Raw genomic sequence first — 113,665 nt, 5'->3', positions numbered from 1 at the left:
ATGAACTGACCGACGAACACTTCGAGCCGGACATGCGTCAGACCCAGGTGGACATGAAGATCGGCATCGACATCGCCGCACTGGCCTACAAGAAGCAGGTGGACCAGATCGTGCTGGTGGCGGGCGACGCCGATTTCATCCCGGCGGCCAAGCTGGCCCGCTATGAAGGTATCGATTTCATCCTCGATCCGATGTGGCAGGGCATTGCGCCGGATCTGCATGAGCACATCGATGGCCTGCAGTCGGTGTGTCCGCGGCCTTTCTAGGGCTACTCCAATCCATGACCGGGTACCCGTCAACGCACGGCATGCCCGTGTGGCTGCGCGTAGGCTGGGTTGCTAAACCCAGCATTGCCATGCACGCAAGTCGCGCGATGCGGGGATCGCCATCCCAGTCCACGGACCGTGCGCAATTCGTAAATTAATTGTAAAATGTCGACGCGCGTTGTACGGCGCTTGCGGCAGGCTGTCGCGCACCTTTAAAAGGAGTCGTCATGAAGACCCGCTTCGCCTTCGGATTGTCCGTTGCCCTGTTGCTTGCCGGTGTGGCGCACGCGCAACAGGCGGCGCAGGATCAGCCCGCTGGCGACCTGGTCCCGCCGACCAGTGCCAGCGACTTCACGGCCGGTCAGCTCGACTCGGCCTTGGCCGGTTCCTGGCGCTCCGCTCCCAACAAGGCGCGCGATGTCTACCGCCATCCCAAGGCCACCCTGCAGTTCTTCGGGCTGCAGCCGGACAAGACCGTGATCGAAATCACTCCCGGCGGCGGCTGGTACAGCGAGATCCTGGCGCCCATATTGCGCGATAACGGCCATTACATTGCTGCGGTGCCCGCAGGCAACGGCGCCGAGGAAAGGCAGGATGCCGACGCGTTGCGCGCCAAATTCAAGACCGATCCCGCCCAATACAGCAAGGCCAGCGTCATCACCTTCAATCCCAAAGCGCCCGTGCTCGGGGCGCCTGGCTCGGCGGACATGGTGCTGACCTTCCGTAACGTGCACAACTGGGTGATGGCCGGCAATGCCGAAGCCATGTTCAAGGCGTTCTATGCCGTGCTGAAAACCGGCGGTACGCTGGGCGTGGCGGAGCATCGCGCAGCGACCGGCGCCACTCTGGATGCCGTCAAGGGCAGCGGCTATCTGCCGACCGATTACGTTATCAAGCTGGCTACCGATGCGGGCTTCAAGCTGGACGGGCAGAGCGAGATCAACGCCAATCCCAAGGACACGAAGAACTATCCCAAGGGCGTGTGGACCCTGCCGCCCAGCTTGGCCCTGGGTGATCAGGATCGCGACAAGTATCTTGCCATCGGCGAATCCGATCGCATGACGCTGCGTTTCGTAAAGACCGGCGTCAATAAAGCGCCGGCCGTCCCGGCGGCTGCGACCACCGCCGCCAATCCGGGCGCGCATTGAAAAGGGTAGGCTGGGATGACAATCCCAGCATCCCGCCGTGAAGCTGGGATTGTCATCCCAGCCTACGATCCTTAGAACACCATGCTCATTGCGCTGAACAAGCCGTTCGGTGTGCTATGTCAGTTCACCGCCCATGACGACCGCCCGACGCTGACCGACTATGTGCGGCAGAAGGATGTTTATCCTGCCGGCCGCCTGGATCACGACAGCGAAGGCCTGCTGCTGCTGACGGATGATGGCGTACTCGCGCACCGCCTGACCGACCCGAAACACAAGCAGCCGAAAACCTACCTGGTGCAGGTGGACGGCGCGCTAAGCGACGAAGCGGTACGCGCGCTGAGCCAGGGCGTCGTATTGAACGACGGACCGACCTTGCCGACGCTGGCCGAACACGCGCAAGAGCCCGCTTGGCTGTGGCCGCGCGATCCGCCAGTGCGTTTTCGCAAGAGCATCCCCACCAGCTGGCTGTCGATCACCTTGCGCGAAGGGCGCAATCGCCAGGTGCGCAGGATGACGGCGGCGGTAGGTTTTCCGACCCTGCGGTTGATACGCGTGCGGATCGGAGGTTATGCCCTGGATGGGTTGGTGCCGGGTCAAACGCGCGTGCTTTTGCGCTGATGGCAGGTTGGGTTTTGTACCCCAGCCTACAGGCCGAAGAATGCCCGTGCCGCCGCGGTGCTGTTGGCCGCCGTCGCTTCCACCGGTTCACCGCGATCGCGCGCAATCTCTTCGCAGATGTGCCTCAGGTACATCGGCTCGTTGCGCCGGTGGCTCGGTTGCGGGCGTACGCTACGAGGGAGCAAATACGGTGCGTCCGTTTCGATCAGCAGACGGTCGGTGGGGATTTCGCGCACGAATTCGCGCAGATGGGTGCCGCGACGCTCGTCGCAGATCCAGCCAGTGATGCCGATGTGGCAGTCCAGCGCGAGGTAGTCACCGAGCGCCTCGTGCGTATCAGTAAAGCAATGCACCACGACTGCCGGGACCTTGTCGCGATAGCGTTTCAGCAGGGCGAAAAAATCGTGATGAGCATCGCGCTGATGCAGGAACAGCGGCTTGCCGACGTCCGCGGCGATCCGTAATTGCCGTTCGAACACTTCGAGCTGCACGTCGCGCGGAGAATAATTGCGGTGATAGTCCAGTCCGGTTTCGCCTACGGCGCGCACTTCCGGCATCCGCGCCAACTCGCGCAGATGAGCGTCGGTCACATCGTTGTAATCGACCGCATGGTGCGGATGCACACCTGCCGTGGCATACAGCATGTCCGGATGGCGGCGGGCGAGTTCCAGTGCATGATCGCTACCGACATGTGACGCGCCGGTGACCACCATTTGAACCACCCCGTGCGCCTGTGCTCGCTGCAGCACAGCATCGAAATCATGCCGGAAGGATTCATGGGTGAGGTTGGCGCCGATATCGACGAGCTGCATGGAGAACCCTTCAAAGCTTCTATTGTCTCATCCGTGAAGGGCCTGATCCATGCCGGCGCCTGCGTCTTCACAGTCTCTTAGCACGTGAACAACGTCTCGAAGTTAGGCTCGCCAGCCCCTTTGGTGATGTGTTACCAATGGGAGTCGCTTTTCGGCGCAGGGCGCGAGACGGCGCGCGGCCATTGTTATTTAAGTGAAACCTAACGGGGTGGAACCATGTCGGCAGCCTTGAAGCCGGCGTCCAGCGGGACGATCCAAGCCATGGAAGACCACGAGGCAGCCGTGTGCGCGCTGCTGGTTACGCGTGGTCGCCTGAAGGACAACGACCTGGCGCGCGCCAAACGGCTGCACGAGGAGGCCCCGGAGGGCACCTTGACGGCCTTGCTGGCCCGGTTGGGGCTGGTGTCCGAGCGCGACCTGGCCGAAGCCTGGGCCGAACTCCTGCATGTGCCGCTGCTGGCGGCGCGCGAGGCGCCCGATATGCCGCCGGCCGATCTCGATGTGTCGGCGCGTTTCCTCAAGCAACAGCATGTGGTGCCGGTGCGCATGGGCGAGGAGGGCCTGGCCCTGGTCGTTGCCGACCCTGCCGATCCTTATCCGCTGCATGCCGTGCAATTGGCCTCGGGCAAACCGGTGTCGCTGTGCGTCGGCCTCCGTTCGGAGATCGATGACCTGATCGAGCGCTACTATGGCCAGGGCCGTTCGGCGATGGGCGCCATCGTGGAAAACCTCGACGGCAGCGGCGCGCAGGAAGAAGACGTGGAGCACCTGCGTGACCTGGCTTCCGAGGCGCCGGTCATCCGCCTGGTGAACCTGATCCTGCAGCGCGCGGTGGAACAACGCGCTTCGGACGTGCACATCGAGCCCTTCGAGAATCGCCTGAAAGTGCGCTACCGCATAGACGGCGTACTGCATGAAGTGGAAGCGCCGCCTTCCAGCTCGACCGCGGCGGTGATCAGTCGCGTGAAGATCATGGCCAAGCTCAACATCGCCGAGCGCCGCCTGCCGCAGGATGGACGCATCCAGTTGCGCGTACAAGGCAAGGAGCTTGACCTGCGCGTATCCACGGTGCCGACCAGTTTCGGCGAATCGGTGGTGATGCGCATTCTCGATCGCGAAACGGTGGTGTTCGATTTCGCCTCACTGGGCTTCACCGATCATTTCCAGAAGCGTTTCATCGACGTGCTTGAGCGCCCGCATGGCATCCTGCTCGTCACCGGCCCCACGGGTTCGGGTAAAACCACCACGCTCTACACGGCGTTGTCGAAGATCAACACGCCGGGCGTGAAGATCATCACCGTGGAAGACCCGGTGGAATACCAGCTCGAAGGCATCAACCAGATCCAGGTGAAGCCGCAGATCGGTCTGGATTTCGCCAACGCGCTGCGTTCGATCATGCGCCAGGATCCGGACGTGATCATGATCGGCGAAATGCGCGACCTGGAAACCTGCCGCATCGCCATCCAGTCCGCGCTGACCGGTCATTTGGTGCTGTCCACGCTGCATACCAACAGCGCCTCCGGCGGCGTGACGCGTCTGCTCGACATGGGGGTGGAAGATTACCTGCTCGGTTCCACCGTCAACGGCATTCTTGCGCAGCGCCTGGTGCGCCGGCTCGATCCGGAAACCGCCATCTCTTACGAAGCGCCGCCGGAAGTGGTCAAGGAATTCGAGCTGGAGAAGTACACCAGCGAGCGGCCGATTCGCTTGTGGAAGCCGGGCAGCAGCGTGACCAATCCCACCGGTTATCGTGGCCGCCGCGCCATCATGGAATTCCTGGTGATGAGCGATGCCCTGCGCCGCCTGGTGATGCAGCGCGCCGATGCCAGCGAAATCGAGCGCCAGGCTCGCGCCGAAGGCATGCGCACCATGTATGAGGATGGTATTGCCAAGGCGGTGGCGGGTATCACCACCATCGAGGAGGTGTTGCGTGTTACGCAGGAGGGTTGACGCCGCTGTTGCGCAAGATTCGCCCCTCACCTCAATCCTCTCCCCGGAGGGGAGAGGGGGCGAATACAAAGAGCTATTGTTCCCATGAGCCAGTTCCGATACCGCGCGGTCAGCGCTTCCGGCGAAATCGTGCAGGGACAGATGGAGGCGTCGAGCCTGGACGAAGTGATCGTGCGCCTGCAGGACCAGGGGCACACGCCGCTGGAAGCCAAGCCCGCCGATGCGCAAGGTGCCAGCAGCGGCTTGGCCGGCCTGCTCAAGCGCGGTCCTTTTACCGGCGATCAGCTGGCGCAGTTCACACATCAACTCGCGACGCTCCTTGGCGCGGGACAACCCTTGGATCGTGCGCTTGGCATCCTGATGGATCTGCCCGAGGGCGAACATGCGAAGAAGCTGATCGAGCGCGTGCGCGATCGCGTGCGCGGCGGTACGCCGCTGTCACAGGCCATGGACGAAGAGCACGGCGTATTTCCCAAGCTGTACATCGCGCTGGTGCGCGCGGGCGAAGTCGGTGGTTCGCTGGAAGACACGCTGCGTCGCCTCGCCGATTACCTCGAACGCACCCAGGAATTGCGCGGCAGCATCATCAATGCGCTGATCTATCCGGCGTTCCTGATGGTGGGGGTGTTCGGCTCGCTGTTGTTGCTGCTTACCTACGTGGTGCCGCAATTCGTGCCGATCTTCCAGGACATGCAGGTACCGATTCCCTTAATTACGCGTGCCGTGCTGGCCCTGGGCACGACGTTGCAGGACTGGTGGTGGCTGATTGCGGTCATCATGGTCGGTGGCGTCATGATATGGCGTGCACGCATGCGCGATCCGGCCCTGCTGCTGGCCTGGCACGAACGGCTGTTGAAGATCCGCATGGTAGGGCCGTTGGTGCTGAAGGTGGAAACCGCGCGCCTTGCGCGCACCCTGGGCACGCTGGTGAAGAATGGCGTGCCGCTGCTTTCCGCATTGGGTATCGCGCGGATGGTCACGTCCAATCGTGCGCTGGATGAAGCCCTGGTGCAGGCCACCGACATGGTCAAAGGCGGCAATGGCCTGAGCCTCGCGCTCGGACAGTCACAGCGCTTTCCGCGCCTGGCGATCCAGATGGTGCAGGTCGGAGAGGAGGCCGGGCAACTCGACACCATGCTGTTGAAGGTGGCCGATACCTTCGAACTGGAAAGCCGGCGCGCCATCGACCGCCTGCTGGCTGCGCTGGTGCCCACCCTTACGATCGTGATGACGGTATTCGTGGCCATCATCATGGCGGCCATCCTGCTGCCGCTGCTCAGTCTTACCAGCAACATCCAGTGATCGGTGTTGTCCCATGTCATGGCATTACATTTCGCTTCGCAACGGAGAAACCAACCTATGCAGTACAGAACCATAAGGATCCGGCAGCTGCGCCCCCCCCGTCGCAGCGCGGGTTTCACGCTGCTGGAAATGCTGGCTGTGATCGTGTTGATCGGCATCGTCGGCGCCATCGTCGTGCGCCAGGTAGGCAGCAGCGTGGACAAGGGCAAGTTCGGCGCCGGCAAGGCCCAGCTCACCACGTTGAGCCAGGCGGTCGACTCCTATGCGCTGGACAACGGTTCGCCGCCGGCGCAACTGACTGACCTGGTCGCCAAGCCTGCCAACGCCACCAACTGGCAAGGCCCCTACGTCAAGCCGACCCAGCTGAAGGATCCCTGGGGCCATGACTTTGGCTACAAATATCCCGGCGAGCACGGCAATTACGACCTGATTTTCTATGGCCGCGATGGCAAGCCCGGTGGCGAGGGCTATGACGCGGATGTGGGGAACTGGCAATGAAGAGCAGGGCACGGGTAACGGGGCAGGGGAAGCGGGAGGGCGCGTCGCGGCGTGCCGTCTCGCGTATTCCCGACCCCGTTTCCGGTGGCCGCTCACCAAGCGCTGGCACCTCCCGTTCTCCTTTCCTCGTCCGCCGCTCCCTGCAAGGTTTTACCTTGCTGGAAATGCTCGCCGTGATCATCCTCATCGGCGTCGCCGCCGCGGCAGTGTCGATTTCGGTGGCGCACGGCCTTGCCAGTGCGCGCATCAACTCGGCGGCAAGCGAACTTGCCGCGTCGCTGCGCGCCACACGTACGCAGGCCATTGTGCTTGGCAAACAGAGCGTGTTCGAAGTGGATACCCGCGGCGAAACCTACCGTGGCGCGGACAGGCGCGACATGCGCCTGCCGAAGGGGCTGGAGCTGTCGGTCACCAGTGCTACCAGCGATCAATCCGGCGGCGAGCTGGCGCGCATCCGATTCTTTCCGGATGGCAGTTCCACCGGCGGGCGGATCACCTTGCGCAGCGGTCAGCGTGAATGGCATGTCAATGTGTCATGGCTGACCGGGGCCATCACCCTGTTCGATACGGCCAAGCACTCGTGATCGCTTCGGCCCGCCAAGCACGTGGCTTCAGCCTGCTGGAAGTGATCGCCGCCATCATGCTGCTGGCTATCGCCTTCGCTGCGCTGATGGAAGTGGCGGGCGGTTCGATCCGGCTTTCACAGAAGGCGTCCGACTATACCCAGGCGGCGTTGTGGGCTCGCTCGGCGCTCGACTCACGCTTCGTGCTTGAGCCCGTGCAGCCCGGCCTGACACAGGGAAGTTTCGACAACCGCTACCGCTGGCGTTTGCAGGTAACGCCGTGGGCAGTGTCGAACGCAACGCCGCCGGGTACGCCGTATGCGTTTCGAATGTACAAGCTCGATCTCGACGTGATGTGGGGTTCGGCGCCGTTCGAACACACGGCGCGTTTCAGCACCTTGCGCATTGGTAGCAACGCGCCATGAAGCGTCTCGCCACTGGTTTCACCCTGCTCGAAGTGCTTGCTGCCATGGCGCTGCTCGCTCTGCTCCTGCTCGGCGTGTACTCCGGCGTGCGCTCGGCCACGCATACCGTGCAAGCCGGCAGCATCAAGATCGAGCAACTGGATGAAGTCCGTTCCGCACAACAGTTCCTCAGCCGTGAACTTGCGCAGGCCATGACCCAGCCCATGGGGCACGACGACAACGGCAACGGCATTTTCTTTGTAGGCGGCGGCGAGACCATGCGGTTCGTTGCGCCCCTTCCTGGTTACCTGGGGCGCATGGGGCCGCAGCTGATCGAACTGAAGCTGGCCAAGGGCGAGCACGGCAAGCAACTCGTGGCGAGCCTGGCCGTGTTGCCCCCGGACGGCAGCGCACCCAAACCCGTGGGCGAACCGCAGGTACTGCTGGATGGCGTAGTCGACGGCAGCTTCAGCTACCGCGGCGTGAATCAGCAAGGTCAGCCGATGGACTGGCAGGACCATTGGAATGCTCCGGCCACCATGCCTAACCTGGTCACGATCAAGCTGGCGCTCGACCAGGGCCGCCCGTGGCCGATGCTCAGCGTGCCGTTGCGCGTGAATGCCGCGGCGATCCAGGGGCCGGGCAATCTGCTGCGCGGCTTGCGCGGGCCGGGAGTCGGGCCATGAAACGTGGCTCGCGTCGAAGCCAACGCGGTGTCGCCTTGCTGCTGGTGATGTGGGCATGCACCCTGCTAGCGATTCTGCTTGGCGGCTACGCAGTGCTGGCTCACACCGAAGGCCTGCAGTCGAACTATCAATTCGAGCAAGCGCGGGCGCATTACGCGGCCGAAGCTGGCGTGATGCGCGCGGTCTATGCATTGCAGGCGCCTAGCGTCAACGACCGTTGGATTGCCGACGGGCGCGTGTATCCGATGTTGTTCGAGCAAGCCAAGGTAGGCGTGTCGATCACGGCGGAAAGCGGCAAGGTGGACATGAACTCCGCTTCGCCCGATGTGCTCACCCATCTGTTTCAGAACGTCGGTATCGATAGCGTGCATGCGGGCCAGATTGCCCAGGCGATGGTGGACTGGCGCAGTTTTCCGATTTCGCCGCAGCAGGTTGCGCAGCGCAATGCTGCCTACGCCGCGGCAGGCCGCGACTACGGTCCGCGCAACGGCCCCTTCGCCAGCGTGGAAGAGTTGCAGATGGTGCTTGGCGTGACTCCCGAGCTGTACGCGAAAATTGCGCCCTACGTCACGATCTGGTCCGGTCGCGCCAGTCCCGATCCGAATACGGCACCGCTGCTGGCACTGGCTTCGAGTCCCGGCATGGATCTGCAACATGCCGCTGCCATCATCGCCGCGCGCCCCAGCTCCGCAGGGGGTAACGCTGCGGGCGGGCTGGTCGCCAATAACGGCATCACGCATAGTATTCGTTCAGAGGCCGTGCTTGCCGATGGCACGCGCGCGATCTTGCGTGCCACGGTACGCTTGCAAGGATATCGGCCCGGTTCGCAGGCTTTTGCGGTGCTGCGCTGGCAAGAGGGAGAAGGGGAGTGAATTCCGCTACGCAGACACTGCGACCACAGCTTGAGCGCGCACGCCGCGCATGGCGCGGCTCGCCTTTGCCGGGTTTCCTCGCCTGGTGGTGGGGAGAGTTGCGTACGCTGCTGCCGGCTCGCTGGCAAATGTTTTTCGGCGGCGGCAACGTATGGTGCCTGCTGCACCACCACGACGGCCAGTGGTCCGTGCGCCGCAGCGGCCGGCCTGCCACTTCCATGCCCTGGAGCGATGCACTGGACGTGCCCGAGCAACAGGCCCTGTTGAGCGCCGCAGTGGCCGACGTGGACCGCCAGGATCTGCGGCTCGCCTTATGCCTGCCGCAGGATGCCGTACTGCGCCGGCGTCTGCTGCTGCCGGAAGCCGCACGCGAAAACCTGCGCCAGATCGGCGCCTTCGAAATGGATCGGCAAACCCCGTTCCGGGTCGACCAGGTTTATTACGACCTGCGCGAGCTGGCCGGCCCGGTGCCGTCCGGGCGCATCGCCGCTGAGCTTGTCGTGGCCCCGCGTGCCGCGGTGGACGCCAAACTCGAACATCTGCGTGATGCCGGCATCGCCATCGATGCAGTGGATTTGTGCGATGGCGACGCGCGGCTCGGCGTTAACCTGCTGCCGCCGGAAATGGCGTCCGCGCATCGTGATCCGCGTCGCCGGCTCAACCTGGTGCTTGCCATTGCCGCTGCGCTGCTGTTGCTGCTGTGCCTGGGCCAATACATGCACAATCGCCAGGAAGCCTTGGCCGCCATGCAGACCCAGGTCGATGATATGCGCGCCGATGCGCAGAAGATCGCCCAGTTGCGCAAGCAGTTGGAGGAAAGTACCGGCGCGGCTGGCTTCCTGGCCAAGCGCAAAACCGACTCCGTGGCAGTGGTGGATGTACTGCAAGATCTCACCGCACGCATCCCGGACGACACCTGGTTGGAACGCTTCACGGTAGACAGTGCAGGACGCGTGGGCATCCAGGGACAAAGCGCGAAAGCCGCATCGCTAATCGACGTCTTGCAGGGCAGCAAGCTGCTCACCGGTGCGAATTTCCAGGGTGTGATCCAGCGCGATCCGGCTACCAACAAGGAACGCTTCTTCATGGACGCGCAGTTGCGCAAGTCCGCTACCGGAAAACCTGCCGCCAACAGCAGCACCGGAGGCGCGCTATGAAGATGAGGCCGATGAAACCGGCCGAAAGCCGCATGGCCGCGATCGGCCTGCTGGTGCTGGTCCTGTTGCTGGCGTATTTCCTGTTGCTGCACTGGTGGTTCGTTGCGCCGCTGCGCGACATCGACAGCCAGATGGATGATTTGCGTGGCACGCAAAGCCGTTATGCGACCGCCATTGCCCAGAAGCCGCAATTGCTCAAGCGCATCGAACAGCTTGGCCAAAATCAGAGCGACAGCAGCACCTTTCTGTCCGAAACCGATCCCAACGCGGCTTCCGCTGCGCTGATGCAGCGCGTGGTGGACGATGCCGCCAAGTTCGCGCAGCAAGGCAGCTGCGAAGTCAGCCAGAAGATGCCGGTGAACAATCTGGGCACGGCGCCCACCGATCCTTATCAGAAGGTGGTGGTCAGCATCAGCCTGCATTGCGATATGCAGCCGCTGGTCGGGTTGCTGTACACACTCGAAAAGGGCAAGCCGTACCTGTTCGTGCAGGACTTCAGCGTATACCGCAATCCGCTGGTGAATACGCAGAAGAACGTCGCTCCGCTGGAAGTGCAATTCACTCTGGCCGGCTATGTGCGCGCATCCGGCGCGCCGGGGGGCTCGCAGGCCAATGCGCAGGCACCGACCGAACAGACCCCGGGAGACGACAACGAATGAACGCCGCCGCCCAGCGCCGCCTTACCCCCGTTGTTGGAGCCACCGTGGCGGTACTCGGTGTCGCCCTGCTTTCATTGCTGTTCGGCGCGGGACGCGGCGTGAACTGGGAAGCGCCACGCCCGGTGCCGTCGCTCCCCGCGGTACGTGCCGTGACCCTGCCGACGCCTGCGCCGCTGCAAAGCTTGGCGCAAACCTGGGACCACCCCTTGTTCAGTGCCGACCGCAAGCCCATCGTCACCCAGGGGGGCGGCAGCGAAGGGGTGAGCCTGGGTGATCTGCAGCTCACCGGCATCATCCTCACGCCCAAGCTGCACATGGCCTTGCTCGGTCCCGTCAACGGCAAGGGCGACGAGGGCAAGCAGGTAAGCGTGCGTGAAGGCGCAAACTTGCCCGATAGCAGCTGGAAGCTGCTCCAGGTGCTGCCTCGCTCGGCGATTTTCGCCTCGCCCAGCGGGCGCACGGAGCTGAAGTTGCCGGCCGGCGCTCCGATCGACCAGCAGGCGTCGCCGAACCCGTCGCAGGGCAACCCGCCGCCCATTCCGATGAATAACCCAGGGCAGCCGCCGGAAGCGCCCCAGCCTGGTAGCGGGCACATGATCGAGCCTTCGCCGCCGCCGCCACCTAACGATGCGCAAGCGGAGCGCTTGCAAAAACTCAGGGCCGCCATTCTCAAGCAGCGTTCCCAGCGACAAATGGGGAATCAGGGAGATCACTGATAAATGTCACACTCGCGTATGCAATCCCATACCCGCCCCAGCCTGCGTATCGGCGCGATCGCGCTGGCGGTCTTCCTGAGCGGCTGCGCGGCCAACAAGCCGCTGGTGCCCGAAAACCATGATCTGGAACGCGAAGCGATCGCGGGAACGGAAAAACCAGCTCCGCAGCCGCAGCCACTGAACAACAACCTCAGCAATACGCCGCCAGCGCCTGCCGTGGCCAGCATAGCGCCGGGTACTGGCCAGTTCGTGCGGCCGACCGGGCCGGCCACGCCACACCGCCCGGCTTCAGGCGCCGGCGCGGTGACCTTCAACTTCGAGAATCAGCCGGTACAGGCGGTGGTGAAGGCGATCCTGGGCGACCTGCTGCACGAGAACTACACCATCGTGCCGGGTGTGCAGGGTAACATCTCTTTCTCCACCTCCGAACCGGTGGACAGCAGCCAGGCGATGCCGATTCTGGAAACGCTGTTGTCGTGGACGCACAACGCACTGGTGAAAACTGACGGCCGCTATGTGGTGATGCCAGAAAAGGATGCAGTCGCCGGTAATGTTGCTCCGAGCCTGGGGGCTGCGGCGCCCGCAGGTGGCATGCAGGCGCGCCTGTTTCCGCTGCATTACATCGCCGCCGACCAGATGCAGAAACTGCTGAAGCCGTTCGCACGCCCGGATTCGATCCTGCTGGTCGACAATGCGCGCAATGTGCTGGTGGTGGCAGGTACGCCCGACGAACTGAGCAATTACAACCATACCATCAGCACCTTCGACGTCGACTGGCTACGCGGCATGTCGGTGGGCGTGTTCAACCTGCAGCACGCCACGGTCGAGGACTTGATGCCGCAGCTGGATGGCATGTTCGGTCCCAAGGGCGATACGCCGCTGGCTGGCATGTTCCGCTTCATCCCGATCAAGCGCACCAACGCGCTGGTGGTGATCAGCACGCAACCCAGTTATCTCAATGAAGTGGGCAACTGGATCGCCAAGATCGACCTGGGCGGCGGCAATGAACCGCAGCTCTATGTGTATGACGTGCGCAACGTCGGCGCAGCGGATCTGGCGCATTATCTGGCGCAGATCTACACCGATGGTGGTGGCGGTGGCGGTTCCGATCGTGGCGGCAGTGTTGCGCCTGGTGCGGGTGGCGCCAGCACGCTGGGCATGGGCAACAACGCCAGCGGCAACGGCAGCGGCATAGGCAGCACAGCAGGCGGCTTCGGCAGCTCCGGCACGGGTACCAGCGGCGGATTGTCGAACGGGCTTTCCAGTGGCTTGGGTGGCACGGGTGGCAATGGCTATCCGAGTGGCGGCATCGGCTCTTCTTCGATTGGTGGCACCGGTGGCGGCACCGGGGTGAGTGGCGTCGGTATGAATGGCGGTCTGGCCAATGCGCAGAGCCAGGACCAGGGCTACAGCTCCAAGGACGGCAGCATCCGGATTGGCTCGGTGAGCGGCAACAACCAGTTGCTGGTGCGCGCGCGTCCTGCGCAATGGCAGGAAATGGTCAGCGTGATCAAGCAGCTCGACGTACCGCCGTTGCAGGTGCAGATCGAGACGCGCGTGTTTGAGGTGGAGTTGACCGGTGACTTCCAGTTTGGCGTGCAGTGGTACCTGGAAGGTTTGGCGAATGCCACCACAGGCAGCAATGGCGGTATTACACCAGGCAATCCGTATGCGCATCGCATGATTGGGTTGGGTGGGGGAGGGAATACCTTCACGGGCCAGCCGTTCTTCTATTCCTTCCTGAATTCGAACCGGACCTTCCAGGTCGCTGTCTCCGCGTTGGAGACCAATGAAAATACCAAGACACTTTCCGCGCCCTCCCTGGTCGTGCTCAACAACCAGGTGGCGCACATCGCGGTGGGTGACCAGATTCCGGTCAACCAAACCTACTACACTGGCCTGGGTACGGGCACAGGCACCACTGTGGGGCAAGTGCAATACATCCCCACCGGCGTCATTCTCGACGTGCAGCCACGCGTGAATCCAGGTGGTCTGATCTATCTCAATATCGATCAGCAGGTCAGTACCACCGGCGCACAGAATGCGCAGGGTAATTTCACGATTTCGCAGCGCCAGATTGCCACACAACTCGGCGTGCAGAATGGTCAGACGGTGCTGCTCGGCGGCCTGATTTCGCAACAGGACACCAGTTCGAATACAGGTATCCCAGGCTTGAATCGCATTCCTTTGCTGGGCAAGTTGTTCGGCACCACGAATCACAAGAAGACGCGCCAGGAGCTCATTGTGCTGATTACGCCGCGCGTCATCACCAACAGCGACGACGCCAAACAGATCACCGACGAGTACCAGGAAAAATTCCAGTCCTTGGCGCCGCTGCACGGCGGATCGGCGCCTGCACTGGAATACCCGCTGCGGAGATAATGCCCGTATATGCTCCTTCCTTGCGTGAAGGATGCCTTGGACGCCGGATACGAGCTACATGCGTCACCCGTTATCATCGTGCGTATGATTGCGCCGATGTTCCCCATTACTCCGCTGTTGCCGGAGCTGCAGACCGTACTGGCCTCAAAATCCAGGCTGGTCCTGGAGGCCCCTCCCGGCGCCGGCAAAACCACGCAGGTGCCCTTGGCTTTGCGTGATGCGCCGTGGCTCGACGGCAAAAAGATCGTGATGCTGGAACCGCGCCGCATAGCCGCACGCGCCGCAGCGCAGTTCATGGCGCAGCAACTGGGTGAGCCGATCGGCCAGACGGTGGGTTACCGCATTCGCTTCGAATCGAAAGTCGGCGCCGCCACGCGTATCGAAGTGGTGACCGAAGGCATCCTCACGCGCCTGATCCAGGCCGATCCCGAGCTTACCGGCATCGGTGCGATCCTGTTCGACGAATTCCACGAACGACATCTGGCCGGCGATCTCGGGGCAGCGCTGGCGCTGGACATCCAGCATACCTTGCGGCCGGACCTGCGTATCGTGGTGATGTCCGCCACGCTAGACGGCGAGCGTATCGCGCAGTGGCTGGACGCGCCGCGCATCAGCAGCCCGGGGCGCAGCTTTCCGGTTCGGATCGAATATCCGCCTGCGCGCACGCAGGAAAGCACGGAACAGCATCTCGTGCGCGTCACGCGGCAGGCGCTGGAGGAAAACGAAGGGGACATCCTGGCGTTCCTGCCAGGCCGTCGTGAGATCGCGCGCGTGCAGGGCATGATGCACGCGCTGCAGCGGGACGACCTGGAAGTGGTGGCGTTGCACGGCGAACTCTCGTTGGCCGAGCAGCAGCTTGCGCTGGCGGCGGCGGAAGGGGGCATGCGGCGCATCGTGCTCGCCACCAACGTGGCGGAATCCAGCGTGACACTGCCGGGTATTCGCGTGGTGATCGATGCCGGTCTTGCACGCGAGCCGCGTTTCGATCCCAACTCGGGCTTCACCCGGCTGGAAACGCTCAGCATTTCGCAGGCTTCGGCCGATCAGCGCGCCGGCCGAGCAGGCCGCGTGGCGGAAGGCGCTGCCTATCGGTTGTGGCCGCAAAGCCGCCGGCTGGATGCTTCGCGTACGGCAGAAATCATGCAGGTGGAATTGTCCGGCCTTGCCTTGGAGCTGGCGGCATGGGGCAGCGCGGAGTTGCCCTGGCTAGATCCGCCGCCAGCGGGGGCACTGGCCCAGGCCCGAGAACTGCTCATCCGGCTGGGCGCACTCGATGCGCAGCAGCGCATCACGGCCTTGGGGCGCCGCATGCTGGAGCTTGGTGCGACGCCGCGCCTTGCGGCGGCCGCACTGCGCGCACCGGAAGCGCTACATGCGCTGGTCGCTGATCTGCTTGCCCTGATGGACGCGCGTTCCCCACTGCGCGGCGAGCAGGCGCGCAGTGATGACTTCCGCACGCGCGTTTCAGCCCTGCACGCATGGCGGGACCGGCGTAGCGCCACTGGCTCCGGCCATGCTGCCGATGCGGGGGCGCTGGCCGCCATCGAGCAAGCCAGCAAAGGCTGGCGGCAACGCCTGAACCTGCGCAGCGCGGCCAGTGGCATGCCGCATAGTCACGCGGTAGGTGACTTGCTGCTGCACGCTTTCCCTGACCGCATCGCGCGCCAAGATGAGGGCAACCCGTTGCGCTACACCTTGGCGAACGGTCGCGGTGCGCGCTTGCATGAACAAACGGCCTTGCTGGGTGAGCCTTGGCTGGTCGTACTGGATTTGCGCCACGAGGCGCGCGACAGCCTGGTTCTCTCCGCCGCGCCGCTTGATCCGCGCGTGCTGGAACAGGACTATCCGGAGCAGTTCCGGCGTGTGCGCAACGTGCGCTGGAGCGAAGGCCGCGCTGCGGTGGAGGCGTTCGAGGAGCATCGCTTCGGCGCCATTGTGCTGGAGCGCCGCAGCGTTCCGGTGCAAGCCGAAGACGCCGTGCCCGCCTTGCTCGCCGCCATTCGCCAACGCGGCCTCGATGGATTGCCATGGAGCGAGGCCGCGCGCCGCCTGCGCCTGCGTATGCAATCGCTCCGCGAATGGATGCCGGAACTGGGTCTGCCGGATGTTTCCGAAGCGCATTTGCTTGCAACGCTGGAGGACTGGCTTGGCCCCTATCTGCAGAACAAGCGCAAGCTGGATGCCTTGTCGGAAGATGAGCTTTCGCAAGCCCTGGCCGCCTTGTTCGACTATGAGCAACGCAAACAGCTCGATGCCCAGGCGCCCGATAGTCTTACGGTGCCCAGCGGCCAGGCGCGCCGGCTTGAGTACAGCCCAGGCGAACCCCCGGTGCTGGCGGTAAAGCTGCAGGAGCTGTTCGGCCTGGCCGACACGCCGCGCGTGGCTGGCGGGCGTGTTCCCGTCACCCTGCATCTGCTCTCCCCTGCGGGACGTCCGATCCAGGTCACGCAGGACCTGCATGGTTTCTGGGAGCGCACTTATCCGGAAGTGAAGAAGGAGCTGAAAGGCCGCTATCCCAAGCATCCCTGGCCGGAAGATCCATGGACGGCGACGCCGACGCATCGGGCCAAACCAAGAGGAACCTGACTCACCCAACTGCGATCACGTAGGCTGGGATGACGATCCCAGCTTTCTCTCGCGGCTCGTGACGCAGCCTACGGTGCGCTCATGCAACCGAGGCCCTTCAACGTTATGAGCAGCGCCTTGTCAATGGGCGTATAGGGCCGCTTGCCAAGAAATGCAATCAGCTTGGCATCATCCAGTTGGATCGTTTCTTTCCATAGATAACGCATCTTGCGTAGCTCGCGCAGGGTTTCCATGAAGGGGGCGAACAGGGCAGTTAGCCACCAGGGGAAGCGCCGAAGCGCGATGTTCGGGCTGTTGGTTACGCGGCGAACCGCATCCGCCATCGTGTAGCCATCCAGCCAATAGCCGCCAAAGTTGTAAGCGGCGAAATCGGCCAGTTCAGGCTCCCGTTCAAGCAGCAGGGTGATCGTTTCCGCCACGTCGGGCAGATAAGCCCAGGCGTGCTGGTGCGTGTAGTCGGCAGGATAGCGAAGCACCTTGACCTGCTTGCCTGCTTGCACCAGTCCCTGCCCAAACCAGTTATTGCCCGCATGCGGCCCGATGAAGTCGCCGCAACGCAGGACCAGGGCGCGCACGCCGATGCGCGATGCTTCGGCCAGGCGCCGCTCCATCTCGGCGCGGATTTCGCCTTTAACCGTGGCTGGATGCTGCGGCGAATCCTCGTGCAGCAGCGGGAATGCGTCGGGGCCGAAGTTATAGATCGTGCCGGGTAGCACGATGCGCGCGCCCACTGCTTTGGCGGCGGCGATCGTGTTGTCGAGCATCGGCAGCACCAGGCCGCCCCAGTTGCGGTAACCGGCCGGATTGACCGCGTGCACGATCACATCGGCGTCCTGTGCAGCGGCGAGCACATCGGCCCGCTGCATGGCGTCACCCTTGATCCATTCAATGCCATCGCGGTCAGCGGGCAGGCTGCGCACCAATGCACGCACCTGCCATCCATGCCGCTTGAACGCCAGGCAGGCTTCGCGGCCGATGCCGCCGTTTGCACCGATCACCAGTACCGTTCGGGATGTACGCATTGCTCTTTCTCCGTTGGGATGGGCAAAGTCTGGCTCCGGTACACATAAAAGAAAATTGCCTAATAATTTAGATCTGCTATACAAATATGCATGGCTGACAAAGACCCCGGTTGGGAACTCTATCGATCCTTCCTTGCCGTCATGCGCGAAGGGAGCCTGTCCGGTGCTGCGCGGTCGCTGGGCATGACCCAGCCCAGCTTGGGCCGCCATATCCGCGAGCTGGAAGAAACACTGGGCGTTTCGCTGTTCGCTCGTTCGCCGCAAGGCCTGTCACCCACCGAGCTGGCGCAGGCCTTGCTGCCGCACGCCCAGGCGATGGCGTCGGCATCAGCCGCCCTGCGTCGCGCCGCGGCCATCCGGGAGGACACGATGTCCGGTGTAGTGCGCATTGCCGCCAGCGAAGTGATCGGCGTGGAGGTGCTGCCGCCCATGCTTGCTGCGTTCCGGCAGCGGCACCCGGGCGTGGTGCTTGAGTTGTCCCTATCCAGTCGAATGGAAAACCTGCTGCGCCGGGACGCCGACATTGCCATCCGCACTGGGCGCCCCACCCAGGATGCACTGGTCGCACGGCGCATGGGCGAGATTACGCTGGGCATGTACGCGCACAAGCGCTACCTGAAATCACATGGCCTTCCGAAAACGCTGGCGGATCTCGCCACGCACGCGCTGATCGGTTTCGATCACGAAACGCCCTATGTCCGCGCGATGCGGCCGGCAGGGCTGCCGTATACGCGTGAGAACTTCGCGTTGCGCACGGATAACGACCTGGCCGCACTGGCTTCCTTGCGTGCAGGCTATGGCATCGGCTTCTGCCAGTGCGGCATCGCACAGCGCGATCCAGCGCTGGTACGCCTGCTGGCCGACAGCATCGAGCTATCCATGGATACATGGCTGGTGATGCATGAAGACCTGCGCCGCAACGCACTGATGCGTGAACTATACGATCACCTCGCCATCGCGTTGGTCGACTATGCTGAAACGGCGTCGCCGTCGGAGGCGCCGCGTGGCCGCACGCGCATGCTTCGAGGGTCAACGAAACGTTGATGGCTACTGGCGATTAGACTGAACTCATGAACGAAGCCAGCCCGCTCAACCGTTACCAACTGGCCGAACTAGGCGCCTTGCTGGCGGAACCGGCGCGCGCGGCGATCCTGCTTGCCTTGATGGATGGCACCATGCGTCCTGCCGGCGAATTGGCGGACGTCGCCGGCGTAAGTGCCGCAACCGCCAGCGCCCATCTCAAGCGACTGCTCGAAGGCGGCCTGCTTGGCCTGCACGAACAGGGGCGCCACCGCTACTACCGCTTGGCCAATGATGATGTGGCAGCATGGCTGGAAGCGATGGCGCTGCCGCATGCGACGCTCACCACCTCCAAAACGGCACCGCGCGATGCCGCGTTGTGCCGGGCACGTACGTGTTATCGCCACCTTGCCGGACAGCTGGGTGTGGCCCTATGCGAAGCATGGCTGCAACGCGGCTGGCTGCACGCGGAAACCGACGGGCTGCAGCTGCTGCCCGTGGCAGCGGACGCGCTGGTGCGCGCGGGGTGCGAACAGGCACCGGCACACCAGATGCTGCATTTGCGTGGACGTGGCTGCCTGGACTGGACCGAGCGCCGCCTGCATCTGGGTGGGCCGCTTGGCGTTGCGATCACCAGCGTCATGCTCGAGTCAGGCTGGCTGCGGCGCGCCCAGCGCAACCGCGCTTTGCTGCCTACACCGGATGGGCTGCGCCGACTCGCTGAACTGGGCATACGCATCGATCCCTGAGCGGACGTCCTTAAAGCGCGCAGGCTGAGATGGCATTCGTAGGCTGGGATGAAAATCCCAGCGTCGCGCGGTTTGCACGCGTGCAATGCTGGGTTTAGCAACCCAGCCTACGAAAATTTACCACTGCGTGCGATGGGGCAGCAGCCCTTTCAATTCCGCGTCAGTGAGATTGCGCCATTGCCCCGGTTTCAGGTGGCCTAGCTTGACGTTGATGATACGTACCCGGCGAAGTTGGGTTACGCGGTAGCCGAACTCGGCAGCCATCAAACGAATCTGCCGGTTCAGGCCTTGGGTGAGTACGATGGCGAAGCCGAACTTGGCAATCCTGCGCGTGCGACAAGGCTTGGTCATCTGGCCGCGAATGCGAACACCTTTGGCCATGCCAGCGAGGAATTCATCGGTAACCGGCTTGTTCACCGCGACGAGATATTCCTTTTCGTGATGGTTTTCCGCCCGCAGGATCTCGTTGACAATGTCGCCATTGCTGGTCAGCAGAATCAGTCCTTCCGAATCCTTGTCCAGTCGCCCAATCGGGAAGATGCGCTCCTGATGGTCGACGAAATCGACGATGTTGCCGCTTACGCTTTGATCGGTGGTGCAGGTGATTCCCACCGGCTTGTTCAACGCGATATAGATCGCACGTTTGGCTGCAGGCGTGCTGGCAAGAATGCGTGCGCGGACGATCTCGCCGTCGACGCGTACCTCGTCGCCTTCCAGCGCCTTGGCACCCGTGGAGACGACCTCACCATTGATGGTGACGCGGCCTGCCAGCAGCAGTTCGTCGGCTTCGCGACGCGAGCAGAGCCCGGCTTCGCTGATGTATTTGTTGACGCGCATGATTCCAATGGTAACGCCGCGTTGCAGGTTGGAGTTCCCTCGAATCAGGTCCGGCGGAACTCCCGTCTATGGTTACGAACGCAGCCCCACGCCGCGCTTGAGTAGATTCAGCGCAACCCAAGACAGCCCAATCACAAACAGCAGCATCACCCCGAACGCCACGCCGATGTGCACATCGCTGATGCCGAGAACCCCGAAGCGGAACGCGTTGACCATGTACAGGATGGGGTTGATGCGCGAGATCGACTGCCATGGCTCGCTCAACATGTTCACCGAATAAAACACGCCGCCGAGATAAGTGAGCGGGGTGAGTACGAAGGTGGGGACCAAGGCGATGTCGTCGAACTTCTTCGCATAGATCGCGTTGACGAAGCCGGCCAGCGAAAAGATCGTGGCGCCGAACAGGACTGAGAGCAGCGTGACCAGGATATGCGCCACCTGAAGATGGGTGAAGAACAGTGCAATCAGCAGCACCAGCAAGCCCACCACCAGGCCGCGCGCCACCGCGCCGGTCACGTAGCCGAGCAGGATCACCCAGTTCGACATCGGCGACACCAGCATCTCTTCCACCGAGCGCTGGAATTTCGCCCCGAAGAACGAGCTGGATATGTTGCCGTAGCTGTTGGTGATGATGCTCATCATCACCAGGCCCGGCACGATGTACTGCATATAACTGAATTCGCCCTGGATGTTGCCGATACGGCTGCCGATCAGCTTGCCGAAGATCACGAAGTACAGCGTCATCGTGATCGCGGGCGGAATCAGGGTCTGCGTCCAGATACGCATGATGCGCACGATCTCGCGCCGCACTATGGTCTTGAGCGCGACGAGGTTGCCGGACAGGTTGCTCATGCTGCCTTCTCCTTGGAATCCTGGCGGCCCGGCTCCTGCCGGCCATTCTCGACGAGGCGTACGAACAGTTCTTCCAGGCGGTTGGTCTTGTTGCGCATCGAAAGCACCGTGATGCCGTGCGAGGTGAGGGCGTCGAACAGGGCATTCATCGCCTGCGTGCGCGGCATTTCGGCTTCCAGCGTGTGCGCGTCGACGCGGCGGAAGGTAATGCCCGGAAGTTTGGGCAACTGGTCCGGCAGGTTGTCCACGTCAAAGACGAAGGTTTCCACGTCGAGCTTCGACAGCAGCAGCTTCATCGAGGTGTTTTCCACGATGGTGCCGTGGTCGATGATCGCGATGTTGCGGCACAGCTGCTCGGCTTCCTCCAGGTAATGCGTGGTGAGGATCACCGTGGTGCCGGCGGCATTGATGCCGCTGATGAATTGCCACATGGAGCGGCGGATTTCGATATCCACACCGGCGGTAGGTTCGTCCAGGATCAGCAGGCGCGGCTCGTTCATCATCGCGCGCGCGATCATCAGGCGGCGCTTCATGCCGCCGGACAGCATGCGTGCCTGGTCCTGTGCCTTGTCCCACAGGCGCAGCTCCTTCAGGTACTTCTCCGCGCGCTCGGCGGCGGTCCTGCGCGGGATGCCGTAGAAGCCGGCTTCGTTCACGCAGATGTCGAACGGTTTTTCAAACTGGTTGAAGTTGATTTCCTGCGGCACCAGGCCGATCAGCTTCATCGCTTCGTTGCGCTGCTTGTTCACCGACATGCCGAAGATGCGCGCGTCGCCCTCGGTGGAATTCACCAGCGAGGAAAGAATGCCGATCAGGGTGGATTTGCCGGCGCCGTTCGGGCCCAGCAAGGCAAAGAAATCGCCCGGCTGGACCGTGAGGTTGATGCCCTTGAGGGCCTGAACGCCGTTGCCGTAGGTCTTGCGCAGGTTTTCGACGACTAGTGCGGGGATAGGGGAAGGCATGGCTGCACCGTAGGGTCTGAGCCCATTATTATAGCGGGCCTTGTCCCGACGACCCGTTCGGCCGGGCGTACTGACTGTTTCTTGCCGGATACCCCATGGCCGAACACTTCACCCTCCGTCTCGTCGACAGCCGCATGCTGGCGCCTGCAGTGCGTCATTTGGGCTTTGAACGCGCCGACGGGCAGCCGCTTGCCTTCATCCCTGGCCAGTTCCTGCAGATCCACTTCCACTACGACGACGGCACTGCCACCAAACGCAGCTACTCCATCGGCACCGTGGGTGACGGCCATTCGCCGGTGCAGCGGATCGAAATCGCGGTGAGCTATGTGGAAGGTGGTGCGGCCACCAAGCTGCTCAGTGGCCTGGAACTTGGCGATACCGTCGAGGCCAGCGGCCCTTACGGGCGCTTCTGCCTGCAGGACAGCGACACGCATCCGCGCTATCTGCTGCTGGCCACGGGCACGGGCGTAACGCCCTATCGCGCCATGCTGCCGGCGTTTGAAAAGTTGCTGGCGAAGGGCGAGCGGGAGGTGGTGCTGCTGTACGGTGCCCGCAATGAAACGGAATTACTGTACGGCGAAGAGTTCGAAGTATTCGCCCAGGCCCACCCGGGCTTTTCGTTCTACGGCTGCCTCAGCCGGCTGCCGCGCGCCGTACCGCGGCCCCATGACCGCCCGGGCCACGTGCAGGGCGTACTGGCCGAGCTGCAGCCTTCCGCGGGTCGGGATATCGCCTATCTGTGCGGCAATCCCAACATGGTCGACGCCGGATTCAATGCCTTGAAGGAATTCGGCCTGCCGATTCCGCAGATCCGTCGCGAGAAGTACATCTCTTCGCGCTGATCGTCTGCAAATAATTTTACGAACGTAGCTAAAGCGCGTCGGATTCTTGCCGATAAAGCTACTGCGAGGATGCAGCGCACTGCGCAGACGTCGGAGTCATGACGTTCCGAGCCTCCTTACGATGACTGCCAGCCGTCCAACTGCCCCCTGGATGGCCGAGCAGCGCGTCGGTAGGCCGGGTTCCTCGCGACGAACCGCCGGCACTCGAAAATGCCGATTCAAGCGCTTGTTTCACATGGAGTTTATGCCACTTGACCAGTTGCCGCCATGAAGCGCCCACGCAGGTTTCTTGACGGTCGTATTGCATGATTTATGTGATGTACTTGGCATTTCCATAACAAGCGCTGGCGAGAGCTCTCAAGTGCCGCTACACCGCAGCCGATGGTGCCTTCAGGTACGCGCGATTTGCGCTGATACCGGTGGAGGGCAGCATCATGCGTGGGATGCGTTTACTCGTTCTAGTGGGTTGTTGCGCCACGATGGCGCTGGTCTCGCTGGCCGCGAAAGCGAGCGGGGGCGGAACCATCGAAGGCGGCACGATCACCTTTGTCGGCGCTGTGGTGGAGCCGACTTGCAGCGTTGCGGCGATGCCCGCTGACGTAAACCAGGTCGTTGGCGCTGCGCAGGCGCATCAGTCAATGCAACGAAGCTGTTCCGACACCTCGGCTGTGGCGGCCATGGCGAGTGCGTCCCGGCCTTACTTGGTGGATGTGGTGAGTCTGTCCGGCTCCCAATCCGATCGAGTGCTCCAGTACTTCGCCAATTATGTTCGTGCCGCCCAGCCCGAATCGGCGAATCCCGTCCTGGTAACGCAAACTTACGAGTGATGCCGGTATTTATCGGTTCGTGGTAGGAATACTTGAGCATTTAAACATGCCCGACGTACGGCATGTGTGGTTTGCTGGTCGGCCGGTCACTGATAGGACATCGTAAAGGTGGCGGTCCCGCAGACGAAGCCCGCGCCTATGGGTGAGCCGGTCGCGTAGTATTGTGCGTAGTAATTGAGCGAAAAGTTGCCGCTGGACGGCGGATTGCCGACCGATTGGGCGGTATTGAACGGCATCGGCTGCAGATTGCCCTGCAGCAATTGAATGCCGACATTCGACGCCGGCGCGCCAGCCGAGCACGAAGCTGATGGCATGATCACGCCAGTGGCCGTACCAGGATTGGCCGTGCTCATGGTCATGTAGAGCGCCCAGTTTTTGTTTGCCGACTGGCAGCTGTATTGGATGCTGAACGCCGTCCTGCCCGCTACGGACCCGCTCGACGGCAATGCGTTGCTGACAATCGTTGGCAAGGTGACGCTGAGATTGCTTGAGCCTGCGGTGACATTGCAGGTGCTCATGTTCAACGTCACGGCATTCAGTGTCAGCGTGCTGAACGAATTGGACGGGCTGGGGTAGGTCTGAGGATCATTCGGATCCGCAGGTACGGAATCCGAATTATAAATTTGCAGCAATTGAATGCTGTTTATCGTGCCGGGAGCAACCGGACCTGTTTTGACCAGTTGCGCGGTAAATTTCACGCTAAGAGGGTCAGGTGTGCAGCTGTAGTTGTTGGTATAGCCCTGGCAGCTGATCTTTCCCATCTGCCAGCCGGATGTGCCATTCGGGCCAGTGCTGGTGCTGCTGGCTTGCGTCTGTTTTGCGGTGAGCAGAACGTCGATGCCTGGCACGTTGGTCTGGAACATGATACCCGCTCCGCCTGGAGGGGCGCTCGTCGAGTCCAGGGCCGCGAGATTGCCCGTCCAGGCGAAAAAGTCATCGTAAAGGTTAGGGGTAATCAAAAAGGCGTTGACGCAGCTGATAGTCACCGTCACGGATCCGGCGCTGCCGATCAGCCCATTCGGGGCACCCGGTGCAATGCTGATGGGGGAGGGTATCGTGATGGTGGCGTTGCTTGTCGATGGCGTGCATTCAGGGGACTGGTTAGCACTTGCGGCGAGGGCCGTCAAACGCATCGGGCTTCCGACTTTTTTTACGGAGGCCCCCTTGGTGGCAACGGCGGCGCAGATGCTGGGAACAATCAGGGCGATGATCAACGACAGCACTGCGACTTGGCTTGCCAGACGCGAGGCAAATGATGCCGATTTCATGTGCCATCCCTCAAGGCGAGTGCGTCAGAGCCGGCTTTTGTGCATATAACATTCATATGATCGTAGCCTACGGCTGTTTGTGCATGCTTGCCCTTGGGCGCGAGCCGGTAATCGAACGAGCAAGACTGCTCCGCGCCGTTGTCATTCTGCCAGCGCGCGGTCAACCGGCCAGCCTGATCGACGCCACGCAGCAGGATCTGCCCCGCCTGGCCGACTACGCCCAGTGAATTGCCCTTTTCGTTGAAGACTTCAGCGCCGAACGGCAAGGCCTGGCCGTCGTTGAGGTGGGCTTGCACGATGAGCGTACGACCGCTTTCGGTCTTGAACTTCAGCATCACCACCGCACCGGCATAGGGTACGACTTGCGCGCTGGTTGTATCGAGTTGCACATCCAGCGGCAAGCCCTTGGGGTCGACCTGGATGGTGTTGAGCTGGTAGGGCGTCAGATAGGGCACGATCGCATAGCCGAAGTGGTCGACTCGGGCACCGGGGGCGTTGGCCAAGCGTGCACCCGCGGCGTTCGGCAAATAGACAATGCCGACCGTATCACCGAGTGGCTGGCCAAAGGTAACGCCGCCCTGATGCGCTATCACTGAACCACTCATGTTCAACGATGCCTGCGAATAGCCGTTGCCGTTGCCGTAGCTGGCATTGAATACCGCATACGGACTGCGATAGCCCACGTTCACCGAGCCGGCATTGCCGCCGCCATTGCCACTGTGCGTTGCCGCGGCACTGTAGTTGAACTGGCTGTCGCTGCCGAGCGTACCGCTGAGCATCGTTTGCGCTTGCGAGCCGCCGGCATGGTCGTGGCTGAGGTTCAGTGCAAGGGTTGGCGAGTGCGTGTTGCGGCCCAGCGGCAAGCTGAGACTCACGAAGTACGCATTGTCGTAGCGGCCCAGTGGGTCCGCCGAACGTGTCGCGGAAACGCTGTAGGCGAGCTGATGGAAATGGTTGTTGTAGCCGATCTGAAACTGCGTTTCGTTGCCGCGCCGGTTCCAGTAGTTGCTGGCGGTGACGTTGGCGTAGATCGAGCCGCCGGTACGTCCCAGCGGCTGGTTGAGCGAGAGCGTGAAATTGCTGCGCTGCCGCTGCACGCCCCGCGCGGACAGAATGGGATTGCTGGTGAACGCGCTACCGGCGAGTGTCGCCTGTTGGGCACTCGTCAATACGCTTTGGACCGGTACGCCATCAATCGTCGGCACGGCCTGCTGGGTGACTACATTGAAGGCATTGATGCCCTGGCGCGCATAATATCGCGCTTGCTCGGCCTGGGTCAGGCTTAGAAAACCGCCAGTGGAATAGCGATAGGTAGCGACCGACAGGACGGTCTGTGTCGAGGGGATGATCTTGCTATAGGTCAAACGCAGGCTTTGTCCCGACTGAGTCGAGTAGCCAGGGATGCGAGCATTGGCGTGGGTGACATCCATCGCAAACGCGCCGTAGTGCGTGTTGATCGCGGCGCCCACCAGCAGCGCGCCGTAGCCTTGCGAGCCTGCGATGCCGGCATAACCTGTCAGCAGATTGTTGAAACCATGCTGGACGGTAGCCTGCATCACGGCCGGCTTGTTCTTGATCGTGGCATCGCGCAGTTGACCGGCGGAGATATCGAAGCGCGTGATGCCGGGACGCAACAGCTGCGCCACTGAGGCATATGGCACGCTGAAAGTACTCACGTGACCGTCGGCTTCCGTTACCGTCACTTGCAGATTGCCGCCATAACCGGTCGGGTAGAGGTCGCTGAGCGAGAACGGACCGGGCGATACGGTGGTTTCGTAGATCACCATGCCGTTCTGCCGTACGGTGATCTTGGCGTTTGTCTGCGCTACACCCCGAACGACGGGAGCGTAGCCTTGCAACGACTGCGGCAGCATGCGGTCGTCAGTACCAAGCTGTACGCCACGAATACCGTAGCTGTCGAAAACGGCGCCATCGGTAAAGCTGTCACCCATTGTCAGGTTGGCGCGCAGCGAAGCCAGATCCCGCTCCACGTAGGTATTAATGTTTTGCCACCTGCGGCGGGCCGGCGCACCTGCGGTCGCCGATTGCCAGTCTACAGTGGCGTCTTCGCGAAAATGCCAGGGACCCAGGTTGAGACCGCTGTTCAGCCCCAGATACGACGTGGTTTGCGTCTGGCCACGGCTGCTGCTGCGGTAGCTGTTGAAGTTGTAGTTCAGCAGTGCGGCGGGCACGCCGGCATCCCAGTATTCCGGATTGACATATCCACGCGCGGTCTGGCCCAGGTAGGCCTGCGGAATGCTGACGTCAATACGCAGCTGCGACATGTCGAATGTGACCGTGGCGCCGGTGATCAGGCTGCCCATGCTTACGCAGGATTTCGGATCGCTCAGACCTGCCAGGGTTTCAACGGACAACTTGGCCGGATGCAGATTCAGCTGGTCGAGCAGTTTGCGGTCGATACACGCTGTGGCGCTGACGTTCGCGGAAGGAGCGGCGAAGCGCACATCGCTGCGGCCAACCCAGACATTGTTGAGGTAAATGTCGGCGTTGTAGCTGCCCGGAAGCACAGGATTGCCGTGTTCGAAACGGGACAGGTCCGTAGTGTTCTGGCCGGCCCCAGCCAGCAGGCTGCGGTCGAAGTCTGCATAACCACTGCTGGCACCGGCATCCGCACCCGTTGCGGCAGCGGATGCTTCAGGTGAAGCGGTGGCGGGAGCGGCCGTCGCGCTCGCCCAACTGCTCAGTGCGGCGGCAATCCCCGCGCACAGCAAAATCTGGCGGCACACACCATGTTTGGCCACATGAAGTGTGTGCCGACGACGCGTCACGGCGAGACGCTGCCCTTGAAGGTTGCCGTCGCGCCGTAGTCGTTGACGATGTCATAGGCGACGGGGGTGCCCGCTACCGGCGCCGCCGTCAACCCTTTCACCTTAAGGCGCAGCGAGCCGAACGGATCGACCATGCCCGCGTCTGCGCTATACGACTTGCCGCTGACGTCCAGTGATGACTTGACGATGGTGACGTGGTACGGCGTGGGATTGCGCACTTCCAGTGCATAGCCCTGGCCATCGGCGACCGCCTGCCAAGTCACTTGTCCAGGTGCCGTCTGTGCATTGCCGGGTAGATGCACGGGACGATAGAAGAGCTTGAGGCGCGAGCGGATCGCGAACTGCAACAGGTTTTTGCCAGCCGCTTCTTCCGTGCTGGGCTTGGGCGGGATTTCCAGTACGTTGAGCCAGAACAACGACTCACGATCGCTGGGCAGCTGTGCCGGCGTGGAAATGATGCGCAGGTTCTGGTCCTTGTACGCCTCCATGCGGAAAAGTGGCGGGGTGATCAGAAACGGTACATTGACCTTGTCCGGCGTCGACTTCGGGTCGCCGCTGTCGATCCACGCTTCGACCAAAGCCGGATGGGAGTTGTCGTTGGTCAGCCGCACCGTGACTTCACCATCCTGGGCGGGGAACACCACGCGCGTCCCGGCGATCAGAACGCTGGCATTCGCGGTACCGGTAAAAAGGCACATGGTCAGCAGTCCCACGCGGACGGCGCGGTTGAAGGCATTCATGGATGGGTTCTCAGGGAGTAACGAATGGCGGGACAAGCGCGAACAACGCTGCGGCTGCCGTGGCGCGCCGCAGCGTGTCCGTTCTGCGACTTATTGATACTGCGTGGTGTACGTAACGGTCGTGCTGACCAGGCCGGCCGTCGCGGCGGCGGTGGCGTAGTACTGTGCCTGGTAGTTCAACGTAACGCCGCCACTGGAGAGAGTTCCCACCGGCGAGTTGGTGTTGGTGTTGAGGTTGATGACCGTACCGGTGCCGCTAAGCAGCTGCACTTCGACATTGCCGGCGACCGTCTGCGGAGCCGAGGCGGTAGCGATATTCTTGAGGTTGCCATCGGTAGCATTGATGTTGCTGCCGCCGAACTGTTCTTGCACGCTGGTGAGGTTCGGATCGCAACCGCTTACCTTGATGTTGAACGGGGTATTGCCGGCGACTGCGCCTGACGATGCCAAGGCAGTGGTGAACACCACGGGCAGTTGGACGGTGTTGCTGGCGCTGCCGCCGTTTACGCTAAACGTGCAGGTGTTGGCGACCACCTTGCCAGTGATCGTGATGGTGCCGTCGGCAGCAGCCACCGAGGTGGAGAACAATGCTGCCGCACCGAATGTGGCGGCGAGGGCAGCGGACAAAGCGATCTTCTTCATGCGGATTCCCTGGTTAACGGGTAGGTGAATTACGGGGCTTTCGGTAAAGCGCTTGCAGTGGGCCGGCGTTTTCCCGCCCCCTCACGGGCAGGCCCACGCCTTGCGAGGCGAGTGAGCAACATTCAGGCCAAAGCGTGACCCCCATCACATTGTCAGGGAAATCTGGCCTATTTCCTATACATGGCTTACACGCCTAGAAAACTTTCCCCTACATATGTCGGGAAAAAGTGTGAACTGTTTCTCCCGACTGGGCGGGGTCCCGTCAAAATGTGACGTGCAACGTCAGTGCATCGCGCGAGTCACATGCTCAAGCCGCCATCTTGTAAAGCATGCTTGACACAAAGCCACGGGCTGCGTAGTCTTTATGTCAAGCACGCTTTACATCACCGGGGAGTAACGATGAGCCAGCGGAGCAAGACCCGTGCCGACCACAAGGCCGTCTTGCACGACCGGCCGTTCTCCTGGGCAGCTTGAGGGTTCAGGCCATGCCGCGCTTTTCAATGAAGCAATACCAGTTGCGGGTAGTGGTCGCGATGGCGATCTATACCGCTTTCATGTTGCTCGTCTGGCCGCTGGTGGCCAAAACAGCCAGCTTGCCGCTCAAGGTTCTGCTGACCATGGCGCCGATTGCGCCGGTGCTCTATGTCATCGCCCAAATGGCGCGGCTCATCCGCAACAGCGATGAGTTCGAACGCCATACCCATTTGGTTGCGCTAAGCACGGCGACAGCGGTGGTGAGCGCGCTGACCTTCGTTGCGGGTTTTCTGGCCACCGCCGGCGTGGTGAAGCTGGATGGATCAAGCCTGCTGCTGGTGTATCCAGCGGTGGTGTTCTGCTACGGCCTGGTCCGCTGGAGGCTGATGCGCAGTTATGGAGGAAGCATGCAGTGCGAAGAAGAACTCAGCATCAAGCCGTTCATGCTGCTCGTATTGTTTGGTGTCGTTCTGATTCTTGCTGCCGCGTTGCTTAAGGGGCATACGGGTGAACGCCAGTTGGGATTCGTGTATGGAACAGGCGGGGGATTCGTCGTCGGAGGCCTCGTGTTCATTGCCATGCATGCGTATAAGCGCAAATACCGTCGTGAATAAGTCGCATGAACAACTCTGTGCGTGACTTGCGCAGCGAGCGCGGCTGGTCGCAAGCCGAACTTGCGCAAAAACTGGATGTGTCGCGGCAAACCGTCAACGCTATCGAGACCGGAAAATACGATCCGAGCCTGCCGTTGGCGTTCAAGATCGCACGCCTGTTCGGCATGCCGATCGAAATGATTTTTGTGCCTGGGGAGGAGTGAAGGAGCCATGGCCTTGAAGGCAAGAACCGTTTTGCGCGTGACCGCTGTGGTGATCGTGTTGGGCGTTCTGGCGTACCAACATTGGCATGGTGCTGAGAAGTCGGGCACCACAAATGCGGATGTGGCACCCGTCCAAGCCAAGCAACCGTCCCAGCCCGTGCGTCCTTGGCGGCGTGGATCACTTACATTTACGCCGTGCGAACTGGCGCGCCCCGGTAGCGGTGCGCGAGCGCAGGCGTGGTGCACCAGGTTTGAAGTGCCGGAAAATCGTGATGATCCGCATGGTCGGCGCATCGGTCTGAAGCTCGCGATCGTGCGCAGCGACGCGCAAGTGCCAGAGCCGGACGTGGTGACGCTGCTCGCAGGCGGTCCCGGCGAAGCGGCAACCGAGGCTTGGGTGCTGGAGGCGCCCGCGTTTGCCGAAGTGCGCAAGCATCACGACTTGCTGTTGCTGGATCAGCGCGGCACCGGTGGCTCTAATCCGTTGAGCTGCAAGACTGCGGAGCAAGCGTCCGACCAGAATGCGCTGACGCTCGACCTCGACAAGATCCGCAAGGACGTCGCCGCGTGCTTGAACGAAGTAAAGCAAAAGGCCGATCCGCGCTACTACACCACCACCATCGCCGTGCAGGATCTGGAAGATGTGCGCAGGGCGCTGGGGTCGCCCCCGTTGGACCTGGTCGGCGTGTCGTACGGCACACGCATGGCGCAGCATTTTCTCAAGCATTATCCCGGTAGCGTGCGCAGTGTCGTGCTCGATTCGGTCGTGCCGAACCAGGCGGTGCTGGGCGAGGACTTCGCCACCGACCTCGACGACGCGCTGAAGAAGAATTTTGCCAGCTGCATGGCAGCGGCCGCCTGCAAGCAGCGTTTCGGCGATTCAATGCAGACGTTGTATCAGCTGCGCGATGCCTTGCGAGCGAATCCGCACAAGGTCAGCTTTCGCGATCCGGAAACCTACCAGACCGTGGAGCGCCCCTTGAGCGAGTTTGCGCTCGCCAGCGTGGTGCGCATGTTCGCGTACGAGCCGGAAACGGCGGCGCTGCTGCCGCTGTCGATCAACGCCGCGGCGCATGGCGACGTTGGCCCCTTGCTGGGGCAGGCCAAGATCCTCAGCGGCGATCTCAGCGGGGACATGAACAACGGCATGTCCATGAGCGTGATCTGTAGCGAGGATGCCGACTTGCTTGCGCCGCGTCCGCAAGACCAGAACACCATCCTGGGCAATCATCTGATCGATGCGATCAAGGCGCAATGCGAGATCTGGCCGCATGGCGCGCGCCCGGACGATTTCCACGCGGCGCTGAAGAGCAACAAGCCGACCCTGATGCTTTCCGGCGAACTGGACCCGGTCACGCCGCCACGCTATGGCAAGCTAATCCTGCCCGGTTTGTCGAATGCGCGGCAACTGGTCTTCATGGGGCAGGGACATTCCCTGCTTGGCCGCGGCTGCATGCCGCAATTGCTCGGCAGGTTCATTGACCAACCCGATCCCAAGGCGCTCGACGCCAGCTGCCTGGACAAGCTGGGGGGGACGCCGGCGTTCATCGATTTCAACGGAGCTTCGCCATGATCGAAGTGAGGGATCTGCACAAGCATTTCGCAGAAGTGAAAGCTGTGGACGGCGTGAGCTTTACGGCCCGCGATGGTGAAATCACCGGGCTTCTGGGTCCCAACGGCGCCGGCAAAACCACCACGTTGCGCATGCTGTACACGCTGATGCAGCCGGACCAAGGACAGGTGCTGGTCGACGGCATCGATGTGGCGAAAGACGCCCTCGCAGTCCGTCGCAAGCTCGGCGTGCTGCCCGATGCTCGTGGTCTGTACAAGCGGCTTACCGCACGCGAGAACATCGACTACTTTGCCAGGCTGCAAGGCATGGATGAATCACTCATCCGGTTGCGCTGCAAGCAGTTGATCACTGCGCTGGACATGGCGGACATCGCGGACCGCCGCACCGAGGGCTATTCGCAAGGGCAGCGGGTCAAGACGGCGATTGCCCGGGCGCTGGTGCACGATCCCAGGAATGTGATCCTGGATGAGCCCACCAACGGCCTCGATGTGATGGCGACGCGCAGCATGCGCCGGTTCATGCGGCAGCTGAAGGAAGAGGGTCGCTGCGTGCTGTTTTCCAGCCACATCATGCAAGAGGTGGCGGCGCTGTGCGATCGCATCGTGGTGATCGCGCATGGCCGCGTAGTGGCCGATGCAACACCCGACGCATTGCGTGCACAGACCGGTGAGACCAATCTGGAGGATGCCTTCGTGAAGATCATCGGCAGCGAAGAGGGGCTGGCGGCATGAAAACCACGCTGACGGTGTTTCTCAAGGAAGTGAAGGAAAACCTGCGTGACCGGCGCACCATGATGAGCGCCTTGATCCTGGGGCCGCTGCTAGGCCCGGTCATTTTCATCATGATCATGAACGTGGTACTCACGCGTGAGTTGAACAAGGCCGATCATCCCGTCAAGGTGCCGGTGATCGGCGCGCAATATGCGCCGAACCTGATGGATGCGCTCAAGCAGCAGGGCTTGCTGCCGCAACCGGCCATCGCCGATCCGGAAAGCGCGGTCCGCAACCGCGACGCCGATGTCGTCGTGCGCATTCCGCAAGGATTTGGCGAGGCCTGGCGCAAGGGCCAGGCCTCGCAGGTGGAGCTGATCTACGATTCCTCGCAGAGCGACACCGCTAGTACGGTTGGGCGCGTGAAGGGCATGCTGGAAAACTACAGCCGGCGCCAGGGCGTAATGCGGCTGGTGGCGCGCGGCCTTGCACCCGCCATGATGGCGCCCGTGGCGGTTGACGAGCGAGACCAGTCCACGCCGCAGTCGCGTGCCGGACTGATGTTCGGGATGCTGCCGTATTTCTTCGTGCTCACGGTATTCATGGGCGGCATGTACCTGGCGATCGATCTCACCGCCGGCGAGCGAGAACGGCAGTCGCTGGAGCCGCTGTTCGCCAATCCGGTGCCGCGCTGGAAGATCTTGCTGGGCAAGCTGGCTGCGACCTGCCTGTTCTCCCTGGTCAGCCTGCTGATTTGCGTCGTCGCATTCGGCTTCTGCGGCAAACTGATTCCCATCGAACGGCTAGGCATGCGCATGGACCTGGGCATTTCGTTCGCCGCGCAGGTGCTGTTGATGATGTTGCCGCTGGTGATGCTGCTGGCGTGCCTGCAGACGCTGGTATCGGCCTTCGCGAAGAGCTATCGGGAGGCGCAGACGTACCAGTCGGTGCTGATGATCGTGCCGATCTTTCCGTCGGTGCTGTTGAGCGTGACGCCGATGAAGATTGCGGATTGGATGTTCTACGTGCCGTTGCTTGGGCAGCAGGTCGGCATCATGCAATTGTTGCGCGGCGAGCAGGTTACGGCTGTGCAACTGTCCAGTTGCGTTGTAACGGGACTGGTGGTGGCGCTGTTGGCGATGGCGCTGACGGCTTGGGTGTATCGGTCTGAGCGGTTGGCGATTTCAGCCTGAGGCTTCGTGGGCAGGGATAATCATCCCTGCCTACAAGGTGCTGAGCAGCCATGCAGCTACCACGTCAGGATGCTCCAGATGCAAATGATGCCCCCCGTCCAGGTGAGTCACGGCGATATTCGGTACCTGCCGGGCACGCGCTTGCATCATTGCGCTGGGCAAATAGGGCGTGACTGGTCTTGAGAGCAGCAATGAGGTAGGTGCCTCGATGCCCGCAAGCAGCGCACGAATCTGCTCTTCGGCGAGCCGCAGCGCGCTGGGGCGCGTAAGACGCGGATCGCTGCGCCAGCGGTAGCCGCCCGCGATCCCGGCAAGTCCACGCTCCACGATCGGCCGAGCAAGGTCCGCGCGCAGGCCGCTGGCCAGCGTGCGTGTGCTGACTGCCTGGTTCACGTTCGCGAACACCCGCAGCGACTTGCCGCTTGACGCAGGTGCGGCATAAGCATCGCGAAAGCGCCGCAAGGTATGCGTGCCGTCATCGCCGAGCGGACCCAGTCCTTCGATCAGGAACAGGTGTTCAAGGCGCTGCGGAACGGCCGCAGCGGCAAGCGAGGCGATGCCTGCGCCTAGCGAATGGCCGAGCAGGGTATAGCGCTCCAGCCCCAGCGCATCCGCGGCGCTGAGCACCGCGCTTACATAGTCGACGAAGTGATAGCTGATGCCGGCGGGAAGATGGCCGGAATGCCCGTGTCCAGGCAGCTCCAGCGCGATGACGCGAAAGCGCCTGGCTAGTTTCGGCGCGAGCAGGGCGAAGCTGCCGGCGTTGTCCAGCCAGCCGTGCAAAGCCAACAGCGGAGGGGCGCCGGCGTCGCCCCAGATCAAGGCCGTAAGCGAAAGATGCTGCGACAAAACGATGCGCTGCTCGACCGGCGCAGCTTCGGCAGTGTGCTCGTTCATGCCGCTGCGCCGGAGGTGAATTCCGGCCATCCGTGGGCATGCCGCTGGATCAGCGCAGCCAGGTTGGCGACCTGCGCATCGCTGTCATTGAGGGCTGGAATGTAGCGTAGTGCTTCGCCTCCAGCGCCGGTGAAGAATTCGGCGTTCTGCATGGCGATTTCTTCCAGCGTTTCCAGGCAGTCCACCGCGAAGCCGGGGCAGGCGATGTCCAGCCGCCGGACGCCTTCAGCGGCGAAGCGACGCACGGTCTCATCCGTATACGGCTGCAGCCATGGCTCACGGCCTACGCGTGACTGGAAGCTCATGCTCAGTTGCGAGGCATCCAGCCCCAATCGCTCGCGCAGCAAACGCCCCGTAGCCTGGCATTGATGCAGATAGGGGTCGCCGGCTGCCACGTAGCGCTGCGGAATGCCATGAAACGACAGCAACAGCCGGTCCCCGCGGCCGTGCTCGGCCCACCAGCGTTCGATCGATTGTGCCAGTGCATCGATATGCCCGGCATCGTCGTAGTAGCCATTGATGATGCGCAGTTCCGGTGGCCAACGCAGTTGCCTGAAGGTATCGGCCACTGCGTCGATCACCGAGCCGGTGGAGGTGCCCGAGTATTGGGGATACAGCGGGAGTACCAGCAATCGGCGCACGCCTGCGCGCTGCATCTGTTGGATCTGTTCGCGTACCGAAGGCTTGCCGTAACGCATGGCCAGGCCAACGCGTACGGGTCCCGGTGCGCTCCGGCTCAGCCTGGCCTGGAGGGCGGCGGCGAGTTTTTCCGAACCCACCCGCAGCGGCGAACCCTCAGGCGTCCAAACCCGCGCATAGGCATGCGCCGAACGGGCCGGCCGGTGGCGCAGGATGACGCCGTGCAGGATCAACCACCACAGCCAGCGCGGATACTCGATGACGCGCGGATCGCCCAGGAATTCGGCCAGGTAGGAGCGTAGCGCCGGCGCCGTAGGTGCGTCCGGTGTGCCCAGGTTCACAAGCAGTACGCCAGCCTGAGCGGGTTGGTCGTAGGATTGGCCGGCAAGGCCGGTATAGTGATGGGCTGGCATGGCGGCGCAGGCGGCAGGTGAGCAAGGCAAGTCTGCCATAAGCGGCCACGAGCTTTTTGCGCAAGACGGCTATGCTTGCCGCCGTTTGCGAACGTGATCGAGTCATCCAAATCGGGAGCCATCCATGATCAAAGCACTGCGTCGCCTTTCGTTCGTCGCCCTTGCACTGCTGCTGCCTGTCGCTGCCGTGCATGCCGAAGACGACACTCCGGAGCAGCGCGCCCAGAGTGCCGTGCGGGTGCTCAACGAGATCGAACAGGCGCCGGACAAGTCCATTCCCACCGATCTGCTGCGCGACGCGCGGGCGATCGCCGTCATTCCCGACGTGCTCAAGGTCGGATTTGTTTTCGGAGGCCGCCGCGGCGAGGGCCTGGTATCGGTCAAGAATCCGGACGGTACCTGGTCCAACCCTAGCTTCATCTCCTTCGGAGGCGGCAGCGTGGGCTTCCAGATCGGCGTGTCCAAGACCGACGTGATCCTGGTGTTCCGCACCCAGCGCGGTGTGGATTCCATCGTCAACGGCAAGTTCACTGTAGGTGCGGATGCTTCGGCCGCGGCCGGCCCGGTTGGGCGCACGGCCTCGGCCGCGACTGACCAGCAGTTGAAGGCGGAGATCTATTCCTATTCCCGCGCCCGTGGCCTGTTCGCCGGGGTGGCGCTGGATGGTTCGGTGATCAAGATCGACTACGATGCCAACCAACAGGCTTACGGCAAGGGAGTTACGCCGCGGCGTATCTTCGAGGGCGGGGTCAGCAATGTCCCGGCGGCGGTCGTGCACTTCCGTGACGCCCTGGAGGAGTACACTGCACGTTGAGGTCGCGCAGGGCGCGCTTTTCACTTGACGGAACGCCGGCGCCTGTACTCCCGCAGGCGCGATGGCAGGCTCCGCAACGAGGTTACTCATGGGTTTGGACAGCATTTGGCACTGGGCGATCCTGCTCGTCATCATCCTGCTGGTGTTCGGGACCGGCAAACTGACGCGGGTCGGCTCCGACCTCGGCAACGCCGTGCGCGGCTTCAAGAAGGCCATGCAAGGCGACGAGGACGAAGAAAAGCGCAAGGCGCAGGAAAAGCTGCAGGCCGATCCGGCGCCCGGCGCCGGCAACACGGCCAGCCAGCAGCAGCGCGATTCCAGCGAATCGAAATAAGCGCATAGGAACGCCATATGATCGAGATCAGCCTCGGCAAGCTGGTGTTGCTGGCGCTGATCGCGCTGATCGTGCTCGGCCCGGAAAAACTCCCCCATGCCGCGCGCACGGCAGGCGCGCTGATGCGCCGCTTGCGCCAGGGCTGGGACAGCGTGCGCGCCGAGGTGGAGCGCGAGCTGGAAATCGAGGAACTCAAGCGCACCGCGCGCGAAGCCGCGGCCCGCGCGGAAAGCCTGCAGGCCGATATGAACAGGGCCGCACGCGAGACACGCGAACAGGTGACAAGCACGGCCACTGAGGTGCGCGACAGCATCACCGACACGGGCAAGGATTTCGCATCCGCTCAAGCGTCGAAGGAAACACCCCATGGCGGCTGAGCCTGAAATGGAATCGCAGGAAGGCTTGTTTTCGCACTTGCTGGAGCTGCGCACCCGGCTGATCAAGGCCATTCTTGCGCTGGCCGTGGTGCTGGCGGCGCTGGTGCCGTTCGCCAACCGCCTGTACGCCTGGCTCGCCGCACCGCTGGTCTCGCGCCTGCCCGAAGGTGCCCACCTGATCGCCACGGAAGTCGCTAGTCCCTTCATCACCCCGCTGAAGCTCACGTTCTACGCGGCGCTGTTCATCAGCATGCCAGTGATCCTGTATCAGCTGTGGGCGTTCGTAAGCCCCGGCCTTTACAAGCATGAGAAGCGCTTGGCGCGGCCATTGCTGGTATCGGCGCTGGTGCTGTTCTACATCGGTTGCGCGTTCGCCTATTTCCTGGTGCTGCCGGCTGCGTTCCGCTTCCTCACGGCGGTCACGCCGCAGGGCGTGGAGATGATGACGGACATCACGCATTACCTCGATTTCGTCATGTTGATGTTCTTCGCCTTCGGCCTGTGTTTCGAAGTGCCGGTGGCGGTAGTGGTGCTGGCGGCGGTGGGTATCGTAGATCTGGACAAGCTGCGCAAGGGACGACGCTACGCTGTCGTCGGCGCCTTCGCCATCGCAGCGGTGGTTACACCGCCGGACATTACTTCGATGATCATGCTGGCCATTCCAATGTGCCTGCTCTACGAAGTCGGTCTGCTCGCCGTGCGCTGGCTGCTGAAGCCCAACGCAGTCGACGCAGCTTCCCATTCATGACGAGGTCATCCCAATCTTCGCGCCTGCCTGAGCCCGCGGCCGAGGAACTTGCGCATTCCGAGCGCCTGCTGCAGCACCTGCGCGAAACCATCGCTGCGCACGGACCGATACCGTTTTCGCAATACATGGAGCGCTGCCTGTATGCGCCGGGTCTGGGCTACTACAGTGCCGGCAAGACCAAGTTCGGCAAGGCCGGTGACTTCGTCACCGCGCCGGAATTGGGTGAGCTGTTTGCGCGCTGCGTAGTCCAAGCTGTGCAGCCGGTACTGGCCATGCTGGGTAGCGAGGCGAATTTCCTCGAACTCGGCGGGGGCAGCGGCTCATTTGCCGAAGCGGCGCTGCTGGCACTGGCCGGGAACGACGTACTGCCGCGCAGTTACCTAATCCTTGAACCCAGCGCCGATTTGCGCGAGCGGCAACGCGAGCGACTCACGGCGGCGTTGCCGGCGGACATCATGGCGCGCGTGGCGTGGATTGACCGTCCGCCCGAGCAAGCTTGGCGTGGCGTCTTGTTCGCCAATGAAGTGATCGACGCCTTGCCGACCACGCGCTTCGTGCTGCGCCATGGCGAGGTTTACGAAGAATACGTCGCGCTCGATGGCGAGGCGCGCCTCATGCGCGTGGATCGCCCCGCCGATGCCCTGGTTGCCGGTGCCGTGCGACACGTCGAACGCGACCTCGGCAGAAGCTTCGAAGACGGCTACCGCTCGGAGATTCTCCCGCAGCTGCCGTACTGGATGCAGGCCATTGCCGGTTCGCTTGAGGCTGGCCTGATGCTGTTCATCGACTACGGCTACGTGCGGCGGGAATATTATTTACCGGAACGGCAAGACGGTACCTTGATGGCGCACTATCGTCACCGTGCGCACAACGATCCGCTTTACCTGCCAGGGCTCAACGACCTTACCGCCTCCGTCGACTTCACCGCCCTGGCCGAAGCGGGCAACAGCGCCGGCTTCGGCGTGGCGGCCTATCTGCCGCAGGCCCACTTCCTGATTGCCGCCGGTTTGCAAGCCGTCTTCGAACATGCCTACGAGCAAGCCGCGGACGAGCTTACGCGCCACCGTCTCGCCCAGCAGGTGAAGAAACTCACCTTGCCCGACCAGATGGGTGAGCGCTTCCAGGCAATGCTGCTGGCGCGTGGACTGCCGGCGTTGCCGCTGCCTGCGGAATTGCTGGCGGCCGATCTAGGTGGGCGTCTTTAAGCGAAAACAAAATGCAGGATGCTGATGAACTCTGTTGACATCGCAATGGCTTCGGCTCAGCGCTCTCCACTCCAGCGCATGGCCGATGCCGTTCCCAAGTGCCTCAAGCGCGCCTTGATGCCGTTTGTGCTGTCCCGGCTGGTCGTGATCCTCATCCTTGCCGTTGCTCCAATGATTGCCCAGGTGCCGGTGGAGCGCTGGGGCAAGGACGACAGCGTCGCGATCAAACTGTCCGGCCAAGCCATCGCCGATGGGCTCCGCCGCGTGGCCATCGGAAACGATAGTGGCTGGTATTACTCTATCGCCCATGACGGGTACGAACGACGCCTGTTCGATACATCCAAGCAGGCGAATTGGGCGTTCTTCCCGTTGCACCCTATTTTGTGGAAAACGGCGGCGGCGCTGACGGGTGAATGGGTATGGTCCGGCATACTGTTGTCCAACCTGCTTTGGCTTGCTGGATTGAGCTTCCTTTGGCTCCTTACGCTTCGTCTCGCGCACTCGCAGAGGCTGGCCGATCAAGCCACGCTATTTGCGGCTTTCTGGCCGACTAGCTATTTCACCATGTTGCCCCACACCGAAGCGCTCTTCTTCGCGCTCGTGACGGCCTCGTTTCTCGCTGCGTTGGCGCAGCGCTGGTGGTTTGCCGGGCTCTTAGGGCTGTGCGCCGGCGCCACCCGTTTGAACGGGTTGTTTCTTGCTCCCGCGCTGTTCATGCGATGGCTCAAGGGGGACCGCCAAGTGGCTGACCTGCTGAAACTGATGCTGGCCGCGGGAGGCCTGGCGGCGTTCGCGGCCTACCTATGGCGGATCACAGGCAATCCGTTGGCGTTCAAGGACATCCAGGTTGCATGGGGGCGCGACTGGCATGCGCCTTGGAGCGCGTTGCTCGACTACATCAACCGCCCTCACAAGATCATTACGCCGTGGAATCCGAGAATGCTCCATTTTGGGATCACGCTGCTGGCCATCTGCAGCTCGGTGACTTGCTGGCGGCACGGCTGGCGCGGGCTGACGGTCTTCACGCTGCTGACGCTCTTGGCGCCGTTGTGTACCGGCACGCTGGTCTCAATGACCCGTTACGCGGGGGTGGCGCCGGGGATCTATCTGGCGCTGGCCCTGTGGAGCGAAAGGTGGCCACGATTCGGCCAGGTTTGGATGGCCATGTCGGCCATGTCCCTAGCGCTCCTGGTGACACTATTCGCGCTCGGCATCAATGTGGGGGGAGCATAGAGGTGACCTTGACTCCCCAATCTGATGGCCCTGATGACGTGAAGGCGTCTTCTGTCATTGCGGTTGGTTCTGCCACAGGGTTTATCTCAATTCGTTGATGGCCTGCACACGCGCCTTTTCCATCGCAGCGCCGATGGCGGGCCCTGTTAACCCTTGCGACACGAATGGCGTAGAGGTGATCGACTCGGCAGCATCGCGTGCAAGGCGTAGCCAGTCCGCCTGCGGGTAATCGTCCTGTTCATGGCCGAGCCTGCCGCGCTTGTCGGCCAGGCAAGCGGTCAGAAAAATTTGCAGGCGTTCGGGGCGGCGCAGGGCATCGAGCGCCGTGAGCAGTTTCAGTACGGTAGCGGCCTTCAATTCGAATGCGCGATGCGCATTGAGGTGCTCACGACAGACCAGTTCGGCGAGTTCCGCGTATTCGGTGGGGACTTTGATGCGCGCGGCGAGCGCGCGCAGGGGTTCTACACCGCGATGCTCGTGGCCGACATGGCGTGGCAGTTCGTCTTGCGGAGTGAGCGCCTTGCCAAGGTCGTGGGTGAGGGCGCAGAAGCCTACCAAGTCGTTGCCGGGGGCGAGCCTGGCGGCGGCATCCAGGACCATTTCCAGGTGGATGCCGGTATCGATCTCGGGATGGAATTCGGCGCGTTGGGGCACGCCGTACAGGGCGTCGATTTCCGGAAACACCACGGCCAGCGCGCCGGATTCGCGCAGCACGCGCAGGAAGGCCGAAGGCTGTGCTTCGCTCAGCGCCTTGCGCGTTTCCGCCCATACGCGTTCGGGCACCAGATGGTCGACTTCGCCATCGCGCACCATCTGTTGCAGCAAGGCCATAGTTTCGTTGGCGACCGTGAAGCCAAGCGGTGCAAAGCGCGCGGCGAAACGGGCTACGCGCAGCAGGCGCACCGGGTCTTCGATGAAGGCCGGCGAGACGTGCCGCAGTAGGCGCTGTTCGATATCGCGTTCACCGCCATAAGGATCGACCAGCCGGCCTTCCTCATCTTGCGCAATGGCGTTGATGGTGAGGTCACGTCGTACGAGATCCTGTTCCAGCGTCACGCTGGGATCGGCGTGAATGGCGAAGCCGTGATAGCCGTGTCCCGTTTTGCGCTCGGTGCGAGCGAGGGCGTATTCCTCGCTCGTTTGCGGATGCAGAAACACCGGAAAATCCTTGCCGACTGGCTTGTAGCCCAGCGCCAGCATGTCTTGCGGACTCGCACCCACCACCACGTGGTCGTGGTCGGTCACGGGGCGTCCTAGCAGTTTGTCGCGGACTGCGCCGCCGACCAGATAAGTTCGCATGCCTTATTGTGCCATGGCCTTCTCTAAGGACCCTCTGATCTATTCCTACGTACCCGTCACCGCCCTGTATGCGCGCCTCGCTTCGCCCCGGCGGCGCACGCGGGGAAGGCACAGGGACGTGCCTGGTTTGAGGAGCGAGGAAGGCAGGGAGTATGTCTAGACGGCGGGGCGAAGCGAGGCGCGCATACAGTGCCGCCCGAAAGCGTGCGGCCCCAACCTTTTTGAATTTTAATGACGGGGTGACGTCCAGAAGGCCCACAGGCCGTGCCCCGCGGCTGCCAGTCTGCCCTGTGCCGCGCGACACGCCCTGCGAGCCTTCTGGACGTCATGCCGGGCAGGTAGGAATAGATCAGAGGGTCCTTAAGCTCTGCGATGTCGGAAGTTCTGGCGCGACAAGTCCAGGCGGTGCTGTCGAGGTGTGCCCAGGATGATGCGCGGGAGCCATGCGGTGAACAGCTGCGGCACGATGCCCAGGGCGGCATAGCCATCCGCGCTGCCGACCGAATCGGTACCCAAAGAGAGGAAGTTGTCGAACGAGAAAGGTTTGCCTGGGAGCATGCCGGCGATCTGCGCCTGCCATCGGCCAAGGCTGTCGGGCAGCGGCAGGATGGAGGTGCGTAAGCCGGCGGCATCGCGAATGGCGCGCACGATCTCGCCCAAGGTGAGCACTTGCGGCCCGTACAATTCAAAGCTGCGGCGCGTGGCGAGGTTGTCATCGGCTACACAGCGTGCGATGGCTTCGACAACATCGCCCACATAGGTGGGAGCCATCCGCGACGTGGCACGCGCCAGCGGCAGCACGGGCATCTTGCGCAGTAGATTGGTGAAGCGTGTAACCAGGCCGTCGCCGGGTCCGAAGATCACGCTGGGTTCGTAGATCGTCCAATTCAGCGACGACACCTTGACCAATGTTTCCGCTTCGCCGCGTGTCTTGAGATATTGCGACTGTCCCGCGCCGGCATTCAGCGAGCTCATCTGATGCAGTCGCTGCACGCCGGCTGCCTTGCAGATCCCGACCAGGCGTCGCGCCATCTCCACATGCGCACGTTGAAAGGTATGGCGGCCGCTGTTGTTGAGGATGCCGATGAGGTTGATCACGCTATCCGCGCCGCCGCAATGGCGACGCAACACGGCATCGTCGTAGACGTCCGCGCTGCGGATGACTATGTCGGGCAGCACGGTCAGCTCACGATGCTGTTCCCGATTGCGGGAGAGCAGGATCAGGCGATGCCCATCGGCGGCAAGACGAGGCGCCAGATAGCTTCCAACGAACCCGGTTCCACCGAGGACGACGATGCGTTGCGGGGTCATGGCAAAGTCCTCCTGCCGCTTGGGAGGGAAGCAACCCTGCGTGAATTTTACTCTTTTCGCATGGTAACCCAGTGAACACGACACGATAGGACGGGATGGAATCCCAGCATCGCCATCGACACGAACGCTGGGATTTCATCCCAGCCTACGCAGGCTCAGCGCAACTTGGCTCTGGCCGGTGCAGCGGTTGGCGTAGCTGCCGTCGCCGGCACCGCCGCTGACGAAGTCGCCGTCGCTACAGTGGGCGCTGGGCAAGTCAACGATTTGTGCTCCTCAGGCGGGTCCAGCCGGCTATACGGCTGCCCGATCGGCAGCATGCGGGTGGAGATGGGTGCGGCCTTGCCGTGCAGGCGCCAGTCGTAGATGACGCTGTAGTACATCACGCGCGCCACGTATTCACGGGTTTCCTTGAAGGGAATGGTAGCCACGAACAGATCGGGCGGCAGCATGCTGCGTGCCGTGACCCACTGGTCCACACGCGCCGCACCGGCGTTGTACGCAGCGCTGGCCAGCCACAGCGAGCCGTTGAAACGTCCAGCCATCTGCGCTAGGTAACGCGTGCCCAGTTCGATGTTGGTGGCAGGGTCATACAGGCTGTCACCGCCGTTCCAGGGCAGGCCGTTGCGGCGCGCTACGGTAGCGGCGGTGCTAGGCAGTAACTGCATCAGGCCGCGCGCGTCGGCGCCGGATTGCGCGTCGCTCATCCATGCGCTTTCCACGCGCAGAATGCCGTAGGCCCAGGACGGGTCGATGCCGGCCTGTTGCGCCTGCGGCACCAGGCCATCCTGGCTGGCGAGCGGAAAACGCAGCGCGTAATAGCCCAGCGCGTCGCCATTGTTGAACGCGAACACCGCGCGGTCGTACCAGCCGCGCTCATTGGCAAGGATGACCGCCTGGCGGACGGTCGGGGCATCGGCATTGGCCAGCGCCAGATTCCACTCGCGACGCGCCTGCTTAGGGTTGCCGATCGCGAACAGTTCGAAGGCGCGGCGGATGCCGGGGATTGCCAGCACGGCCTGTCGAGTTAGCGGATCGGCGGCAGGCTGGGTGTTGCACAGCGCATACGAGGCGCTCTGATGGTCGGCGGCCAGGTAGCCAAAGTAGCTGGATTGTCCGGCAACGCTGGCATACACGCGCTGCGCCTCCTCCGCGCGGCCCAGTTCGCCCAAGGCGCGTGCACGGAAGTACTGCCACTCATCGTCCTGCTGCTGGGTGGGCCCCATGGCGGCAATCCCATCCAGCACGGCCTGCCAGTTCTTTGCCGCCAGCGCCATGCGGACGCGCCATTCGCGGCTGGTCGGCGTTTGCGCGGAGGGCGGCAGCTCGATCAGGCGCGCGAGCGCATTGCTGTCGAAATCGGCGGCGTGGAATACGGCGAGCGCATTCAACACTCGATCGCGCTGCGCGGGAGTGAAATGGAAGCGACCCTGCAGCTGCTGCCAGGCGTCGTCAGCCGTGCCGGATTGGCGCCGCGCCAGGCGCGCCAGTGCCAGGGTGACGGCTTGGCGGGAGCGCGTGTTGTCGGGCCACTGCTTGGCGGCGAGCAGGGCCGCCGCGGGATCGTTGAGCGCCTGCGCCAGGTTCTGCGCCGTGCCGGCCTCTTCAGGCGGCAGCCATTTCGACGAAGCGGAGATCGTGGCGGCCTTGCCGGCCTCTACGGCCATGTCGATGCGCGACCAGACGCGCGCGGGTGTCAGCAGCCCCTGTTCGAAGGCCGCCTGCAGCACCGGATCGCAGGCCGAAGGCAATGCGGGCTCAGCCCATAGCGCAGCCAGGTCGCGATTGAAATCCAGCTTGGCGCCCCCGGCGAGCTGCGCTTGCAAGGCGTTGCAGCTCAGCGCGTCGCCAAGGCCCGGCTGGTACATCGCGACGAAATCGGTCCAGTCCTGGCGACGCGCCAGCTCCTGCAGGAAATCGCGCTTGAGGTCGCTGGCCGGAATCAGGTCGGGAAACTGGCGCAGGTAGGTTTCCACGGTGGGGCGATCCACCTGTTGCAGGTCGTGCTCCAGCGAAGCCGCCTGCAGATAGGGATAGAGCGGATAGTTAGTGAGCCCCCTGGCCTGCTCTCGCCAGCCATCGCCGCCGCGGCTGGCGGCGGCATAAGCCTGCTTGAACGCAGCACGTTGCGCTTCCAATGAAGCGTTTTCCGTTTGTGCGAAGGCAACACCGGCCAGCATCCCACTGGCCAGAACAGTCAACAGATAGTGGCCGATACGCGATACAGCTAGCGGGGCCATGGGCACTCCACTCCTTCGGGTGAACCGGAGAAAGTGTAAAGGGATGAGTTTTTGCGGGTATGAACGGAGCTTCACCTGCGGGAACATGCAGCGTTTTGCATCCAGCGACCCTCGCTTCGAGTCGAGTGCAAAGCAGCCCATCCTGACTCGCGGCCCCGTTCTGTTCTCTGTTCGCCGTTCCCTGTTCCCCTTTATCCTTCGACGTCCTGCCACCTCACGCGCCCAAGGCCCGCATGCCGCCCAAGCCAAAAAATGTCGCCCACTACGGCCTTGCCTGGCTGGCGCTGATCCTGGCCACGCTGGCCGGCCTGGCCTGGTGGTGGCAGATCGGCAGGCTGATCGCCTTGCCGGATGCTCCGTCGGCGCGTATCGCCTGCGTGTCTTATGCGCCATTTCGCAAGCCAGGCGAGACACCTTTCGATACGCAATTCGTGATGACGCCCGAACGTATCGATGAAGACCTGCGCGCCCTGTCGCAACGCTTCGACTGCGTGCGTACTTATTCGCAAGGCAATGGACTGGCCGCGGTGCCGGCGATTGCTGCGCGTTATCACATGCAGGTGCTGATGGGTATCTGGCTGGGCGGGGTGGCGAAGACCAATGAACGGGAGATCGAGCAGGGTATCGCCACAGCCAAGGCGAATCCTGGCGTGATCCGCGGCGTCGTGGTCGGCAACGAAGTGCTGCTGCGCGGCGAACTGTCGCCCAAGCGCCTTACCGAATTCATCCAGCGCGTGCGATCGGCGGTACCTGCGGCGATTCCGGTGACCTATGCCGACGTGTGGGAAAACTGGTTGCGCTATCCGCAAATGGGCAGTGCGGTGGATTTCGTCACCATCCACATCCTGCCGTACTGGGAAGACAATCCGGTGGCTGCCGTCGATGCCGTGCATCACGTCGAAGAAGTGTATCAACGCATGCAGCGCATGTTCCCCGGCAAGCAGGTGATGATCGGCGAAACCGGCTGGCCCAGCGCTGGACGCCTGCGCCGTTCGGCCGAGCCCAGCCTGGTGGATGAGGCGTTCTATCTGCGGTCCTTCCTGCGCTACGCCGCCGAAGTGCGCATGCCCTACAACGTCATTGAGGCCTTCGACCAGCCGTGGAAGCGTGCGCTTGAAGGCACCGTAGGCGGCTACTGGGGCATTTTCGATTCCGACGCAAAGCCGAAATTTCCGATGCTCGGCCCGGTGAGGGAGGAGCCGCACTGGTGGTTGGGCTGGTTGGCGGGCATGTCGGGCAGCATTGCCTTTGCTTGCATAGGTGGACGGCGCCGCAGCTGGCAAGGCTTGCGGGGCTGGATTGCTCTTGCGCTGATGGGCTTTGCTGCAGGGACTGCCGTGGCCTGGCAATTGCGACAAATGCTGTTTGCTTGCGAAGGGTGGTGGGAATGGCTGCTTTCATCCGTGTGTCTGGCCGGTGCTTGGGTGATCGCGGCAGCCCTGGCGCGGCGCATTGCAGCACATTTGGCGGATCGTCATGACCACACCGAACCCTCTCCCTGGTGGCGTTATGCTGCGTTGTTCGCGCTGGTGCTGTACGACATCCTGCTCGCGTTCAACGGCCGCTACATGGATTTTCCGATGGGCTTGTTCGCGCTGCCATGCGTTGCCTATGGCTTGTTCGGCCTGCTGACGCACGAGTTTTCCATGCCGTCGGCCGAACAGCGGTTCATGGCGTGCGTGGCGCCTGTGCTGGCAATCGTTCCGGTGGTGCAGGAGGCTGGCGTGAGCAAGGTCACGTGGCTATGGCTGGGCTTGAACCTGGCGATCTCAGTGCCGGTGTGGGTCGCCTGGCGTTGCCATCGCTTGCAGGCGTACCAGACGCAGGCTGCCGACTAGCAGCGCGATCGCACCGGGGATGTAGCAGTACAGCGTCAGTGCAAAAACACCAAGCGCGGCCGCGAGGCATGCCAGCCATGGCTTGCTCCGGATCAGCGCCAGCGCGGCCGCGATGATCGCGGCGATGCCGTAGCCATAGGTATTGAAGCCGATCACGATCGCCTCGCGTGCGCCGCACCACGCCGGTCCCTTGCCGTCGTCACACAGATGCGCCAATTCGGGCGGCTGGATGAAGCCGTAGCGCAACCATACCGCCGTTAGGCCGGCCGCAACGAGCAGGAACCAGGGGAGGGCGATGGGAAAGAAACGTCGTGCGGTCATTTATGCGCTTTGCGTGGAGCGGAGGGAAGCTGGATTTCAGCGGCCAGCGCCAGATGATCGGAGAACGCTTGCGGCAACGTCCACATCTTGTCGATCCGGATGTGCGACGACACCAGGATGTGATCGAGCGCGCGCCGTGGTTTCCAGCTGGGAAAGGTAGGTACGGCGTGTTCCGGTGCTTGCAGGCTCGAGTGGGCGAACAGATGGCGCATTTCAGGACTGCGCGAATCGGTGTTGAGATCGCCCATCAGCACCGCATGCGGGTGGTCCTGCAACACCTCGGCAATGAAGGCCAGTTGTCTCGCACGCGCCTGCGCACTCAGTGAGAGATGCGCAATCACCACCGCCAACCCATGGGCTTCGTCGCCAAAGCGTGCCAACAAGGCACCTCGCCCGGGAATGCGGCTGGGCAGGGGATAGTCGACCACCACCTCTGGTTCCAGTCTGCAAATCAGGCCATTGGCGGTGTGCGAAAGCTGCGCGACTGGCCGGTTGGGCTGATGGCTCCAGAACGGCATGCGAGAGGTTTCGGCAAGATAGCGGGTCTGGTTGAGGAAGCCGGAGCGCAGGCTACCGGCGTCCGCTTCCTGCAGGCCGATCACGTCGAACTGCGGCAGCAGTTCCGCCAGACGATCGAGGTTGTCCAGCTTGCTGCGCGCAGGCAGTACGGCGTTGATGCCACGAGTGACGTACTGGTGGTAACGCTGCACACTGGCGCCCGCCAGGATATTGCAGCTGAGGAGGCGCAGCCGTTGATGCTTGCCGGGGGCGCGTGTCATGGCACGATGCCGGGATGCTCGGGGAAAGGACCGGGGCATCCTAAAGGTTCCCGATGCGGTTATTGTGAAAACCGCATCGTAGCCTATGGCGGCTTACTGGTGCCCGGCGTTCAGTTCCCGCTGCACCAGCCACTTGGTGAGAGCCGCCAGTTCCTGGAAGCTCTTGACATTGGCGCTGCGGTACTTGCCGTCGACCACGATGGTAGGCGTGCCGTCCACGCCCCAGGTCTGGATCAGCGCGAGATCCCGCTTGATCTGCGCATCTACTTCCGGCGCCTTGGCATCACTCAGGAATTTGTCGCGGTTGGCGCCGTGCCGTGCGTAGAAATCCGCAATCTCGTCCATCGAATTGATCGGATACTGGTCCTTGAATTTCGCCTTGAAAAACTCATCGTGCGTCTGTTCGAGCAGACCCAGCTTCTTCGACGCATAGTAGGCGCGCGCAAACGGCACCCAGCTATCGTTGAACGGTGCCGGCACCAGCTTCAATTCCACGCCCTTGGGCAGCGATTTGCGCAGTTCGTCGACGTAAGGGGAGAACTCGGCGCAGTGGATGCAGCCGTAGGAGAACACTTCCACCACCTCGACCTTTCCGCTGCTGCTGTAGCGCTGATTCGGCGCCGGCAGGGTGACGTACTGGTCGCCGTCGGTATACGGGGCGGCGGCATCGGGAGCCGCCGCGCTGCAGGCCGTGGTCAGCAGCAGGCCGCAGAACAGGGTGGCGAGACGCAATCGGGTGGTCTTGAACATGGTTCTTCCTAATGACGAAACTCGTCGGACATCGGGATCCAACAAAAAGCGCCCGGCGAACCGGGCGCTGCGCATGCTTGGCTTACTTGCCCGCCGCTTCCTTGGCGACGAGCCATTTGGTCAGCTCGATGGACTGGGCGTAGCCACCGGCGTCCCCCGGCGTGAAACGGTATTTGCCATTGACGATGATGGTGGGGGTGCCTTCCACACCATAAGCTTTCACCATGTCATCGGCCCGCTTCATCTGCGTATTGATGCTGAAGGAATTGGCCACCGCTACGAATTGCTTCGGATCGACGCCGTACTTGCCGTAGAACTTCGCCACGTCATCGATGGTCGGCCAGGCGGACTGCGGCTTGGGGCGGCCGGTGGCGAGATCGTCGGAGGCCAGCTCGCCGCTTTTCCACGCAGCGTCGAACATCGCATCGTGCGCCTTTTCGGCCACGCCCAGCGCCTTGGCGGCGTAGTAGGCGCGCTGGAACAGCGGGAAGTTTTCATCCGGGCGGAACGAAACCGGCAGATAGCTCATCACTGCATTCGACGGCAGGCTCTGCTCAAGCTGATCGGCCGAGGTGTGGTAGGCGTTGCAGGCCGGGCAGGCATAGGAGAACGCTTCGGTTACCACGATCTTGTCCGGAATGCCGGTGGGCTGTTGCGGCTCGATCGGGAAGTAGTTCTTGCCTTCCACCCATTTGCCGTTGTCCACGAAGGGTTCGGCCGGCGCAGAGGGTTTGCGCGGTGCGGTTGCCGTGGAAGCTGCGGCGGGCGTGGCTGCGCTGCTGGCAGGTGCGGCCGTGGAGGCGGCAGCCTGCGCCTGTGCGGTGCTGGCAGGGGCAGGCTGCGCGGCCGAGACTGGGGCGGCTGGCGCGGAGGTCTGGGCCGGTGCGGGCTGCGGCGCCGTCGAATCGGAGCCGTTGTGGCTACAGGCGGCAAGCGCGATCAACGCTGCGCAGAGGAAGGGCAAACGCTTCAGCATGGCTGGTCTCAGGACAGGGGAAAACGGGAAAGCTTAGGACAACATGGCCGGCCGGAAGTTACGGCGACTTGGCGGCCGCGACGTGGTCGGTAACGTGCAGGCCTTCGATATAGCTGGCCAATGCGGCGATATCCTGCGGGTCAAGGTTTTTGGCGACGGTCGGCATGATCTGCGCATGCGCCTCCTGGCCCCAGACCGTGCCGTCGTGGAAGTCCTTCAGCTTGGCCTCGACGTACTGGGCATGCTGGCTGGTGAGCTGTGGGTACATCGCGCCCGGATTGCCGCGGCCATCGATGCCGTGGCAAGCCATGCATGCCGGAATGCCGCGTGCGGGATCACCTTCGCGATAAAGCTTCTGGCCGTGCTCGACCAGCGCCTGGTCGGCAACGCCCGGCAGCGGCTGTTTGCTGGCGAAATAGGCGCCGATGTCGCGCATGTCCTGGCCGGAGAGCGCCGTGGACATGCCCAGCATGATCGCGTTCTGGCGCTCGCCGGATTTGAAGCTGTGCAGGGAATGCGCGATGTACATCTCGTGCTGGCCGGCGAGCTTCGGATACTGCGCATCGGAGGAGTTGCCGTCCATGCCGTGGCAGGCGCCACAAGCGGCGGCCTTGGCCTGGCCGGCGGTGGCATCGCCGGGCTTGGTGGTCATCATCCAGTTGTCGTCGTGCGGCGTGGCTGTGGCTGCCGGGGCGGCGCTGGCCACGAGCGCGGGTTTGGCGGTGGAAGCGGCCGGAGCCGGTGCATTCGGTTTGGGCGCGGCTTTGGGGTTCTGCGCAAAGGCGACGCTGGAGGAAAGAGCAAGAACCAGGGCTACTGCATTCACGACAGCGGGCCGGCAACCGGCGAGCCGAAAACTCATACACTTGCCTCCAGAAAATACTGCTGTTGGATGTACGGTACGCACTCTCAGGGTACCGTGACTGGCAGAACTTCGAAATTATCCTTACCCCATCTTAGCCGGTCAAACCCAGGACTATGCCTACCAATCCCCTGCAGGGTGCACAATTCGTGCTTGCCGCCCATCGCGTCCAGCAACTGCCCGCCGACGAGGGCGCCGAAGTGGCATTCGCCGGGCGTTCCAATGCGGGCAAGTCCAGCGCGCTGAACGCACTGACCGGCCAGAAGGGCCTGGCGCGCACCTCGAAAACGCCGGGGCGCACCCAGCAGATGGTTGCTTTTTCGCTACCCACAGTGCTGCGTGGTGAAACGTCGCAGCCGTTGGAGACGCGCCTGATCGACCTGCCCGGCTATGGTTATGCCAAGGTGCCCGATGCCTTGCGCGAACACTGGCGGCATGAGATCGACCGCTACCTGCACGTACGCCGCAGTCTGCGTGGGGTGGTGCTGATCGTGGACATCCGTCATCCGCTCAAGGACTTCGACCGGATGATGCTGGATTTCTGCCTCGGCACCGTCCTGCCATGCCACGTGCTGATGACCAAGGCGGACAAGCTTTCGCGCAATCAGGCGAGCCAGGCGCTGGCCGCCTTGCGCAAGGACATCGGTGCGAATACCCCGGTGACGATGCAGGTGTTCTCGGCACCCGACGGCACGGGGGTGGAAGAGGCGCGTATAGCTGTCATGCGCCTGCTGGAAGGGCAAGAACGCAACACGTAGATTGCGGTTTGCACCCCAGGCTACGCGTTGACGCTTTCCATAAAGGCTGCACACAACGCTTCCATGCCGGCGCGATCCTCCTCGTCGAAACGGCCGATCGACGGGCTGTCGACATCCCATACGCCCAGCAGCGTACCGTCCGCCTTCACCAAGGGCACCACGATCTCCGATTGCGATGCGGCATCACAGGCAATGTGGCCATCGAACTCGTTGACGTTGCGTACCAGTTGGCTCTGGCGCGTCTGCGCCGCGGTGCCGCATACGCCACGGCCCAGTGCGATGCGTACGCAGGCCGGCTTGCCCTGGAACGGTCCTACAACCAGCTCCCGCCCGTCAAACAGATAAAAACCGGCCCAATTGAAGTCGGGCAGGCTGTGAAACACCAGGGCCGAGAAGTTGGCCGCGTTGGCGATCATATTGGGTTCGCCGGCAAGCATGCCGCGGACCTGTTCGGTCAGGTCGGCGTACTGCTCGGATTTGCTTGCCGTGGACAGGTTTTGGATCTGGAACATGACGGCTGGACTCGATTGCTGCAGACTGATAGGGCAAAGATGGGTCATCTGCAGCACAGTCACAAGGGGCGTGGACCATGAGCGAGCAGCACGATGCTGCGCAGGGCGGGCGTGTCGAGGTGCACCGGCTGGATGGATTCATCGATGCGGCCTTCGCTTTTGCGATAAGCGTACTGGCCATTGCAGGGGCCGAGGTGCCGCATAGCCTGCACGATTTCGCGCTGGCGTTGTACCGGATTCCGGCCTTTGCCTGCAGTTTTGCCTCGTTGATGGTTTTCTGGCACCAGCAGGTACGCTGGCGCGACCGCTTCCGGCTGCACGACAAGACCAGCATGCTGCTGAGTCTGATGCTGGTGTTCTTCGCACTGATATTCGTGTACCCGCTCAACCTGCTGTTCCAGGGAATGTTCAGCGCGCTCTATGCGCTGTTCGCCCATCAGGAATTGCCGGGTGCGCCGAGCATTGATAGCCTGCGCGACGTAAAGGAGCTCTACCTGTGCTACGCCTTGGCCTACGCTTGCATGGCAGGCTGCATTGCCTGTCTTTATCACCATAGTTTGCGCACGGTAAATATGCCGCATGCGGATCGGATCGATGCGCGCAAGCTTTTCTACATGTGGGCGATCGCTGTGTGCGTGGCCTCGCTTTCGATTGTCGTGACGCTGGTCGTTCCCGACACGCCGTGGGGGGCGTCTTTGCCGGGGTTCGTGTATATGTTGCTGACTCCGCTGTATTGGCTGCTCGGGCGTTGGGCGAAACAAGCCAAGCTGAGGGCAGCATGAGCTCGGCGCTGTTCGTGGCCGGCACCGACACCGGCATCGGCAAAACCCACGCGGCCTGTACCTTGATTCATGCGCTGCGCGCGAAGGGCTTGCGCGTTTGCGGCATGAAGCCCGTGGCCAGCGGCTGTGTCGAGACGGCACAAGGTTTGCGCAACGACGATGCACTCTCATTGCAAGGCGCCAGCAGCACGCCGGTTCCCGCTTACGCCGAGGTCAATCCGATCGCCCTGCGCGAACCGCTGTCACCGCATCTGGCAGCCGCGCACGCAGGTGTGGCGATTGCATTGCCACCGCTGCAGGCGGCTTTCCATGCTCTGCACACACGCTATGACACGGTGGTGGTCGAAGGCGTCGGCGGCTGGCGCGTGCCGCTCTCGCCGGGCCTGTTCGCTTCGGAGATTCCTAAGGCGTGGAAGCTGCCAGTGGTGCTGATCGTGGGCTTGCGGCTGGGCTGTCTCAGCCACGCGTTGCTCACTGCCGAAGCCATCGTCGCGGATGGCTGCCGGTTGATGGGCTGGATTGGGAACTGCATCGACCCCGAAATGGCGGCGGTCGGGGAGAATATCGACACGCTGCGCGCGCTGCTGCCGGCGCCTTGTCTAGGCATCCTGCCGCATGGCCTGGCGCCTGAGCATGCTGCGAGCCTGCTGGAGCAGGGCGCGCTACCGTTTTAAGGGGGTTACAGAAATGGTCACCACAAAGGGAGTCAGAGATGACCAGTCGCAGTCATTACTATCTACAGATCAAGGATCTCAAGCATGCGCGCGGCCTGGAACTGGCGCTGAGCTACGATGGCGCCGGCCCGAACGACTTCGCGGCCGCCTTGCAGGAAGCACTGCGCAGCCCATTGCTGTTCCAGCGGTGGCGCGCCATGCAACCTGATCCCGAGGACGTGGACGAGCGCCTCGGTGTCACCGATCAGCTCGCCAGCGTGAGCGCGAAACTCGTGGATCTGCACACCGAAGTGGATGTGATCAGCAGCCTGCCGATGAGCATCATTCGTCAGCGCCTGAACTGGCTGATCGGCGCCAATTGGCAATTGCACGACGTGCGGCCGGCATAGCCGCGCGTTCCTGCGTGCAAAGGATTACCTCAACGAAACGTAGCTTCAGTGGTCACGCTGCTGGATGAAGTCGGCCAACCACAGCAGCGCTTCGGCCTGATCGGAAATGCCGCGCGCCGCGTCACGCGCCTCGTCGAACAAGGCATCGGCACGCTGTCTGGCCTGCTCCAGCCCGAGCAGGGAGGGGAAGGTGGATTTGTGTTGCGCGACATCCTTGCCGGCCGTCTTGCCCAGCGTGGCGGTGTCGGCGATCTGGTCGAGCACGTCGTCCTGGATCTGGAACGCCAGGCCGATGCACTTGCCGTAACGCTCCAGCGCTTGCTCGACAGCTTCGGAAGCATTCGCGGCGATGCCGGCGAGCTGGCAGGTCACCAGGATCAGCGCACCGGTCTTGCGCGCATGCAGAGATTGAAGCTGCGCGAGCGTGAGGGTCTTGTTCTCGGACGCCATGTCGACCGCCTGGCCGCCGACCATGCCGAGTGAGCCGGAAGCGTGCGCAAGGACGCGGATCATGCGCACCTTCTGCTCCGCGTCAAGCGCCGCGGTATTGGCCAGCACTTCGAACGCCGAAGTTTGCAGCGCATCGCCCACCAGGATGCCGATGGCTTCGTCATAAGCCTTGTGCACAGTGGGGCGGCCGCGACGCAGATCATCGTTGTCCATCGCGGGCAGGTCATCGTGCACCAGCGAGTAGGCATGAATCAGCTCCACCGCGCAGGCGGCTGCATCGAGCTTGTCGATGGCCACGCCCAGCGTTTCGCCGGTGGCATACACCATCAGTGCACGCAGGTGCTTGCCACCTTCGCAGGCGTAGCGCATGGCCTGGTGCAGCCGCTCAGGGTCGGTGGAGGCAGCGGGGAGGAGGGCGTCCGTCGTGCGTTCCAGCCGTTGCAGGTAGGCAGGCACGCGCTGGGCAAACGCAGAAACCTCAGGCGACGTCAGACTCATGGGCAATCCGGGCAGAAAAAGGGGAGCAACCGCCCAGGCGCAGGGCGGGATCTCGGATTTTAGCATGTGGGCTGGGACGGCAATCCCAGCACCGCGCGCGCTGCGGCATGGCAATGCTGGGTTTTGTAACCCAGCGGTGCGGGTGGACTTTAGGCTTCGCGGTACCAGAGCAGGATCACGCCGACCAGCATGAAGCAGCTCGGCCACGCCCAGCCCGCGATGCGGCCGCCGCGCCCTGGCAAGCGCAGCTCCAGCCAGCGCGCCCAGCCCGAGGTCACGCCGGCAAGCGCCAGCGGCGTGTGGGTCAGCTCGATCAGCAGTTGGTCCTTCACGTTCGAGATCTGATGGCTGTGCGTCAGCAGCATCGCGCCGCCCACCGAGACCAGCAATGGAAACACCAGACCGGCTTTCGCGCTGCGCAAGCGCCCGGTCCGCACCGCCCATTCGAACAGGCCGAACAGAATGATCAGTGCCACGAAGAAGCGATGCTGCGCCACTTCCACGTCACGCCATGCCACCCAGAACCCCTCGTGGCCCATGGGCCACACTTCGGGGTCCGAGCGCACCAGCAGGAATCCGGCCATCAGCAGGAACAGCAACGGCCAATGCTTGAGCCAGCCCACGCCAGCACGATTGAGCAGGGCCAGGAAGCCGATCAGCAAGACGAAGATACCGGCCCAGTGATGGTTGTATTCGGACCAGGCGATGTCTTCGGCATTGCGCGGCGGCAGCACGCCCGAACCGGGAACGATGGCCTGTGCAGCGGCCTGGTGGCGTTGTTCGGCCTCGCGATCCAGTTGTGCCTGCGCTTGCGAGACCGCCAGCTGATCGTGGTCGGGCGAAGTGAGCCGTGGCCAGGCCGGTGCATTGCGCACGGCAATCTCGTGCAAGGTGACGCGATCGGCGCTGAGGTCGACCGCGGGCGGTACCGACGTCAGCGATGCGGCGGCAAAAAAGATGGTGAAACCGATGCCGATCTCCACTTCGGCAAACCGACGCAGACGAATCACCGAGGTATTCTGGTTCTTGCGCATCCGCTCGGTCACCAGCAGGTTGCCGAGGCCGAGCAGCAACAGCGCTACGAACATCGCGATCTTCGCCCCCACCATCACGCCATACGCCGTGCCGTAGAAGCCCTGCACGTCGCCGATGTAGAACAAGCTCATGACCGTGCCGGAAAGGATGATGCTGGCCACGCCAACCATCGACATGCGCGAGAAGCGTGCGCCAACCACGCGCCAACCGTTCTCGTCATGCAGCTTGCTCAGCGCCAGCACGAAGCAGGGAATGGCGCCGATCCAGATCGCTGCGCCGAACTGGTGCAAACCCTCCACCAACAGCAGCAGAACATTGTTGTCCAGGCGCGCGTACGCATGCGTAGTGAACGTCGCTGCAATCAGTTCCACTGCGCCAATCAGCAGCGGCAGCGCGGCGCCAAGCAGCCCTGCGGACATGCGTCTGCTCAACGCGGGAATCAGCAATAGTGCGCACAGAATCTTGATCGTGCCGGCAATCGCGAAGGGCGCTTGCATCACGTCGAGAAAACTCAGGCCCACCGTGGATTTCACGACCGACACCTGCAAGCCGACGCCGGCCAGTTCGGCGATGACCAGGCCGATCGCGCTCAGGATGGTCAGTCTTGCGATGCGCCGTTCCAGGTCTGCGCCTTGCGCAAGCAGGTGCATGAAAGGGCGGACCAGGAAAACCAGGAACAGGATGCCACCCAGCGTCATCGACTGCGCGACGATCGTGAAGCCGTGCAGGATGATGCTGAGGTAGCCGAAGATGTCGACGAGAAGTTCCACTTAGGATGCTCGGCAGGAAGAGTGATCGGGGCTGGTAACCCTTGCGACAGTCATTCCCGCAAAAGCGGGAGTGACTGCGATGGAGGTCATGGGTGACGGCGATTCGCTCGTGGCGGCTCGTTACTGCTTGGCCACCACCGTAAACGGCAGGTCGCCGCGCGTGATGTGGCCATCCAGCGCCAGTGCCTGCCAGCGCAAGGTGTACGAGCCGGGTGCGAGATCCGCGCTGGTGTCGATTTCGTTGCTCTTGCTGTCGGTGGCGATGGTCAGCACCGTTTCGCTCTTATCGGGGCCGATCAGCAGCATGCGCGAGCGGTGCTGGTCGATCTTGCTGTTGTATTTGAACACCATCTGCACATGGCCGGCGGCGACCGTGCCGTTCAGCTTGGGTGAACTGGCGACGAGGATGGCGTGCGCGGACGCGGCCATGCTGGCGAAAGCGCAAAGGCCGGCGATCAGAATCGATCCAAAACGATGACGCAGGGACATGCTGAGGTTCTCCTAAAAACGCTGCCGCCTGGCGGCAATTCGAACACGTTATCGATGCCAGCCCAGGCTAGGCCCCGCGGCGGCGGTGACGGCGCGAAGCGCCTGGGTGGCTTTTTGCATGCGTGAGTATAGTCGCGGCAGCTCGCCCCATAGCGACGGATGCCTGCCCAGCGCGGCGATCAGGTTCAGCGTGCGCGGGCGTCCCCAGGCGTCCACGCTGCCGTTCAATGCCTCGGGAATGGCGTCATCGCTTTCGTCGACGATGGCACGCAGCACCAGGAACGGCAGGCCATGTTCTGCCGCCACAGCCGCGACAGCGGCGCTTTCCATATCCACCGCGAGCGCGCCGCAGCGTTGATGCGCGGTGGTCTTGGCCATCCCGGTCAACAAAGGAGCGGCAACGCTGAGCAGGGCCCCTTCGGTTCGGACCGGCAAAGTGAGCTGTTTTCGCAGGCTTGCGCGCCACGCGGGATCGGTGTCGCGCTGGTGTCCTTCTTCATCCAGTACGCGTTCCGGACAAAACAGCGTGCCATTGCGCAAATTCGGGCTGAGCGCACCGGCCACGCCGAACACGGCGAGCGCCGGTGCACCTGCTTCGACCAGCATCTGCGCCGCGCGTCGGGCCGCCGAAAGCCCCATGCCGCTGAGACATAACGCCGAGCCACCGGCCAGAACCGTGATGCGCTCGGGCTGCGTAGTGCGCGAGGTCAGGGCGCGGGCTTCGGATGCCAACGCGACGACGATGCCAGTCGCGCGAAGGGTTGCAGGCGTGCTCAAGCCTGGGCCGATGACAGCAACTGGCGATAGCGCGACAGCGCCCATAGCGGAAAGTACGCGGTATAGCCGTGGTACTTCAGGTAATACACGCGCGGGAAACCGGGCGCATTGTGCGTGGGGTTGGACCAGAAACCATCCGGCTGCTGGTGGTCAAGCAGGAACTCGATGCCGCGGCGTACCGATTCCGTACGCACCTCGCCGACCGCCATCTGCGCCAGCAACGCCCACGCTGTCGATTGCGAGGTGCTGATTCCGCCGTGGGTGCCGCGCAAGGCTGGATCGATATAGCTGTCGTTGGTCTCGCCCCAACCGCCATCGGCGTTCTGGCGCGAACGCAGCCACTGAACCGCCTTGCGAATGGCTGGCTGGGAGGGATCTTCACCGGCCAGCGCAAGGCCAGCCAGGACGCTCCAGGTGCCGTAGATGTAGTTGCTGCCCCAGCGGCCCCACCAACTGCCGTCCTCGAGTTGCGTGTCGCGCAGATAATCGACGCAGCGACGCAACGCCTGGGCGTCTTGCGGACGGCCCAGCACTCCAAGGGCCGCGGCAACGCGACCCGATACGTCCTCGGTCGGAGGATCGAGCAGGGCGCCGTGGTCGGCGAACGGAATTGCGTTGAGGTAGTAGTAGGTGTTGTCCGCGTCAAAAGCGGCGAAGCCGCCGTTCCTGGACTGCAGGCCGATCATCCAGTCTGCGGCGCGATCGACGTTCAGGCGATGCCGGCCGGGTTCGCCGCGGCGGCGATCCTGGATGTGCAGCAAGGCGGCGACCACCGCGGTGTCGTCGATGTCGGGGTAATAGGCATTGTTGTACTGGAATGCCCAGCCACCCGGTTTGAGGTCCGGCGCACGAACGGCCCAGTCGCCCTTGAGTTCCAGCTCCTGCTTGGAGACGAACCAGTCGATCGACTTGTCGATGGCGCCTTGCGTCTGCGCGTCGTCGCTGGTGTGCATCAGCGTAAGCGCGCTCCACACCGTGTCCCAGATCGGTGACACGCAGGGCTGGCAATAGGCCGAGCCATCGGCGCGATGCACGACCAGCTTCTGGATCGAACGCAAGCAGGTTTGCCGCGCGGGATGATCCTTGGGATAGCCGAGCAGGGCCATCGCTTCGAGGCTGTTGACCATCGGCGGGAAGATCGCGCCGATGCCGTCTTCGCCATTCAGGCGCGGCATGAACCAGTCGACGGCCCTCTTTACGGCACGCTGGCGCAGCGACTTCGGAATGAGGCGATCGCAGCTGCGGCCGAGTTTGTCCAGCGCCAGGAAGCAGCGATTCAGCAGGCCGCCGCGAACGAAGTAATGGCGTTCCTGCTCTGGCGCCGTAACGAACAGCTCACGGATATGCACTTTGCGCGGATTGGCCGCCTTGGCCTTCAGCGAACAAAGGATGGTGAGCGGTACCAGCGTGGTGCGCGCCCAGTACGAAATCTTCTCGATGTGGAACGGAAACCAGCGCGGCAGCAGCATGATTTCCACTGGTACATAAGGCGTGGCGCGCCATGGCACCTGCTCGAACAGCGCCAGCAGGATGCGCGTGAACACGTTGGCCTTGGCCGCTCCACCGTGCGCGAGAATGGCCTCGCGCGCGATGCGCATGTGTTCGGCTTGCGTGTCGTCGCCCGCGGCCTTAAGGGCGTAATAGGCCTTCACCGTGCAAGACAGGTCGAGGTCGCCGCCGTAATATTGCGACCAGCCACCGTGCTTGGCCTTTGCCTGCGTGGCGCGCAGGTAGCGCGCCATTTTCTCCTGCAGTACGTCGTCGATGTCATCCATGAAGTGCATCATCAGGATGTATTCGGCGGTGATGGTGCAGTCCGATTCCAGCTCGAAGCACCAGTGGCCATCTTGGTGCTGGCGCGCCAGCAAGGCGGCACGGCCGCGCTCGATCACCTGGTCCAGCGTGCTGCTTTGGGCAGCCTGGAACAGATCGTCGGAGGCGACGGCAGCGGTCTTGGGCGTGAAAGGATTCATCGCTGTCCTGCTTCCTCGACATCGGCCGGCTCGCGCCAGGCGGCGGCGTCGGCAATGTGCGGAATGGAGCGCTTGGGCCAGGTGCGGGCGGGTGTGGAAGGCTCGCTCCATTCCGCCGTCAGGGGCGTCAGCGGCAAGCCGCGCGCGCTCATCGCGAACAGCCAGCGCAGGCCGGAGTTCGACTTGCACAGCACGCGCGTCAGCAGGATGGTGCGGGCGACATCCTTACGCGAGATCTTGACCTGCACCCCCGCGGAAAAATCGAGGTTCTGTTGCAGCTTGCGCAGCGTCAGCACTGCCATGCCAATGGCCCACAAGCAGAAGCGCCGGATGCCGGCGTGCTTGGTGGGAATGAGCAGGGTGTAGTCCAGCGCCTGGCGCAGATGCGCGTGGGCGATGCCGACCAGCTCGGACATGGTGGCGGCGTAGCCGGCGTTCTGCGTGCCGGATTGCAGCGTGGCGAGCTTCACGCCGTGACGCGCGAACAGGTCTTGCGGCAGCCAGCAGGCGCCGCGTGCACGGTCTTCCCACTGGTCCTTGAGGATGTTGACCATCTGCAGGCCCTGGCCGAACGACACCGCCAACTGCAGCATGGCGTTGCGGTGGGGGGCGAGCAGCGGTTCGAAGTCGACGAACAGCTCCGTCAGCATTTCGCCGACGACACCGGCCACGCAATAGCAGTAACGGTCCATGTCATGCAGCGTGGGCAAGCCATGCAGGCCGGCTTTGCGCTGAAAGTCGTGCATGCCGTGCGACATGATGCGCAGGCACTTGACGATCGACGCCTGCTGCGACGGCGAGAGGCTGCGCGTGACTTCGAGCACCAGCGGCAACTGCTGCATGAGGTCGCGTTCGGCATCCAGCGTGCTGCTCGAAAGCAGGGGGGCGATTTCGTCCGCCACCTCCTGCGGATCGGCGTCCCCGATCACCGCCTGGACGAAGGCGTTCTCGAACGAGCGCTTCTGCTCGGCCGAGAATACCGGTTCGTCTTCGATGGTGTCGGCGATGCGGCATAGCAAATACGCGTTCGCAACGGCGCGGCGCAGCTCCGGCGGGAGCTGCGGGATGGTCAGCGCAAAAGTCCGGGATACCTTCGGCAGGATCGCATCCTGATAGGTGTCGGCCTCCCCGCTTCCGTTACCGGCGGTGGCATTGTTGAATTCGATCATTGGGATGCCTCGAGCGCCGGAATTATGACATATCCATACGGGTACGAATCCGGCGCGGCGGTCGATGCGGCCGTGCAGGAAAGCACCATATGCGGTGAGCGCACGCTGGCTTGGGGCTGGCGGGGGGGAATGGGCATCGTAATATGCTGAAGCACATCAGGTGCTTGGACAAGCCTGTGCGATGAACGGATAGGCATCGGGCCATGCTGTGAAATGCAGATGAAAGGAATACGGGGCGAGAGGCAGAGCCCTGCTGGCGGATTTCATCCATAATCGCGGGATGACAATCCCCACTTTTTCGAATGCGCGCGCCTCGCTCTGGATGCGTGCGGGCGTGGCCCAGGTAGCGGCATCGTGAGGGCGCTGGTTACCGGCGCCACCGGCTTCGTCGGCTCGGCCGTGGCTCGTCGCCTGTTGCGCGACGGCCACAAGGTGCGTGTGCTGGCGCGAGCGGGCTCGGATCGCCGCAACCTGCAGGGCCTGGACGTGGAAGTGATGGAAGGCGATCTCACCAAGCCGGCCAGCCTGCTGCCCGCCTGCGACGGCTGCGATGCGTTGTTCCACGTCGCCGCCGATTACCGCCTGTGGGCGCCCGATCCGGCGGAGCTTTATCGCGCCAACGTCGAGGGTACGCGCGCGATCCTGGAAGCCGCCAGGCGTGTCGGAGTCACACGCATCGTCTACACCAGCAGTGTTGCGACGCTGGGCATTCCCAAGGACGGCACGCCCGGCAGCGAGACCACGCCGGTAACCGTGGACGACATGATCGGCCACTACAAGCGCTCTAAGTTCCTGGCCGAGGAAGTGGCCAAGCAGTTCGCGAAGGACGGCGTACCGATCGTGATCGTCAATCCTTCCACGCCGATCGGCCCCTACGACATCAAGCCCACGCCCACCGGCCGCATCGTGCGTGACGCGATGGCGGGGCGCCTGCCCGCCTACGTGGATACAGGCCTCAACGTCGTGCATGTGGAGGACGTGGCCGAGGGCCACTGGCTGGCCTATGAGCGCGGGGTCGTCGGCGAGCGCTACATTCTCGGCGGCTTCAACATGAGCCTGCGTGAAGTGCTCACCGAAATCGCCGATATCGCCGGGCGCGCGCCGCCGAAAGTGCGCTTGCCACATGCCGCCGTGATGCCGGTGGCGTATGTCGCCGAAGCCTGGGCGCGCCTCACCGGCATGGCACCGGTCGCCACGGTGGAAGAAGTGCGCATGTCAAAGAAGCGCATGTTCTTTTCCAGCGAAAAGGCGCAGCGGGAACTGGGCTATACGGCGCGTCCGGCGCGATTGGCGTTGGAAGACGCGGTACGGTGGTTCCGGCAGCAGGGCTAGCGCGTTTCGTGCCTACTTACGTCGGTGCCTGTATTTGAGCAAAAAGGTATGCGCCGGATAAGGCGGCTTCGGCTGCTATGGTCGCGGAATCGATTCGATGATTTCCGCATTCTAGGCGTAAAGATGCCTTCCGACGGCCACGATGGAGCCGCTTTCGATGAGCACATCGGCATCCAGAAGGATGCCGGCGTTTTCGAGCGTTATGACGGTGCCGCCTTGGATTAGCAAGGGACGTGAGCCTCGCGCGGATATCGTCTGGTTCGTCGCTGTTGTTGCGGTCCGTCCTGCTGCCATTTCTACCGCCAGGAGTCCCAGGCCGGTGGTCGAAGCCGTCTGAAAGTGTCGCCTGTTCATCGCATGAATCTCTCAGCCTTTGTCGGACAGAAACGAGAGAACAGCCGCATTGAATGCCTGCGCGGAATCCACGTTGGACAGATGCGCGGCATGCGGCAGTTCGACGTAGTGCCCGCGCGGAGCGGTCTGGGCCATCTGTCGAGAGAGTGCGGGGGGCGGTACTGCGTCCAGGGTGCCGGCGACAAACAGGGTTTCGTGCTCAAGGCGGTTCAATTGGCCATCGGTGCCGAAGCCCAGGGCACCCTCAGCCGCATGTGCCAAAGAAGCGCCATCCGCTGCAGCGGCGAGCCCATGCAGCATTTGGTACACCCGCATGCCCTCGGCGGATTGCCGGAACGTTTCGCTCGCGTTGACCGGCCAAGTGTTTTCGAAACGTTTCACCGCTCCATCCGGCTGGCGGAAAGTTTCCGTCCAGGTCGCCACCATGTTGCGAACATCATCCCCCTTGAACGCTGGAAAGCTGTTGGCGACCACCAGACGTTTGACCCGTTCGGGTGCTTCGAACGCAAGTTGCATGGCGACGAGCCCGCCCAGCTACAGCCCAACGACGTCGGCGCTTCGTATCGAAAGCGCATCGAGCAGCGTCAGTACGTCATCGGCCAGGTCCTTGACGCTCACCGGGCGGTGGAGCGGATCCGATGCGCCATGTCCGGCATGATCTGGAATGATCAGCTGGAAGCCGGCGGCGACAAACGGTTCCAGTTGCGCGCCCCAGGCGCGGCCGGTGTTGGTGATGCCGTGTAGCAGGACCAGCGGGCGTCCCATACCGAAAGTTGCGAAATAGTTGCGACGCTGCGGGGATGCTTTGAAATAAGCCATGGGAATGCTCCTTCTATTGAGGGCTAATTCCGTCTGTTCATTACGCCTTGACCTTGATCAATCCGCGCATTTCATTGATCGCCAGGGCGGCGACGATCAGCGCCAGCGCCCAGCCTTGCCGCGCTCCGAACGCCTCGCCTCGCACGGCCACGCCCAACACCACGCCGACCATGGGAACGATGAAATTCGACAACGAAGTAAATACCGGACCATTGCGGTGGACCAACGAGACATACATCAAGTACGCAGCCCCCGAGCCCAGCGTCCCGAGCAGGATCAGCGACAGCACGCCCTCAAGGCTCCAGTGCAACGACCACGGCTTGTCCAGCACGAGTGCGGCGACCGTCAGCGGCACTGACGCCATCCACAGCATGTCCCGGGTGGAGCGGATCGGTTCGTCGTGCGGGACTCTTTCCCACAGGTTCAAGCCAATCGCGAAGCATATCGCGCCCATAAATATGGCCAATTCGTAGACCAGGCTTTGATTGTTCATGCCACCGCCGCTTGGGGCGACCAGAACGACGATGCCCAGGAAGCCCACCAGCACGCTAAGTCCCGAATAGACCGTGAAGTTATGCCGCCCACCCATGAATAAAGAAAACAGCAGCGTGATGATGGGCACACCACCGACCACGACCGCCGTGATGCTGCTCGCCACATGCTGCTGGCCCCAGGTGACGAAGAATAGCGGTAAAACAGCTTCGAACAAGGCGATCAGGCCGAGCACGATGGCAACGGACCACGAGCGTTTGCCGCGGCGGCCTGAACCTTCCGGAACGAAGCATGACGCGAGGCTCAGTGTGAGCGCGCCCAGGAGTACACGAATGGCGGTAACGGTAATCGGCGGAAAATCCTTCACCGCCTGGGCATTGAACAGGAACTGTCCGCCCCAGATGAGACCAAGGCCAAGCAGCAGCAGGTAGCTGCGCCATGAGGTTGGGTTTTGCATGAAACGCTCCTTTTTTCTGATCTCGCATGCGGAATCGAGTGCTTCTGCGCACATGCGGTCTGTCCTATAATGCAAGTAAGTACTTTTAATATTAGTCGATCGGCCATGAATTACACAAGAGAAAACTTGTTTAATGGGATTGCACGTTCAGCGAACCAGTTGCTGATGTGCTTGAAGACCCATCCGTCGTGCAGCACAGCGAGTCTGGCCGAGGCTTTGGGCACGACGACTGAGGCCGTGCGTCAGCAGATCGCGAAGCTGGTCGAGCAGGGGCTCGTGGAGGGTGTGGTGGCTCGCACTGGGGTGGGGCGGCCCAAGCAACTTTGGCAATTGACAGCCGCCGGCCACGGCCGCTTTCCCGATACCCACGCCCAACTGACCGTGCAGCTCATTCAATCTGTCGGTGAAGTGTTCGGCCAGGATGGCGTAGCTCAAATGGTCGAGCACCGCGGCGTGCGGCAATTGGCCGAGTATCGAGAGCGGATGGCGTCCGCAACGTCCCTGCCGCAGCGGGTCGCTCGATTGGCGCAGATACGCACAGAGCAAGGGTATATGGCGTGGGCGGAACGTGACGGCGCTGATTTTCTGCTGATCGAAGACCATTGCCCGATTTGCGCAGCGGCCACGCTGTGCCAAAGATTGTGCATGTCCGAACTGCAGCAGTTCCAGGCGCTCATGCACGGATTGGCGCAAGTGTCACGCGAAGAGCATCTGCTGCGGGAGGGGCGGCGCTGCGTATACCGTATGCAGCCAATCAAGCCGTCCAAGCCAGGCAGCAACGCGTGAACGGGATTGGATCACGCGAACAAGCCGGAATACATCCCAAAGGCCTTTGACGGGCCAGCGACGCTTGCAGGGACTTGAACGTCGTTGTGCCTGCGAAAGCGAGCAACCGTTGCATCCGTGCAAGGTAGACTCATGCTTTCGCGAAGGTGATGGTCCAGTGAGACGCCGTGGATTTATTTGCGCTTGCGTCGCTCAAAGAACCTGAGCACCGGCAACGCAAGCTTCACCAAGAAAGGCATGGTGGCCGGTCGCAGCAGGCGCGGATCGTAGCCGGAAAACCGGCGATCGTTTTCGCTGAGGCAGGTGGCCATCAGTTCGGCCACACTCAGGTCCTGCGTGGTGACCGATTGCGCACCGGTGACGGTAAAGTTGTTGTCCTGCGCGTGCTCGTTGCCGTCCGCATCGAGGCTCTTGGCCAGCTCCATGCGTTCCAGCCCAAGGAAGCACCAGACGCGAAACACTTTCCACTCGAAGGCAATGCGCTGGAGCAGGCTGAGGTTGCGGCGATGCCAAGCCACCCAGTTGGCGAACAGCAGGATGTGCCGGCATTCCTCCTGCATCACCGGTTCGAAAGTGTCGATCAGCTCGGGCGGGAACAGGCCCGAATCATGCGCCACCTTGAACAAGCCAAAGGCAAAAAAGCTGTCGATGCACTCGCTGTAGCCGGTTACCAGATAGGCCCATTCCGGATCTTGCGGGTATTCGTAGGGAGGTTCGGGCACCAGCGCAATGCCATAGTGCTGCACCATCTTCGACAGCACTTCCTTGTGCCGGTTTTCCTCCCATGCGTTCTGTGCGAGAACGTTGCGCATGTCAGGATCGGCAACTGTGCGCGCATAGGCGGCCATGCGTAGGCGCGCCTTGCCTTCGGTCTGCACGGCGATATCCCAGATCGGCAGCGAAGTGATGCGGTGCAGGGCCGCCTCGTCCAGCGTTGGCCACCTGAGCACGGACGGGCGATAGGGATTGAAGGTTTCCTCGAACATCCGGCACATCATCAGCTTGTGCTCGGCCGAGCCATACCTGACGCGTTTGCCCTGCTGCTTGCTCGACCAATGCCGGGTGCGTGTCTCGGAGGCCGCGATGGTGGCTGCATCCGGCTCGCTTTCCGGCAACACCGGTTCGCGATAGCCCGGCACCAGTGCTTCGGGGTCAAAGGCGTCGTGTTCGAACGTCATCAATCCATTCTCTTCAGATGGGCGGCTGACCGGAGTCCGCGCGCACGGAGGAGCCCGCATACAGCCTGCGTGCTTCGGCCCACTGCCAGGAGATCAGCGCGGGCACACCGAATCCTACTTCACGCATGCGCTTGACCAGCGACAGTGCGACGCTGGCTTCTGGCGGCAGGCCGATCATGTTGCCGAACAGCACCAGACCGCCTTCCTGCACGCCCAGACCGGCCGGCACTACAAAGATGATGTGGCGCAGCGCTTGCGTAACCGCTTCGATGGCAAGTGCATCCCACACGCTGATCGGGTAGCCGAGCAGGTGCAGCGCGAGCCAGGTTTCGAAGCTGCCTACCACGTAGCCCGCGAACTGCCAGCCGGTGGCGAATATCAGGCGCAGCGGTCGCGAATACTGTTCGCGGATCTCCTGATCCAGGTTGGTCCCGTCGATCAGCTCGGTAAGCTTGGAGCGCCCGCCAAGCAGTTTCTCGGCGAAGCCTTCCAGGCGCGAGAACACCTTGCCATGGCGCAGCAGGATGATCAGGAAGATCGGCAGTGGCACGCTGGCCGCCAGGGCCGAAATCACTGTGCTGAACGCACTGATGTTGCTGGTCAGTTCGATCAGCAGAATGATGCCCAGGGCGGTGAACAGGTATTGATTCACCAGGGTGAGCAGCACTTCCATGATTACGCTGGCTGCCGCGGCGGCGCCGCCGATGCCGCGCCATTTCACCAGGCGGATGCCGATGATCTCGCCGCCGATGTTCGCCACCGGCAACAGGCGATTGCTGGCTTCGCGAATGGCCGCCACCCAGAACAGGAACGGCAGCGTGGCCTGCCGCTGCGGATCGCGCGGTGCGATCAGCACGCGCCAGCCGATCACATCCAGCAACAGCGGCAGCACGTGGAACGGCAGCAGCCACAACAACGGCCAGCCGGCGCGGTCGATCGCCGTGACGATCTCGCCCCAACCCTGGTGTGCCACCAGGGCGATGGCGACGCCCAGGCCGAGCAGGCCGGCGATATAACTGACTAGCTTCATGCTCATATGGCGAGCGCCGCTGGATCGGAGAAGCCGTCGCATAGGCGATAACGATCGGCGATGGTCTGGCGTACGCGCGGCGACAGCAGCGCCGCGAGTTCGTCGGAGTGCCGGTAGTTGGCCATGCTGTCGGAAAGCTGGCCGTGCGAAGCTGGATGCAGGTAGACCTCCGACAGGCCGTCCGGCAGCTGTTCGAGGATTTCCAGCATCACCGCTTCATCCATGCCGCCGCTGTGGCGAAGGCCGAACACATGATCGTTATAAGCGACGCCGGCGCGGTCCAGGCGCCAGCGCATCAGCGCCAGCCACGGCCGCAGCCAAGGGCCCATGCCTGGTTCCGATGGTAGGCGAATGGCGCGCACGCCGTATTCGCGGCCGATGCTCAGCATCAGGGTCAGGATCGTGGGATGCAGGTGAAAATGCTTGTGCGCGTTGACGTGATCGAGCTTCAGGCCGGTCGCCGCGAAGGCTTCGAACTGTGCGCGAATTTCGTCGGCCAACTGGCGGCGCACGTGAGGCAGGAAGAAGAAGCGGAAGCCATTGCGCACCATGTTCGAATCGAACATGCCTAGTCCATCGACCAGATCGGGAATGCGAGTGGGCGGTAGCATCGCGCGGCCATCGGCGAGCACCAGGTGCAAGCCCACGGCAAGACCGGGGCTCTGCTTGGCGCGCGCGACCGCGTCAGCCACTGCGGGTGCAGCCACCATCAGGCTGGCGGCACGCAGCACGCCGTCACGGTAACCGCTTTCGACGGCTTCATTGACGGCCTCGTGCAGGCCGAAGTCGTCGGCTGTGACGATCAGTCGTGGGCGGTGTTGGGAGGGTGACTTCATGCGGGGATTCATGGGTATCCGGGCGACGCTCAATCTTGCCCGCCCGTCACGCCGGCGTTCGCTGGCATGGCGGGCGGGGAAAATTGGGCATTGCGAATGTCATGCAGACACCCATGCCCAAGCAAGCGGGAATCAGGCTTCGTGCGCGCGCAGGAAGCGGAAGAACTCCACGCCTTCGCGCAGACGGCGCTTCATCATGTCCCAGCTCATCAGCATTTCCTTGACGATTTCCCAGATCTTCGACGGGCGGAAATAGAAGGCCCGGTAGAATTTCTCCACGCCGTGGAAAATTTCCTGCTTCGACAGATGCGGGTACTCGATCAGCGCCAACTGCACGCCCTTGTCGTTGACCAGGTTGACCGCTTCGTTTTCCTTCAGCCAGCCGTTCTCGACCGCCTGCTTGTACAGCGAGGTGCCCGGATACGGTGCCGCCAGCGACACCTGGATGGTGTGCGGGTTGATTTCCTTGGCGAACTGGATCGTCTTTTCGATCGTTTCCTTGGTTTCGCCCGGCAGGCCGAGGATGAAGGTGCCGTGGATGGTGATGCCCAGCTTGCGGCAGTCTTCGGTGAAGCGGCGCGCGATGTCGGTGCGCAGGCCCTTCTTGATGTTGTGCAGGATCTGGTCGTCGCCCGATTCGTAGCCCACCAGCAGCAGGCGCAGGCCGTTTTCCTTCATGATCTTCAACGACTCGTAGGGCACGTTCGCCTTGGCGTTGCAAGACCAGGTCCAGCCCATGGCGCCCAGGCCGCGCGCGATCTCGTGCACGCGCTCCATGTTGGAGCTGTCGGTGAAGGTGTCGTCGTCGAACATCAGCTCCTTCACTTCGGGCATGTTCTCCTTGATCCACTTCGCCTCGGCCAGCACGTTGGCGGCCGAGCGCGTGCGGTAGCGATGGCCGCCGACGGTCTGCGGCCACAGGCAGAACGTGCACTTGGAGCGGCAGCCGCGGCCGGTGTAGATCGACACGTACGGATAGTTGAGATACCCGATGAAATAGTTGCTGATCTTCAGGTCGCGCTTGTAGATCGGCGCCACGAACGGCAGGTCGTCCATGTTCTCGATCATCGCGCGCGGCGGATTGTGCTGCGCGGAGCCGTCGGCCAGCTTGTAGCTGATGCCGGTGATGCTTTCGAACGGACGGCCTTCGGCCACTTCCTTACAGGTGTAGTCGAATTCTTCGCGGGCGACGAAATCGACCGCGGGCGAAGCCATGAGCGAGCCGGTGGGGTCCACTGCAACCTTGGCGCCAACCAGGCCGATCAGTACGTTCGGCTTGCGTGCCTTGAGCAGCTCGGCGAACTTCGCGTCGGTCGGGAACGATGGCGTGCTGGTGTGGATGATCACCAGGTCATAGCCCTCGGCGATCTTCAGGCTGTCTTCGACCGAGATCTCGTCGGCCGGCGCATCGAGCACGCGCGAATCGGGCACCATCGCCGCCGGCTGCGCCAGCCAGGTCGGATACCAGAAGCTCTTGATCTCGCGTTTGGCCTGGTAGCGCGAACCCGCGCCGCCATCAAAGCCATCGAAGGAAGGAGCTTGCAGAAAAAGCGTTTTCATTACGAATGACTCCTGCGGGGCGGTCGGTGCCCGTGGACAGCAGATGGTTCAGAAATTCAACCCGTTATTATGGTCTACGGCGCTGAACCGTCGCCTCGTGCGTGCAGTACCTGCCCGCGCCATCTTACCTGCCAACCAGCCAGGGCGGCTGCCCATTCCATCAGCAATAAGGTGTCGCGGAGGGGAATCAACAGGACCTCATGCCAGGCGAAGGCTCGATCGCTGAAGCGCCGCTGTAAAAAGTGTAGCAAAACCCGCGCTGCGCCACCGAGCAGGGCAAGGCTCCCGCTCGTAGGCCCTGGCGCCAGGCACAGGCCCAAGCCCAGCAAGGGTGACGCAAAGCACACGAAAGTCATGGCAAAGCCCGCGGGCGCGATCGAGCGTATGGTGCGCAGCCAGCGCAGCTCGTGCGACCACAAATCTTTCAATTGGCTTTCGCCGACATCGGTGCCGACCACTACGTCCGACAGCACCGTGCGCAAGCCGGCGCGACGGGTCAGCTCGCCCAGCCAGAAATCATCGGCCAGAGTGTCGCGCAGGGCGGCAAACCCGCCGATGGCTGCAAGCGCGTTGCGGCGCAAAGCGATGGTCGAGCCGAAGGCGAAGCGAGTCGAGCCGAAGGCATGGGAAAGCTTGACGGAAGGGGCGAACCAATCGTCGATGAATAGACGGCCAAGCCGCGACCACAGCGAAGGCCCTGGCCGGCCGTAATACAGGCAAGTGACGATGCCCACGTCGCTATCGGCCAGTGGCGTAGTGACGCGCGTCAGGTAATCGGGCTGTACGTGGATGTCGGCATCGGCCAGCACCAGGTGGTCGTGCCGCGCATGCGGCAGCATGTTGATCAGGTTGCTGACCTTGAAGTTCGCGCCATGCACGCGCGAATCGATCGCCAGTGCCATGGGCAGCTGCGGGAATTCCCGGCGCAGACGTTCGACCACGGCAATGGCCGGGTCGTCGGCCTCACGCACGCCGAATACCAGTTGATAATCCGGGTGCGTCTGCTGGCAAAAGCTGCGCAAGTTTTCATACAGCCTCGGCTCGGTACCATGCAAAGGCTTGAGTACACTCGCCGGTCGCGGTGTGCCAGCTGGAGCAGAAACGGGGTGAGTCTTTCGTGATCCTTTCGTTACGGCCCAAAGCGCGACGCAGGCATAGCCCGTCGCGGCGAACGCAAGCGCGATGCCTAGTGCATGAACCAGGGTGTCGACCAACCAGTTAAAGGACATAGAGGCTTATGCTAGCGGCAATCCGTCGACACGAAGCGCGCACATATGGGGGCGACCCCGAGCGCGTGCAAGAGGGCGTGCGATGAAGGGCTGGTGCCGTGCATGGCTGGGCGCGCTGGCTTGTTTGCTGTGCTGGGGACTCGGTGGCCAGGCCATGGCTGGCCGTGCCAACCCCTACGCACCCACTCCATCCGATATCGTCGGCGACTGGCTGGTGGAGAGCCGCGATGCGGTCATCCGGATCGAGCGGGTCGGCGACGAATACCAAGGTCATATCCTTTGGCAGCTGCATGAGACCTATGGTCCGGAGGATGGCCCTGAGCTCAACGGTAAGATCGCTACCGACCGGCGCAACCCCAATCCTGCCTTGCGTGACCGGCCGCTGACGGGGTTGCGGCTGCTTACCGGCCTGAGCTTCGACCCGGAAAAGGAAAAGTGGGAACACGGTCATGTCTATAACTCCGACGATGGCCGCACTTATAATTGTTGGGTTCGGCTGCGCGGCCTGAACCGATTGCAGTTGCATGGCTACATCGGCATCAGCCTGTTCGGCGGCAGTACGGTGTGGAGCAGGGTCACGATGAGAACGCCGGCCCCGGGCGAATTGCCTTTCGTGATGGACGAGCCGGACCAATAATTCGGCAGCCCGCGCGATACCCGTACCGATCCCCTTTCCTCAGCGAGATGTTATGAATCGCAAACCGAGCACCGGCGTATCCGGTGAACTGCGTGCTGCATCCCAGGCACAGCCCAACATCGCCCTGGTCAAGTACTGGGGCAAGCGCGACGCCGCCTTGAACCTGCCGGTCGTCGGCTCCCTCTCCATTACGCTGGAAAGCCTGTGGACACGTACGGACGTGCGCTTCGTGCCGGGGCAACAAGGCGATCGCGTCAGCCTCAATGGACGCAGCGATGAGGCCGAAGCCAAGCGCATCAGCAAGTGCCTCGACCTGCTGCGCGCGTGCGCTGGCGTCGACTACGGTGCAGAGGTTGCGAGCCGCAACAACTTTCCCACGGCGGCGGGGCTGGCTTCTTCCGCCTCCGGCTTTGCCGCACTGGTGCATGCCGGTGCGCGTGCGCTGGGTCTCGAGCTGAGCCTGGCGGAGCAGTCCGTGCTGGCGCGCCGCTGCTCGGGTTCGGCAGCACGTTCGATCTTCGGCGGCTACGTGGAATGGGCGCACGGCAAGCTGGCCGACGGCACCGATTCGGTTGCGCGCCCGCTGCTTGACGCCGAGGCGTGGCCGCTGCGTGTCGCGGTGGCGATCACCTCCACCGCGGCCAAGCAGGTGGGCTCCACGGAAGGCATGCGCCGTACGGCGGAAACTTCGCCTTATCAGTCCGCATGGATCGAGACCCAGGAAGCGGACCTCGGCGTGGCACGTGATGCGATTCGTGCGCGCGATTTCGACGCGCTGGCGCGCATTTCCGAATACAGCTGCCTGAAGATGCACGCGCTGGCGCTGGCGGCACAGCCGGGCCTGCTCTATTGGAACGGCGCCACGGTGGAATGCATGCATCGCGTGCGTGCCCTGCGCCAACAAGGTGTGCCTGTGTTCTTCACCGTCGATGCCGGTCCGCAGCTCAAGGCCGTGTGTGCACCGTCGGCGATCGAGCAGGTGAAAGCGGCCCTGCGCGATGTGCCGGGCGTGCTGGAAGTGCTTGACACTGGCCTCGGCGAAGGCGCCCGCGCGATTGCCTTGGACTGGGTGGAGGCGTGATGGAAGTCACCGCCGAAGCACCTGCCAAGCTGGTGCTGCTTGGCGACTACGCCGTGCTGGAGGGCGCGCGCGCCCTGGTGCTGGCAGTGGATCGCCGTGCCCATGTACGCATCGTTTCGCGCGCCGATTGCGTGTGCAATGTCAGTGCGCCGGACCTTGACATCAGTGAGGCGCGGGCCCTTGTCGGCAGCGATGGGCGCCTGCAATGGCAATGCGACGAAGCGACCAAGGCCAAGCTTACGTTGGTCGATCACGTGTGGCATGGCATGCTGCGCGAAGACCTGGCGCCAGTATCGGCGGCCGGTTTCGACCTGCAGTTGGATACGTCCGGTTTCTTTCATACGGATGGAGGCGTGCGCTCCAAACTGGGGCTCGGATCCAGCGCAGCACTGACCGTGGCGCTCGCTTCCGCCCTGGCCACTTATGCCGGCCATGGCGATGTCATGACCGATCGCCTGGGCTGGATGCGGCGGCTGCTGCACATGCATGGGGGCTGGCAAGGCGGCCGGGGCAGCGGAGTGGACGTGGCGGCCAGCGTGGCCGGTGGCTTGATCAGCTACCAGCTGGTGGGCTCCGATCGCGAACCCGCCTACGAGTCGATTTCAGCGGACGGTCTGAACTGCCTGTTCGTTTGGTCGGGGCAGTCGGTTTCCACCAGCGATTCGCTGCAGCGTTTGGCGCAATGGCGCCAGGCCCATGCAGGCGATTACGCCGCACATATGAGCGAACTGGGCATCGTTTCCGCTGCTGCGATCGACGCGCTGAAGCAGCGGCGCATGCCATCTTTCATAGAGCTTACGCGTGATTATGCGCGGGGCTTGCAGCGCTTCGGCGCCGCTTGCGGACTGGAAATCTATTCCCCCGCACAAAAACAGCTCGCCGATATGGCTTCCGGTAGCGATGTCAGCTATAAGCCTTGCGGCGCCGGCGGCGACTTCGGGGTGGTGTTTGCCCAGGACGCGGAAAGGTTGGCGACATTTGAACGAGCCATTGTGTCGGCCGGTATGCACGTCGTTCCCCTGGGCCTTGATTCCCGCGGTGTGAGCTGCCATATGCGCCCGGATGCGATTCCCTCCCCCGCAAGGATTTTGACGTGATCACAGTCCGCTTGAACGTCATGGCTTACCGGCCGCGTGCCAGGTCGTGACGCGGCCTGTGACTTTTGACCCATCACGGAGTGCTTAAGGCTATGAGCGCCGAACCATCGAGTGCCGAACGGTCCCGATTTCCCGCTTTCTACAAACTCTCGGTATCCGACCGTGTACGCATCATCCATGAGCGCGGCTGGTTGTCGGCCGAGGATTATCAGGCTCTGGTCTCCGGTGATCACACGCTGAAGATTCACAAAGCCGACAAGATGATCGAAAACGTCGTCGGCGTGATGGGGTTGCCGGTGGGGCTGGGCCTGAACTTCCTGGTCAACGGCCGCGACTACATCGTGCCGCTGGTGGTGGAGGAGCCCTCGATCGTCGCGGCCCTGTCGTCGGCGGCCAAGCTGGTGCGCGGTACCGGTGGCTTCACGGTCGAGAGCACCGAACCGGTGCTGATCGGCCAGGTGCAAGTGGTGGACGTGCCGCATCTGGCGCACGCCAAGGCCACTCTGCTCCAGCGCAAGGACGAACTGCTCAATCTCGCCAACAGCCTGCATCCGCAGATGGTGGCGCGTGGCGGCGGCGCGCAGGATCTGGAAGTGCACGTGCATCCGCGCCCCGAAGGCGGCGACATGCTGGTGCTGCATCTGTTGGTCGACACGCGCGACGCGATGGGCGCCAACCTGGTCAATACAATGTGCGAGGGGATTGCCTCGCTGGTCGAAACGATGACCGGCGGGCGCGTGTTCCTGCGCATTCTTTCCAATCTCACCGATCGCTCGATGGTGCGCGCGCGCTGCGTGATCCCCGCCGACCAGCTCACCGGCAAGGGCTTCGAGGGCGAGGAAGTGCGCGACGGCATCGTGCTCGCGAACGAGTTCGCCAGCATCGACCCGTACCGTGCAGCGACGCACAACAAGGGCATCATGAACGGCGTTGATGCCGTGGCGTTGGCAACCGGCAACGACTGGCGCGCGATCGAAGCAGCTGCGCATGCGTATGCTGCGCGCGGTGGCCGCTACACCTCGCTCACGCGCTGGTACAAGGGCGAGAAGGGCGAGCTGATCGGCGAGCTGGACATTCCGATGAAGGTCGGCACGGTTGGCGGTCCGCTGCAATCGAACGCCACCGTGGCACTGAATCTGCGCCTGCTCGGCGTGAAGACGGCGCGCGAACTGGCCGAGATCATGGGCGCGGTCGGTCTGGCACAGAATTTCTCCGCCCTGCGCGCGCTGGTCACCGAAGGTATCCAGCAAGGCCACATGACCCTGCATGCGCGCAGTGTTGCCGTGGCGGCAGGTGCCACGCCGGAAATCTTCGACACCGTGGTGGAGCGCCTAGTGGAAACCGGCGAGATCAAGATCTGGAAAGCGCAGGAGATTGTCGAGCAGGTGCGCAAGGAGTCGCGCGGAGTGCCGGCAACGACGGCGGAGCAACCTTCGGTCGACCATCGGGCCTGCGGGCACGGCAAGATCATCCTGCTCGGCGAGCATGCCGTCGTCTACGGTAGCCATGCCGTTGCCGCGCCGGTGCCGCTTGCCGTGCGCGCGGTGGCGCAGGACACCAAGTCCGGCGGCGTCGACATGTTCATCCCGCGCTGGGGCGTGGAATACCGCTTGCATCGTGATCCGGCGCATCGCGATTCGTTCCAGCGCTCGCTCGGCATCATTTTCGACGAGCTGCAGCTGACCGATCGCTCGATGCGCATCGAAGTGTTCCCGAATGTGCCGCGTGCGATGGGCCTGGGCGGTTCGGCGGCGATGGCGGTGGCGGTGATCCGCGCGCTCGACCAGCATTACAAGCTGGGCTTGAACGATGAAGAGATCAACGCACTGGCTTTCCGTTGCGAAGAAGTGGCGCATGGCTCGGCCTCCGGCATCGACAACACAGTGGCCACCTACGGCAAGCCGTTGCTGTACAAGCGCGCTGGCAAGAAGGGCGAGCAGCCGATGGTGCGCGAGCTCCATCTGCCCAAGCGCATTCCACTGGTGATCGGCATCAGTGGCAAGGAAAGCCTCACTGCCGTAACGGTGGGCAAGGTGCGCACGGCATGGCAGCGCAATCCGGCTCTGTATGACGGCATTTTCCAGCAGATCGACGCACTCACGCTGCAAGGCGTGGATGCCATGCAGCAATACGATCTGGAACGCCTTGGCGATCTGATGAACATCTGCCACGGTCTGCTCAACGCGCTGCGCGTGTCGAGCTGGGAAGTGGAAGAACTGGTGCAGATCGCACGCGAACACGGCGCCCTGGGCGCCAAGCTCACGGGCGGCGGCGGCGGCGGCTCGATCGTCGCGCTGTGCCCGCAAAACCGCGAAAAGGTAGTGGCCGCGATTCGCGACGCCGGCTATCAGGCGATGGAGGTCGAGATTGGATAACACAGAACTCGAGCGCCAGGAGTGGCGCGATTCGAACGAGGTGGTGTCGTTCGACGACGAACCGCTGATCCTGGTCGACCATGACGACCGGGATGTCGGCTTCCTCGACAAGGCAGCCGCGCACGTCGGCAAGGGCACCCTGCACCGTGCGTTCTCGCTGTTCGTGTTCAATGCGAAAGGCGAGCTGTTATTGCAGCAGCGCGCAGCGGGCAAGCGCCTGTGGCCGGGTTACTGGTCGAATACCTGCTGCAGCCATCCTCGCCGCGGCGAGACGGTGGATAGCGCCACTCATCGTCGCCTGAAGGAAGAGCTGGGTCTGGCTTGCGAACTGAACTATCTGTTCAAGTTCGAGTATCAGGCGCAATTCGACGCGGACGGGGCCGAGCATGAGTTGTGCTGGGTGTATGCCGGCCGCAGCGACGCCGCGCCTACGGTGAACGTGAACGAGATTTCCGGCCTGCGCTACATCGCTCCGGATGCGCTCGACGCGGAGATGGCGGCTAAGCCCGAAGCCTTCACGCCCTGGTTCAAGATCGAGTGGCAGCGGATTCGTCGCGAACACCCCGAAGTCTTCGCGCCGCGCCAAGCTTAAAGGCCGGACGCAAGCCAAAAGCATGGCTGACGTCCGAGTGACTTATACTGTACCGAACAGTTAAGATTTCCAAACGCCGTGCTGCACGGGCGTCCTGACATTCCGGAGAAATCCCTTGGGTATCCCTCTTATTCAGCAAACCACGATCGCCAGCTACATCCTCAAGAAGAAGCTGAGCGGCCAGAAGCGCTACCCGCTGGCGATGATGCTGGAGCCGCTGTTCCAGTGCAATCTGGCTTGCGCCGGTTGCGGCAAGATTGATCAGCCGAAGGAAATCCTGCAAAAGCGCATGAGCGTCGAGCAGGCGCTGGCCGCGGTGGACGAGTGCGATGCTCCGGTGGTGTCGATCCCCGGCGGCGAGCCGCTGATCCACAAGGATCTGCCGAAGATCGTCGAAGGTATCGTGGCGCGCAAGAAGTTCGTGTACCTGTGCACCAACGCGATCCTGCTGCCCAAGCACATCGACGAGTACAAGCCGTCGCCGTACTTCACCTGGTCGGTGCACCTGGACGGCCTGGAAAAGCAGCATGACAAATCCGTTTGCATGGATGGCGTGTTCGAGAAGGCGGTGACAGCGATCAAGCTTGCGCTGTCGAAGGGGTTCCGCGTCACGGTGAACTGCACGCTGTTCAACAGCGAGCCGCCGGAAGAAGTGGCCGATTTCTTCGACTACGCGATGGAGCTGGGCGTGGAAGGCATCACCGTGTCGCCGGGCTACAGCTACCAGCATGCGCCGCGCCAGGACGTGTTCCTGGGCCGCACCGAGAGCAAGCAGCTGTTCCGCGACATCTTCAAGATCGGCAAGGAACGCAAGCGCAAGTGGGCGTTCAACCAGTCGGCGATGTTCATGGACTTCATCGCGGGCAACCAGGCCTACCAGTGCACGCCGTGGTCCAACCCCACCTACAACATCTTCGGTTGGCAGAAGCCGTGCTACCTGCTGGTCGACGAAGGCTACGCCAAGACCTACAAGGAATTGATGGAAGATACCGAGTGGGACAAGTACGGCGTGGGCATCAATCCGAAGTGCGACAACTGCATGGCGCACTGCGGTTTCGAGGGCACGGCGGTGGACGACATGTTCGCCCATCCGCTGAAAGCGCTGAAGGTGTCGATGTTCGGTCCGCGTACCGATGGCCCGATGGCGCCTGATCTGCCGGTTAAGTATGGCAATCGTGCGGACGCCACGGCGATCCACATTCCGATCAGCTCGATTCAGCGCCGCAGCGCTGAGACCGGTACCGAAGCGAACCACTAAGCGCCAAGGCGTCGACTTTCGATGGGCACAGTGGGATGGATTGCCGCGTCGCTGCCGGCGCTGATGTGGGTAGGCCTGCTACTGACACCGTGGCGGGCCTGGAGCACGCGTGAACGCATCGAGGCCGACCCGCGGACCGGGCCGGCCGATCTGAGCCAGATCACCGTATTGATTCCTGCGCGCAACGAGGCCGATGTCATCGGCCTCACGCTGTCCGGCCTGCAGGCGCAGGGCCATGGCTTGCAAGTGGTCGTGGTAGACGATCAGTCGACTGACGATACGGCGAAAATCGCCGCCTCCTTCCCGAACGTACGCGTGATCCGTGGTCAAGCGTTGCCGGCAGGTTGGGCAGGCAAGCTGTGGGCGCTGGAGCAGGGCAGGGCGCACGTGCATACGCCGATGACGCTGCTGTTGGACGCGGACATTCAATTGCAACCGGGATTGCTGCCCGCATTGCTGGCACACAAGCAGCGCGAAAACCGCCAGTTCGTCTCGCTGATGGCGGACCTGAGGCGCACCAGCTTCTGGGATCGCCTGCTGCTACCGGCGTTCGTGTACTACTTCAAGCTGATCTATCCCTTCTCGATCTCCAATTCATCCTCGCGTCTGGTCGCCGCTGCGGCAGGCGGTTGCATCCTGGTCGACTCAGAAGCACTGCAGCGTGCCGGCGCCTTTGCCAGCCTGCGCAATGCGTTGATCGACGACTGCACCTTGGCGCGACAGGTGAAAAATGCCGGCTATCGCACCTGGCTGGGCCTGAGCCGCGGCGTGGTAAGTCTTCGTCCCTATGGCAGCTTGCGCTCGATTCACGACATGGTGGCGCGCTCGGCCTTCACCCAGCTCGGCTACTCCACCCTGCTGCTGCTGGTGGTAACCGTGTTGTTTGCGATTTCCTATGGCCTGCCTTTCCTGCTGTTGGCTTCGCCGGCTACCTGGCGCATGGGCCTGCTCGCGTTGGTCGCCATGATGCTGAGCTACCTTCCGATGCTGCGCTACTACCACATGCGGCTGGCCTGGGCGCTGCTGCTTCCGTTCGGCGCCGTGCTGTATCTGGGCATGACCTGGAGCTCGGCCATCCGCTACTGGCGGGGTGTCCGTTCGCGCTGGAAGGATCGCACCTACAGCACGTGACGGGGTGTTCTGAAGCCCTGTGTCGTCCGGCAGGCTTGGAAGATGGGGGCGCTGTGGCTAGAGTCGGGGGTCCAATCCTTCCTATTCCTGCCCCCGGGCAGCCATCTTCGGGAGCCTCCATGCCTCGTCTCCGCCTGCTTGCGATCGCCATGTCCGTCGCGCTTGCTGCCTGTTCGCAATCCCCCAATGAAAGCCACAACGCGCCGGCTACCTCCGGTAGTGCCCCGGCCAAGGCTTCCACCGCCGCCGCCGAGGCGCAGGCCAGCAATCCTTTCTTCACCGCCAGCACGCTGCCCTATCAGGCGCCGCCGTTCGACAAGATCAAGGACAGCGACTACCAGCCGGCGATCGAAGAAGGCATGCGGCAGCAGCTGGAGGAGGTCGAGAAGATCGCCAACAACCCCGAGCCGCCCACCTTTGAAAACACCTATGTGGCGCTGGAGAAATCCGGCGTGCTGCTGAACCGTGTGTCGGAGGTGTTCAACGCGATCACCGCCGCCAATACGAACGATGCATTGCAAAAGGTGCAGGAAGAGGAAGCGCCCAAGCTGGCTGCGCATGCAGACGCGATCCATCTCAACGGCAAACTTTTCCAGCGCATTCAAGCGGTCTACGACCAGCGTGATTCGCTCAAGCTCGATCCGGAATCGCATCGCCTGGTGGAAGTGGTGTACCGCCAGTTCGTGATGGCCGGTGCGAAGCTTTCCGACGCGGACAAGGCCAAGCTCAAGGACTACAACAAGGAAGATGCCGCGCTTGAAGCGCAGTACAACAACAAGCTCCTGGCCGCCGCCAAGAATGGCGCGCTGGTCGTCGATGACAAGGCCAAGCTAGCCGGCCTTTCCGACGAAGACATCGCCGCCGCCGAGCAAGCGGCCAAAGACCGCCACCTGGACGGCAAATGGGTGCTCACCCTGCAGAACACCACGCAGCAGCCGGCCCTGCAGGATCTAACCGATCGCGTCACACGCAAGGCGCTGTTCGATGCCTCGTCAACTCGCGCTGAAAAGGGCGACGCCAACGATACCCGGGACATCATTGCGCGCCTCGCTCAGCTGCGCGCGCAAGAGGCCAAGCTGCTTGGTTTCCCCAATTACGCTGCATGGACGTTGCAGGACCAGATGGCCAAGACGCCGGAAACGGTCATGAGCTTCATGCAGAAACTTGCACCTGCCGCGGTCGTGCGCGCCAAGACGGAAGCGCAGGACATCCAAAAGCAGATCGACAAGGACCAGTCCGCGCTCAAGCAACCCAGCTTCAAGCTCACGCCGTGGGATTGGGAGCACTACTCAGAGGAAGTACGCAAGGCCAAGTACGATCTGGACGAGTCGCAGATCAAGCCGTACTTCGAACTCGACAACGTGCTGCAGAACGGAGTGTTCTACGCGGCGAACCAGCTTTACGGCCTTTCGTTCAAGGAGCGCAAGGACATCCCCGTCTACAACCCGGACGTGCGCGTGTTCGAAGTGTTCGACAAGGACGGCAAGTCGATGGCGCTCGCCTACTTCGACTACTTCAAGCGCGACAACAAGAATGGCGGCGCGTGGATGGACAACTTCGTGCAGCAGTCCGGGTTGCGGGGCACTAAGCCTGTGATCTACAACGTCGCCAACTTCACCAAACCGGCTGCCGGCCAGCCGGCGCTGCTGTCGACCGATGACGTGATCACCATGTTCCACGAATTCGGCCATGGCCTGCATGGTCTGTTTGCCGACGCGCAGTACCCCACTTTGTCCGGTACGCAGACCGCCCGCGACTTCGTCGAATTCCCCTCGCAGTTCAATGAGAACTGGGCGTTCGATCCGAAGGTCTTCGCCAACTACGCCAAGCATTACCAGTCGCACCAGCCGATGCCGCAGGAGCTGGTCGAGAAGATCAAGAAGGCCCAGCTGTTCAACAAGGGCTATGACATGACTGAGCTGGTTTCGGCGGCCATGCTGGACATGAACTGGCACATGCTGTCGGCCGACGAGTCCAAGCAGGATGTCGACGCGTTCGAAGTGGCTGCACTGAAAAAGGATGGTACGGATCTGACCTACGTACCGCCTCGCTACCGTTCCAGCTACTTCCTGCACATCTGGAGCAACGGCTATTCTGCGGGCTACTACGCCTACCTGTGGACGCAGATGCTCGCCGACGATGCCTTCGAGGGCTTCAAAGAGAAGGGCGGCCTGACGCGCGAAAATGGGGACCATTTCCGCGCCATGGTGCTCTCGCGCGGCAATACCGAAGAGCTTGCGAAGTTGTACAAGGATTGGCGCGGCGCGGATCCGAGCATCGAGCCGATGCTCGAACATCGCGGCCTGAAGCAGCAACCGGCCAAGTAAAACTTCGCGTTATCGATGCAAAGGGTCGGCTACATGCCGGCCCTTTGCTTTTCGGACGCTGCGTAGGTTGGGATGGCAATCCCAGCTTTCCTTGAATATCGACCAGGCCGGGATTGTCATTCCAGCCTACGCGCTACCCGAACTGTTCGCGCAAATCGTCCGGGGCCATGAACAGCTATGCCTGGTACGCGTTGTCTGAGTAGCTCCGCAAGACGACTTTGTTGCCGGCCGGTGGTGCGCCGGCCGGGAGCTTCCCTCTGAAGATGTAGAGCTGAATCAGCGGCCGATGTCGCGCAGCCGCTTGCCGCTCATCAGATTGCGCTCGATCTGTTCTAGCGTGATGCCCTTGGTTTCCGGCACCAGCCAGAAGGTCAGTACGATGAAGACCAGATTGAGTCCTGCGTAGAGCCAGAACGTGTTGGTGTGACCAAAACGGTTGAGCAGGGTGAGGAAAGTGAAGCCAACGATCATGTTGGCAATCCAGTTGGTCATGGTGGAGCAGCCGATGCCGAAGTCGCGCCCCTTCAATGGCTGCACTTCCGAGCAAAGGGTCCAGATCAACGGGCCGGCGGACATCGCGAAGCCGACGATGAATACCAACAGCATGCCCACGGTGAACAGCTGCATGCCGTGCGAACTCGCGCCGACGCCCATCATGCTTCCGACCACACCGAGGCCGACGGCCATCACCGCAAAGCCGGTATAAAGGATCGGCTTGCGGCCCCAGCGGTCGATCAGGCCGATGGCGATGAAGGTAGCCAGGACGTTGGTGAGGCCGACGATGGCCGTAAACCACATCTGTGCCGTGGGGTCGTAGCCCATGTCCTGGAAGATGCGCGGCGCGTAGTACATCACCACGTTCATGCCGGTGAACTGCTGCATGAGCTGCAGCAGGATGCCCAGCCCCACGGAACGGCGAAAGTTACTGTTTTCCTGGAACAAGTGCCAGCCGCGTTGCGGCGTGCGCAGTTGTTCGCGGATATCGTTCGCTTCTCGCTCGACGATGGCTGCATCGCCGCGCAGACGTTGCAGTACGTCCAGCGCTTCCGCTTCGCGTTGCTTCATCATCAGCCAGCGCGGGCTATCCGGGAGAAACAGCACGCCGACCAGGAACAGCGCGCCGGGGATCGCGATGATGCCGAGCATCCAGCGCCAGTTGCCGGTGTAGCTGAAAGCCGTATCCGAGAGGAAGGCGACCAGGATACCGATGGTGATCATCAGCTGGTAGACCGAAATCATCGCGCCACGAATATACTCAGGTGCGACTTCCGCCAGATACAGCGGTGCGGTGAAGGTGGCGAGGCCGATCGCCAGGCCCAGCACCACGCGCGCCGCGATCAACGTATCGGGCGACCAGGCGAGTCCGCTCAACAATGAGCCGACCACGAACAGCACCGCACCAAGAATCAGCGAGCGTTTGCGCCCCAGTGCGGACGACATCCATCCAGCAAACAGTGCGCCGACCGCGGCGCCGAACATCATGGCGCTGACAATCCATTCGATCTGGTGATCGGAGACGCCGAACTGTTTCTGGATGAACTGGGTGGCGCCCGAAATCACGCCGATGTCCAGGCCGAACATCAAGCCGGCCAGCGCGGCGAGCACGCAGGTGAAGATGGCAGTGGCCTTGGCGTGGGGCCTGGCATGCGAATGGCTTGTGACAGGTGCTGGAATGGTATTGACACTCATGAATGACTCCCCGGTCGTTCGCGTCAAGCGGATGTTTTCGGCTACTTCCCAATGCCTAGAAAAAGCCGGCTCACATGGGCCGGCCTGCAAAACGTGGCTCGGGCATGCCGGTGAAGGGCACCTCGACGGCAAACAGCCCGCCGGCATGCGGCTCTTGCGCCAGTGCTTCGGCGCTGAGTCCGTCCCGAGCGCTGGTAATGTAGAGCGTGTTCAATCTTTCGCCGCCGAAAGCCACGCGTGTGGGCTGGCTGGCAGGCAGCGTGATGATCAAGTCTTGCTTGCCGTCGGGCGTATAACGCACCACGCGGCCGGAACCCCATTCGGCATTCCATAAGCCGCCTTCGCTATCCACCGCGGACCCGTCCGGCTCACCTTGGGCTTGCGATAAGTCGATATGCACTTCAGGCTTGGTGATGCTGTCGCCGTAGCTGCAGCGACAAACTATGCGCGTGAACGAATCGCAGTAATACATCGTGCCGCCCTCGGGACTGAACGCGATGCTGTTACTGATCGCGACCGGTCCAAGTGGTAGCAGTTCCAGCGTCAGATCCGCGCGTAGCCGATAGAAAGCACCGGCAGCACGCCGTGCTTCGCCGCTGGCAGGTTCATGCAGCGTGCCGAACACAAAGCGCCCGTGGCGGTCGCAGGCGCCATCGTTGAGCCGCGTAGGCAGACCGGCTTCGACTTCAGCCAAGCGGATCAATTCGCCGCTTTCCAGGTGGAAGTAGGCCAGGCTGCTGGCCAATCCCAATAGCAGCCAGTCAGCCGCATCGCACAAAGCGAACGAAGCAAGGCGCTCGGGCATCGTCCACTGGCGCGTGCTGCCATCGGCAGGGCGATAACGCCACAGCATGGAGGCATGGATATCCGTCCAGTACAGCGCCTGGCTGCGCACGCACCAGGTCACGCCTTCACCCAGGGTGTTGCGTGCGTCCAGCACCAATGTTGCTTGCAGGCTCATGCCCAGCCGCCATCGACGATAAAATCGTGGCCGGTGCACATGTGGCTGTCATCGGCGGCCAGGAACAAGGCCGCGCGTGCCAGATCATCCGCGCCCAGATATCCGGGCATGCATTGCTTGCTGCGGATTTCCTGCTCGCCGGCTTCATCCAGCCATAGCTCGCGCTGCTTCTCGGTGATCACCCAGCCGGGCACCAGGGCGTTGATGCGGATGCGGTCCTTGCCCAGCTCGCGCGCCAGGCCGTTGACCAGGCCGCGCACAGCCGACTTCGCCATCGCGTACATCGGGTAGCCGGCGTTCTTGATCATCCAGCCGGTGGAGCCCAGGCAGATGATCGAGCCGCCGCCTAGCTCGCGCATCCCGGGCACTACCGCCTGGGTGGCGAAATACTGGTGGCGCAAGTTGACGGCGACGCTCTGTTCGAATTCTTCCGGCGTCGTGTCCTCAAGACGATGTCGCCGATCGTTGGCGGCGTTGTTGACCAATACTCCGAACGTGCCGATGCTCTGGCTGGCCGTTGCGATGGATTTGCGCAGAGCCGCAATGTCGGTGACGTCGCAGGGAAGGAACAGCGGTGCATGACGTACTTGCGGCAAGGCGTCGCGCAAGGCTGAGGCGCCCTGCTCATCGATGTCGAGAAAGGCCACGCGAGCGCCTTGCTGCGCAAAGTGCGTAACGAAGGCGGCGCCAATGCCGGTTGCGCCGCCGGTAATCAATACCGCGCGATCGACCAGGCTGGGGTAGGTGGCGAACATGGGCATCTGGGGTCTCTTCGTGGACATTACCATTCCGCCACGCTGCCGTCGTCGTGGCGCCAGACCGGATTGCGCCAGCGATGGCCCACGGCGGCGCGTTCGGCGACGTAGGCCTCATTGACCTCGACGCCCAGGCCAGGGCCGTCCGGCATGGACACGTAGCCATTTTCGTAGGCGAACACGCTGCGATCGGTAATGTAATCGAGCAGATCGTTGGTGGCGTTGTAGTGGATGCCCAGGCTTTGTTCCTGGATGAATGCGTTGTGGCACATCGCATCCAACTGAAGGTTGGCTGCCAGCGCGATCGGTCCCAACGGGCAGTGCAACGCCAGCGCTACGTCGTAGGCTTCTGCCATCATCGCAATCTTGTGCGTTTCGGTGATGCCGCCGGCATGCGAAGGATCGGGCTGGATGATGTCCACGCCGCCGGTAGCGAATACGCGCTTGAAGTCATAGCGCGAGTACAGGCGCTCACCCAACGCGATCGGTGCGGGGGAGATGCTGGCGAGTTCCGGAATGCATTCCAGGTGATCGGATAGCACTGGCTCTTCGATGAACATCAGCTTGAATGGCGCCAGCTCACGCATCAGCACCTTCGCCATCGGCTTGTGCACGCGGCCATGGAAATCCAGCCCCAGGCCGATGTCCGGCCCCACCGCATCGCGCACGGCCTGTACGTTCTCCAGCACGCGCTGCACCTTGGCGTGCGTGTCGACGAAATGCATCTCTTCGGTGGCATTCATTTTCACTGCGGTGAAGCCGCGCGCGACCGCCTCCTTGGCCGCCTTGGCGGTGTCCGACGGACGATCGCCGCCAATCCACGAGTACACGCGGATGCGATCGCGCACCGGTCCACCCAGCAGCGCATGCACGGGGACGCCCAGATGCTTGCCCTTGATGTCCCACAGCGCCTGGTCGATGCCGGCGATCGCGCTCATCAGGATCGGACCGCCGCGGTAGAAGCCGCCGCGGTACATCACGTTCCAATGATCCTCGATGTGGCGTGGATCCTTGCCGACGAGATAATCGGACAATTCGTCGACCGCCGCCGCGACAGTGTGCGCACGGCCTTCCACAACCGGTTCACCCCAGCCGCTGATGCCTTCATCGGTATCGATGCGTACGAACAGCCAGCGCGGCGGAACGAGGAACGTGGTCAGACGGGTGATCTTCATGCAGGATTTCCTTGGAGACTCGATTTCCAGGCTTGCGCGAAGGCGTGGGCGCGACGACCGACGTCGTCCGCATCGCGGCCGGGTGCGTACAGGGCGGAGCCGAGGCCAAAGCCGTTGGCGCCCGCGGCGATATAAGAGGCCATGTTTTCCGGCGTGATACCGCCTACCGGCAGCATCGCCAGCTCACGCGGCATCACCGCACGCCAGGCCTTGAGTACAGGGGGCGCCAGCAATTCGGCGGGGAACAGCTTGAGCGCATCGGCACCGGCCTGGATGGCGGCAAACGCCTCGGTAGGCGTGGCCACGCCTGGCACGCAATACATTCCTGCGCGTTTGGCGGCGGTGATCACACGGACATCCGCGTGCGGCATCACGATCAGACGACCTCCCGCGGCGGCAACCTGCGTGACCTGTTCGGGCTGCAACACGGTGCCGGCACCGATTAGGCAGTGCTGGCCGAGCTGTGCCGAAAGCAGGCGGATGCTTTCGAACGGCTCCGGTGAATTCAGCGGCACTTCGATCAGGCGGAATTGGGCCCCGGCCAGCGCGTTACCGATATCGAGCGCTTCCTCCGGCCGAATACCGCGAAGAATCGCCACCAGGGGAAGGGCATCGAGCCACGCACCTATCATGCTGTTACTCCGGAATAAGAATGAAGCTGGGCCTTGACCAGCAGTCCAGCAGCGCAAGCCAGCTGCCACAGCCCTTGCGCGGCGGCGTCATCGATGACGGCCGGCAGCGCGTAATGGAAGTGTTGCGCGGCCAGGGCATAGCGTTGGCACAACGAAGCCTCGCCAATCAGGCACAGTGGCGAAAAGTCGCCATCGTCACGCAGGCGTGCAATACGGAATTCCTCGCCTATCAGCAGGCCGGACAGAAAATCCGGCACATGGGCCGGCAGCAGCTCACCGGCCAGCATCAACGCCCGGATGGAAAACAGGCGGCTGAAAATGCCCTCGCCGCCGCTGTCCCTGGCGGCGAGCAGGCCGCGGACGAAGGCTTCCTGCACAAACGAGGATGGCGTGGACTCGGCGGGAAGGCCGGCGCCAAGGATGGAGTGCCTGATCAGCAGCGCATACATTTCACCGGTCATGACCGTATCGAATGCGTTGATGCGGCCATTGACGACCGTGGCCCATTTGCTGTGCGTGCCAGGCAGCACGAAACGCCTATTCGGCTGATGCAGCGACTGCGGTGCCAGGGCGCCGATGATCTGTGTTTCCTCACCGCGCATGACGTCGGCCGGTTGGCGCCGCTGCAGGCCTGGCGCGATCCATAGTTCGTGGCTTGCGCAATCCTCCACGCGCAGCATGCCTTGAGCAATGCTTGCCACGTCGGCGGGCAACGCCACGTAAGGCACTTCGTGCCAGCCTTGCCGGCTGCCGACCATGCCGGCGGCAACCGCCACGCAGGCCGGCCAATCGGCGGTGATGGCCCGCAAGGCCGCTGCGAATCCGCCTTCAGGCAATTGACGGATGCCCCAGGCTTGCTGGCGCGAAGCCACCACCTTGCCATCGGCATCGTAGAGGTAGGCACGCAGGCTGCTGGTACCCCAGTCCAGCCCGATCAGCCGCACCTGGGCCATCATGTGGACTTCCTCGTGCGGCGCTTGCCGGTCATGTGGGCACTCGAATCGAGAATCATCTGCTGCATGGCGCGGCGGGCCACCTCGGGCTGGCGACGCCGTATCGCCTCGAACACCTGGCGGTGATACGGCAGGGAATACTTGAAGTCGCCGCTCCTGCGAGCGGACTGGACAAAGAACGAGCCCAGGGCGGTTTCCACCACGGAAAAAAGCGAAATCATCAGTTCGTTATGCGTTGCGACGAGCACGGCCTCGTGGAACTGCAGATCCGCTTCGGCCCACTCATCGGTATCTTGGGCCGCTTCCATGGCACGGTATGCCAGCTCGATCTGCTTCAGCTGTGAGGCATCGCAGCGGCGCGCGGCCAGGGCGGCTGCGGCGGGCTCGAAGATTTCGCGCATCTGCGCCAGCTTCTGCACGAAATCCGCCGGGGGCATCGAGGCGCAGCGCCAGGCCAACACGTCGGCATCAAGCTGATGCCAGTAGCGTTCTTCGCGCACCCGCGTACCGACCTTGGGGCGTGCCTCGACCAGGCCCTTGGCGGACAGCACACGCATTGCTTCGCGCAGGGCCGTGCGGCTCACCGCCATTTGCTCGGCAAGCGCTTCTTCACGTGGCAATGCCTCCCCGGGCTGGAGCTGGCCGCTGACGATCCGCACCCCCAGTTCCTGGGTGACATGGCCGTGCAGGTTGCGGGTGTTTGCGACTCTCATCGGCGCTCTACGGAGTGATGGGAGATAGATGCTCGTGTTGCATTGCGAAATTTGCTCCTGCGTACGGATGATGGCTGTCGGGTGCGGACGTTCTGTTTGTCACGTTGCTCGCCTATAACATGCGTCTTTTCCACTTCGCCTTTGGTCACCCTCCGCTCATGCCCCTTGCCACGATCATGTCCCGGTTCTGCTTGTTCGAAGCCCGTGCTGCGGCGCGTAAAGCCCGGACGGCCATGCGTCTATATAATCATACAATATGCTCAGAAGCGACAGGGCCCTTGGCTGGCCGATTTCATAAAGGGAGTTGCTTGAAATCTGCAGGGCTGCTCGGCTCGATCTTTACGGCAACCGTGCTGTTGCCGCTGGTCGCGACAGCCGGCCAGGCGACGCGTGCCTCATTCGGCCACACGGCGGATGGGCAGGAGGTGGAAATCGTGACGCTTACCAATAGCCATGGCATGCGCGCGCGTATCATGAGCTATGGCGCGTCGCTGCAGTCCTTGTTGGTGCCGGACCGCGACGGCAAGCTCGCCGACGTAGTACTCGGCTACGACACGCTGCAGGGGTATCTCGACCGGCGCCAGTATTTCGGTTCGACCGTTGGCCGCTATGCGAACCGCATCGCGCACGGCAAATTCACGCTGGACAGCAAGAGCTACAGCCTTGGCTTGAATGACGGCACGAATACCCTGCATGGCGGCACGAAAGGCTTCGACGTGCAGGTGTGGAAGGTGCTCGAGGTAAAGCCGGGTCCGACGCCCGGCGTGATGATGGAATACGTCAGTCCCGATGGCGACCAGGGTTATCCCGGCACCTTGACGGTGAAGGCGACCTACGCCTTGAGCGACGACAACCAGCTGAAGATTGCCTACACCGCGACTACGGACAAGCCCAGCATCGTCAACTTATCCAATCACACCTATTGGAACCTGGGCGGTGAAGGCTCGGGCTCCGTGATGGAGCAGGAACTGATGATCCCCGGCGATGCGATCACGCCGGTGAGCGATGCCGCTGCGATACCGACGGGAGCAATCGTCTCCGTATCGGGCACGCCGTACGATTTTCGCGTCGCCAAGCCGATCGGCCGCGACATTCGCGATGGCCGCTCGCAACAGCTGCTGTTCGGCCACGGATACGACATGAACTGGGTGCTCAGCCGCAAGGAAATCGAGCCGCGCGTGGTGGCGCGGGCGGAGGATCCGCATTCGGGCCGGGTGATGACCATCTGGTCGGGCAAGCCGGGCCTGCAATTCGATTCGGGCAACTTCCTTGACGGCGCCACCGTGGGCAAGGATCACCATATCTATCGCCAGGGCGATGCCTTCGTGCTGGAGCCGCAGCTGTTTCCAGACACGCCCAATCATCCGGACTTCGGCTCCGCGCGGCTGGCGCCGGGCGAAACCTATCGCAACGTCATCGTTTATCGTTTCGGTATCGACCAGGCCGCGAAGCAACAGTGAGTCGAGCCGGCGGTTAGGGCGCAGCTAAGCCGCGTAGGCTGGGATGACAATCCCAGCATTTGCAATGCCGAACCAAAAGCTGGGATTGTCATCCCAGCCTACGCGGCTGTACTCAGCAAAATTTACCCAGGGCCGTGATGGCAGCATCTTCGTTCCAACTCACGCCTTGCGCCGCTTGCTGCTCAGGTTTTCCTTCGTATCCGAAATCACCTTGACCATGGCCTTGTGGGCTGCTTCCGGATCTTTGTCGCGGATGGCCTGCAGCACCGTGCGGTGTTGCGGCAGCGAATATTTGAAGTTCACGGCCGTATGCGCCGACATCGTGAAGTAGCTGCTGAGCGCCGTTTCGATCACCGAGAACAGCGAGATCAGCAGTTCGTTGCCGGTGGCGGCCAGAATCGCCTCGTGGAAGTCGATGTCGGCAGTGGTCCATGACTCCGGATCGTGTGAGGCTTCCATGGCATCGAAGGCGACCTGCATGCGCTTCAATTGCGTGACGCTGCGATGCCGTGCGGCGCTCGCCGCGGCCGCCGGCTCGATGATTTCGCGCATTTCCGACAGCTTCTGCACGAAGTCCGAAGTGGGCATCGAGGCGCAGCGCCAGGCGAGTACGTCGGCATCCAGCTGACTCCAGAACCGCGCATCGCGCACGCGCGTGCCGACCTTGGGGCGCGCTTCCACCAGGCCTTTGGCCGAGAGCACCTTCATGGCCTCGCGCAGGGAGGTTCGGCTCACGTCCATTTCTTCGGCCATGGTCGCTTCGGGCGGCAGTACCTCGCCCTGCTTGATCGCGCCGCTGACGATGCGCTGTCCAAGGACCTGCACTACGTGCCCATGCAGGTTGCGCGCGGCCATGGGGCCGGCGCCGCTGCGGATGCGCCGCGCGAGCACAGGACGGGCAGTCTTGGTGGCCCCATCCCTGCCACTTCGAAAGGTTGCCATGCTGCCGTCTCCTCCAATCCCACCCCATGGAAAGACCTGCCCGATAGAAAACCTGATCGTTCACTAATCGCAGCAGGACAACGTGAATCCGCGGCGCCGGTCAACACGCCGTGGGAAATGATGCCACGTTTCAGGAAGGAGACTAGAGGCTGCGGCCGGGCAGGATGTTTTTGCCTCGTGCCAAGTCGTGCCGCGACCACGGCGGAATCGAGCCGGCACCTGGATGGAATGCTTAGGCGTGACGGCTGCCCGAGCGGATGCGGCCGGGGCAAATGCCGCTCACGCGTTTGAACAGGCGGCGGAAGGCGGCCTCGCTGCTATACCCCAGCCGCTCGGCGATCGACGCCACCGACATTTCAGGGTCATGCAGCAGACGTTCCGCAACATTGACGCGCCACTGTGTGACGTACTGCATGGGCGGTACGTTCATCAGTTGCGCGAAGCGTTCGGCAAATGACGAGCGCGACATGCAGGCCAGGGCAGCCATGTTCTGCATCGTCCACAGGCGTCCGGGCTCTTCGTGTACGGCCTGCAGCACCTTGCAGATGCGATTGTCGGCCAGGGCGGCGAACAGGCCCTGCTGGTCGGCGTGGCGGTGGGCGTAATCGCATACGGCGAGCGTGAACAGCGTATCGGCCAGCTTGTTCAGCAGCACCTTGCGGCCCGGCACCTCGGTTTTCGCGATCTCGACCATCATCGTCGACAGATGGCGGAACAGGGTGTGGGCTTGTGCGTCGCGCACCACAAAGCAAGCCGGCAAGGCATGGCTGAGAGGGTGACGAGTGTGGCTGGCGTAACGAAGTTCGCCACAGATCAGGCTGGTGTCGATATCGGCCCCGGCGTCGCGAGCACGCAGCCGATGCGGGTCGCCATGCGCAAACACCACCAGGTCTCCGGCTTGCAGATGCCAGGTTTCGGCGAGGGATTCGCTTTCAATCAGGCATTCGCCCGAACCCACCAGATGGAACAGTCCATGGCCATTGCACGGCGCATCGGCGAACCAGGAACCGCAGAATTTCGGCTCCGCCACCACTTCGACACGCAGCATCGACTGGTTGAGCAGGGCTTCCAGGGCCGGCGCGACGGTAGGCGGTCGTGATGCCTGGGTTGGTTTGGCGTAAGCATCGACGTACATGGACAGACTTCCTTGGACTGCGCTTTGACAATCATTCGCCGGGAAGTCGGCTCGGGTTACGTGCTGAAGCAGAATGTTGAGAAAGGGCTTCCCTGCCTTTCTCAACGCGCCAAGTCCGGCACGGGTCCGTACTTGGCTACGCTTAAATCAAGCGCTAGCCGGCTGTTTCTAAACAGCCGGCTAGCGGTTGCGGCACTGCCACATCAATCAGAAGGCAGCAGCGTTCGCTCAGGCGAATGTCCAGCCATGGATCAGTCCGGCTGACAGCCAGCCCTGCAGCAACGTCACCATGTGCGCCATGGCGGCTGCACCATCGTGGCGCGCGGCCAGGCATTCGCACAGGCCAGCCAAGGTTTCACCCCGCAGGGCGGCGCTCAGCACCTGCCATTCGGTGTCGTCCAGGCGCCGGTAGTGCACGGTGGTTTCCTTGCGCCATACCAGGATCTGCCGCGCCGGCGCGAGCCTGCGCAGGCGTGGCCGAGGATGTCCATGGTCCGCTGCCCGGCGGAATGCATCGACATTGCAGCGGCAGTCCAGCACATGCAGGTTACGCAGCAGGGAAAGCTGCAGCCGCGGCCATGCATCCGGCGGTACGCTGGCGAGATCGGCGGCGCTTGCGCTGGTTTCATCGGCTGCGTCGAAGGCGACGGAAATCGCCCAGTCCAGTCGCGCCATGTCCCCGAACTGGGGCTGGTCGCGCCACGGACGGGCATAGTCGAGAAAGGCGGCAAGGCCGGCGCCGTACCAGCGAATATTGTAGTGCTCGGAAGGGTGTGCGCTGATGTATTTGTCCAGCATGACTTCGAAGCGCGCGCCGGCCATGCTGCGCAGCCCGGAGAATTCGGCTTGCAAGGCGTCGCGCAGACGCACACGGTAGCCGTGCCGGTAGATCTCCAGGCGGCTACGGGCATCGGTAAGATCGCTGCCACGAATGATCGGCGGTATCTGTGCCGATTCCGCCAACACGGCCTGCAGCATCTGCTGTTGCGTGGCCTGCAGCGAGGTCATGCGGCATCTCGCAAGAGCGGTTCGGCGAGCATGCGCGCATGTTCCAGTTCCGCCTTCAATTCGGCCAGCGGTGGGAAATGGTCATCGCGTTCGATCATCGTCGATACGCGGCCAAACCGACGCACGGCTTCGGTGTACAGGTCCCACACTGCGTTGGAAACCGGCGCGTCATGGGTATCGATGATCAAACGCTCGCCCTGTTCGTAGCCGGCTAGGTGAAACTGCTGCACGCGCGAAACCGGAATGCCGTGCAGGTAATCCAGCGCCGAAAACCCATGGTTCTTCGCGCTGACATGCACGTTGTTGATGTCCAGCAGGATCATGCAATCGGCGCGTCCGGCCACTTCGGCCAGAAACTCCCACTCGGTCAGCTGTGAATCGGCATAGCTGACATAGCTGGAAACGTTTTCGAGCAAAATGCGGCGCTTGAGCCGGTCCTGTACCTGTTGGACACGGGCAACGACATGGTCGAGGGCTTCCTCGGTATAGGGCAGCGGCATCAAGTCGTGCAGATTCACGCCCTGCACGCCGGTCCAGCAAAGGTGGTCGGAAACCCAGGCCGGTTCGATGCGCCTGGCCAGCGTGACAAGGCGGGCCAGGTAATCGTCGTCCAGCGGGTCGGTGCTGCCGATCGACATCGACACGCCATGCATCACCAGCGGAAACCGTTCGCGGAAGCGGTCCAGCCAGGTCAGCGGCAAGCCGCCCTGCACCATGTAATTTTCTGAAACAATCTCCAGCCAATCGACACCGGATGGCTGGGCACGCAGCGCTTCGTAGTGCTCAACGCGCAAGCCCAATCCGTAGCCCAGGTAGGGCAAGGCATCGGAGCGCTCGGCGGATTGCATGGCCATGGCGAGAGTCTCCTGGAGAAGGCGGGACGCATGCGGCGTGCGTGCATCCCGCCGTGTGCATCACTTCGCTTTGGCTGCGGCCTGCGCCTTTTCGCAATCGGCCTGGGTCTTCTGCATGGTGAAGCCTTGACCCTTGCACGAGTTCTGGCCCTTGCAGGAATTGGTGGCCTGCTTGCAGGCGCCCTGGCCCTTGCAAGAGCTGGAGTTCACGCACTTGACCTGGGCCTGGTCGCCGGCGGCGGCACCGGCAGGCGCGGCGGAAACCGTGGCGGCGGCGAACAAACCGGCCACCATCAGGGCCATGGCGCTGGCATTGACTGTCTTGACGTTCATATCTATCGCTCCAAGATTTGTGGGTCGCCGCAGGGCGGCACAGGGATACTTGCCCGGTGCCATGAGGCCACCCGGACAAGGGCGATTGTGCTGCTTCGCTCCATCGGTCGCTGCATCCGTGCATCCTGCATTTATGCCCAACAGTCCGGCGGATGCCAGGCAAGAAAGTCTGGACGTCTGGACATTGAGGCAATGGGGCAGCCCGCGCATCATGCGCCTACTCCACGTGTGGGAATAGGTGCAATGCGTCATTTCTTGGCGACGACAGCTTCGCGTTGGCTCGGCATCCTGCATGCGGGACGCTCGCTGGGCCCCTTGGTGATAAGGCTGGTGTTCGGTTACTTCTGGCTGGAGACGGGTATCGGCAAGGTGCAGAACCTGGACGGTTTTACCCAGCGCTTCATCGGCTGGGGCATTCCTCACCCGGCGTTCAATGCAGCTTTGTCGGCCTGGACGGAGCTGGTTGGCGGCCTGCTGCTGATGCTCGGACTGTTCACGCGCCTGGTCAGCATTCCGATGATCATCAACATGCTGGTGGCCTTGGCCCTGGTGGTATCGAGCCGCCTGATGGGGTTGGATGACTACGTTGAAGCCGACGAAGTGCTCTACATCACGATTTTCTTCTGGCTCCTGATAGCGGGGCCGGGCAAGTTCAGCCTGGACACGCTGGTCGCGCGCTGGCTGAATATTCAAACGCGCGATTGATGTGCGCTGGGGACCATCGTAAGCCGGGGTGCAAACCCCGGCATGGCCATGCATGCACTGCGCTCGATGCTGGGATGGTCATCACAGCCTATGTGTGCGGGCCGTTCCTGCATAGTCGGCAGGATGGGGTGCACGGGCGCCGCGACGTGACGCCGGGGGGCCAAAAAGGCACTGCCGCTTTGCGGCAGCTAAGGAAACTCTGAATGAGTTCAGAGTTTCCGCGGGCCAGGGAAGGCCCGCCGCGAAACAGGTGCGTAAGCGCTTGATTTGGCATAGCCGCGTCCGGGCGTGTACCGGACGCGGCGCGGAAGTCCGTGACGGACTTTTTCAGACCGTCCCTAATGGAGCATGTGGGAGTCCGGCGCAGCGAAGTACATGTCGAATTCTCCCTGTACGCCCGCCTGGGCAAAGCCCAGTTTCAGAAGTAGCGGACACAGGAAATCCTGCAGCGACTTCTCCGCGCCGTGAAAGAATTTTCCGTGCCCTTCCAATTCTTCCAGCAACTCTTCGCTCCTGCCCATGTAGAAGCTTTCCGCGCGATCGCGAAAGAATCGTTTGGTCAGGAAGTCCCGGCGAGATTTCGCCTGGTCGAGCATGCTTACGAGCGTCGCTGGCACAAACGTGAGCCCGCTCAGGCGCTTGACCAGGGTGTGCAGGCCGACCGTAAATGGCTCGTCCGACGGCGGATCTTCCACCTCTTCCCCCGCCGTGACTGGCTGCTTGAGGCCCGGCGCAAGAGTGATGCATGAATTGGCGTTAGCCACTTCGTTCTCGAATGCCTGTACGAGATACATGACGGCACCGTACTGGGCGCACAACTCTTTGAATTGCTCGTCGCGGTTCTCGATCATATGCATGATCCTCTCGTCAGGTCATCAAACGATCACCGGCGCATGGGATTGCGTCGACCCGTGCCTCGCTCTATCCGAAGCAACCTGTGTGCCAAGATCTTGGGCGGCAGGGATGCCCATCGCCGCCTGAGATGTTCCGCCCGAGTCGCGTCCAGGCGATGACGTCAATGCGCCAGGAAGGAAAGCATTAGCTTGCCGGCAATACCCCACATCACCAGCGCGATCGACACATCCAGCACGCGCCATGCCAGCGGTTTGCGGAACAGCGGCGCGAGCAAGCGCGCACCATAGGCCAGACCGAAGAACCAGGTGAACGAAGCCGTTGCCGCGCCGATGGCGAACAGCGTGCGCGGTCCCGGTACCGGCCAGGCCGAGGCGAGGCTGCCGATCAGCAGCACGGTATCCAGGTAAACGTGCGGATTGAGCCAGGTGAAGCCGGCACAGGCGGCAAGCACCCGCCACTGGCTGGCAGTGGCGCCGTGCGTGTCCGGTGTAAGCACCTCGGGATGCAAGGCGCGGCGCAGTGCCTTGATGCCATACCACGCCAGTACCAACGCGCCTGCACAAGCCACGACGGCCAGCATGCGCGGGTGCTGGCCGATGGCGACACCCAGCCCGCCGACGCCCGCCGCAATCAATGCCGCGTCAGAAAGTGCGCAAAACAGCGCCACCGCAAAGCGGTGCGATCGCAACAGTCCTTGCCGCAGCACGAAGGCGTTCTGCGCGCCAATGGCGATGATCAGCGAGGCGCCAAGCAGCAATCCGGAAAGGAAAGGTGCCTGAACGGGCGTTGTCGCGATCAATAGGCGAATTCCTTGAAGACGGGATCCACGCTGCCGTTCCACACACCGTGGAACAGCTCTAGCTTGCGTTCGGCGGGCGTCTGATTGGCGTCGACGATTTCAATCAGCGGTTCCAGGAAGATGCTCTCGTTCGCGCCGTTGCGATTGAGCCGGTTGCGGCGTTTCAGGCCATGCGCAGCGATTTGCAACGCCTCGCGGGCCAGGTCGCGCACGGTGCCGCGGCGGAATGGCAGCTTCAGTGCATGCTTGGGCACGCCATCGCGCAAAGCATGGCGTTCTTCGCGGCTGAAATCCTTCACCAGATCCCACGCTGCATGCAGCGCTTCATCGTCGTAGAGCAGGCCGACCCAGAACGCCGGAAGCGCACAAAGGCGATTCCACGGACCACCGTCCGCGCCACGCATTTCCAGGTATTGCTTCAGCCGTACCTCCGGAAAGGCGGTGGTCAGATGATCGCCCCAGTCCTTCATCGTGGCGCGCGTGCCGGGCAGTTCGTCGAGCGCGCCTGACATGAAACGCTTGAAGTCCTTGCCGGACAGGTCGACGTAGCGGCCGTCCTGATAGCTGAAATACATCGGTACGTCCAGCATGTAGTCGACATAGCGTTCGTAACCGAAACCCGCTTCGAATACGAAGTCGAGCATGCCGGTACGATCCGCATCGGTATCCGTCCACACATTCGAGCGGTAGGAGAGATAGCCGTTGGGCTTGCCGTCCGTAAATGGCGAATCGGCGAAAAGCGCGGTGGCGATCGGTTGCAAGGCGAGGCTGGTGCGGAACTTGCGCACCATGTCGCCTTCGCTCTCGAAATCCAGGTTGACCTGCACGGTGCAGGTGCGCGTCATCATGTCCAGGCCGAGCGAGCCGACCTTGGGCATGTATTCGCGCATGATCTTGTAGCGGCCCTTGGGCATCCACGGCATCTGGTCACGGGGCCACTTCGGTTGGAAGCCCATGCCAAGGAAGCCCAGGCCCAGCTCGTCGGCTACGGAGCGCACTTCTGCCAGATGCGTGTTCACTTCGAGACAGGTCTGGTGGATGGTTTCCAGTGGCGCGCCGGACAACTCCAGCTGGCCGGCCGGCTCCAGCGTGATGTTGGCCTTGTCGCGCATCAGCGCCACCGGGGTATCGCCTTCGCGGGCAATCTCCCAACCATAACGTGAGGCAATGCCTTCCAGCAGTGCGCGTATGCCGCGCTCACCCTCGAACGCCGGTGGGCGAAGATCCTCTGTACGGAAGCCAAATTTTTCGTGCTCGGTGCCGATCAGCCAGGCATCACGCGGCTTCTCGCCGGCGGCCAGGTAATCGATCAGTTGCTGGCGGCCGTAGATCGGGGTGCTTTTGACGGCACTGGGTATGGACACGGGGCAAGCCTCACGGGGATAGCCCCCGACTATGGAGGCTGCGCATCGTCGCGAAAAGGGGGTATGTGAAAAAATTTGTACGTGACAGTACAGCTACAGCCAGGGAGCATGCGGGGACAGGAAATAGCAAAAACCCCCTGGGCTACGCAGTCAATACCTGTTCCTTCATGCCTTCGGACGGAAACGCCACGCGCATTCGCGCCCCCGTCCCTACCCGCGCATCGAGGATTTCGAACCGCGCGTGGTGGCTGCGAGCGATCTCCTCGACGATCGCCAGCCCCAGCCCGCTGCTCTGGCCATCGCTGCCGGCCGCACGATAGAAACGTTCGCGCACGCGTTCGCGCTCTGAGATGGGAATGCCGGGGCCGTTGTCCTCCACTTCCAGGTAGGGCGCGCCGCCATGCAATCCGCAGCGCAGCGTGATGCGGCCGTCCTCGGGCGTGTGACGGATGGCGTTGTCGAGGAGGTTGATCAACAGCTCGTGCAGCAGCCAAAGGACGCCATGAACGTGCGCCGGTTCGCACTCCGCGCCCAGATCGATGTTGCGCGCTATAGCGCGATCGAGCATGGAGTCGGCCACCGTGCCGATCAGTGCTTCCAGCTGGACCTCGGTGAAGTCGCCTGGGCTGTGCGCCGAAGGCTCGGCACGCGCAAGAGCAAGCAGCTGATTGGCAGTGTGCGCCAGGCGATCCACGCTGTCGTGCAGACGTGCGATGCGTTCCTGCTGCGCTCCATCGCGGGTTTCGCCAGCCAATACTTCCAGCTGCGCTTTCAAGCCGGAGAGCGGCGTGCGTAGTTGATGAGCGGCATTGGTAAGGAAGTGCTGCTGAGCTTGCGCGGCATTGCGCACGGTGCCCAGCAGGGTATTGAGCGATTGCACCAATGGGCGCACTTCGCTGGGTACAGGCGCCACCGGCAACGGTTGCAGCGATTGCGGTTGCCGATGCGCGATCCGTTCACCCAGGCGGTTGATCGGACGCAAGGCAACCGTAATGCCGAACAGGCATACACCTAGCACCAGCAACAATTGGATGCCGTCGCTCAAGCCGATAAGGGTGTCCAGCCGCCGCACCGCCCGATCGCGCCGATGCATGGTTTCGCCCACGCTGACGATGACTGGTTGGCCGCTTACTTGCGTGTGGTAGCTGACGATGCGCAACGGCAATTGCTTGTAGACGGCGTCGTTGTAGCTGAAGCCATTGCCGCCGCCACCCCGGGCGATCGGCAGGCCCTGGTCGCCGGCGACAGCCTGTCCATCCGGCAGGTTCACGCGATAAAGAAAGCTTTCCCGTCCGCCTGGAAACAGATGCGTCCAGAGCGATGGCCGGTTGCCATACTCGAAGCGCAGCGGCGGTTTGTCGTGTTCACCGAGCGGGTCGGATGGCGGCGGGGGAGCGGTGCTGTTCGGGGGCATCGGCGGAATGCCGGAGTCGGGCTTTTCCAGATGAACCTGTCCGTCAGGTCCGCGGGTCAAGTGAGCCGCAATCGCCAGCACCGTGTGGGAAAGCGCACGGTCGAAGGCGTTATACAGGGGCGTCACATAGGTACGGTGGTCCGCCCACACACTGGCCACCAGCAGCAGCACCAGCGGCAGCAGCAGATAGCCGAGCAAGCGTCCGCGGATGCTCGGCGCACGTCGGGGTCTGGACACTGCGGACATTCTCAGATCAACAGCTATGCGTCATCCAGGCGATAGCCGAGGCCGCGTATACCGCGTACCGTAGCCGACTCGCCCAGTTTTGCGCGCAAGCGCGATACATGCACCTCTATCGCGTTGCCGGAAATTTCCTCGTCCCAGCTCACGATGGCCTGGATCAGGCGTTCCTTGCTCACGACACGACCGCTGTGGTGGGCAAGGCATTCCAGGATCGACCATTCGCGCCGGGTCAGTTCCAGCACGCGCCCCGCGTTGTCGATCGCGCGGCGGCCGGCCAGATCGATGCGCAGGCGTCCCACCTGCATTTCGTTGGCGGCGGCGGCGGTGGCGCGGCGGATCAGCGCACGGCACCGAGCGGCCAGTTCCGGCAAGGCGAACGGCTTGACCAGGTAATCGTCCGCACCGATATCCAGGGCGTTGACGCGATCGTCCAATCCGTCGCGTGCCGTGACGATCAGCAGCGGCAGCGAGCTGCCATCGTGGCGCAAACGGCGTACCAGCGTGAAACCGTCTTCGCCCGGCAGGCCCAGATCCACGATGGCAAGGTCGTAATGGGTGATATCCAGGCGGGATTGGACGGATTCGGCATCGCCCACCGCATCCACCACGTAGCCGGCGCCGGCCAGGCCGCGCACGATGGCATCGGAAACCAGCGGATCGTCTTCAATTAGCAGTATGCGCATGCGGCGGGACGTGTGTGGAATCGGAGGATCGTATCAGCTAAAGACGTTCTGTTCTGTCATGCAATATGGCCAGATCCAGCCTGTAATCGGCAGTCACGCTACACTGTGCAGCCAGCATTTTTTTGGCGCCAGTTCCCATGTCCGATATCCCCGCCTGCCCGATTTGCAGCATGGAGCATACCTATCCTGACGGCGATCTCTATATCTGCCCGGACTGCGGACATGAGTGGCCGCAGCAAGCCACAGCCACCGAGGAGGCCCGGCAGGTCGTGCGGGATGTGAACGGCAATGTGCTGGAAAACGGCGACAGCGTCACCGTGGTCAAGGACCTTAAGGTGAAGGGAGCGTCGATTCCGCTCAAGCAGGGCACGCTGATCCGCAACATCCGCCTGATCGACGGCGACGCGGAGCACATCGAAGGTCACTCCGACAAGATCAAGGATCTGGTGCTCAAGGTCTGTTTCTTGAAGAAGGCGTGAGCATACGCCCTGTCGGCAAGGCAAGAACTTTCATTGCGCTCAGACGAAAAAGCCGCCCTTGGGCGGCTTTTTCGTTGCGGCTTTTGCGCAACGCTCAACGCTTCATCGAATTGAAGAACTCGTCGTTCGACTTGGTGTTCTTCATCTTGTCCAGCATGAACTCCATCGCCGCCAGTTCATCCATCGGATGCAGCAGCTTGCGCAAGATCCAGATCTTGGCCAGCAGATCCGGATCGATCAGCAGATCCTCGCGGCGCGTCCCGGAGCGGTTGATGTCGATCGCCGGATAGACGCGTTTCTCGGAGATGCGGCGGGACAGGTGCACTTCCATGTTGCCGGTGCCCTTGAACTCTTCGTAGATCACCTCGTCCATCTTGCTGCCGGTATCGATCAGCGCGGTGGCGATAATGGTGAGCGAGCCGCCTTCTTCCACATTGCGCGCGGCGCCGAAGAAGCGCTTGGGACGCTGCAACGCATTGGCATCCACGCCGCCGGTGAGCACCTTGCCGGAGCTGGGCACCACGGTGTTGTAGGCGCGGGCAAGACGCGTGATCGAATCAAGCAGGATGACCACGTCGCGCTTGTGCTCGACCAGGCGCTTGGCGCGTTCGATCACCATTTCGGCGACCTGCACGTGGCGCACGGCCGGTTCGTCGAAGGTGGAGCTGATCACCTCGGCGCGCACGGTGCGTGCGATTTCCGTCACTTCTTCCGGACGTTCGTCGACCAACAGGATGATCAGGTGCACATCCGGGTGGTTGTACTGGATGGCATGCGCGATGTTCTGCAGCATCATCGTCTTGCCGGACTTCGGCTGGGACACGATCAGGCCGCGCTGGCCGCGGCCGATCGGCGCGACTAGGTCCAGGATGCGTGCGGTGATGTCCTCGGTCGAACCGTTGCCGCGTTCCAGGTGGAAGGCCTTGCGCGGAAACAGCGGTGTCAGGTTCTCGAACAGCATCTTGTTCTTCGATGCTTCCGGCGGGTCGCCGTTGATGTCGTCGACCTTCAGCAGCGCGAAGTAGCGTTCGCCTTCCTTCGGGTGACGCACGCGCCCGGTGATGTAGTCGCCGGTACGCAGGTTGAAGCGACGGATCTGGCTGGGCGACACATAGATGTCATCCGGGCCGGCAAGGTAGGACTCGTCGGCCGAGCGCAGGAAACCGAAGCCGTCCTGCAGGATTTCCAGCACACCTTCGGCCCAGATGCCGCCGCCTGAGCGGGCGTGGGCTTTGAGGATGTTGAAGATCACGTCCTGGCGGCGCTGGCGTGCGACGCCTTCCTGGATACCGAGTGATTCGGCGAATTCCAGCAGTTGGATCGGGTTCTTGCGCTTGAGCTCGGTGAGGTTGATGACGCGATCGTTGCTGCCGATGTCGGCATTTTCGTCGTCCACCGGCAGGCCGTGCGGGTTGCGCGGCTGACCGCCGCCCTGGCCCGGCGGCCGCTGGCCGCGCTCGTGACGGCGGCGGCGATTGCGGTCGTTGCGGTCATTGCGGCGCTCGTTGCCGCCCTGGTAGCCCTGGCCCTGGTTCTGCGGCTGGCCGCCGGCATTGCCGTTGCTGCCTCCGCCTTGCGCGTTTTCGCGCGCCTCCAGCGTCTCCCCTCCGCTCTGGCTGCCGCCATAGCGCAGTGGCTCCTGGGTGGGAGCGGACGCTTCGGCAGCCATGGCGGGACGCTCGGCGTACTCGGTCCGCGCTTCGGCAGACCTTGCGGGGGCTGGATTGGCCTCGCTGGCCGCTGCGCTCGACCGGCGGGGCGAACGGGTACGGGTAGGGGTTTCACTCACAGGTTTGGTATCGGCGCGGACAGCGTCGGAAGAATCTTTGCTTTCGATATCGGACACGGGCAAACCTCACGGGGCGCCGTTGGTGACAGGAGGGAAGACGAGCGTTGCGCGGAATGCGCGAGGGGCAGGACAGCCCCAACTGAGGAAGGAATCTAACACCCGCCGCGCAGCGCCGTAAAGGGCGGCTGCAGCGACGGATTATACAACGATATCAGATGGCTTTATCGATCATCTGCTTGAGCTGGCCCTTGCTGACGGCGCCGATCTGGGTCGCTTCCACCTTGCCGTTCTTGAACACCATCAGGGTCGGAATGCCGCGTACGCCGAAATTGCGGGGGGTCTGCTGGTTATGGTCGATGTTCAGTTTCACCACCCGCAGCTTGCCCTGGTAATCCTTGGCCAGCTCGTCCAGCGCCGGGGCGATGGCCTTGCACGGCCCGCACCATTCAGCCCAGAAGTCGAGCAGTACGGGGGTTTCGGACTTCAGCACTTCGTGGTCGAAGGTGTCATCGCTCACATGGGTAATCAGTTCGCTCACCGTGGGTCTCCGGGATAGGGCGGTGTGGGGTTAAGACCGCGTGCCGATCATCAGTTACACTAGTCAAGTGCCTGTGGGGCGCGGGGTCGATCCGGTCGTGGTTCAGTGCCGTTGCGGCATGCGTTCCATTCCAGCCTAAGTCGGGCCTCGATTCAAGCGATTCAAGGGCACTCTTGGCAGTCCGGCTGGCATAGGTGAAGCCGTTTCACCAGCCGTTTCACCTATGCCAGCGGGCGTTGCCGCGCTTCCGGCGCCAGGCATTCAGTGCGCCGCATCCATCCATCCGTCCCAAGGTTGCAAGACTAACTGCGGGACCGGGCCCAAGCGCTTGGTCGCCGGTCCATACCAGATTCCCTATAAATGTCCCAAACCGTACTTACCGAAACCTTCTTTACCCAATTCGACTTGCATCCGTTGCTGCAGCAAGGCCTTGATGAGGCAGGTTTTGCACGCTGCACACCGATCCAGGCACTGACCCTGCCGATGGCGCTGACCGGCCGCGATGTCGCCGGCCAGGCACAGACCGGCACCGGCAAGACCTGCGCCTTCCTGGTGGCCATGATGAACCGGCTGCTCAACCAGCCGGCCGTGGCCGAACGCAAGGACTCCGACCCGCGCGCCCTGGTGATCGCCCCCACGCGCGAACTGGCGATCCAAATCGAAAAAGATGCCAAGAACATCGGCCGCTACACCGGGCTGCGCACGGCGCTGATCTATGGCGGCGTCGATTACGACAAGCAGCGCCAGCTGTTGAAGGACGGTTGCGACATCATCATCGCCACGCCCGGCCGCCTGCTCGACTACTACAAACAGAACGTGTTCGGCTTCAACGGCGTGGAAGTGATGGTGATCGACGAAGCCGACCGCATGTTCGACCTCGGCTTCATCAAGGACGTGCGCTTCATCTTCCGCCGCCTGCCCGTACGCGAGCAACGCCAGGTGCTGCTGTTCTCCGCCACGCTTTCGCACCGTGTGCTTGAACTGGCCTATGAGCACATGCACAACGCCGAAAAGCTGGTGGTGGAAACGGATAACGTCACCGCCGATCGGGTGCGCCAGCAGGTGTATTTCCCGGCCAAGGAAGAAAAGATGCCGCTGCTGCTCAACCTGCTTGAGCGCACCAAGGCCGAGCGCAGCATCATCTTCGTCAACACCAAGGCCGCCGCCGAACGCATTACCGAGCGCGTGAAGCGCCAGGGCTACCGCGTCGGCGCGTTGTCCGGCGACGTGCCGCAGCTCAAGCGGCAGAAGCTGCTGCAGCGCTTCCAGGACGGCCAGCTCGACGTCCTGGTGTGTACCGATGTCGCCGCGCGTGGCCTGCATATTCCCGCGGTCAGCCACGTATTCAACTACGACCTGCCGCAGGATGCCGAGGACTACGTTCACCGCATCGGCCGCACTGCGCGCCTGGGGGCGGAAGGAGACGCAATCAGCTTTGCTTGCGATCTCTACGCGATGTCTCTGCCCGAGATCGAAAGCTACATCGGTCAGAAGATTCCGGTGGCCAACCTCGAACCGGAACTGCTGGTGATGCCTTCGCCGAAACAGATCGATCCGCAGTTCGCCGCCGATGCCGCTGCGGACAGTGCGGAGTTTGGCGACAAGGTGACGCCTCGCGGCGACAGCAAGCCCCAGGGCCCGCGCGGGCGCCGTGGCGGACGCCAAGGTGAACGTTCCGGTTCGTCCGAGCAACGCCAGCGTCGCGAGGATCGTCCGCGCAGGCCGCGCGAGGAACATGCTGCGGCCGCGAATGGCAACGAAGTGACTGCGACCCCCGCAAAAGCCGCCGCAGCGGCGGGGCCGGGGCAGGAAGGCGTAAGTGGCGAAGGCAAGCGCCGTCGTCGCCGCGGCGGTCGCGGCCGTCGTCCATCAGGTGCGGCGCCGGCAGCTGAGGCGGCCGTCAATCAGGTTGGTGCGACCGGCAACGGTCGTCCTTCGCGACAAGTGGTGGCGCAGTCGCCCTCGAGCGAGCCGGCTGCGCCGAAGAAAATTGGGTTCTTCCGCCGACTCGCGCGGCTGTTCACCGGTAGCTGAACGATCAGCATGCGTCGTCACACTGTTGGTGGCGACGCCCTCGTGGGAGCTGCGCAGGAGCCGGGTGCATCCCGTATCCTTGCGGCCATCCAATCAGGGACTGGGACGGGGAACGCGTGATCCGCTTCGATCAAGTCAGCAAGCGCTATGAAGGGGGGCACGAAGCCCTTTCACAGCTCACGTTCGAAGTCGCCAAGGGCGAGATGGCGTTCGTGACCGGGCATTCCGGTGCCGGCAAGAGCACTCTGCTCAAGTTGCTGGCACTGATCGAGCGCCCCTCGCTTGGGACTGTCTCGCTCGACGGCCAGAATCTTTCCAAGATCGGCCCAAGCGGCATACCTAAGCTGCGCCGCAGCCTGGGGATGGTGTTCCAGGATCATCGGCTGCTGATGGATCGCACCGTCTTCGCCAACGTCGAATTGCCGCTGGTGATCGGCGGCGTCGCGCCGCTGGAGCGCGCACGCCGCGTGCGCGCAGCGCTGGAAAAAGTCGGGCTGCTCGATTACGAACGGCAATTGCCCGCCTCGCTGTCGACGGGCGAACAGCAGCGCGTGGGTATCGCACGCGCCATCGTGGCCAAGCCGAGCGTGCTGATCGCCGACGAGCCCACCGGCAATCTCGATCCGCAGCTCGCTTTCGAAGTCATGAGCCTGTTCGCCGAGTTCCAGCAGGTCGGCACGACCGTGCTGATCGCCAGCCACGATCTACCATTGATCAAGCGCGTAAAGAAGCGTGTGGTCGTGCTCGATCACGGCCGGCTTGTTGCCGATGTCGCTGCGGAGGAAGTGCTATGAGCACATCGACCGAAACGCAGGCCCCTGTGCCCGTCCGCAGCGAGCGTAGCCATCGCCGTCCGTTTTCGAGCTGGCGCGAGCATCATGGCTGGAGCGCGGGAGCAAGCCTGCGCCGGCTTGCCGCCAGGCCGGTGGGCAGCCTGCTCACCATCGCCGTGATGGGCTTGGCGCTGGCTTTGCCGCTGGCGTTCTATTTATTGCTGTCGAACGTGCAATCGCTTGGGTTGGCGTTGGGGCGCAACCAAGTGATCAACGTGTTCCTGAAAACCGACCAGGTGGCAGGCAATGCGCAGCTCCTGGCCAAGCAGATCGGGCAGCACGATGGTGTGACGAACGTAGTGGTGAAATCCCCGCAGCAAGGCATGGACGAACTGAGCAAGATGCAGGGTTTCTCCGATGCCTTGCACGCGCTGGACGACAACCCGCTGCCATTCGTGCTTGAAGTGCAGCCTCAGGAAGGGATTTCCGCCGATGCGGCCAGCCGGCTGGTGGACGACCTGCGCGGCATGCGGGGTGTTCAGATGGTGCAGGACAGCGGCACGTGGCGGCAGCGCCTGGATGCACTGCTCGGCGTGGGCAACCGCGCAGTCCTGATCCTGGCGGCCTTGTTTGCGCTGGCGGTGCTGCTGGTCGTGGGCAACACGGTGCGCGTGGACATCACCAGCCGTGCCGAAGAGATCGGCGTGCTCAAACTCATCGGTGCCAGCCGTGCGTTCGTGCGGCGCCCCTATCTATATGCGGGCATCTGGTATGGCCTGTTCAGCGGGATGCTCGCGGTGGGGCTGGCGCTGGGTATCGAATTGGCGCTGGCCGAGCCGGTGGCGAAGCTGAGTCAGGTTTACGAAGGGAAGCTGCGCGTGGGCGGTTTGCCGCCCTGGTTGCTGCTGGCGGTGCCGGCGGCGGCAGCCTTCCTCGGCTGGTTGGGTGCGCGGCTGGTGAGCGCCTGGCAGTTACGCAAGGCTGCCTGATATATCTCCTGTAAGCCTAGGGATGCTTTGGCGGTGAAGCCGGTCGCAGCTCCTTTGCACCCTTCCGGGTCAATATATCGGCCATTGGGCCGGATAGAATGGGTGCCCTACAGGCGCAGGGGGCGCCTGCCGAATGCCTATGCAGGGAAGCTATGCAAGACCGGGATGGTGGGGTTCTTTGATGAATGCAAGCATCAGCAATCGCGATTTGAACGCCGCACTGCGCGTGCTCGTGGTGGACGGCTCCAAGGTGGTCCGCCAGCTGATCACGCGCGTGTTGCGGAAAGAATTGTCACAAGCGGAAGTGGTCGATTGCGGTAGCGGCGCAGAGGCGCACAAGCTGCTCGAGAGCGGCGTGTTCGACTTCATCACGATCTCCTTGCGCTTGCCTGATATGGACGGGTTGGAACTGGCGCGCTATGTGCGCGAATCCGCACCGCAGATCTACGTGCCGATTGTGGTGGTTTCCGGCGACGTCGATGACCGGCTGCACCGCCGTGCGCTGGGCGAACATGTCACCGACTACTTCGACAAGTCGCTCGGTTTCCAGGCACTGGCGGAGTTCATCCGCGGCTACGTGCGTCCGGAGAGCGCTGCCGAGGGTGTGGTGCTGTACGTCGAGGACAGCCGGGTAGTTGCATTGGCGACGCGCCGAATGCTGGAGAAGATCGGGCTGACCGTCCGCCACGTGGTGAGCGTGGAAGATGCGCTTGTCCTGCTCGAAGCCGAGCGTGCGCAAGGTGGGGTCGGCGCGGATGTCGTGCTCACCGACGTGAGCCTCAAGGGCGAATTGACCGGCGGCGATCTGTTGCATCGCATCCGCACCGAATTCGGCTACGGCAAAGGCAAGCTGCCGGTGCTGGTGATGACCGGCGACGAGAATCCAGAGAACCAGGCCGCGCTGATTCGTGCCGGCGCCAACGACCTGGTGGAGAAGCCGGTCGAAGAAAAACTGCTGATCACCAAGCTGCTGTTCCAATTGCGCGTGGCGCAGCATCTGCGTGCGCGGGAGAGCGCGGGAGAGCTCTGATCTCCTATCATGCGGGGATGGCTACCGAACCACCCGCAGTCCCGATGAGCGACGAAGAACGGATCAAGCTCGAACCATCCTGGAAAGGCCACATCGGCGATTACCTGCAGCGCCCCGACATGCGCGCGCTGTCCGAATTCCTGCGCACGGAGAAACGCGCCGGCAGGGTGATCTATCCGCCGGGGCCGGAAATCTTCAACGCTTTCAGCCACACGCCGTTCGAGGCTGTGCGCGTGGTGATCCTGGGACAGGATCCCTACCACGGAGCGGGCCAGGCGCACGGTCTGTGCTTCTCGGTGCGGCCTGGCGTGCCGTCGCCGCCATCGCTGGTCAACATCTTCAAGGAGATCGAGCGCGACCTGGGGCTCCCCTTTCCGGATCATGGCTGCCTCACTCCCTGGGCGGATCGCGGCGTACTCCTGCTGAACGCCGTGCTTACGGTGGAGCACAGCCTGGCCGCCTCGCATCAGGGCAAGGGCTGGGAAGGCTTCACCGACGCGGCCATCGACGCTCTCAATCGTGAGCGCGAGGGCATCGTGTTCATGCTGTGGGGCTCCTACGCCCAGCGGAAGGGCCAGCTCATCGATACCCGCCGCCATGCCGTGCTGAAGTCGGTACACCCATCGCCCTTGTCCGCGCACCGGGGCTTTCTGGGCTGCGGGCATTTCTCCGCCGCCAATCGCTATCTGCAGGCCAATGGCCAGGCGCCTATCGACTGGTCCCTGCCGCCCAGGGCCGCGCTAGGCGCGGCCTGAGATGGAGGAGGGCTGCGCTTGGTCGCGTCCCGTTCAAACCCGGGTTTCACTCCCCACAAGTCATACTTGAAACCGCTATCCCCGGCAGCCACCCCACATGGACAAGCTCCGGGGATTCATGTACTATGCAGTACATAAAAGGTGCCGGAACTTGCTGGCGCCTTTAGCACTCCAAGTACCAGAGTGCTAAGCTCATCCCCACTTTCTGGAGGTTCCAACATGTCCCAAGCCTTGGTGACGGCCAATCTGCCGGTTCCCAGCGTCGTTGGCAGCCTGGATGCCTATATCTCGGCCGTGCATCGCATCCCGGTGCTCAGCCAGGATGAAGAGCAGGCGTTGTCGCGCCGCTACCAGCAGGAGAATGACCTCGCCTCAGCCCGCAAGCTGGTGATGTCGCACCTGCGCTTCGTGGTGCACGTGGCGCGCGGCTACAACGGTTACGGCCTGCAGCTGTCCGACCTCATCCAGGAAGGCAACATCGGCCTGATGAAGGCGGTCAAGCGCTTCGATCCCGACCAGGGCGTGCGCCTGGTCAGCTTTGCGGTGCACTGGATTCGGGCGGAAATGCACGAATTCATCCTGCGCAACTGGCGCATCGTGAAGGTGGCGACCACCAAGGCGCAGCGCAAGCTGTTCTTCAACCTGCGCAAGAGCAAGAAACGCCTGGGCTGGATGAATGCCGAGGAAGTACGCCTGGTCGCCAAGGACCTGGGCGTGCCGGAAGCCACCGTGCGCGAGATGGAATCGCGCCTGTCCGGTCGCGACATCGGTTTCGAAGCCCCGGCGGATGCCGAGGACGAGGCCAAGCCCGCGCCGGAGGCGTTCCTGGTCGACGAGGGCGCCGATCCGTATGACAACGTGGCCGAGGCTGACCAGACCGACAACCAACTCGAGACCTTGTCGAGCGCGCTGCAAAAGCTGGACGGGCGTTCGCGCGACATCATCCAGCGCCGCTGGCTGAATGAAGAAAAGGCCACTCTGCAGGATCTTGCCGACGAGTACGGCGTATCGGCCGAGCGTATCCGCCAGGTCGAAGCCAATGCCATGAAGAAAATGCGCTCGCTGTTCGCTGCCTGAAGCGACGCTGACGTATCCACCCCAGACGGCCTCCCGCGCGGAGGCCGCTTTGTGTTTAAGTGCTGCGCGGGACTTTTTGCCAAGGCGGTCCATGCCTCACATCCTGGTCATCGAAGACGACGAGATCACCGCACGTGAAATCGTGCTGGAGCTCGCTGCGCACGGCATCAGCGCCGATCGCGTGCACGATGGCCAGCAAGGTTTTCAGCGCGCGCTGGAACCGCACTACGATGCGATTACGCTCGACTTGATGCTGCCCGGTATGGATGGCCTTACCTTGGTCAAGCAATTGCGCGAGCGTGGCATCGCCACGCCGGTGCTGATGATCAGCGCACTCGGTGACGTGGACGAGCGCGTGCGGGGCCTGCGCGCCGGTGGTGACGACTACCTCACCAAGCCATTTGCGCCGGACGAGATGGCAGCACGCATCGAGGTCCTGCTGCGCCGGCATCAGCAGCAACATCCTGCGCAAACCAAGTTGCGTGTGGCTGACCTGGAACTGGACGTGATCACGCGAACCGCGCGCCGGGGCTCAAGGGAGCTGACTCTGCTGCCAACCGAATACCGCCTGCTGGAATTCCTGATGCGCTATCCCGGTCAGGTGCTGACGCGCGCGATGATCTTCGAAAGCGTGTGGGGCTTGCGGTTCGATCCAGGGACCAACCTTATCGACGTGCACATCGCGCGGCTGCGCCGCAAGGTCGATAACGAAGGCGAGCCACCCATCATCCGCACCGTGCGTGGTTCGGGGTATCGCCTTGGCTAGCCCGGCCAAAGGCTGGTCGATCCACTGGCGCAACACCACCTCGCGCCTGCTGCTCGCCTACGGCGTTTTTTTCGTGATCTGGGGCACGGTGCTGCTCGGTTCCATCTACTGGGAAACCCGGCATTACCTGGAGAAACGCACCGATACGCAGCTCAAGCAACAGGTGGGCTACCTGCGCAGCCTCGATGAAGAGCACTTGCTGGTAGCGCTGAACGATTATGTGGTGCTGGAGGAAACCAACTACAACGCCTGGGGCCTGTTCGATGCCGGCGGCAGGTGGTTGTATGGAGACATCCTGCAGATGCCGCCTGGCGTCCAGCCGAATCTGCTGACGCTGCGCCTGCCCACCGAGCAGGTAGTGAGCGGTCCGTTGGCGCCGAAGACCGCGACCCTTTCGGTGATTGCTACGCGTCTTCGTAACGGTCAGATCCTGGTCCTGGCGCACACCACGCGTATCGCTGCGCAGGTCGGGAACATCATCTGGCACGCACTGGGCTGGGGGCTTTCGTTCACCCTGGTGCCGGGCCTGATCGGCGGCCTGATCCTCAATCGGGCACCGCGCCGGCGCATCCGGCAAATTGAATCGGCCACGCAACTGATCATGCTGGGTGACCTGCACCGGCGCCTTCCGGTCAGCAACCGGGGCGACGAGCTCGATCGGCTGGCTGCCATCGTCAACGACATGCTCGACCAGATCGAACGCCTGATGGGCGAAGTGAAAGGTGTCTGCGACAACATTGCGCATGACTTGCGTACGCCGCTTACGCGGTTGCGTTCGCAGCTGTATCGCGTCGAACAGCAAATGGATGAGCATGATCCGCACGCGACGCTGGTCGAACACTGCGTCAGCGATATCGACGAGGTGCTGGCGCGCTTTCGGGCACTGCTACGCATTTCCGAACTGGAAGACAGGCGGCGCCGTGAGGGGTTCATTGCCGTGGATCTCGGGCAGACGCTGCGGCACGTGCACGAGCTCTACGCGCCACTGGCCGAAGATCAGTCATTGCACTTCGCGCTGGAAGCCGAGCCGGACCTGCTTGCCCAGGCGGACCCGGATCTGTTGTTCGAAGCGATCGGCAACCTGGTGAGCAACGCCATCAAGTTCACCCCGCAGGGCGGCAGCGTAGTGCTGAGCGTAAAACGCGTCGGACCTGACACGGCACAACTCGAAGTGGCGGACAGCGGTCCCGGCATCCCTGAAGAGCAACGCCAGGCGGTGTGGCAGCGTTTCTATCGCGGCGAGAGCGGGCTCAATACAGCGGCAGGCCACGGGCTTGGCCTGAGCATCGTCGCAGCCATTGCGAAGCTGCACGATTTCGAGTTGCGCATCGAAGGCGGGCAGGGCGGTACGCGGATGGTGACGGCGTGTCGTTTGCTTTGATGGAGCTCGAGACGCCACCGCGTCCCGAGCTCCGTTGGCCTGCCCTCAGGTGCCGCAGAAATGACAGTCCCTCGCATACGCCGACCAATGCTTCGCACAGGGAACATGATGATGGACAACATGGTCTTGTGTCGCCGGTGTAGCGAAAAAAAGAGCTATCAATTCAAATTTTGGATGGCTGAGCGCTATTGTTGACAGGCAAATAAATGCCCGGTTGCTCTATCATTTCCTGGCTGCTTGCATTTCCATTGCCCGTCACCTGAAAATAAATAGCTGGCGCGTCATGATAAGTTCCTCCGAGCATATAGGTGGATGCTCGTAGATTTATTCCAGCCCAGCTCTTATCATATGAAAATGCATACGAGCCGTCTTGTTGATTTTTGTCAATAAGCAAATGAAATCCATCTTTAGATAGTGTGTTGTTCACATTCCACGCGTCTGCTAGATTCCAGTAATCGTAATAATATCCAGACCAATAGCCAATTCCATATTCATCTCCGTTGTTAGTGATGAAGTAGGAGTCGGCGCGTAATATAGAGCCTAGTGCTCCAAAATAATATGTAACATTCCAATCCGCTGCCATTACACGAATTGGAGCGTTGTTATATATGCACCAATAGTTTCTGGAAGTTGTGGAATTCATGTAATTGGTGGGCTGCTCAGTCCACTTGCCGTCTATGTAAGCGTACAATGTTTTGCATCCATTGGCGTTGATGTGGAAGCTGCTCCAGTCATTCGCAATGGCGCTATGCGTTGACAGCAAGTTCATTGATATCAATGCCATTGTTCCGGTGGTTGACAATTTTAAAAAACATTTTGTTCTCATAATATATTCCTTGGTTTTGATGTTTTTTTTGCGGTTATTGAGCGAGATAAATGTATTTTGTAAGACGTTTTTGTCAATTTGAAAAATGTTGAAAGTAATTACACGCATGAATTGCCGTTGGACGATGGTTCATATGATTATTTTCATGATGAAACAGCCTCTTGATTAGCTCCGAATCTCAGGCACTCGTCGCGTGATTTGCGACGGTGCGGATTGACGATGACACCATCGTCTCGAGCGGGGTCGCGCGTCATGGTCATCAACCCTGTGCAGTTTCAGCCGGGCCTGTCGATGATGGAGTCCATGCAACAGTACGGTACCGAGGCGAAGTGCTATCGTGCGCTCTATCGTGTGCGTTGGCCGCAGGGTTTTCGTTGTCCGAGCTGTAACGAACGCGCTACCGGCGCGGCAGCCAGGTCTACTGCCAATGCCGTGCGTGTCGGCATCAGACGACCCTGCTCAGCGGCACGATCTTCCAGGCCACCAAGTTGCCCCTGCGCACCTGGATGCTGGCCATCCATCTGCTGACCTCGATCAAGACCAACATGGCGGCGTTGGGGCTGATGCGGCACCTTGGGGGTGAACTACAAAGTAGCCTGGCGCATCAAGCACAAGGTCATGCAAGCGATGGCTGAGCGGGAAGCGTAAGCTCCCCCGTCAAGTGGACATTTCAGAAGTAGAGCTTCTGGCGTAGTGGTAACGGTACTCGGCGGGCGTCATACCGCCGAGCGCATCGTGG

General features: G+C 62.6%; 108 protein-coding genes and 2 pseudogenes (1 of these 110 cut by a window edge). 57 read left to right on the top strand and 53 right to left on the bottom strand.

Features of this window, described 5'->3' with window-relative positions:
- The 3 genes from EKH80_RS12545 to EKH80_RS12535 all read left to right on the top strand — a co-directional run.
- Positions 1-266, top strand: partial view of an NYN domain-containing protein gene (locus EKH80_RS12545; protein ID WP_126685102.1) — the final stretch only. It extends 397 nt beyond the left edge of the window; 266 of the gene's 663 nt are visible here — the last part of the coding sequence; its start codon lies off the left edge, out of view; it ends in the stop codon at positions 264-266.
- Positions 267-493: 227 nt separating this feature from the next.
- Positions 494-1,414: a class I SAM-dependent methyltransferase gene (locus EKH80_RS12540; RefSeq protein ID WP_126685101.1), complete on the top strand. Its 921-nt coding sequence runs from the start codon at positions 494-496 to the stop codon at positions 1,412-1,414.
- A gap of 81 nt (positions 1,415-1,495) precedes the next feature.
- Positions 1,496-2,032: a pseudouridine synthase gene (locus EKH80_RS12535; RefSeq protein WP_126685100.1), complete on the top strand. Its 537-nt coding sequence runs from the start codon at positions 1,496-1,498 to the stop codon at positions 2,030-2,032.
- Between the two features lie 26 nt (positions 2,033-2,058).
- Here EKH80_RS12535 and EKH80_RS12530 read toward each other — a convergent pair whose 3' ends face one another.
- Positions 2,059-2,844 carry a TatD family hydrolase gene (locus EKH80_RS12530; protein WP_126685099.1) on the bottom strand — a complete coding sequence of 262 codons (786 nt, stop codon included), beginning with the start codon at positions 2,842-2,844 and terminating at the stop codon, positions 2,059-2,061.
- Positions 2,845-3,060: 216 nt separating this feature from the next.
- Between EKH80_RS12530 and gspE the strand changes: the two genes are divergently transcribed.
- The 12 genes from gspE to hrpB all read left to right on the top strand — a co-directional run bounded on the left by gspE (position 3,061) and on the right by hrpB (position 16,619).
- Entirely contained in the window at positions 3,061-4,794 is a 1,734-nt protein-coding gene (gene gspE / locus EKH80_RS12525) for a type II secretion system ATPase GspE (RefSeq protein WP_126685098.1), read from the top strand.
- 84 nt (positions 4,795-4,878) lie between these two features.
- Positions 4,879-6,096 (top strand): type II secretion system inner membrane protein GspF, encoded by a 1,218-nt coding sequence (gene gspF / locus EKH80_RS12520; protein ID WP_126685097.1) that lies wholly within the window; start codon positions 4,879-4,881, stop codon positions 6,094-6,096.
- A 57-nt stretch (positions 6,097-6,153) separates the two neighbouring features.
- A complete protein-coding gene (gene gspG, locus EKH80_RS12515) occupies positions 6,154-6,594 on the top strand; it encodes a type II secretion system major pseudopilin GspG (protein ID WP_126685096.1) in 441 nt (146 codons plus the stop codon).
- Complete coding sequence (locus EKH80_RS12510) at positions 6,591-7,178, top strand: GspH/FimT family pseudopilin (RefSeq protein WP_126685095.1); 588 nt, start codon at positions 6,591-6,593, stop codon at positions 7,176-7,178. The genes gspG and EKH80_RS12510 overlap by 4 nt, the downstream gene beginning before the upstream one ends.
- On the top strand, positions 7,175-7,582 hold the full coding sequence (locus tag EKH80_RS12505; protein WP_230473659.1) for a type IV pilus modification PilV family protein: 408 nt from the start codon (positions 7,175-7,177) through the stop codon (positions 7,580-7,582). Before EKH80_RS12510 ends, EKH80_RS12505 begins: the two co-directional genes overlap by 4 nt.
- Positions 7,579-8,247: a prepilin-type N-terminal cleavage/methylation domain-containing protein gene (locus EKH80_RS12500; RefSeq protein WP_126685093.1), complete on the top strand. Its 669-nt coding sequence runs from the start codon at positions 7,579-7,581 to the stop codon at positions 8,245-8,247. The genes EKH80_RS12505 and EKH80_RS12500 overlap by 4 nt, the downstream gene beginning before the upstream one ends.
- On the top strand, positions 8,244-9,119 hold the full coding sequence (locus EKH80_RS12495) for a type II secretion system minor pseudopilin (protein WP_126685092.1): 876 nt from the start codon (positions 8,244-8,246) through the stop codon (positions 9,117-9,119). The genes EKH80_RS12500 and EKH80_RS12495 overlap by 4 nt, the downstream gene beginning before the upstream one ends.
- Positions 9,116-10,276: a PilN domain-containing protein gene (locus EKH80_RS12490; protein ID WP_126685091.1), complete on the top strand. Its 1,161-nt coding sequence runs from the start codon at positions 9,116-9,118 to the stop codon at positions 10,274-10,276. The genes EKH80_RS12495 and EKH80_RS12490 overlap by 4 nt, the downstream gene beginning before the upstream one ends.
- An 11-nt stretch (positions 10,277-10,287) precedes the next feature.
- A complete protein-coding gene (gene gspM, locus EKH80_RS12485; protein ID WP_329955483.1) occupies positions 10,288-10,935 on the top strand; it encodes a type II secretion system protein GspM in 648 nt (215 codons plus the stop codon).
- Positions 10,932-11,651 (top strand): general secretion pathway protein GspN, encoded by a 720-nt coding sequence (locus EKH80_RS12480; protein ID WP_126685089.1) that lies wholly within the window; start codon positions 10,932-10,934, stop codon positions 11,649-11,651. The genes gspM and EKH80_RS12480 overlap by 4 nt, the downstream gene beginning before the upstream one ends.
- A gap of 3 nt (positions 11,652-11,654) precedes the next feature.
- Entirely contained in the window at positions 11,655-14,033 is a 2,379-nt protein-coding gene (gene gspD / locus EKH80_RS12475) for a type II secretion system secretin GspD (RefSeq protein ID WP_230473658.1), read from the top strand.
- A 96-nt stretch (positions 14,034-14,129) separates the two neighbouring features.
- Complete coding sequence (hrpB, locus tag EKH80_RS12470; protein ID WP_425481144.1) at positions 14,130-16,619, top strand: ATP-dependent helicase HrpB; 2,490 nt, start codon at positions 14,130-14,132, stop codon at positions 16,617-16,619.
- Positions 16,620-16,687: 68 nt separating this feature from the next.
- Here hrpB and EKH80_RS12465 read toward each other — a convergent pair whose 3' ends face one another.
- Positions 16,688-17,641: an NAD-dependent epimerase/dehydratase family protein gene (locus EKH80_RS12465; protein ID WP_126685088.1), complete on the bottom strand. Its 954-nt coding sequence runs from the start codon at positions 17,639-17,641 to the stop codon at positions 16,688-16,690.
- 90 nt (positions 17,642-17,731) lie between these two features.
- Between EKH80_RS12465 and EKH80_RS12460 the strand changes: the two genes are divergently transcribed.
- Both EKH80_RS12460 and EKH80_RS12455 read left to right on the top strand, forming a co-directional pair.
- The gene (locus tag EKH80_RS12460) at positions 17,732-18,685 is read left to right on the top strand and encodes a LysR family transcriptional regulator (protein WP_126685087.1); all 954 of its coding nucleotides are present in this window, start codon (positions 17,732-17,734) and stop codon (positions 18,683-18,685) included.
- 26 nt (positions 18,686-18,711) lie between these two features.
- Positions 18,712-19,410 (top strand): ArsR/SmtB family transcription factor, encoded by a 699-nt coding sequence (locus tag EKH80_RS12455; protein ID WP_126685086.1) that lies wholly within the window; start codon positions 18,712-18,714, stop codon positions 19,408-19,410.
- A 117-nt stretch (positions 19,411-19,527) separates the two neighbouring features.
- On the opposite strand, the gene EKH80_RS12450 is transcribed toward EKH80_RS12455, so the two are convergent.
- The 3 genes from EKH80_RS12450 to EKH80_RS12440 all read right to left on the bottom strand — a co-directional run bounded on the left by EKH80_RS12450 (position 19,528) and on the right by EKH80_RS12440 (position 22,061).
- A complete protein-coding gene (locus tag EKH80_RS12450; protein WP_126685085.1) occupies positions 19,528-20,247 on the bottom strand; it encodes a pseudouridine synthase in 720 nt (239 codons plus the stop codon).
- Positions 20,248-20,319: 72 nt separating this feature from the next.
- On the bottom strand, positions 20,320-21,099 hold the full coding sequence (locus EKH80_RS12445; RefSeq protein WP_126685084.1) for an ABC transporter permease: 780 nt from the start codon (positions 21,097-21,099) through the stop codon (positions 20,320-20,322).
- The gene (locus EKH80_RS12440) at positions 21,096-22,061 is read right to left on the bottom strand and encodes an ABC transporter ATP-binding protein (RefSeq protein ID WP_126685083.1); all 966 of its coding nucleotides are present in this window, start codon (positions 22,059-22,061) and stop codon (positions 21,096-21,098) included. The genes EKH80_RS12445 and EKH80_RS12440 overlap by 4 nt, the downstream gene beginning before the upstream one ends.
- 95 nt (positions 22,062-22,156) lie before the next feature.
- Between EKH80_RS12440 and EKH80_RS12435 the strand changes: the two genes are divergently transcribed.
- Both EKH80_RS12435 and EKH80_RS12430 read left to right on the top strand, forming a co-directional pair.
- Positions 22,157-22,903, top strand: a complete 747-nt coding sequence (locus EKH80_RS12435; protein ID WP_126685082.1) for an FAD-binding oxidoreductase — start codon at positions 22,157-22,159, stop codon at positions 22,901-22,903.
- Positions 22,904-23,346: 443 nt separating this feature from the next.
- On the top strand, positions 23,347-23,730 hold the full coding sequence (locus tag EKH80_RS12430; protein WP_126685081.1) for a hypothetical protein: 384 nt from the start codon (positions 23,347-23,349) through the stop codon (positions 23,728-23,730).
- 86 nt (positions 23,731-23,816) lie between these two features.
- Here the strand turns inward: EKH80_RS12430 and EKH80_RS12425 are convergent, their stop codons facing one another.
- The 4 genes from EKH80_RS12425 to EKH80_RS12410 all read right to left on the bottom strand — a co-directional run bounded on the left by EKH80_RS12425 (position 23,817) and on the right by EKH80_RS12410 (position 29,169).
- Positions 23,817-24,998: a fimbrial protein gene (locus tag EKH80_RS12425; protein WP_126685080.1), complete on the bottom strand. Its 1,182-nt coding sequence runs from the start codon at positions 24,996-24,998 to the stop codon at positions 23,817-23,819.
- Complete coding sequence (locus EKH80_RS12420) at positions 24,995-27,787, bottom strand: fimbria/pilus outer membrane usher protein (RefSeq protein WP_230473657.1); 2,793 nt, start codon at positions 27,785-27,787, stop codon at positions 24,995-24,997. Before EKH80_RS12420 ends, EKH80_RS12425 begins: the two co-directional genes overlap by 4 nt.
- On the bottom strand, positions 27,784-28,527 hold the full coding sequence (locus EKH80_RS12415; RefSeq protein ID WP_126685078.1) for a fimbrial biogenesis chaperone: 744 nt from the start codon (positions 28,525-28,527) through the stop codon (positions 27,784-27,786). The genes EKH80_RS12420 and EKH80_RS12415 overlap by 4 nt, the downstream gene beginning before the upstream one ends.
- Positions 28,528-28,617: 90 nt before the next feature.
- Positions 28,618-29,169 (bottom strand): fimbrial protein, encoded by a 552-nt coding sequence (locus EKH80_RS12410; protein WP_126685077.1) that lies wholly within the window; start codon positions 29,167-29,169, stop codon positions 28,618-28,620.
- Positions 29,170-29,702: 533 nt separating this feature from the next.
- On the opposite strand from EKH80_RS12410, the gene EKH80_RS12405 reads away from it, so the two are divergent.
- The 5 genes from EKH80_RS12405 to EKH80_RS12385 all read left to right on the top strand — a co-directional run bounded on the left by EKH80_RS12405 (position 29,703) and on the right by EKH80_RS12385 (position 33,936).
- Entirely contained in the window at positions 29,703-30,257 is a 555-nt protein-coding gene (locus tag EKH80_RS12405) for a hypothetical protein (protein ID WP_126685076.1), read from the top strand.
- Between the two features lie 5 nt (positions 30,258-30,262).
- The gene (locus EKH80_RS12400) at positions 30,263-30,460 is read left to right on the top strand and encodes a helix-turn-helix transcriptional regulator (protein ID WP_126685075.1); all 198 of its coding nucleotides are present in this window, start codon (positions 30,263-30,265) and stop codon (positions 30,458-30,460) included.
- Between the two features lie 256 nt (positions 30,461-30,716).
- Entirely contained in the window at positions 30,717-32,033 is a 1,317-nt protein-coding gene (locus tag EKH80_RS12395) for an alpha/beta hydrolase (protein ID WP_329955482.1), read from the top strand.
- A complete protein-coding gene (locus tag EKH80_RS12390) occupies positions 32,030-32,764 on the top strand; it encodes an ABC transporter ATP-binding protein (RefSeq protein ID WP_126685073.1) in 735 nt (244 codons plus the stop codon). The genes EKH80_RS12395 and EKH80_RS12390 overlap by 4 nt, the downstream gene beginning before the upstream one ends.
- Positions 32,761-33,936 carry an ABC transporter permease gene (locus EKH80_RS12385; RefSeq protein ID WP_126685072.1) on the top strand — a complete coding sequence of 392 codons (1,176 nt, stop codon included), beginning with the start codon at positions 32,761-32,763 and terminating at the stop codon, positions 33,934-33,936. Before EKH80_RS12390 ends, EKH80_RS12385 begins: the two co-directional genes overlap by 4 nt.
- Positions 33,937-33,966: 30 nt before the next feature.
- On the opposite strand, the gene EKH80_RS12380 is transcribed toward EKH80_RS12385, so the two are convergent.
- The gene (locus EKH80_RS12380) at positions 33,967-34,833 is read right to left on the bottom strand and encodes an alpha/beta fold hydrolase (RefSeq protein WP_126685071.1); all 867 of its coding nucleotides are present in this window, start codon (positions 34,831-34,833) and stop codon (positions 33,967-33,969) included.
- Positions 34,830-35,885: a ferrochelatase gene (gene hemH / locus EKH80_RS12375; RefSeq protein WP_126685070.1), complete on the bottom strand. Its 1,056-nt coding sequence runs from the start codon at positions 35,883-35,885 to the stop codon at positions 34,830-34,832. Before hemH ends, EKH80_RS12380 begins: the two co-directional genes overlap by 4 nt.
- A gap of 124 nt (positions 35,886-36,009) precedes the next feature.
- On the opposite strand from hemH, the gene EKH80_RS12370 reads away from it, so the two are divergent.
- The 6 genes from EKH80_RS12370 (at position 36,010) to EKH80_RS12345 (ending at position 40,596) form a co-directional block, all read left to right on the top strand.
- Positions 36,010-36,699, top strand: coding sequence for a lipid-binding SYLF domain-containing protein (locus tag EKH80_RS12370; RefSeq protein WP_230473656.1), 690 nt, complete (start codon positions 36,010-36,012; stop codon positions 36,697-36,699).
- 88 nt (positions 36,700-36,787) lie between these two features.
- Entirely contained in the window at positions 36,788-37,033 is a 246-nt protein-coding gene (gene tatA, locus EKH80_RS12365) for a Sec-independent protein translocase subunit TatA (protein WP_126685069.1), read from the top strand.
- Positions 37,034-37,050: 17 nt separating this feature from the next.
- Complete coding sequence (tatB, locus tag EKH80_RS12360) at positions 37,051-37,410, top strand: Sec-independent protein translocase protein TatB (RefSeq protein ID WP_126685068.1); 360 nt, start codon at positions 37,051-37,053, stop codon at positions 37,408-37,410.
- Positions 37,400-38,158 carry a twin-arginine translocase subunit TatC gene (gene tatC / locus EKH80_RS12355; RefSeq protein WP_126685067.1) on the top strand — a complete coding sequence of 253 codons (759 nt, stop codon included), beginning with the start codon at positions 37,400-37,402 and terminating at the stop codon, positions 38,156-38,158. Before tatB ends, tatC begins: the two co-directional genes overlap by 11 nt.
- Positions 38,155-39,363, top strand: a complete 1,209-nt coding sequence (locus EKH80_RS12350) for a class I SAM-dependent methyltransferase (RefSeq protein ID WP_126685066.1) — start codon at positions 38,155-38,157, stop codon at positions 39,361-39,363. The genes tatC and EKH80_RS12350 overlap by 4 nt, the downstream gene beginning before the upstream one ends.
- Before the next feature lie 24 nt (positions 39,364-39,387).
- Positions 39,388-40,596, top strand: coding sequence for an MptA/MptB family glycosyltransferase (locus EKH80_RS12345; protein ID WP_126685065.1), 1,209 nt, complete (start codon positions 39,388-39,390; stop codon positions 40,594-40,596).
- Positions 40,597-40,677: 81 nt separating this feature from the next.
- Here EKH80_RS12345 and EKH80_RS12340 read toward each other — a convergent pair whose 3' ends face one another.
- From EKH80_RS12340 to EKH80_RS12330, 3 genes are all read right to left on the bottom strand, one after another.
- Positions 40,678-41,895, bottom strand: coding sequence for a multifunctional CCA addition/repair protein (locus EKH80_RS12340; protein ID WP_126685064.1), 1,218 nt, complete (start codon positions 41,893-41,895; stop codon positions 40,678-40,680).
- A 360-nt stretch (positions 41,896-42,255) separates the two neighbouring features.
- On the bottom strand, positions 42,256-43,206 hold the full coding sequence (locus EKH80_RS12335; RefSeq protein WP_126685063.1) for a complex I NDUFA9 subunit family protein: 951 nt from the start codon (positions 43,204-43,206) through the stop codon (positions 42,256-42,258).
- Between the two features lie 155 nt (positions 43,207-43,361).
- Entirely contained in the window at positions 43,362-45,443 is a 2,082-nt protein-coding gene (locus tag EKH80_RS12330; RefSeq protein ID WP_196240387.1) for a transglycosylase SLT domain-containing protein, read from the bottom strand.
- Positions 45,444-45,676: 233 nt separating this feature from the next.
- Between EKH80_RS12330 and EKH80_RS12325 the strand changes: the two genes are divergently transcribed.
- Positions 45,677-47,281 (top strand): glycoside hydrolase family 17 protein, encoded by a 1,605-nt coding sequence (locus EKH80_RS12325; protein WP_126685062.1) that lies wholly within the window; start codon positions 45,677-45,679, stop codon positions 47,279-47,281.
- On the opposite strand, the gene EKH80_RS12320 is transcribed toward EKH80_RS12325, so the two are convergent.
- The 5 genes from EKH80_RS12320 to EKH80_RS12300 all read right to left on the bottom strand — a co-directional run bounded on the left by EKH80_RS12320 (position 47,213) and on the right by EKH80_RS12300 (position 50,969).
- Positions 47,213-47,602 (bottom strand): hypothetical protein, encoded by a 390-nt coding sequence (locus tag EKH80_RS12320; RefSeq protein ID WP_126685061.1) that lies wholly within the window; start codon positions 47,600-47,602, stop codon positions 47,213-47,215. The two genes, EKH80_RS12325 and EKH80_RS12320, sit on opposite strands and share 69 nt — an antisense overlap.
- Positions 47,599-48,381 (bottom strand): endonuclease/exonuclease/phosphatase family protein, encoded by a 783-nt coding sequence (locus EKH80_RS12315; protein WP_126685060.1) that lies wholly within the window; start codon positions 48,379-48,381, stop codon positions 47,599-47,601. Before EKH80_RS12315 ends, EKH80_RS12320 begins: the two co-directional genes overlap by 4 nt.
- Positions 48,382-48,474: 93 nt before the next feature.
- Positions 48,475-49,131, bottom strand: coding sequence for a thiol:disulfide interchange protein DsbA/DsbL (locus tag EKH80_RS12310; protein ID WP_126685059.1), 657 nt, complete (start codon positions 49,129-49,131; stop codon positions 48,475-48,477).
- Positions 49,132-49,213: 82 nt separating this feature from the next.
- On the bottom strand, positions 49,214-50,107 hold the full coding sequence (locus EKH80_RS12305) for a thiol:disulfide interchange protein DsbA/DsbL (protein WP_126685058.1): 894 nt from the start codon (positions 50,105-50,107) through the stop codon (positions 49,214-49,216).
- Positions 50,108-50,165: 58 nt separating this feature from the next.
- On the bottom strand, positions 50,166-50,969 hold the full coding sequence (locus EKH80_RS12300; RefSeq protein WP_126685057.1) for a c-type cytochrome: 804 nt from the start codon (positions 50,967-50,969) through the stop codon (positions 50,166-50,168).
- A gap of 116 nt (positions 50,970-51,085) precedes the next feature.
- Between EKH80_RS12300 and yihA the strand changes: the two genes are divergently transcribed.
- Positions 51,086-51,727 (top strand): ribosome biogenesis GTP-binding protein YihA/YsxC, encoded by a 642-nt coding sequence (gene yihA, locus EKH80_RS12295; RefSeq protein WP_126685056.1) that lies wholly within the window; start codon positions 51,086-51,088, stop codon positions 51,725-51,727.
- A gap of 20 nt (positions 51,728-51,747) precedes the next feature.
- Here the strand turns inward: yihA and EKH80_RS12290 are convergent, their stop codons facing one another.
- The gene (locus tag EKH80_RS12290; RefSeq protein WP_126685055.1) at positions 51,748-52,239 is read right to left on the bottom strand and encodes a GAF domain-containing protein; all 492 of its coding nucleotides are present in this window, start codon (positions 52,237-52,239) and stop codon (positions 51,748-51,750) included.
- Positions 52,240-52,316: 77 nt separating this feature from the next.
- Here EKH80_RS12290 and EKH80_RS12285 point away from each other — a divergent pair, with 77 nt between their 5' ends.
- From EKH80_RS12285 to EKH80_RS12275, 3 genes are read left to right on the top strand one after another with little or no spacing between them, the layout of a single operon-like run.
- Positions 52,317-53,021 carry a TMEM175 family protein gene (locus tag EKH80_RS12285; RefSeq protein WP_126685054.1) on the top strand — a complete coding sequence of 235 codons (705 nt, stop codon included), beginning with the start codon at positions 52,317-52,319 and terminating at the stop codon, positions 53,019-53,021.
- Positions 53,018-53,695, top strand: a complete 678-nt coding sequence (gene bioD, locus EKH80_RS12280; RefSeq protein ID WP_126685053.1) for a dethiobiotin synthase — start codon at positions 53,018-53,020, stop codon at positions 53,693-53,695. The genes EKH80_RS12285 and bioD overlap by 4 nt, the downstream gene beginning before the upstream one ends.
- Positions 53,696-53,733: 38 nt before the next feature.
- On the top strand, positions 53,734-54,084 hold the full coding sequence (locus EKH80_RS12275) for a hypothetical protein (protein WP_126685052.1): 351 nt from the start codon (positions 53,734-53,736) through the stop codon (positions 54,082-54,084).
- 45 nt (positions 54,085-54,129) lie between these two features.
- Here EKH80_RS12275 and EKH80_RS12270 read toward each other — a convergent pair whose 3' ends face one another.
- The 6 genes from EKH80_RS12270 to EKH80_RS12245 all read right to left on the bottom strand — a co-directional run bounded on the left by EKH80_RS12270 (position 54,130) and on the right by EKH80_RS12245 (position 61,245).
- Positions 54,130-55,032, bottom strand: coding sequence for a polyprenyl synthetase family protein (locus tag EKH80_RS12270; RefSeq protein WP_126685051.1), 903 nt, complete (start codon positions 55,030-55,032; stop codon positions 54,130-54,132).
- A gap of 149 nt (positions 55,033-55,181) precedes the next feature.
- Entirely contained in the window at positions 55,182-56,837 is a 1,656-nt protein-coding gene (locus tag EKH80_RS12265; protein WP_126685050.1) for a copper resistance D family protein, read from the bottom strand.
- 120 nt (positions 56,838-56,957) lie between these two features.
- On the bottom strand, positions 56,958-57,326 hold the full coding sequence (locus EKH80_RS12260) for a copper resistance CopC family protein (protein ID WP_126685049.1): 369 nt from the start codon (positions 57,324-57,326) through the stop codon (positions 56,958-56,960).
- 48 nt (positions 57,327-57,374) lie between these two features.
- On the bottom strand, positions 57,375-58,103 hold the full coding sequence (locus EKH80_RS12255) for a phosphorylase family protein (RefSeq protein WP_230473654.1): 729 nt from the start codon (positions 58,101-58,103) through the stop codon (positions 57,375-57,377).
- Positions 58,100-60,076, bottom strand: coding sequence for a squalene--hopene cyclase (shc, locus tag EKH80_RS12250; RefSeq protein ID WP_126685047.1), 1,977 nt, complete (start codon positions 60,074-60,076; stop codon positions 58,100-58,102). Before shc ends, EKH80_RS12255 begins: the two co-directional genes overlap by 4 nt.
- Positions 60,073-61,245, bottom strand: coding sequence for a phytoene/squalene synthase family protein (locus EKH80_RS12245; RefSeq protein ID WP_126685046.1), 1,173 nt, complete (start codon positions 61,243-61,245; stop codon positions 60,073-60,075). Before EKH80_RS12245 ends, shc begins: the two co-directional genes overlap by 4 nt.
- Positions 61,246-61,599: 354 nt before the next feature.
- On the opposite strand from EKH80_RS12245, the gene hpnA reads away from it, so the two are divergent.
- Complete coding sequence (gene hpnA, locus EKH80_RS12240; RefSeq protein ID WP_126685045.1) at positions 61,600-62,577, top strand: hopanoid-associated sugar epimerase; 978 nt, start codon at positions 61,600-61,602, stop codon at positions 62,575-62,577.
- 366 nt (positions 62,578-62,943) lie between these two features.
- Here the strand turns inward: hpnA and EKH80_RS24160 are convergent.
- Positions 62,944-63,696, bottom strand: a pseudogene (locus EKH80_RS24160) (alpha/beta fold hydrolase).
- A gap of 94 nt (positions 63,697-63,790) precedes the next feature.
- Complete coding sequence (locus EKH80_RS12225; protein WP_230473648.1) at positions 63,791-64,699, bottom strand: DMT family transporter; 909 nt, start codon at positions 64,697-64,699, stop codon at positions 63,791-63,793.
- A gap of 69 nt (positions 64,700-64,768) precedes the next feature.
- On the opposite strand from EKH80_RS12225, the gene EKH80_RS12220 reads away from it, so the two are divergent.
- On the top strand, positions 64,769-65,485 hold the full coding sequence (locus EKH80_RS12220) for a helix-turn-helix transcriptional regulator (RefSeq protein WP_230473647.1): 717 nt from the start codon (positions 64,769-64,771) through the stop codon (positions 65,483-65,485).
- A 173-nt stretch (positions 65,486-65,658) separates the two neighbouring features.
- Here the strand turns inward: EKH80_RS12220 and EKH80_RS12215 are convergent, their stop codons facing one another.
- From EKH80_RS12215 to hpnI, 5 genes are all read right to left on the bottom strand, one after another.
- The gene (locus EKH80_RS12215; protein ID WP_196240385.1) at positions 65,659-66,663 is read right to left on the bottom strand and encodes a ferritin-like domain-containing protein; all 1,005 of its coding nucleotides are present in this window, start codon (positions 66,661-66,663) and stop codon (positions 65,659-65,661) included.
- 13 nt (positions 66,664-66,676) lie between these two features.
- Positions 66,677-67,699, bottom strand: coding sequence for a flippase-like domain-containing protein (locus tag EKH80_RS12210; protein WP_230473646.1), 1,023 nt, complete (start codon positions 67,697-67,699; stop codon positions 66,677-66,679).
- Positions 67,696-68,529 (bottom strand): hopanoid biosynthesis-associated protein HpnK, encoded by an 834-nt coding sequence (gene hpnK, locus EKH80_RS12205; RefSeq protein ID WP_126685044.1) that lies wholly within the window; start codon positions 68,527-68,529, stop codon positions 67,696-67,698. Before hpnK ends, EKH80_RS12210 begins: the two co-directional genes overlap by 4 nt.
- Before the next feature lie 132 nt (positions 68,530-68,661).
- Positions 68,662-70,089 (bottom strand): hopanoid biosynthesis associated radical SAM protein HpnJ, encoded by a 1,428-nt coding sequence (hpnJ, locus tag EKH80_RS12200; protein ID WP_126685043.1) that lies wholly within the window; start codon positions 70,087-70,089, stop codon positions 68,662-68,664.
- Between the two features lie 74 nt (positions 70,090-70,163).
- Positions 70,164-71,318, bottom strand: a complete 1,155-nt coding sequence (hpnI, locus tag EKH80_RS12195) for a bacteriohopanetetrol glucosamine biosynthesis glycosyltransferase HpnI (protein WP_126685042.1) — start codon at positions 71,316-71,318, stop codon at positions 70,164-70,166.
- 82 nt (positions 71,319-71,400) lie between these two features.
- On the opposite strand from hpnI, the gene EKH80_RS12190 reads away from it, so the two are divergent.
- The 8 genes from EKH80_RS12190 (at position 71,401) to dcp (ending at position 81,816) form a co-directional block, all read left to right on the top strand.
- A complete protein-coding gene (locus EKH80_RS12190) occupies positions 71,401-71,955 on the top strand; it encodes a DUF2147 domain-containing protein (RefSeq protein WP_126685041.1) in 555 nt (184 codons plus the stop codon).
- 52 nt (positions 71,956-72,007) lie between these two features.
- Complete coding sequence (mvaD, locus tag EKH80_RS12185) at positions 72,008-73,036, top strand: diphosphomevalonate decarboxylase (RefSeq protein WP_196240384.1); 1,029 nt, start codon at positions 72,008-72,010, stop codon at positions 73,034-73,036.
- Positions 73,036-74,133: a mevalonate kinase family protein gene (locus tag EKH80_RS12180; protein WP_126685040.1), complete on the top strand. Its 1,098-nt coding sequence runs from the start codon at positions 73,036-73,038 to the stop codon at positions 74,131-74,133. Before mvaD ends, EKH80_RS12180 begins: the two co-directional genes overlap by 1 nt.
- Positions 74,134-74,225: 92 nt before the next feature.
- Positions 74,226-76,508: a hydroxymethylglutaryl-CoA reductase, degradative gene (locus tag EKH80_RS12175; protein ID WP_126685039.1), complete on the top strand. Its 2,283-nt coding sequence runs from the start codon at positions 74,226-74,228 to the stop codon at positions 76,506-76,508.
- Positions 76,501-77,100 carry an isopentenyl-diphosphate Delta-isomerase gene (gene idi / locus EKH80_RS12170; RefSeq protein WP_230473643.1) on the top strand — a complete coding sequence of 200 codons (600 nt, stop codon included), beginning with the start codon at positions 76,501-76,503 and terminating at the stop codon, positions 77,098-77,100. Before EKH80_RS12175 ends, idi begins: the two co-directional genes overlap by 8 nt.
- Before the next feature lie 115 nt (positions 77,101-77,215).
- Positions 77,216-78,358, top strand: a complete 1,143-nt coding sequence (gene hpnH / locus EKH80_RS12165; protein ID WP_126685038.1) for an adenosyl-hopene transferase HpnH — start codon at positions 77,216-77,218, stop codon at positions 78,356-78,358.
- Between the two features lie 21 nt (positions 78,359-78,379).
- Entirely contained in the window at positions 78,380-79,489 is a 1,110-nt protein-coding gene (locus tag EKH80_RS12160) for a glycosyltransferase (protein WP_126685037.1), read from the top strand.
- Positions 79,490-79,608: 119 nt separating this feature from the next.
- Positions 79,609-81,816: a peptidyl-dipeptidase Dcp gene (gene dcp, locus EKH80_RS12155; protein ID WP_126685036.1), complete on the top strand. Its 2,208-nt coding sequence runs from the start codon at positions 79,609-79,611 to the stop codon at positions 81,814-81,816.
- A gap of 276 nt (positions 81,817-82,092) precedes the next feature.
- On the opposite strand, the gene EKH80_RS12150 is transcribed toward dcp, so the two are convergent.
- From EKH80_RS12150 to EKH80_RS12120, 7 genes are all read right to left on the bottom strand, one after another.
- Positions 82,093-83,505 (bottom strand): sugar porter family MFS transporter, encoded by a 1,413-nt coding sequence (locus EKH80_RS12150; RefSeq protein WP_126685035.1) that lies wholly within the window; start codon positions 83,503-83,505, stop codon positions 82,093-82,095.
- A 70-nt stretch (positions 83,506-83,575) separates the two neighbouring features.
- The gene (locus EKH80_RS12145; RefSeq protein ID WP_126685034.1) at positions 83,576-84,466 is read right to left on the bottom strand and encodes an SMP-30/gluconolactonase/LRE family protein; all 891 of its coding nucleotides are present in this window, start codon (positions 84,464-84,466) and stop codon (positions 83,576-83,578) included.
- On the bottom strand, positions 84,463-85,248 hold the full coding sequence (locus EKH80_RS12140; protein WP_230473642.1) for an SDR family NAD(P)-dependent oxidoreductase: 786 nt from the start codon (positions 85,246-85,248) through the stop codon (positions 84,463-84,465). The genes EKH80_RS12145 and EKH80_RS12140 overlap by 4 nt, the downstream gene beginning before the upstream one ends.
- Positions 85,248-86,396 (bottom strand): galactonate dehydratase, encoded by a 1,149-nt coding sequence (dgoD, locus tag EKH80_RS12135; protein ID WP_126685033.1) that lies wholly within the window; start codon positions 86,394-86,396, stop codon positions 85,248-85,250. The genes EKH80_RS12140 and dgoD overlap by 1 nt, the downstream gene beginning before the upstream one ends.
- The gene (locus tag EKH80_RS12130; protein ID WP_126685032.1) at positions 86,393-87,028 is read right to left on the bottom strand and encodes a 2-dehydro-3-deoxy-6-phosphogalactonate aldolase; all 636 of its coding nucleotides are present in this window, start codon (positions 87,026-87,028) and stop codon (positions 86,393-86,395) included. The genes dgoD and EKH80_RS12130 overlap by 4 nt, the downstream gene beginning before the upstream one ends.
- Positions 87,025-87,984: a 2-dehydro-3-deoxygalactonokinase gene (locus EKH80_RS12125; protein WP_126685031.1), complete on the bottom strand. Its 960-nt coding sequence runs from the start codon at positions 87,982-87,984 to the stop codon at positions 87,025-87,027. Before EKH80_RS12125 ends, EKH80_RS12130 begins: the two co-directional genes overlap by 4 nt.
- Entirely contained in the window at positions 87,981-88,694 is a 714-nt protein-coding gene (locus EKH80_RS12120; RefSeq protein WP_126685030.1) for a FadR/GntR family transcriptional regulator, read from the bottom strand. Before EKH80_RS12120 ends, EKH80_RS12125 begins: the two co-directional genes overlap by 4 nt.
- A 308-nt stretch (positions 88,695-89,002) precedes the next feature.
- On the opposite strand from EKH80_RS12120, the gene EKH80_RS12115 reads away from it, so the two are divergent.
- Positions 89,003-90,154 carry an aldose epimerase family protein gene (locus EKH80_RS12115; RefSeq protein WP_230473641.1) on the top strand — a complete coding sequence of 384 codons (1,152 nt, stop codon included), beginning with the start codon at positions 89,003-89,005 and terminating at the stop codon, positions 90,152-90,154.
- Between the two features lie 159 nt (positions 90,155-90,313).
- Here the strand turns inward: EKH80_RS12115 and EKH80_RS12110 are convergent, their stop codons facing one another.
- From EKH80_RS12110 to bufA2, 5 genes are all read right to left on the bottom strand, one after another.
- Positions 90,314-91,096 carry a FadR/GntR family transcriptional regulator gene (locus tag EKH80_RS12110; RefSeq protein ID WP_230473640.1) on the bottom strand — a complete coding sequence of 261 codons (783 nt, stop codon included), beginning with the start codon at positions 91,094-91,096 and terminating at the stop codon, positions 90,314-90,316.
- 232 nt (positions 91,097-91,328) lie between these two features.
- Positions 91,329-92,231 carry an AraC family transcriptional regulator gene (locus EKH80_RS12105; protein ID WP_126685028.1) on the bottom strand — a complete coding sequence of 301 codons (903 nt, stop codon included), beginning with the start codon at positions 92,229-92,231 and terminating at the stop codon, positions 91,329-91,331.
- 228 nt (positions 92,232-92,459) lie between these two features.
- Positions 92,460-93,239: an HvfC/BufC N-terminal domain-containing protein gene (locus EKH80_RS12100; RefSeq protein ID WP_126685027.1), complete on the bottom strand. Its 780-nt coding sequence runs from the start codon at positions 93,237-93,239 to the stop codon at positions 92,460-92,462.
- Complete coding sequence (gene bufB, locus EKH80_RS12095; RefSeq protein ID WP_230473639.1) at positions 93,236-94,093, bottom strand: MNIO family bufferin maturase; 858 nt, start codon at positions 94,091-94,093, stop codon at positions 93,236-93,238. The genes EKH80_RS12100 and bufB overlap by 4 nt, the downstream gene beginning before the upstream one ends.
- A 60-nt stretch (positions 94,094-94,153) precedes the next feature.
- Positions 94,154-94,426, bottom strand: a complete 273-nt coding sequence (gene bufA2 / locus EKH80_RS12090; protein ID WP_126685026.1) for a BufA2 family periplasmic bufferin-type metallophore — start codon at positions 94,424-94,426, stop codon at positions 94,154-94,156.
- Between the two features lie 243 nt (positions 94,427-94,669).
- Here bufA2 and EKH80_RS12085 point away from each other — a divergent pair, with 243 nt between their 5' ends.
- Complete coding sequence (locus tag EKH80_RS12085) at positions 94,670-95,131, top strand: DoxX family protein (protein WP_126685025.1); 462 nt, start codon at positions 94,670-94,672, stop codon at positions 95,129-95,131.
- A 338-nt stretch (positions 95,132-95,469) separates the two neighbouring features.
- On the opposite strand, the gene EKH80_RS12080 is transcribed toward EKH80_RS12085, so the two are convergent.
- The 5 genes from EKH80_RS12080 to EKH80_RS12060 all read right to left on the bottom strand — a co-directional run bounded on the left by EKH80_RS12080 (position 95,470) and on the right by EKH80_RS12060 (position 100,489).
- Positions 95,470-95,982, bottom strand: coding sequence for a hypothetical protein (locus EKH80_RS12080; protein ID WP_126685024.1), 513 nt, complete (start codon positions 95,980-95,982; stop codon positions 95,470-95,472).
- A gap of 164 nt (positions 95,983-96,146) precedes the next feature.
- On the bottom strand, positions 96,147-96,785 hold the full coding sequence (locus EKH80_RS12075) for a LysE/ArgO family amino acid transporter (protein WP_230473638.1): 639 nt from the start codon (positions 96,783-96,785) through the stop codon (positions 96,147-96,149).
- A complete protein-coding gene (locus EKH80_RS12070; RefSeq protein ID WP_126685023.1) occupies positions 96,782-98,149 on the bottom strand; it encodes a glutamate--cysteine ligase in 1,368 nt (455 codons plus the stop codon). The genes EKH80_RS12075 and EKH80_RS12070 overlap by 4 nt, the downstream gene beginning before the upstream one ends.
- A gap of 142 nt (positions 98,150-98,291) precedes the next feature.
- Positions 98,292-99,800: a sensor histidine kinase gene (locus EKH80_RS12065; RefSeq protein WP_158628827.1), complete on the bottom strand. Its 1,509-nt coding sequence runs from the start codon at positions 99,798-99,800 to the stop codon at positions 98,292-98,294.
- A 23-nt stretch (positions 99,801-99,823) separates the two neighbouring features.
- Positions 99,824-100,489, bottom strand: a complete 666-nt coding sequence (locus EKH80_RS12060) for a response regulator (protein WP_126685021.1) — start codon at positions 100,487-100,489, stop codon at positions 99,824-99,826.
- A 137-nt stretch (positions 100,490-100,626) separates the two neighbouring features.
- Here EKH80_RS12060 and EKH80_RS12055 point away from each other — a divergent pair, with 137 nt between their 5' ends.
- Entirely contained in the window at positions 100,627-100,968 is a 342-nt protein-coding gene (locus EKH80_RS12055) for a zinc ribbon domain-containing protein YjdM (protein ID WP_126685020.1), read from the top strand.
- A gap of 94 nt (positions 100,969-101,062) precedes the next feature.
- Here the strand turns inward: EKH80_RS12055 and rho are convergent, their stop codons facing one another.
- Together rho and trxA are read right to left on the bottom strand one after the other, a co-directional pair.
- Complete coding sequence (rho, locus tag EKH80_RS12050) at positions 101,063-102,814, bottom strand: transcription termination factor Rho (RefSeq protein WP_126685019.1); 1,752 nt, start codon at positions 102,812-102,814, stop codon at positions 101,063-101,065.
- A 154-nt stretch (positions 102,815-102,968) separates the two neighbouring features.
- Positions 102,969-103,295, bottom strand: coding sequence for a thioredoxin TrxA (gene trxA, locus EKH80_RS12045; protein ID WP_126685018.1), 327 nt, complete (start codon positions 103,293-103,295; stop codon positions 102,969-102,971).
- A 360-nt stretch (positions 103,296-103,655) separates the two neighbouring features.
- Here trxA and EKH80_RS12040 point away from each other — a divergent pair, with 360 nt between their 5' ends.
- From EKH80_RS12040 to EKH80_RS12005, 8 genes are all read left to right on the top strand, one after another.
- On the top strand, positions 103,656-105,329 hold the full coding sequence (locus tag EKH80_RS12040; RefSeq protein WP_126685017.1) for a DEAD/DEAH box helicase: 1,674 nt from the start codon (positions 103,656-103,658) through the stop codon (positions 105,327-105,329).
- Positions 105,330-105,445: 116 nt separating this feature from the next.
- The gene (gene ftsE / locus EKH80_RS12035; protein ID WP_126685016.1) at positions 105,446-106,123 is read left to right on the top strand and encodes a cell division ATP-binding protein FtsE; all 678 of its coding nucleotides are present in this window, start codon (positions 105,446-105,448) and stop codon (positions 106,121-106,123) included.
- Positions 106,120-107,091 (top strand): permease-like cell division protein FtsX, encoded by a 972-nt coding sequence (gene ftsX, locus EKH80_RS12030; protein ID WP_126685015.1) that lies wholly within the window; start codon positions 106,120-106,122, stop codon positions 107,089-107,091. Before ftsE ends, ftsX begins: the two co-directional genes overlap by 4 nt.
- Positions 107,092-107,272: 181 nt before the next feature.
- Positions 107,273-108,121 carry a response regulator gene (locus EKH80_RS12025; protein ID WP_126685014.1) on the top strand — a complete coding sequence of 283 codons (849 nt, stop codon included), beginning with the start codon at positions 107,273-107,275 and terminating at the stop codon, positions 108,119-108,121.
- A gap of 44 nt (positions 108,122-108,165) precedes the next feature.
- Positions 108,166-108,876, top strand: coding sequence for a uracil-DNA glycosylase (gene ung, locus EKH80_RS12020; protein ID WP_126685013.1), 711 nt, complete (start codon positions 108,166-108,168; stop codon positions 108,874-108,876).
- 219 nt (positions 108,877-109,095) lie between these two features.
- The gene (rpoH, locus tag EKH80_RS12015; protein WP_126685012.1) at positions 109,096-109,953 is read left to right on the top strand and encodes an RNA polymerase sigma factor RpoH; all 858 of its coding nucleotides are present in this window, start codon (positions 109,096-109,098) and stop codon (positions 109,951-109,953) included.
- A 91-nt stretch (positions 109,954-110,044) separates the two neighbouring features.
- Positions 110,045-110,719, top strand: coding sequence for a response regulator transcription factor (locus tag EKH80_RS12010; protein WP_126685011.1), 675 nt, complete (start codon positions 110,045-110,047; stop codon positions 110,717-110,719).
- Entirely contained in the window at positions 110,712-112,100 is a 1,389-nt protein-coding gene (locus EKH80_RS12005; protein ID WP_126685010.1) for a sensor histidine kinase, read from the top strand. The genes EKH80_RS12010 and EKH80_RS12005 overlap by 8 nt, the downstream gene beginning before the upstream one ends.
- 163 nt (positions 112,101-112,263) lie before the next feature.
- Here the strand turns inward: EKH80_RS12005 and EKH80_RS12000 are convergent, their stop codons facing one another.
- A complete protein-coding gene (locus EKH80_RS12000; RefSeq protein ID WP_126685009.1) occupies positions 112,264-113,034 on the bottom strand; it encodes a hypothetical protein in 771 nt (256 codons plus the stop codon).
- A gap of 144 nt (positions 113,035-113,178) precedes the next feature.
- Between EKH80_RS12000 and EKH80_RS11995 the strand changes: the two are divergent.
- Positions 113,179-113,571 (top strand): annotated as a pseudogene (locus EKH80_RS11995) (transposase); the annotation flags it as partial.
- Positions 113,572-113,665 lie beyond the last annotated feature (94 nt).

The organism is Dyella choica (assembly GCF_003977665.1).
Lineage (GTDB): Bacteria > Pseudomonadota > Gammaproteobacteria > Xanthomonadales > Rhodanobacteraceae > Dyella_B > Dyella_B choica.
Note: the sequence above shows the minus strand (reverse complement) of the source record. Positions and strands in the feature narration are given on the sequence as shown.

Coding starts and splice junctions, on each gene's coding strand:
- EKH80_RS12400 (WP_126685075.1), top strand. CDS start 30,263: ATGAACAACTCTGTGCGTGACTTGCGCAGCGAGCGCGGCTGGTCGCAA.
- EKH80_RS12105 (WP_126685028.1), bottom strand. CDS start 92,231: ATGTACGTCGATGCTTACGCCAAACCAACCCAGGCATCACGACCGCCT.
- gspF (WP_126685097.1), top strand. CDS start 4,879: ATGAGCCAGTTCCGATACCGCGCGGTCAGCGCTTCCGGCGAAATCGTG.
- EKH80_RS12350 (WP_126685066.1), top strand. CDS start 38,155: ATGACGAGGTCATCCCAATCTTCGCGCCTGCCTGAGCCCGCGGCCGAG.
- hpnI (WP_126685042.1), bottom strand. CDS start 71,318: ATGTCCTTTAACTGGTTGGTCGACACCCTGGTTCATGCACTAGGCATC.
- EKH80_RS12270 (WP_126685051.1), bottom strand. CDS start 55,032: ATGAGTCTGACGTCGCCTGAGGTTTCTGCGTTTGCCCAGCGCGTGCCT.
- EKH80_RS12445 (WP_126685084.1), bottom strand. CDS start 21,099: ATGAGCAACCTGTCCGGCAACCTCGTCGCGCTCAAGACCATAGTGCGG.
- EKH80_RS12345 (WP_126685065.1), top strand. CDS start 39,388: ATGAACTCTGTTGACATCGCAATGGCTTCGGCTCAGCGCTCTCCACTC.
- EKH80_RS12145 (WP_126685034.1), bottom strand. CDS start 84,466: ATGAGCCTGCAAGCAACATTGGTGCTGGACGCACGCAACACCCTGGGT.
- EKH80_RS12495 (WP_126685092.1), top strand. CDS start 8,244: ATGAAACGTGGCTCGCGTCGAAGCCAACGCGGTGTCGCCTTGCTGCTG.
- EKH80_RS12370 (WP_230473656.1), top strand. CDS start 36,010: ATGATCAAAGCACTGCGTCGCCTTTCGTTCGTCGCCCTTGCACTGCTG.
- rpoH (WP_126685012.1), top strand. CDS start 109,096: ATGTCCCAAGCCTTGGTGACGGCCAATCTGCCGGTTCCCAGCGTCGTT.
- EKH80_RS12535 (WP_126685100.1), top strand. CDS start 1,496: ATGCTCATTGCGCTGAACAAGCCGTTCGGTGTGCTATGTCAGTTCACC.
- EKH80_RS12330 (WP_196240387.1), bottom strand. CDS start 45,443: ATGGCCCCGCTAGCTGTATCGCGTATCGGCCACTATCTGTTGACTGTT.
- gspE (WP_126685098.1), top strand. CDS start 3,061: ATGTCGGCAGCCTTGAAGCCGGCGTCCAGCGGGACGATCCAAGCCATG.
- tatB (WP_126685068.1), top strand. CDS start 37,051: ATGATCGAGATCAGCCTCGGCAAGCTGGTGTTGCTGGCGCTGATCGCG.
- EKH80_RS12010 (WP_126685011.1), top strand. CDS start 110,045: ATGCCTCACATCCTGGTCATCGAAGACGACGAGATCACCGCACGTGAA.
- yihA (WP_126685056.1), top strand. CDS start 51,086: ATGCCTACCAATCCCCTGCAGGGTGCACAATTCGTGCTTGCCGCCCAT.
- dcp (WP_126685036.1), top strand. CDS start 79,609: ATGCCTCGTCTCCGCCTGCTTGCGATCGCCATGTCCGTCGCGCTTGCT.
- EKH80_RS12425 (WP_126685080.1), bottom strand. CDS start 24,998: ATGAAATCGGCATCATTTGCCTCGCGTCTGGCAAGCCAAGTCGCAGTG.
- EKH80_RS12305 (WP_126685058.1), bottom strand. CDS start 50,107: ATGCTGAAGCGTTTGCCCTTCCTCTGCGCAGCGTTGATCGCGCTTGCC.
- EKH80_RS12260 (WP_126685049.1), bottom strand. CDS start 57,326: ATGTCCCTGCGTCATCGTTTTGGATCGATTCTGATCGCCGGCCTTTGC.
- EKH80_RS12310 (WP_126685059.1), bottom strand. CDS start 49,131: ATGTTCAAGACCACCCGATTGCGTCTCGCCACCCTGTTCTGCGGCCTG.
- EKH80_RS12415 (WP_126685078.1), bottom strand. CDS start 28,527: ATGAATGCCTTCAACCGCGCCGTCCGCGTGGGACTGCTGACCATGTGC.
- EKH80_RS12450 (WP_126685085.1), bottom strand. CDS start 20,247: ATGCGCGTCAACAAATACATCAGCGAAGCCGGGCTCTGCTCGCGTCGC.
- EKH80_RS12455 (WP_126685086.1), top strand. CDS start 18,712: ATGAACGAAGCCAGCCCGCTCAACCGTTACCAACTGGCCGAACTAGGC.
- EKH80_RS12290 (WP_126685055.1), bottom strand. CDS start 52,239: ATGTTCCAGATCCAAAACCTGTCCACGGCAAGCAAATCCGAGCAGTAC.
- ftsX (WP_126685015.1), top strand. CDS start 106,120: ATGAGCACATCGACCGAAACGCAGGCCCCTGTGCCCGTCCGCAGCGAG.
- EKH80_RS12120 (WP_126685030.1), bottom strand. CDS start 88,694: ATGAGAGTCGCAAACACCCGCAACCTGCACGGCCATGTCACCCAGGAA.
- hrpB (WP_425481144.1), top strand. CDS start 14,130: ATGTTCCCCATTACTCCGCTGTTGCCGGAGCTGCAGACCGTACTGGCC.
- EKH80_RS12275 (WP_126685052.1), top strand. CDS start 53,734: ATGACCAGTCGCAGTCATTACTATCTACAGATCAAGGATCTCAAGCAT.
- bufB (WP_230473639.1), bottom strand. CDS start 94,093: ATGGCCATGCAATCCGCCGAGCGCTCCGATGCCTTGCCCTACCTGGGC.
- EKH80_RS12150 (WP_126685035.1), bottom strand. CDS start 83,505: ATGAGTGTCAATACCATTCCAGCACCTGTCACAAGCCATTCGCATGCC.
- EKH80_RS12100 (WP_126685027.1), bottom strand. CDS start 93,239: ATGACCTCGCTGCAGGCCACGCAACAGCAGATGCTGCAGGCCGTGTTG.
- hemH (WP_126685070.1), bottom strand. CDS start 35,885: ATGCCAGCCCATCACTATACCGGCCTTGCCGGCCAATCCTACGACCAA.
- EKH80_RS12335 (WP_126685063.1), bottom strand. CDS start 43,206: ATGACCCCGCAACGCATCGTCGTCCTCGGTGGAACCGGGTTCGTTGGA.
- EKH80_RS12190 (WP_126685041.1), top strand. CDS start 71,401: ATGAAGGGCTGGTGCCGTGCATGGCTGGGCGCGCTGGCTTGTTTGCTG.
- hpnK (WP_126685044.1), bottom strand. CDS start 68,529: ATGAAGTCACCCTCCCAACACCGCCCACGACTGATCGTCACAGCCGAC.
- EKH80_RS12140 (WP_230473642.1), bottom strand. CDS start 85,248: ATGTCCACGAAGAGACCCCAGATGCCCATGTTCGCCACCTACCCCAGC.
- EKH80_RS12220 (WP_230473647.1), top strand. CDS start 64,769: ATGCAAGTAAGTACTTTTAATATTAGTCGATCGGCCATGAATTACACA.
- EKH80_RS12080 (WP_126685024.1), bottom strand. CDS start 95,982: ATGATCGAGAACCGCGACGAGCAATTCAAAGAGTTGTGCGCCCAGTAC.
- gspD (WP_230473658.1), top strand. CDS start 11,655: ATGTCACACTCGCGTATGCAATCCCATACCCGCCCCAGCCTGCGTATC.
- EKH80_RS12225 (WP_230473648.1), bottom strand. CDS start 64,699: ATGCAAAACCCAACCTCATGGCGCAGCTACCTGCTGCTGCTTGGCCTT.
- shc (WP_126685047.1), bottom strand. CDS start 60,076: ATGAATCCTTTCACGCCCAAGACCGCTGCCGTCGCCTCCGACGATCTG.
- EKH80_RS12160 (WP_126685037.1), top strand. CDS start 78,380: ATGGGCACAGTGGGATGGATTGCCGCGTCGCTGCCGGCGCTGATGTGG.
- bioD (WP_126685053.1), top strand. CDS start 53,018: ATGAGCTCGGCGCTGTTCGTGGCCGGCACCGACACCGGCATCGGCAAA.
- EKH80_RS12000 (WP_126685009.1), bottom strand. CDS start 113,034: ATGCGTGTAATTACTTTCAACATTTTTCAAATTGACAAAAACGTCTTA.
- EKH80_RS12530 (WP_126685099.1), bottom strand. CDS start 2,844: ATGCAGCTCGTCGATATCGGCGCCAACCTCACCCATGAATCCTTCCGG.
- EKH80_RS12510 (WP_126685095.1), top strand. CDS start 6,591: ATGAAGAGCAGGGCACGGGTAACGGGGCAGGGGAAGCGGGAGGGCGCG.
- EKH80_RS12340 (WP_126685064.1), bottom strand. CDS start 41,895: ATGCGAACTTATCTGGTCGGCGGCGCAGTCCGCGACAAACTGCTAGGA.
- hpnJ (WP_126685043.1), bottom strand. CDS start 70,089: ATGAAAACGCTTTTTCTGCAAGCTCCTTCCTTCGATGGCTTTGATGGC.
- EKH80_RS12380 (WP_126685071.1), bottom strand. CDS start 34,833: ATGAACGAGCACACTGCCGAAGCTGCGCCGGTCGAGCAGCGCATCGTT.
- EKH80_RS12430 (WP_126685081.1), top strand. CDS start 23,347: ATGCGTTTACTCGTTCTAGTGGGTTGTTGCGCCACGATGGCGCTGGTC.
- EKH80_RS12480 (WP_126685089.1), top strand. CDS start 10,932: ATGAACGCCGCCGCCCAGCGCCGCCTTACCCCCGTTGTTGGAGCCACC.
- bufA2 (WP_126685026.1), bottom strand. CDS start 94,426: ATGAACGTCAAGACAGTCAATGCCAGCGCCATGGCCCTGATGGTGGCC.
- EKH80_RS12410 (WP_126685077.1), bottom strand. CDS start 29,169: ATGAAGAAGATCGCTTTGTCCGCTGCCCTCGCCGCCACATTCGGTGCG.
- EKH80_RS12245 (WP_126685046.1), bottom strand. CDS start 61,245: ATGATCGAATTCAACAATGCCACCGCCGGTAACGGAAGCGGGGAGGCC.
- EKH80_RS12125 (WP_126685031.1), bottom strand. CDS start 87,984: ATGATGGCCCAGGTGCGGCTGATCGGGCTGGACTGGGGTACCAGCAGC.
- EKH80_RS12180 (WP_126685040.1), top strand. CDS start 73,036: ATGGAAGTCACCGCCGAAGCACCTGCCAAGCTGGTGCTGCTTGGCGAC.
- EKH80_RS12385 (WP_126685072.1), top strand. CDS start 32,761: ATGAAAACCACGCTGACGGTGTTTCTCAAGGAAGTGAAGGAAAACCTG.
- EKH80_RS12440 (WP_126685083.1), bottom strand. CDS start 22,061: ATGCCTTCCCCTATCCCCGCACTAGTCGTCGAAAACCTGCGCAAGACC.
- EKH80_RS12315 (WP_126685060.1), bottom strand. CDS start 48,381: ATGACACGCGCCCCCGGCAAGCATCAACGGCTGCGCCTCCTCAGCTGC.
- tatA (WP_126685069.1), top strand. CDS start 36,788: ATGGGTTTGGACAGCATTTGGCACTGGGCGATCCTGCTCGTCATCATC.
- gspG (WP_126685096.1), top strand. CDS start 6,154: ATGCAGTACAGAACCATAAGGATCCGGCAGCTGCGCCCCCCCCGTCGC.
- EKH80_RS12320 (WP_126685061.1), bottom strand. CDS start 47,602: ATGACCGCACGACGTTTCTTTCCCATCGCCCTCCCCTGGTTCCTGCTC.
- EKH80_RS12540 (WP_126685101.1), top strand. CDS start 494: ATGAAGACCCGCTTCGCCTTCGGATTGTCCGTTGCCCTGTTGCTTGCC.
- EKH80_RS12175 (WP_126685039.1), top strand. CDS start 74,226: ATGAGCGCCGAACCATCGAGTGCCGAACGGTCCCGATTTCCCGCTTTC.
- EKH80_RS12110 (WP_230473640.1), bottom strand. CDS start 91,096: ATGGCAACCTTTCGAAGTGGCAGGGATGGGGCCACCAAGACTGCCCGT.
- ung (WP_126685013.1), top strand. CDS start 108,166: ATGAGCGACGAAGAACGGATCAAGCTCGAACCATCCTGGAAAGGCCAC.
- EKH80_RS12285 (WP_126685054.1), top strand. CDS start 52,317: ATGAGCGAGCAGCACGATGCTGCGCAGGGCGGGCGTGTCGAGGTGCAC.
- tatC (WP_126685067.1), top strand. CDS start 37,400: ATGGCGGCTGAGCCTGAAATGGAATCGCAGGAAGGCTTGTTTTCGCAC.
- EKH80_RS12435 (WP_126685082.1), top strand. CDS start 22,157: ATGGCCGAACACTTCACCCTCCGTCTCGTCGACAGCCGCATGCTGGCG.
- EKH80_RS12300 (WP_126685057.1), bottom strand. CDS start 50,969: ATGAGTTTTCGGCTCGCCGGTTGCCGGCCCGCTGTCGTGAATGCAGTA.
- EKH80_RS12325 (WP_126685062.1), top strand. CDS start 45,677: ATGCCGCCCAAGCCAAAAAATGTCGCCCACTACGGCCTTGCCTGGCTG.
- EKH80_RS12025 (WP_126685014.1), top strand. CDS start 107,273: ATGAATGCAAGCATCAGCAATCGCGATTTGAACGCCGCACTGCGCGTG.
- EKH80_RS12085 (WP_126685025.1), top strand. CDS start 94,670: ATGCGTCATTTCTTGGCGACGACAGCTTCGCGTTGGCTCGGCATCCTG.
- dgoD (WP_126685033.1), bottom strand. CDS start 86,396: ATGAAGATCACCCGTCTGACCACGTTCCTCGTTCCGCCGCGCTGGCTG.
- EKH80_RS12465 (WP_126685088.1), bottom strand. CDS start 17,641: ATGCGTACATCCCGAACGGTACTGGTGATCGGTGCAAACGGCGGCATC.
- EKH80_RS12390 (WP_126685073.1), top strand. CDS start 32,030: ATGATCGAAGTGAGGGATCTGCACAAGCATTTCGCAGAAGTGAAAGCT.
- EKH80_RS12055 (WP_126685020.1), top strand. CDS start 100,627: ATGTCCGATATCCCCGCCTGCCCGATTTGCAGCATGGAGCATACCTAT.
- EKH80_RS12210 (WP_230473646.1), bottom strand. CDS start 67,699: ATGAGCATGAAGCTAGTCAGTTATATCGCCGGCCTGCTCGGCCTGGGC.
- EKH80_RS12040 (WP_126685017.1), top strand. CDS start 103,656: ATGTCCCAAACCGTACTTACCGAAACCTTCTTTACCCAATTCGACTTG.
- EKH80_RS12405 (WP_126685076.1), top strand. CDS start 29,703: ATGGCGATCTATACCGCTTTCATGTTGCTCGTCTGGCCGCTGGTGGCC.
- EKH80_RS12500 (WP_126685093.1), top strand. CDS start 7,579: ATGAAGCGTCTCGCCACTGGTTTCACCCTGCTCGAAGTGCTTGCTGCC.
- EKH80_RS12460 (WP_126685087.1), top strand. CDS start 17,732: ATGGCTGACAAAGACCCCGGTTGGGAACTCTATCGATCCTTCCTTGCC.
- mvaD (WP_196240384.1), top strand. CDS start 72,008: ATGAATCGCAAACCGAGCACCGGCGTATCCGGTGAACTGCGTGCTGCA.
- EKH80_RS12130 (WP_126685032.1), bottom strand. CDS start 87,028: ATGATAGGTGCGTGGCTCGATGCCCTTCCCCTGGTGGCGATTCTTCGC.
- gspM (WP_329955483.1), top strand. CDS start 10,288: ATGAAACCGGCCGAAAGCCGCATGGCCGCGATCGGCCTGCTGGTGCTG.
- EKH80_RS12060 (WP_126685021.1), bottom strand. CDS start 100,489: ATGCGCATACTGCTAATTGAAGACGATCCGCTGGTTTCCGATGCCATC.
- EKH80_RS12215 (WP_196240385.1), bottom strand. CDS start 66,663: ATGACGTTCGAACACGACGCCTTTGACCCCGAAGCACTGGTGCCGGGC.